Here is a 115,343-nt window from a genome sequence, read left to right on the forward strand (position 1 = left end):
TTCGGATGTGATCCGCTCCATTCGCCATTACCTGCGAAGCATTGGCATCATGGCCGCGCTCACAAGTCCGTCCGATACGCAAACGGAGGGAGCTTCATCATGAAAAAAATGTTGCCTTGGCTTGTATCCCTGCTTCTGGCGATCACGCTCATCGTGATTGCCGGGCTATATTCCTGGACCGCCTTCTTCGGCAAGAAAGACGCCGGCAACACGGAAGCGTCGGTACAGGACAGCGTGAAGCATATAGAGGCCGAAGCGCTCTCCGCGGAAGAACGGAGCAAGGTCACATCCGAGTTGAACGATATAAAAACGAATTTATCCGACACGAATTACATCGTGGTATTCGGATTCACCTTCCAGCTGGATAATGGCAAGGCCAAAGCAGAGTTCGACGAAGTGAAAGAGAGCCTCATCAAACCGATCATCAATCGCGCGCTCTGGAGCACGACGCCCGAAGAAATGCAAGGCACGAAAGGTAAAGACGAGCTTGTGTCCGAATTGCTCAACGAGATTAATCCCGTTCTGACTGAGGGTAGAGTGGTCAAAATCGGCATTACGAACTTCTTGATGCAAGAATTGTGATTCGAGCCGAATTCAGCGGAAAGGGGTGAAATCAATTGGTTGACGTTCTGTCGCAAAACGAGATCGACGCCTTGCTCGCCGCGCTGTCTTCCGGCGAGATGGACGCGGAGGAGCTTCGCAAGGAAGATACGCAGAAGAAAATCCGATCCTACGATTTTAAGCGGGCGACACGCTTCTCCAAGGACCACATCCGCAGCTTGACTAGAATCCACGAGAATTTCGCGCGGTTTTTAACGACTTATTTTTCGGCTCAGTTGCGAACGTTCGTTCAGATTAATGTCGTTCAGGTCGAGCAGCTGCCTTACGACGAATTCATCCGCTCCATTCCGAAGATGACGATTCTGAACATTTTCGAGGCCGAGCCGCTCGAGGGTCGCATGGTGCTTGAAGTGCATCCGAACGTCGCCTTCGCGATGCTCGACAGACTGCTGGGCGGCGCGGGATCGGCTCCTTCCAAAATAGGCAGCTTGACGGAGATCGAGAACATTATTATGGAGAGAATATTCAGCCGCGCGCTGGAGACGCTCCAGGAAGCCTGGAAGACCGTTATCGATATCGAGCCCCGGCTAGAAGCATTGGAGACGAACCCGCAGTTCATGCAGATCGTATCGCCTAACGAGACGATCGCGCTGATCTCGCTAAGCACCAAGATCGGAGATACGACGGGCATGATTAACCTCTGCATACCGCATGTGGTTATCGAGCCGATCATGTCCAAGCTGTCCGTACATCACTGGTTCGTGTCCCAAAAGAAGACGAGAGCTCCGGAAGAGGTCAAGCTCCTGGAGGAACGCGTGACGAAGGCCCAACTGCCGATCTCCGCGGTGCTGGGAACTTCGCGAATCTCGATTCACGAGTTCTTGAATCTCGGCGTCGGGGACGTGATTACGCTCGGCAAGAGCGTAGACAGCGGACTCGATATTCGGGTCGGAGACAAGCTGAAGTACATCGGCAGTCCGGGGACGGTCCGGGATAAGATCGCGGTCCAGATTCTGGAGGTTATCGACGAAGGGGTGGAAGAGGTTCATGACGAGTAAGGATTACTTATCCCAGGAGGAGATCGACGCCCTGCTGCGACAATCCGCCGGCGACCAGGACAGCGCGCCGGCGGCCAACGCGGAGATGCATATAGACGATTATCTCACGCCGCTGGAACAAGATGCCCTGGGAGAGATCGGCAATATTACGTTCGGCAGCGCCGCGACCGCGTTGTCGACGCTATTGAGCAGGAAAGTTGATATCACGACGCCTAAAGTATCTATGATTTCCAGAGATCGCTTCGTGAGCGAATTTCCAAGACCGCACGTCGCCGTTCACGTCGACTACGTAGACGGATTCGAGGGCATCAACTCGCTGGTCATCAAGACGCATGACGCGCAAGTCATCGCGGACCTGATGCTCGGCGGGGAAGGGGACGTACAGACTGAAGAGTTGAATGAGATCCATATCAGCGCCGTTCAGGAAGCGATGAATCAGATGATGGGTTCGTCGGCCACCTCGATGTCGACGATCTTCAACCGCTTCGTCAATATTTCGCCTCCCGCGGTCGACGTCATGGACATGCAGAAGAATACCGGCGTCGAGAAAATACCGCCGGACGCCGAATTCGTAAAAATCTCGTTCCGGTTAAAAATCGGGGATTTGATCGATTCGACCATCATGCAGTTATTGACGGTACCGTTCGCCAAAGAGTTAGTGCATTCTCTCATCGGCGGCATGGACGATACGCCGGCTCCTGCACCCCAGGCTCAGGCTGCGCCGCAGTCCAGCGCCCCGGCGCCCCAGGCGCCGCCATACGCGGCTCCGGCGCCGCAAGCGCCCGCCACGCCGCAGCCGCAAGCCCAGCCGGCTTACGACTATCCGCCGCCAGGCGCATACCCGCCGCCGGGATATCCGCCGCAGCAGCCGATGTACGCGCAACCGCCATACGAGCAGCCTCAGTACGCGATGCCGCCGCAATATGCGATGCCGCCTCAGCAGCCGCAAACGCTTGGCGGGCCGGTCGGTCGCAACGTAAACGTACAGCCGGTTCAGTTCGCCGGATTCCCCGCCGGCGGCGGCGTGCACGCGGACGAAAGCAATCTGAATCTTTTGCTTGACATACCGCTGCGAGTCACAGTAGAGTTGGGCCGGACGCATAAACAAATTAAGGATATCCTGGAGCTGTCGCAGGGCTCGATTATCGAGCTGGACAAGCTCGCCGGCGAGCCGGTGGATATCCTGGTGAACAACAAACTCATCGCCAAGGGAGAGGTCGTCGTCATCGACGAAAACTTCGGCGTCCGGGTTACCGACATCGTCAGTCAGTGGGATCGCGTTCAAAAAATCCAATAATCAGCACCCCGGGAGGAAATCGAAATGGCAAATCGCATCTTGGTCGTAGACGACGCAGCATTCATGCGCATGATGATTCGAGACATCTTGACTAAAAACGGTTATGAGGTCGTAGGCGAGGCACAGGACGGCTCGCAAGCGATCGAGAAATTCAAGGAGCTTTCCCCTGATCTGATCACGATGGACATCACGATGCCCGAGATGGACGGCATCGCCGCGCTGAAGGAAATCCGCAAGATGGATTCGAACGCCAAGGTCATCATGTGCTCCGCCATGGGCCAGCAGGCGATGGTTATCGATGCCATTCAAGCCGGCGCCAAAGACTTCATCGTCAAGCCGTTCCAGGCAGACCGCGTCATCGAAGCCATCAAAAAAACGCTGGGTTGATCGGCGACCGACAGCATGACTTCATCTTGGGATATGTTGTGGGTGCTGCTCGTGCTCCTGCTGATGATCGGCGGCATCGTGATGCTGCTCCGATTCGTCGGCAGGCGGAACCGGGGGTGGTGGGTCAACCGCTCCCTTCGGTCGCTGGGCGGACTTACGCTGGGCGCGAACAAGTCGATGCAGATCGTGGAGTGGAACAATCGCATCTACGTGCTCGGCGTCGGGGAAAACGTACAGCTGCTAGAGTCCATCACCGATCCTGAAGTCGTAGCGGCGCTTATTGCCCAATATGATCATGTCGAAGCGTCTCGTCCCGCGGTGCCCCCTTGGCTCAAGCAGTGGCTGAACAGGGGGGGCGCTAATCCCGGGGGATCGGACGCGCCCAAGGGCGGAGCGGAACCGAACAGCTTTGAGCAAACGTTGGAAAAACGCCTGCGCGAGTTATCCGAGCGCAAGCAGCAGGTTGATCGGCTGCTCTCGGACGGCAAGCCAGCGGATCGGACGGAAGAACCATGAAACGCAAAACGATTTTTAGTTTTATGTTGACGGCCGGTCTGACGTTGGCGGTTTCGGCTACCGCTTATGCCGAGCCGATCATCGACATTTCGGTCGGAGACGGCAGTCAACCCGTAGGCGCTTCGTCCTTGTCGTTGCTGCTGATGCTGACTGTACTGAGCCTGGCTCCGTCTATCTTGGTACTGATGACCAGCTTCACCCGGATCGTGATCGTACTCGGGTTCGTGCGTACTTCGCTCGGCACGCAGACGACGCCGCCTAATCAGGTATTGATCGGTCTCGCGCTGTTTTTAACCTTTTTTATCATGGCTCCGACCATCTCCCAAGTGAACGAACAAGCGGTCCAGCCCTATCTCAAGGGCGAGATCACGCAGACGGTCGCTTTGGAGAAGGCATCGGTCCCGATGAAGGCTTTTATGTATAAGCAGACCCGGGAGAAGGATTTGCTGCTTTTCTTGAATTACACCAAGACGGAGAAGCCCGCATCCTATCAAGACATCCCGATTACGGTGCTTGTCCCGGCTTATGCGATCAGCGAGCTCAAGACCGCTTTCCAGATGGGTTTTATGATCTTTATTCCCTTTCTCGTGATCGATATGGTCGTATCCAGCACGTTAATGGCCATGGGGATGATGATGCTTCCTCCCGTCATGATCTCGCTGCCGTTCAAGATTTTATTGTTCGTGCTCGTAGACGGGTGGTATTTGATCGTCAAATCGCTCCTTTCGAGTTTCCAGACTTGATGGAGGCAAGAAGGGAAGATCGCAGTTGAGCGCTGAATTCGTAATCGGCCTGGCCGGCCAAGCGCTATTTACCGTACTTAAGGTAAGCGCGCCTATGCTCGTTATCGGACTCGTGGTCGGTCTGCTCGTCAGTATCTTTCAGGCGACGACCCAGATTCAAGAGCAGACGCTAGCATTTATTCCGAAAATCGTGGCCGTATTTTTAGCGATACTTGTTTTCGGACCTTGGATATTGAATACGATGGTCGATTTTACGAGCCACCTGCTAGGCAATCTGGCCAGCTACATCGGATGACATGACGACTGAAGCCATCATGCAGGTCGTGCCTGCCTTTATGCTTGTGTTGTGTCGGATTTCGGCATTTATTGTCGTAGCGCCCGTATTTTCATCGCGCAACATTCCCGGGCCCTTCAAAGCGGGCATGAGCGTGTTTATCGCATTGCTGGTTTTTTTGACGGTCGGCTTCGACCAGCCGGTACCGTCCGATGCGACCTATATTTTCTCCGTCTTAAAGGAAATATTGGCGGGGCTTGTCATCGGCTATACGGCCTCTTTATTTTTCACTTTGATCCAAACAGCCGGCACGCTGATCGATATTCAGATGGGATTGGGAATCGCCAATATTCTGGATCCTGTATCCGGCGTATCGGCGCCGCTCTTCGGCAATCTCAAGTACATGATGATGATCCTCGTGTTTTTGTCCATAAACGGCCATCATTATTTGTTAGGCGCCATTATGAACAGCTACAAATGGCTGCCGTTGAATAATACGTTTTTCCAAGGGATAAGCGAAGGCCGATTAACGGAATTTTTGGTTCGTACGTTCGCGGACACCTTTTTGCTCGCGCTTCAGATCTCAGCCCCGATTGTCGTCGCGATGTTTATCACCGACTTCGGTCTTGGACTGCTGGCGCGCACGGCTCCGCAATACAATGTCTTTGTTATCGGGATTCCGCTCAAGATTTTGATAGGCTTAACCCTATTAATTCTGTTAATGCCGGGATTCACGACGTTGTTCCAGATCGTGTTCGATCGTATGTTCGATGCCTTGGAGAAGCTATTCGTCATCCTGAAGACGACTTAAACGGGCAACTTGTATGTGGGCCGCGAAGGAGAGAACGCGTTGACCGCCAATCGTTTGCGGATGGATCTTCAGCTGTTTGCCGGCGAAAAAACGGAGAGAGGAACGCCCAAAAAGCGTTCGGACGCCCGCGAAAAAGGCCAGGTCGCCAAAAGTCCGGAAATCGCGAGCTCCTTCATATTGGTCGCGACGATCAGCATCATGATGGCGCTTGGCCCGTTTTTCCACGACAAGATATTTTCTTTGTTCGGGGACATCTTCCGAAGACAGCTGTCGATGGAAGTGACCGACGCCAACGTCATGGGACTGTTCACCAGCTATACGCTCCAGCTGCTGTTAATTCTAGCTCCGATTCTGATTGTTACGATCCTGATCGCGCTTGCCGCGAACTACGTTCAGATCGGATGGTTGTTCACGGGGAAGACGTTGCAGCCTAAGTTCAGCAAGCTAAACCCGCTGACCGGCTTAAAAAACATTTTCGGACTCCGGTCCGTCATCGAATTTCTAAAAAGCTCTCTTAAGTTAATTACCGTCGGTTTGATCGTCTACTTGATCATATGGGGCGAGCGAGAAAAGATCATGTCGCTGGCGTACGTTCCGCTCGAGCAAACTCTTTCTTACGTGGCAGGACTCATGATTAAGTTGGGGCTGCTGGTCGGCGTCGCTTTGACGATCTTGGCATTCGGCGATTACTTCTATCAGAAATACGAATACGAGAAAAGTTTGAAAATGAGCAAGCAGGACATTAAAGACGAGCATAAAAACTCGGAAGGCGACCCTTTCATAAAAAGCAAAATCAAAGAAAAGCAGCGCCGGATGGCTATGATGCGAATGATGCAGGAAGTGCCGAAGGCCGACGTCATCATCACGAACCCGACGCACTTCGCGGTCGCGCTGCAGTACGATGCCGCTCGAATGGATGCGCCGAGAGTCATCGCCAAAGGCCAGGATTATATGGCCCTCCGGATCAAGCAGATCGCCAAGGAAAACGGCGTTATGACCATGGAAAACAAGCCACTTGCACGCGCGCTTTTTCAGCGGGCAGAGATCGGGGAGACCGTTCCCGCGGATCTGTTCCAGGCGGTAGCGGAGGTGCTGGCTTACGTATATAGACTCAAGGGACGCCGCAATGTTTAAAGAGCGACAGTCATCGTGCGGGATATTAGAAACGGGGAGGGAAGACCTTTGAAGATTCGGGACATTAGCATTTTAGTCGGCATCATCGGCATCGTCCTGATGATGGTCGTCCCGATCCCGACGCATCTGCTCGACTTGCTGTTGATCGTTAATATTTCCGTCGCGCTCATGATCCTGCTCATCGCCATGAATACGACGGATGCCTTGCACTTCTCCATTTTCCCTACGCTGCTTCTCATTACGACATTGTTCAGGCTCGCGCTGAACGTGTCGACGACGCGTCTGATTCTATCGGAGCACGACGCGGGCAAGGTCGTCGCTACGTTCGGCAGCTTCGTGGCGGGCGGCGAGCTCGCCATTGGTTTCATCGTCTTTTTAATTCTCGTCATCGTGCAATTCATCGTCATTACCAAAGGCTCGGAACGCGTGGCCGAGGTAGCGGCCCGCTTTACGCTCGACGCGATGCCCGGCAAGCAGATGAGCATCGACGCCGATCTGAACGCAGGATTGATCAACGAGACGCAAGCCAGAGAACGCCGCGAAAAGATCGAAAAGGAAGCGGACTTCTACGGCGCCATGGACGGCGCCAGCAAATTCGTAAAGGGCGACGCGATCGCCAGTATCATCATCGTGACGATTAACCTGATCGGCGGATTCATTATCGGGATGGCCGTCCATGGCATGGCGATCGGCGAAGCGCTCAGCACGTACTCGATCCTTAGCATCGGCGACGGTCTCGTCAGCCAGATCCCCGCTCTGCTCATCAGTACCGCGACGGGTATCATCGTCACCCGCGCTGCATCCGAAGGCAACATGGCAGCGGATCTGACCAAGCAGTTGTTCAGGTATCCGAAGCTCCTGTACATCGTGGCGGGCACGATCGTGCTGCTCGGTATCGCGACGCCGATCGGACCGATCGCGACCCTCCCGTACGCCCTTATCCTCGGGATCGCCGCTTATCGCATGCAATTAAATAACGCGAAAAGGCAGCAAGCCGAAGACCAGCTCGTCGAGGAAAAGGAGATCGAGGAAGTGCGCAGTCCAGAGAGCGTCATCAGCCTGCTGCAGGTCGATCCGATCGAGTTCGAATTCGGTTACGGTCTGATCCCGCTAGCGGATACGTCGCAAGGAGGCGACCTGCTCGACCGGATCATCCTGATCCGCCGCCAGTGCGCGCTCGAGCTCGGACTGATCGTGCCGGTCATCCGGATCCGGGACAATATTCAGTTGAAGCCCAACGAATACGTGATCAAGATGAAAGGCAACACGGTGGCGCGCGGCGAGCTGCTGCTCCATCATTATCTGGCCATGAGCCCGGGATTCGAAGACGATTCGATCACCGGCATCGAGACCAAGGAGCCTGCGTTCGGCCTGCCCGCGTTGTGGATCGACGAAGCGACGAAGGAAAGGGCGGAGCTGTCAGGCTATACCGTGGTCGATCCGCCTTCGGTCGTCGCCACGCATCTCACCGAGGTTATCAAGCGCTACGCGCATGAGCTGCTCGGCCGACAGGAGACCAAGTCTCTCGTCGATAGCGTGCGCGAGAGCTACGCGACGCTCGTGGACGAACTGGTGCCGAACATTCTGACGGTCGGCGACATTCAAAAGGTGCTCGCGAAGCTGCTAAAGGAAAAGATATCGATTCGCGACCTGGTCACGATCTTCGAGACGCTGGCGGATTACGGCAAGTACACGAAGGATCCGGACGTGCTGACCGAATACGTCCGGCAGGCGCTCTCAAGGCAGATCACGCAGCAGTATGCCAGTCCGAGCGAACCTTTGCGCGTCATTACGGTCAGTCCGGGCGTGGAGAAGCGAATCGCGGAATCGGTTCAGCAGTCCGAGCAGGGCAGCTACCTGGCCATGGAACCCGCCTCTACCCAAGCCATTTACAACCGCTTGAGCGAACAAATCAACAAGACGCTGCAATCCGGCCAGCAGCCGATCATCCTGACGTCTCCGAACATCCGGATGTATATGCGCCAGCTGATCGAACGCAGCCTGCAAGACATTCCCGTACTCTCGTACAGCGAGCTTGAGCCGAATATTGAAGTACAAAGCGTCGGGGTGGTGAATGCATGAAGGTTAAACGATACCTGGTGGACGACCTGCCTCAGGCGGTCCAGCAGATCAGAAGCGAGCTCGGCTCCGATGCCGTTATCCTGAACACCAAAGAAATCCGCACCGGCGGGTTTCTTGGCATGTTCCGCAAGAAACGCATCGAGGTGATCGCCGCTGTGGACGAAGCGGCCAAACCCCAAGCGCGGCCCTCGGCCAAGCCGATCCTGCGTCAGCAACCGGCACCGGCCAATAAGCCGGAGGCAGCCGCAGCGTCGGAGCCGGCAGCGGAGCTTGCGCGCATCGGAGACGACCTGGCGGCGCACCCGCTGCCCGCCAGCGCCGTACGTCAACGCTATGGCGGAGGCGGGCAAGCAAGCCATGCGTCGCCTGTACCGGCATCGAGCCCCGCGAGAGTCCCGGCCGTCGCTCAAGAGCCCGCAAAGATCGACGATCTGCAGGAACGACGGGCGGAACGACCGGACGATCGCGCGCCTTCGCAGCAAGAGAGCTTCGACGAGGCGATGATCCGCGCTTTGGCGTCCGCCCGTGCCTTAGGTGCGGCGGAACGTACCGCAATGGATACGCCGCAGTCTATAATCGTCGAATCGAAGTCTATCTCAGCTCCGTTAGCAGAACCGGCAGCGGCTCCGCCGGCGTCCGCTACCTCGCAGACGGGCGAGGCGGCAGAGCTGCTCGCCGAGCTGAGAGCCATGAAGGACCTGCTGCGGCAGCAGCAGGCCGGGCGCGAACCGTCGCCGCCGCAGCGCATGCCGGAGCCGGTGCTGCGCTTGAGCCGACTGCTTGCCCAACAAGGCGTGGAGCCGGTCTACGTCGAAGAGTTCGCGGCCGCCATGTCCGCGAAGCTCAAAGCGCGCGAGGAGACGGACGGCGCGGGAGCGCCATCGGATGCCGAGGCGCTTGAGGAGGCGCGCGGTTTGCTCGGCGAATGGCTCGCGCCCGCTCGCGACGCCGGCATCGAGCCGGGTACGCGCATCGTTCACTTTGTCGGCCCGACCGGCGTCGGCAAGACGACGACGATCGCGAAGCTGGGCGCCGATCAGGTGCTGACCCAGCGACGCTCGGTAGGCTTTATTACGGCGGACACGTACAGAATCGCGGCCGTCGATCAGCTGCGGACCTACGCGGACATCCTGAACGTACCGCTTGAGGTCGTATTTTCACCCTCCGAGCTGGCTCGCGCATATAAGAAGCTGGAGGATCGGGACCTGCTCCTGATGGATACCGCGGGCAGAAATTACCGCAACGAGCTGTATGTCTCCGAAGTCAACAGCCTGCTGGCGCCCGGGCAGGAAGCGGAGAAAATTCTCGTACTGAGCCTAACGCACAAATATCAGGACATGAGGCAAGTGTCCGCGCAGTTCGTTAAGTACGGCGTATCGCGCTTGCTTCTCACCAAGATGGACGAGACGGATTCTTACGGCGCCATTCTGAATCTCGTCCGGGAGTTCGGGTTCAGCATTCCGTACGTGACCTTCGGGCAGACCGTGCCGGACGACATTCGTCCGTTCGATCCCGAGTGGCTCGCGGACAAGCTGCTGGAAGGAGCCGCGGATCATGAGTGACCAAGCGGAAGCGCTGCGCCACATGGTGTCGTCGCGGGATCCGGATCAGGCGAAGCAGACCCGCATCTTGACGGTGACGAGCGGAAAGGGCGGCGTCGGCAAGTCCAACTTCAGCTTGAACTTCGCGCTGGCGCTTCAGCGGCGGGGCTTCAGCGTACTGCTGTTCGACGCCGACATCGGAATGGGCAACATCGACGTGCTTCTCGGCACGCCGGCGGCGTATAACCTGTTCCATCTTCTAAAACGGGACAAGTCGATCTGGGAGATCATCCAGGAAGGTCCCGGGGGTCTGCGGTTTATCGCCGGCGGCTCGGGTTTCAAAGACTTGATTCGGCTGAGCGACGAAGAACTGGAGTACTTCGCGTCCGAGATCGCCAAGCTCTACGGCGAAGTGGATTACGTGCTGTTTGATACGGGGGCCGGCCTCTCGAAGGAAACGCTTCGCTTCATCCAGGCGGCCGACGAAACGATCGTGGTGACGACGCCCGAGCCGACATCCATTACGGACGCGTACGCCCTGATGAAGATGGTCAAGACGATGGGCCAGGAAGCGGCGTTCAGGCTCGTCGTCAATCGGGTCGGCGACGACCGCGAAGGTCGGCAGACTTCGGACAATATCAGACAGGTCGCGAAGACGTACTTGTCGCTAGATATCCCGCTGCTCGGTTTCGTGCCGGACGACGCGCACGTGTCGAAAGCCGTCAAAAAACAGACGGCCTTGTCATATTTATATCCGGATTGTCCCGCATCCAGAGGGATTGACGGCATTGCCGCCGAATATTTAAACGAAAGCCGAAAATCGTCCGTTCAAACGAACATTAAAGGATTTCTCCAGCGCGTTCGCAAATTGTGGAGCTGAGGCACTAGACGACAAGGTCGAAAGGGGACGAGAAAGCATGAAAGCATTCAAGGTGCTGGTCGTTGACGATTCCCCTTTCATGCGGAAATTGGTCGGAGACCTGATCGCGGACGATCCCGCGTTCGAGGTCGTCGCCACCGCAGCGGACGGGGCCGAGGCCGTGCGTCAAGTATGCGGGCTGCATCCCGAGATCGTGGTCATGGATCTGGAAATGCCCGAGATCAACGGACTCGAGGCGCTGAAGCTCATCATGCAAGAACGACCCACGCCCGTCATCATGATGTCGGCCGTGACTGACAGAGGGACGCGGGATACGATCCGCGCGCTGCAGTTCGGCGCGTTCGACTTCGTACGCAAGCCAGACGGCGCCTTGAGACTCGACGTCTCGCAGATGAGCGAGATGCTGCTCGAGAAATTACATATCGCCAGAGAGCTGTTGGCGTCGGGAGAACTCCGGCTCAGGCGGATGACCGAGGAAGGGGCAGAGGCGCTCGTCATTCAGTCTGAGACCGCTCCCTTGCCCCATGCAGCAGAGCGCGATGCCTCTTTGCCTCCGCCGGATTCGCCGCAAGCCGATGCGCCTTCGCTTCCTGCGTTGCAAGCGGGCGAGGATGCCTTGCATTCTTCGTCTGCCGCGTCTGACGAAGCCCCCGATCCGCCGATGATATCGGACTTTCGGGCGCCCGTTAGCCGCCCAACGGAAGATGTCGCCAGCGCCAAGGGGGAGATCGCGGCTTCAGCGGACAAGCCGCCTTCGCCAGTCCGTCCCCCGGGTCTTTCCGCGTCGTCCGGCAAGCTCGCTGCGCCGAAGCCGCCGACGCGATCAGACGATCTGTCGGCGGCAAGGAATAATGGGGCTGAACCGGGATCGCGCATCACCGCGGCAGTCAATGATTCGACTAGGGAACGAGCGGTTCCTGGCGCCAAGCTTCCCAAGCCTCCAAAATCGGCGAAGCCCGATACGAAGGATATCGGGCGCCAAGCCGGCCGGACGGAGGCACCGACAGCGGCTGCGCCCCCGAAGCCTTCGTCGGCAGCGTCAAAACCAGCAGCGTCTGTAACGCCGCGCTTGCCGGAGACGTTCACGGACATCGTCGCGATCGGCACGTCCACCGGAGGACCGCGCGCCCTGCACGAGGTGCTGTCGGCGATACCGGCTTCGTTCCCGGCTCCGATTCTCATCGTGCAGCATATGCCGCCCAAGTTTACGCATTCGCTTGCCCAGCGGCTCGATTCCTGCTCGGCGATCGGCGTGCGCGAAGCGGCGGACGGCGATCCGGTGCTGCCCGGACAAGCGTACCTTGCGCCTGGAGGCAAGCATCTGAAGCTGGTCAAGGATACCGGCGGCGGCTATCGGATCTCGCTCTCCGAAGAAGACCAGGTCAGCGGACATCGCCCGTCGGTCGACGTGATGTTCGGTTCGCTGATCGGACGCGGGGAGCTAAGACGGCATATCGTTCTGATGACGGGGATGGGCAGCGACGGCGCCAAGGCGATGAAGGCGCTCCGCGAAGACGGAGCGGATACGCTGATCGCCGAAGCGGAGGAGACCTGCGTCGTATACGGGATGCCTCGCTCCGCCGTGGAGAACGGCGCCGCGCAGAAGACCGTACCGCTGCAGCGGATCGCCCCCGAACTGGTCAGATCGGTCGACAAGCAAAAAGCGAAGCAGCTTTAAAGCAGATGTGCCAATCAGGAGGTGACGCCCAGTGGAAATGAATCAGTATTTGTCCATCTTTATCGACGAAGCGAACGAGCATCTGCAGTCGCTTAACGAAAACATGCTGCGTCTCGAGCAGCAGCCCGAGGATATCAGCATCGTCCAGATCATTTTCCGTTCCGCCCATACGCTCAAGGGCATGTCGGCTTCGATGGGGTTCGAGGACCTGGCATCGCTCACGCACGAAATGGAAAACGTGCTCGACCTGGTGCGCAACGACAAGCTGAAAATGAACGGCCATATTTTCGATACGCTGTTTAAGTGCTTGGACTCGCTCGAAGGCATGGTCCAAGACGTCGTCGCGGGCGGCACCGGCAGCGGGGACGTGAAGGAGCTCGTGTCGCAGCTTAAGCAGATCGTCAAGGGAGAGCCCGCCGCACCTGCCGCTCCAGGCCAACCCGCCGCTGCGGCGGCTTCCTCTGAGCTCGCGCTCGTTGCCGCGCATATGCTCCTCGATCAATACCAGTTATCGGTGCTCAGGCAGTCGATCGAGAACGGAAGCCCCGCATTTCACATCGAAGTCACGATTCGAGAGGATTGCCTGCTTAAGGGCGTGCGCGCTTACATGGTGTTCGATGCGCTCGAACGAAACGGCGAGCTGGTCAAATCGCATCCTTCGGTCCAGGAGATCGAGCAGGAGCAATTCGGCCATCAGTTTTCCGTCTACTATATCTCGCGCATTCCGCAACAAGAGCTTCAGGATACGTTGGACAGAATTTCCGAGCTCGAGTCCGTCATGATCATCCCGCTGGACGTCGAGAGCCTGAACGAGCTGGACGCGTCGCGCAGCGCCGAGCAGCAAGTCCAGGAAGCTTCGCAGCAGGTCGCGGCGGCGACCGCGACGGCCGCGCCGCCGGCGGCGTCCGCCAAGTCCGACAAGCCGCCCGCCTCCGAAGCGCCGGCGCGTGCGCCGACCTCGGCTCCCGTGGCGAACAAGACGATCCGGGTCGATATCGAACGGCTCGACTCGCTCATGAACCTGTTCAGCGAGCTCTTGATCGACCGCGTCCGGCTCGAACAGCTGGCCAGCGAGGTCCGCCGCAACGATCTGACCGAGACGGTCGAGCATATGGCGCGCGTCAGCACCGATCTGCAAAATATCGTGCTGAAGCTGAGAATGGTACCGGTGGACAGCGTGTTCAACCGTTTCCCGCGGATGGTACGCGATCTGGCCAAGTCGCTCGGCAAGAAGCTGGACCTGGTCATCACCGGCGCGGAGACGGAGCTCGACCGGACGGTCATCGACGAGATCGGCGATCCGCTCGTGCATCTCATCCGCAACTCCGTGGATCATGGCGTCGAGACGATCGAAGGCCGCCTCGAGGCGGGCAAGCCGGAGACGGGCGTCGTGCAGTTGCGCGCGTTCCACAGCGGCAACCATGTGTTCATCGAGATCGAGGACGACGGCCGCGGCATCAACCAGCCCAAGGTACTCGATATCGCGGTCAAGAAGGGCATCGTCTCTCCGGACGAAGCGAAAAAGCTGAGCGACGACGAGATTAACATGCTGCTTTTCGCTCCGGGCTTCAGCACAGCGGACAAGATCTCGGATATATCCGGACGCGGCGTCGGCCTGGACGTGGTCAAGTCGAAGATCGAATCTCTCGGGGGCGTCGTATCGGTCACCTCCAGAGCGGGACAAGGTTCGAAATGGTCGATCCAGCTGCCGCTCACGCTGTCGATCATTACGGCCATGCTGGTCAAGCTAGGCTCGGAGAAGTTCGCCATTCCGTTGTCCTCCATCGTAGAAACGGGCATCGTCAAGCGCAGCGCGATCCGCGAACTTCACGGGTCGAAGGTCACCGAATACCGCAAGTCGATTATCCCGGTGCTGTCGCTCGCGGACGTGCTCGATTCTCCCGACTATTCGGACCGGGAAGAGACCGAGACCGAGATGCTCGTCATCCGCAAGGGCGAGAAGCTCGCGGCGGTGCTCGTGGACGAGCTGATCGGCCAGAGCGAGATCGTGCTCAAGACGCTGGGCAAGTATTTGACGAACCTGGATGTCATCTCCGGCGCTACCATTCTGGGCGACGGTCAAGTCGCGCTTATCGTCGATCCGAACGCCCTCATTAAATAATCGACCCCATCCGAGGAGGAAGCTGTCATGGCTGAGGATTTCAAGGTAATCGTATTTACGCTCGCGCACGAGGAATACGGCATCGAAGTAGATAAGGTGCGGACGATCGAACGCATGACGCCCGTCACGCGCGTACCCAAGACGCCGGCGTTCGTAAAGGGCGTCATCAACCTGCGCGGCGTCGTCGTTCCGGTCATCGATCTGCGCAGCCGCTTCGGCCTGCAGGAAGCAGAGGCCACCGAAAATTCGAGGATCATCATCGTCGCGGCCAACGAGCTGGAGGTCGGATTCATCGTCGACTCGGCGAACGACGTCATCGATCTCAATACCGACATGGTCGAGAACCCTCCCGAAGTCGTCGGCGGCATCAAGGCGAAATATCTGAGCGGCGTGGCCAAGTTCGGCGAAGACCGTCTGCTCATCCTGCTGAATCTGTCCGAAGTTCTTAACCGATCGGAGATTATCCAGCTCGAGCAATTCGGAGCCTGACGGCATGGAACTGTTCAACCACAACGCCGAGTTTAAAATGGACGTGCTGCGCGAGGTCGGGAACATCGGCGCCGGACACGCGGCTACCGCGCTCTCGCGCCTGCTCGATAAGCCGATCGACATGGCGGTGCCCAAGGTGAGCTTTATCCCCTTCGAGGATATTGCGGAGCGCGTCGGCGGCGCCGAAGAGGTCGTGGTGGCCATCTTCCTCCGCGTCGAGGGCGAGGCGCCCGGCAACATGTTTTTCTTGATGAGCGAGTATCAAGCCCGCACGCTGCTGCAAGGCCTGCTCTCCTTCGAGCTCTCGGTAGGCCCCGATTACACGGAGATGGAGATGTCCGCGCTGAGCGAGATCGGCAATATCCTCGCCGGATCTTACCTGTCGTCGCTCGCGGATCTCACGGGGTTGCCTTTGTCGCCGACCGTGCCCGCGATCGCGGTGGACATGGCCGGCGCGATTCTCAGCTACGGCCTGTTGCAATTCGGCACGATGGGCGACGAAGCGCTGCTCATCGATACGACATTTTTGGAGGACGAACGTCGGGCGGAAGGACATTTCTTTTTTATCCCCGATCCCGAGTCGTTCGAGCGGCTGTTCCGCGCGCTGGGAGTGCCTATCTAATGAAAGAAGTCATTATCGTCAAAATCGGTATGGCCGACCTGAATATCGCATCGGGAGGGGAGACGCTCAAGACGACCGGACTCGGTTCTTGCGTCGGACTAACGCTCCACGACGCGAATCTCGGTCTGGCCGGCATGGCGCACATCATGCTGCCGAGCTCCGAGATCGCGCGGGAAGGCCAGCTGAACGTCGCGAAGTACGCGGATACGGCCATTCCCGAGCTGCTTGCCAGACTCAAGGCAGGCGGCTCCAATCTGCGCCGGCTGGTCGCCAAAATGGCCGGGGGCGCACAGATGTTCGCGTTCGCGAGCGGCAGCGACAGCATGCGCATCGGGCCGCGCAACGTCGAGTCGACGAAGCTGGCGCTGGCTTCGTACGATATTCCCATCATCGCCGAGGATACCGGGGGCAACTTCGGCCGGACGATCGAATTCAGCAGCGCGAGCGGGATACTCACGATCCGCAGCGTGCAGAACGGGGTAAAGGAGATTTAACATGAGCGTTCCGTGGCGATGGAATATCGGGTTTGCGGCATTTGGAGCCGTATTGATTTTTTTGATCTCCTTGTCCAGCAATCCGCCGCTCACTTCGCTCGTGCGAAGCCTTTACGCGTTCATCGCGTTCGGCCTGCTCGGCTTGTTCGTCCGCATCGTCCTGCAGCAGCTGCTTCGTCCGGCCCGGACGCTCGGCGGCGACAAGGAGCGGGCCGAAGAGGAGAGAGGCATCGTGCTGGACATGACGACGCCGGAAGACGATGAGTCGCTGTCGCTTCTTATGAAGGAACAATGGACAGGCAAGGAAGAACCGCAGTCCGCCGGCTTTCAGCCGCTTAAGCCGCCGAAGCTCGTCTCGATCGAAGACGAACCGGATCCGGAACAAGTCGCACAGGCGATCCGGCGCCTGAACGACGATTAAGGAAGGTGATGCAGCGATGGCAGAACCCAAGAGTTCCAAGCTGTCCCATTACGACCTATGGTGTCGCTGGAAAGAGGAAGGCGACACCGAAGCCAAAAAAGGCCTGATTGAAAAGTACATTCCGCTCGTCGATTACGTATCCAGCCGCATGGCTGTCGGTTTGCCCAAAAACGTATCCAAAGACGATCTGGTCAGCAACGGCTCCATGGGCCTGATCGACGCGATCGAGAAATTCGATCATCTGCGGGGACTGCAGTTCGAAACCTACGCTTCCTGGCGTATCCGCGGATCGATCATCGACGGACTGCGCCAAGGCGACTGGGTGCCGCGGTCCGTGCGCGACAAAGCGAAAAAAATGGAGGATGCATACGCCGTTCTGGAGCAGCGCAATCTTCGCTCCGCCACCGACGAGGAGATATGCAACTATTTAAATATAACGGATAAGGAATTCCAGCAAATGCTGCAGGAAGTGGCCGTGGCGACGGTCGGTTCGCTGGAAGAGCCCATCCGCGAGGAGGATGCGGAGACTCGCATGTCCCTGCTCGTGGACGACAAGGCGCAGAGCCCCGAGTCCAAGGTTCACGAGACATACCTCAGAGATTCGCTGACCGCGGGCATCGACAAGCTTACGCCTAAGGAGCGCACCGTCGTATCGTTATTTTATTACGAGGATCTATCGCTCAGCGAGATCGCCGAGGTCATGTCGCTGTCGCCATCCCGAATCTCGCAGCTTCATTCCAAGGCGATCCTGCGGCTGCGCGGCGCCCTCGGCAAGCACAAAGACCAGCTGCTCCAAAAATAAAGAATGGAAGGGGGGGTTATAATGCCTGGAGAAGAGTCGTTCGCGATCGGACAAGTCTATCAGGTTAAATTGTCGGAAGACCGACTGGCGGCCCATTTGCATATCAAGCCGACCGAAGAAGCTGAAAACGCGACCGTCGCCCAACTGCAAGGATTGCTCTCGGCAGCCGGCATCCGCTACGGCGTACAGCATGAGCTGTTGGAGCGAATCGCGCGGAATCCGAAAGATTTTTTCTACAGCGAGAACATGGTGGCGACGGGGCTGCCGCCTACGGCTGGCGTCAACGGCTACGTAAAAGTGCTCTTCGAGGATCAGGGCCAGTCGAGAAGACCGGCCGAAAGGGAAGACGGCAGCGTCGACTACCGGGAGATGAAGCAGCTCGCGAACGTCAAGGCGGGTCAGCTGATCGCGACGCGCGTGCCGCCGCTGCCCGGTACGGCAGGCATGACGGTGACGGGCGAGACGGTCGCCCCTAAGGAAGGCAAGGAAGCGAGCTTCAAGGTGGGCAAAAACGTCGTCGTCAACGCGGACAAGACGGCCATGTACGCGGCGATGGACGGGCTGGTCACCTGGACGGACAAAGAAAAGCTGAACGTTTTTCCCGTCTTCGAAGTCAACGGGGACGTCGATTACCACACGGGAAACATCGACTTCGTCGGAACCGTCGTCATTCGCGGAAACGTGCTGACGGGATTTCGCGTGCGCGCCTCCGGGGACATCCGCGTTACTGGCGGCGTGGAGGGCGCGGAAATGGAGTCCGACGGATCGATCGAGATCAGCGGCGGGATCATCGGCTCCAACAAGGGCTTCGTCAAGGCCGGCGTCGACGTCAAATGCTCGTTCGTGCAGGAGGGCAACGTGACCGCGGGCCAGGACGTACTAGTGTCGCAGAGCATCATGCATTCGAATATCCGGGCGGGCAGGAGCATCCGTTGCGAGGGCGCCAAAGGCCTGATCGTAGGCGGGCTGCTGCAAGCCGGCGACCTGCTGGTCGCCCGCACCATCGGCAACGCCATGTCGACCGTGACTTCCATCGAGGTCGGGCTTAAGCCCGAACTGCGCCAAGAGATGGCGGATCTGCGCCAGCAAGTTCGGCAGATGTCCGAGAGCCTGGACAAGACGGAGAAGGCGCTCGTGCTGCTCGATCAGCTTGCGGCCGCGGGACAGCTGACGCCCGACAGGCTCGCCATGCGGATCAAGCTCAACTCCACGCGCAGGCAAGTGACCGAGGAGCTGAGAACCGCCAAGGAACACATACTCGAAATCGAAAAAACGCTGGAAGATACGGATCTTGCGAAGGTCAACGTGTTACATACGGTATACGGCGGAACCAAGATCGTCATCGGCCGGTATACGAGATTCGTCAAAGACAGCGCCAAACGCGTCGCCTTCCGGTACGACGAGGGCGAGATCGCGATGTCGCCGCTCATCTAAAACCGGAGGAGGCGAAGATCCGTGAGCTACAAGCCGATCGACGTGCAAACCTCGATTCCCCGCTCCATCGAGTTGACGCCGCTCCAGGCGGCCCAGCAGCTGCGTCAGTCGGCCGACCAGGCGGCGCTCGGCATGCAGGCGCAGAAGCTCGCCGACCGGGACGCGAAGCGCGGCGCCAAGTCCGAAGGGACCGGGCACAAATCGATCGCGGACGACGACGATCCGAAGGAAAGCCGCCAAAAGCGTCCCGGCGCGCGGAAAAAGCGCGAAGAAACCAAAGAGGCGCCTGATACGCATGAGGCCGAGCATCCGTATAAGGGACATCATATCGACCTGTCGTTATAGCACGGGGAAGGTGAGAGAGTATTGGACATGCACCCTTGGGTTACGTTGGTGATCGCCGGGGCTGCCATCGCGGGATACGGCTGGCTGAAGCCCGAGCCGAAGGAACAGGCCGCCGCGACCGTTAACGAGGAAGCCTACGACCGCCTGCTCGAGGACCTGGAGACGGAAAACCGGGAGCTCGTGGACGCGGTAGCCGCCTTCAAGCGGGAGCAGGACGATACGGTCAGCCGTCTCGGCCGGCGCATCCGGGAACTCGAGCGCCAGATGGAGGAGACGGTTCATCGGCAGGCCTCCTATGCCGGACGAGAGGCGGCTGCCGCCCGGGCCGAGGCGTCGGCGTCGGATTCGAGTACTGCGGCAATGTCGGACGTTACGGTCTCTCAGAAGATCGCGACCGTCTCCGAATCGGCGGGAGCCGCAGCGGGGGAGCCGCAGCGAACCGGCAGTGCCGCTCGGCCCGAAGATTCTGCTTCGCCTGAGGCAATCGACGAAGCGGGGCAGTACGACCGGCATTCCGGCCGTGTCCCGCAGACGCCGCTGATCGAACGCGCCGGCCTCCGAGGCGAAGAAAAAGACGCCGCGACCGATCGGCCGCCGGCGATCCGCGAACGGTACGCCGAGCTGCTCGCGCTGTACGAGCGCGGACGATCCGTGGAGCAGGTCGCCAAGGCGATGAACATGAACAAGGGCGAGGTGCAGCTCATTCTGCAGCTCGCCAAGCGGGAGGTGAGCCGGCCATGAACAAGCGCCGTGCGCTGCTCGTCGGCTTGGGCGTCGGCCTGATGGCCGGCGCTGCCCTGCTGCAGCTCATGACGTTCGGCGAGAGATTGAGCGAAGGGGCGGCAATGCCCGAGGCTCTGACGGTCGAGCAGCTTCAGGTGGAGGCCGAAGGCCGGGGATTCGCGATGTACAAGCTAAGCGAGCCGATGTATACGAAAGCGCAGCTCGACGAAGCCGTCGCTTCGGCGCGCGCGGAAGCGCAGGCTGCAAGCGACGCCGCAACGCCATCGCCGAGCGCCGGCGCGAAGCCGTCGCCGTCGCCCAGCGCCACAGCGAAGCCTTCGCCAAGCGCCACAGCGAAGCCATCGCCCGCATCCGAAGCGAGTGCAGGGCGGGATACAAAGCTTGGTCTTTATATCGCGGCCGGAGATTCGCTCGACAAGGTCGCGACCGGTCTGAAGGCGCTCGGCGTCATTCAGGACAAAGCAGCCTTTCTCAAGGCGGCGAAACCTTTCGGGGGCAAAATGCAGGTGGGATTAAGCGTATTCGAGGGCCAGATTACGTACGACGAGATCGTCGCGGAGCTCGTGCGCAACAAAAACTGAGCAGAATGGCGTCTCGCCGAGCTGCGGAGATGCCGAGCCCATGTCCTGCTTGTGTTGCAAGCCCGGGAACCTTATGTTATATTGTTAAACGGTGTGAAAAAACGCACGCCGTTCAATTCCGTCAGCGGTGCTTCGCCACGCGAAGTTCTGACGGGAAGCGCGAACCGGCGGAGGAGATTCACGATCCAAAACCATTACGGAGGTGCAAGTTAAAATGGCAGTAATTTCGATGAAGCAGCTTCTCGAAGCTGGCGTACACTTCGGTCACCAAACGCGTCGCTGGAACCCGAAGATGGACAAGTACATCTTTACCGAACGGAACGGCATCTACATCATCGACCTGCAAAAGACGGTCAAGAAAGTCGACGAAGCGTACAACTTCGTTCGCCAGCTCGGCGAGCAAGGCGGCACGATGCTGTTCGTCGGCACGAAGAAGCAAGCGCAGGATTCCGTGAAGGAAGAAGCGGAGCGCAGCGGCCAATTCTACATCAACCAACGTTGGCTCGGCGGCACGCTGACCAACTTCTCCACGATTCAAAAGCGTACGGATCGTCTGCACCAGCTCGACAAGTGGGAGCAGGACGGCACGTTCGAAGTGTTGCCTAAGAAGGAAGTTATCATCCTTCGCAAGGAAAAGGAACGTCTTGAGAAGTTCCTGGGCGGCATCAAGCATATGCGCAGACTGCCTGACGCGCTGTTCATCATCGACCCGCGCAAGGAGCGCATCGCCGTCGCCGAAGCCCGCAAGCTGGGTATCCCGATCGTCGGCATCGTCGATACGAACTGCGATCCGGACGAGATCGACTACGTCATTCCGGGCAACGACGACGCGATCCGCGCCGTTAAGCTGCTGACGAGCAAGATGGCAGACGCCATCGTCGAATCCCGCCAAGGCGAAGAAACGACCGCTTAATCAGCCGGTTCCTACAGCATTGCCAGGTCAAGGGTGGTCAGAAGAGAACCTTCTCACCGCCCTTTTTTTGAAAAAACATAAACCAATCGAAGCCGTCCGCGCACTGTGCGTCCGGCGGCACATAACCCAGGAGGGAATCCCATGGCAGTTAATGCAGCAGACGTAAAAGCGCTCCGCGAAAGAACGGGAGCAGGCATGTTGGATTGCAAAAAGGCGCTCGAGGAAGCCGGCGGCGACGTCTCCAAGGCATCCGACCTGCTCCGTGAAAAAGGTCTTGCGGCGGCCGCTAAGAAGGGCGACCGAATCGCAACCGAAGGCCGCGTAGAATCTTATATCCACGGCGCCGGCCGCATCGGCGTGCTGGTCGAAGTCAACTGCGAGACCGACTTCGTAGCCATGACCGATCAATTCAAGGAACTGGTACGCGACATCGCGATGCACATCGCGGCAGCTAACCCGCTGGTCGTACGCCGCGAGGAAGTTCAACAAGCCGACCTGGACAAGGAAGCCGAGATCCTGCGCAACCAGGCGCTGAACGAAGGCAAGCCGGAGAAAATCGTCGAGAAGATCGTCGAAGGCCGCCTGAACAAGTATTACGAAGAAAACGTGCTCCTCGAGCAATCGTTCGTCAAAGACCCGGACAAGACGATCCAAACGCTGCTCAACGAGAAAATCTCCACGATCGGCGAGCAAATCTCCATCCGCCGCTTCGTCCGTTTCGAGCTGGGCGAGGGTCTTGAAAAGAAGCAAGACAACTTCGTAGAAGAAGTTATGGCGCAAGTCAAAGTTTAATCGGCCTGTCTGAGGGAACACGCGGTGTTCCCTTTTTTTAAGGAGCTTGGACGCTTAAGAACGGCCGGGGAACTCTTCCCGTATAGAAATCGAACATGGTGGAGGTACTAACGTTGAATCGACCCGTCTACAAACGCGTGGTGTTGAAGGTAAGCGGAGAGTCGTTGTCCGGATCGGCCGGTTATGGGATCGACGCAACGACGATCGTCTCGATCGCCGAACAAATCAAGGAAGTCGTAGCGCTCGGCGTGGAAGTCGCCATCGTCTGCGGAGGCGGCAACATCTGGCGCGGCATTTCCGGCAGCCAGAAGGGCATCGATCGCGCGACGGCCGACTACATGGGGATGCTCGCGACCGTGATGAACTCGCTTGCCCTGCAGGACGCGCTGGAGCAGATCGACGTGCCGACTCGCGTACAATCTTCCATTGCCATGCAGCAGATCGCGGAGCCTTATATCCGCCGGCGGGCCATTCGCCATCTCGAGAAGGGCCGGGTCGTTATTTTTGCTTCGGGTACGGGCAATCCGTTCTTCTCCACCGATACGACGGCCGCGCTCAGAGCCGCCGAGATCGAAGCCGAGGTTATCCTGATGGCCAAGAACAAGGTGGACGGCGTATACAGCGCGGACCCGTTCAAGGATCCGACGGCGGAGAAGTACGAACAACTGACCTATCTCGAGGTGCTAAACAAGAATCTGGGCGTTATGGATTCGACGGCGTCCTCGCTGTGCATGGACAATAACATCCCGCTTCTCGTCTTCGCGATTACCGAGCAGGGCAACATCAAGCGCGCGGTGCTGGGCGAGAAAATCGGAACAATCGTCAAGGGGAGCGTGAATTAAGTGCCTCAAACGATCAAGAAGAACGCAGAAGAACGAATGGAAAAAGCGTTGGCCGCGCTGCGCCGCGACCTGTCGACGCTGCGTGCCGGACGCGCATCCAGCGCGATGCTCGACCGCGTGCAGGCCGAGTACTACGGCGCGCTCACGCCGGTCAACCAGCTCGGCACGATCAATACGCCGGATTCCCGCACGCTGATCATTCAGCCGTGGGACAAATCCGCGCTGGCCGCGATCGAAAAAGCGATTCTCAAGTCGGACGTGGGGCTGACGCCGGCGAACGACGGCACGATTATCCGGCTCAACATTCCGCCGCTGACCGAAGAACGCCGCGCGGACCTCGTCAAGTCGACCAAGAAGTTCGGCGAGGAAGCCAAGGTCGCGATCCGGAACATCCGCCGCGACGCCAACGACGACATCAAGAAAAAAGAAAAGGGCGAGATCTCCGAGGACGAGTCCCGGCGCCATCAGGAAGATATCCAGAAATCGACCGACCGCTTCGTCGCCGAGGTGGACAAGATTCTGGCTGCCAAAGAAAAAGAGATCATGGAAGTCTAAGCATGTCGACCGGCCCCTCCGCAAGGTGGGGTTCGTTTTAAATTTTCGGGGTCCCCGCATGGGAACAGCGTACGGCTCCGGCGCAGCCCCACCCGCGTGGGGTTATTTAATGGTCGCTAAAACCAGGGGGAACAGCCATGAGCAATCGATTTTTGGGCGGTCTGTTCGGCAAAAAGCAGGAGGACGGAAAAGAAGGTCCGGGAGCGGACCGGGCAACGACGTCCGAAGGCTTGTTGAAGGAAGGCCGAATACCCCGGCACGTGGCCATCATCATGGACGGCAACGGACGCTGGGCCAAAGCCCGCGGCCTGCCTCGGGTAGCGGGTCACCATAGCGGCATGAAAGCCGTCAAGCGCATAACGCAAGCCGCGGATCGTCTGGGCGTCGAATATCTGACGATGTACGCGTTTTCGACGGAAAATTGGAAGCGGCCGAAGGCCGAAGTGGAATTTTTGATGAAGCTCCCTCAGGAGTTTCTATCCATCGAGCTCGAGGACCTCATCCGCAACAATGTGCAGGTCAAGATGATGGGCGTGCGGGACCTGCTGCCTGACTTTACGCTCGACGCGATAGAAGAAGCCGTCCGCCGGACCGAGCACAATACGGGACTCGTCCTGAACTTTGCGCTGAACTACGGCAGCCGGATGGAGATCGTCGAGGCGGCGAGAACGATCGCGCGGCGGGCTGCTGCGGGCGAGCTGTCTCCGGAAGACATCGACGAGCAAATGCTTCAAAGCGCGCTGCTGAGCGGCGATCTTCCGGATCCTGACCTGCTCATCCGCACGAGCGGCGAGCTCCGGCTGAGCAACTTTATGCTCTGGCAGCTCGCCTACAGCGAATTCTGGTTCACGGACGTGTATTGGCCTGAATTCTCGGAGGCGCACTTCCACGAGGCGATTCGCGAATACCAGCGGCGCGCTCGCCGATACGGGGGGATCTAAGGCGATGGGTCAACGGATCGTCACCGGCGTCGTCGCAGGCGCCGCATTTCTAGTGCTGCTGTGGCTGGGCGGCTGGTATTATTCGCTTATGCTGGCGGTTCTCGCACTCATCGGTTTCCATGAATTCGTCAAACTCAACAAGCTTCCGGCATTACGCGCCGATGTGCTCTGCGGGTTCGCGGCGACGCTCTTGCTCTCGCTGCCGCGACTGCCGTTCGAATGGACGACGCCAAGCGCGGAGGCGGTCGCCTGGATCCTCATGTTCGTCCTACTCTCGGCGACCGTTTTCAGCAAAAACCGGATAACGCTCGAACATTCGGCGCTGCTTTTCATCGGCGCATTTTATATCGGACTCGGCTTTCGCTATATGGCGGCGACGCGCGATCTGCCGCACGGCATGTTCTGGCCGCTGCTCGTATTCTTCTGCATTTGGGCGTCGGACGCCGGCGCGTACTTCGTCGGCAAGGCGATCGGCAGAACCAAGCTATGGCCCGCCATCAGCCCGAATAAGACCGTCGAAGGCGCGCTCGGCGGACTCGTCATCGCGCTGGCGATCTCGCTTGTGTTCGCCATCGTATGGCCGGACTGGATCGGCTACGGCACCGCAATCGGCATCGCGCTTGCAGCCGCCATTGCCGGACAGCTCGGGGATTTGATCCAATCGGCATACAAGCGATTCCGCGGCGTCAAGGACTCCGGGAACCTGCTGCCGGGCCACGGAGGCGTGCTCGACCGCACGGACAGCTGGCTCATCGTGTTTCCGCTCGTCCATCTGCTCGGTCTGATCTAAAGGAATTGCAGGCGCGTCTCGCTCGCGCAGCGAACGCAGCCGGGCCGCAGCAGCATCCAAGGCATACATAACGGAGGGACCGGCTTGAAAAAGAAGGTGGCGGTGCTCGGAAGCACCGGCTCGATTGGAACGCAGACGCTGGACGTGATCTCGCGGGATCCGGCGTCGTACGAGGTCGTAAGCCTTGCTGCGGGCACGCAGGACGAGCTGCTGCTCGAACAGGCGCATCGGTTCAAGCCCAAGCTCGTGTCGATCGGCTCGCAGGCGTTGGCCGACAAGATCAGGGGCGATCTGCCGAGCGGCACGAAGCTCGTATGGGGCGAAGAGGGTCTCGTCGAAGCGGCGGCCGGCGCCGGCGCCGATTATGTCGTCTGCGCGCTTATGGGCAGTCTCGGCCTGAAGTCGACGCTCGCCGCGATCGACGCAGGAGCTGCGATCGGACTGGCGAACAAGGAGACGCTCGTAACCGCAGGCCATATCGTGACGAAGCGCGCCGCAGAGAAAGGCGTGCCGCTGCTGCCGATCGACAGCGAGCACTCGGCGATCTTCCAATGCTTGAACGGAGAAGATCGAGGCACGATCGGCCGGCTGATCATCACCGCGTCGGGCGGCAGCTTCCGCGACCTCGGCCGGGACGAGCTCCGCGGCGTGACGGTCGAAGACGCCCTCAAGCATCCGAACTGGTCGATGGGCGCCAAGATTACGATCGACTCGGCGACGATGGCGAACAAAGGGCTCGAAGTCATGGAAGCCCACTGGCTGTTCGGGCTGCCGTACGACCGGATCGACGTCGTGCTTCATCCGGAGAGCATCGTGCATTCGATGGTCGAATTCGTCGATACGAGCGTCATGGCGCAGCTCGGCAATCCGGATATGCGCGTGCCGATTCAATACGCGCTCACTTACCCGGAGCGCCAACCGTCGCCGGCATCCCCGCTCGACCTGCTGCGCGCCGGCACGCTGCATTTCAGGGAGATGGATTTTGCACGTTATCCATGTCTTAGAATGGCGTACGAGGCAGGTAGGGCGGGAGGGACCGCCCCGACCGTATTCAATGCGGCGAACGAAGTCGCCGTCGCCAGGTTCCTGAAGCGCGAGATTCCGTTCCTGGCGATCGAAGACATCATCGAATCCGCGCTCGCGCACCATGAGGCGACGCAAGCGCCCGACCTCGAGGCAATCGCCTTCGCAGACGGCCGGGCGCGCGAGTTTGCGGCCGCATGGCGCAAATAGCAACCTGCCTTTCGCAAGACCCGTATTCTCTTGTATCGCCTCGGCGAATAATGTTAATCTAAGGACAGCCGTTAGGGCGGACGGAGGGTTACTTGCATGGAGATGGTACAGGTTGTATTTTTAACGGTTCTGGTCTTTTTCGTGCTCGTCTCGATTCACGAGTTCGGACACTTTTATTTTGCCAAGCGAGCCGGGGTGCTCGTGCGCGAATTCGCGATCGGCTTCGGACCGAAGCTGTTCTCGATCAAACGCGGGGAGAGCCGGTTTACGCTGCGCATGCTGCCGATCGGCGGCTTCGTGCGGATGGCTGGGGAGGACCCCGAGGTCGTCGAGGTCCAGGCCGGCCATACGGTGGGCGTCCGTCTCAAGGACGACAAGGTGACCCGCATCTATCTGGACCGGCTCGACGAGCGCAGCCAGATCCTGCGCGGCGAGGTCAAGGCCGTAGATCTCGAGCGGCATCTGTATATGACGCTGGACGTGGACGGCGACGTGCAGCGCTACGACGTGCATCCGCAGGCGCTGATCGTGGCGAAGGGCAGAGATACGCAGATCGCGCCGCTCGACCGTCAATTCGGCAACGCCTCGGTAGGCAAGAAGGCGATGACGATTTTCGCGGGTCCGCTCATGAACTTTATTTTGGCGTTCGTGCTGTTCGCGGTATTTTTCCAGTCGTACGGCGTAGCCGTCGAGCCCAACACGAAGATCTTCATCAACGAAGTGACCGCGGACGGGGCAGCCAAGGCGGCAGGTCTGCAGAAGGGCGACTTGGTCGTATCCGTCAACGGCACCGCCGTCGAAGGGGACAGCCAGAAGCTGTCCCGGGCCATCACGGGCAGCGCCGGCAAGCCGATGGATTGGATCGTGAACCGCGACGGGCAAGAGGTCAAGATCAAGGTCACGCCAAGCGCGGACACCGGCAAGGTCGGCATCGTCATGGCGCCCGAGATGCGCCATCCGGGTTTCGGGGAGACGTTCTCGCTGGCGGGCAGCGCGATGGTGGACAGCACCAAGAAGATTTTCGAAGGCTTCCGGAAGATTATCTTCGGCGAGGTGAAGCTCGAAGAGCTGAACGGGCCGGTCGGCACGGCGCAAGTGACCGTGGAGATCGCCAAGCAAGGCGTGACGCAGTTGACGTGGTGGGGCGCGATCCTGAGTTTGTACCTCGGCATCTTCAACCTGCTGCCCGTCCCGGCGCTCGACGGCAGCCGCTTGCTGTTCATCGGCATCGAGGCGATCCGCGGCCGGCCGGTCGATCCGAATCGCGAGAGTCTGGTGCATTTTATCGGCTTCGCGGCACTGATGCTGCTGATGGTCGTCGTCACTTATAACGATATTCTTAGGTTGGTCAAAGGTTAAAAAACAGACGTTGTCAGGGGTAGGGGAGCTTATGTCGAAGGATAAAGGGTTCGTAACGGAGATTACGCCGCAGGCCGAGGACTTCAGCCGCTGGTATATCGACGTCATCAAGAAGGCCGAGCTCATGGATTACTCGCCGGTGCGCGGTTGTATCGTATTCCGGCCGGAGGGCTACGAGATTTGGGAGAACATTCAGCGCGATCTGGACCGACGCTTCAAGGAGACCGGCCACCGCAACGCCTATTTCCCGCTGCTGATCCCCGAGAGCTTCTTCCAGAAGGAAAAGGAGCATGTCGAGGGCTTTAATCCCGAGCTTCCCATGGTGACGGAGGCGGGCGGCGAGATTCTGGAGGAGCGGCTGGCGGTGCGTCCGACGTCGGAGACGATGTTCGGTCACATGTACGCCAAGTGGATTAATTCCTACCGCGATCTGCCGCTGCTCATCAACCAATGGGCGAACGTATTCCGCTGGGAAAAGCGCACGATGCCGTTCCTGCGGACAAGCGAGTTCCTGTGGCAGGAAGGCCATACGGCGCACGAGGACGAGACGGACGCCCGCCGCGAGACGATGCAGATGCTGGACGTCTACACGGAATTCGTGGAGAGCGTGCTGGCGATCCCGGTCATCAAAGGGCAGAAGACGCCTTCGGAACGCTTCGCAGGCGCCGTCGACACGTATTCGATCGAGGCGATGATGAAGGACGGTCGCGCCGTGCAGGCCGGTACCTCGCATTACCTCGGCACGAAGTTCGCCGTAGCGTTCGATATTAAGTATCTGAGCCGTGAAAACGCGCAAGAGTATTGCCATACGACCTCATGGGGCGTGAGTACGCGCCTGATCGGCGCGCTCATCATGGTCCATGGCGACGACCGGGGTCTCGTATTGCCGCCCAAGGTCGCGCCGACGCAGGTCATCATGATTCCGATCGGACCGCCCAAGACGCGCGAGACGGTCATCGCCAAGACGGACGAGCTGTTCGCCGAGCTGAAGAGCGCGGGCATCCGCGTGCGCGTCGACGACCGTTCCGACGTCTCGCCCGGCTGGAAGTTCAACGAATACGAGATGAGAGGCATCCCGATCCGCCTCGAGCTCGGCCCGCGCGATCTGGAGAACGGCGTCTGCGTGCTCGTGTCCCGCGTGACCGGCGAGAAAAAGCAAGTGCCGCTCGAAGGCTTGGCGCAATCCGTAGCGGAGATGCTGGACGAGGTGCATGCGCAGATGTACGCGCGCGCGCTGGAATTCCGCGAATCCCACATGTTCGACGTCGAGACGCTGGACCAGCTGAAGGCCGCGTTCGAGGAAAAGCGCGGCTTCGCGTACGCCGGCTGGTGCGGAGACGACGCCTGCGAGAGCAAGGTCAAGGAAGAGACCGGCGCGACGAGCCGCAATATCCCGTTCGAGCCGCAGACGACCAAGAGCGTATGCCTCTGCTGCGGCAAGCCCGCCGCTCACACGGTCGTGTTCGCAAGAGCGTACTGAACCATTCTTATCGAGACCCCCGGAAGCGCAGGCTTGCGGGGGTCTTTTTCGCAGGAGGAACGTATCATGCAAATCAGAATCGGTGTCGTAGGCACGGAAGCCGCAGTCGCTCAGGTGCTTAAGGTCATGCATTCGTTTCCTTCGCTCGAGCCCGTCGTGCGGATCGTGGAGCATGAGCAAGAAGCGCCGGACGCCGCGTCGGATCTCGGAGGCCAAGTCGAAGCGCTGCTGCTGTCCGGCCCCGCGCCGCAGCGCCTATTGAAGGAAAAAGGACCGGTCGCCGTGCCGGTGCACCACGTGCCGCTGACGGGAGCCGGTTTATATAAAGCGCTATTCGAAGCGCAGCGGGCAGGCCGACTCGGGCCCGACGCCGTACTGTCGGTCGATTCGCTCACCCAATCGATGGCTACGCGCGCGCTGCGGGACCTGGGGCTTGAAGGGCTGGCGACCGCCGTATACGACGGACCGCCCTACGCAGCGCCGGACAAGCTGGTCGCCTACCACCGCAGGATCGCCGCAGGCCGGAACGGCGTATTCGTCTTCACCGGGGTCGAGCGGGTAGCGGAGGAGCTCGGCAGATTGAATATTCCGAATGCCCGTCTGCAGCCGTCCGACGAAGATATCATCGTTACGCTGGAGCGCGCGCTGCTGTCGACCGAATCGCGCAAGGGCAAGGAGTCGCAGATCGTCGTCGGGATGGTCGCGGTCGACGAATTCGGCAAGCTCGTGCAACGGAGCGCGAGCGAGCACGAGATCCAGAAGCTGAAGCTGGATATTCACCGGATGGTTCTCGATTACGTCGAATCGCTCGACGGGTATTTAGCGCCGGTAGGCGGAGAGGAATATTTATTTTTTACGACGCGGGGCATATTCGAGCGGGAGACGGGCGGATACAAGACCATCCCGCTGGCGAAGGACGCGAGCTTGTCCTACGGCATCACGCTCAGCATCGGGATCGGCTTCGGCGCGACGGCGAGCGAGGCCGGATCCAACGCGCGAAGCGCGCTTCGCAAATCCGTCGAAGCCGGCGGCAACGCCTGCTTTATCGTGCGGGAGGATCGCACGCTGATCGGGCCGCTGGAGATGTCCGATCCCGTATCTTCCATTCTGGCGCCTCTCGATCCCGAGCTGCTGCGGCGCGCGGAGGAGGCGGGGATGACGGGCGCTTATCTGAGCAAGCTGCTCACTTATATGTCGCGGCACGGCAAATACGATTACCAGGTGCACGAGCTGGCTTCGATGCTGAATATCACCGTCCGCAGCGCGCATCGGCTGCTGCTTCAGTGGGCGGATGCCGGCCTAGTCGGCATCGCGGGCTTGGAGAAGATGCCGAAGGGAAGGCCGCGCCAGGTGTACCGGTTCTCCTTTTTGGCGGATCATTATTTGTAAGCGCATCACTGCAATCGAGGTCGCCGGGTCTGCCAGGCGGCCTTGATTCGTCTCTACTTTGCTTATTTAAAGACGATAAATGGACCTGTCTTTATATGAGTTTCGCACGTATGATGGAATCAGATACAAGTCGAAGGGAGACGAACTCATGAATACAGTAGAACAACTGGAAGCGAAGCTGGCGGAACCGTCCGAAGGTCTGATCCGGCAGTTGTCCTCCGTTACAGGCGATATCGTCGTGCTGGGGGTCGGCGGCAAGATGGGGCCAAGCCTGGCGCGCCTTGCGGCGAATGCCGTTCGCGAAGGGGGCTTGAACAAGCGCGTCATCGGCGTGTCGCGCTTCAGCAGCAGCGAGACGCGTCAAGAGCTGGAAGACGCAGGCGTCGAGACGATCTCTTGCGAGCTGCTCGACGACGACGCGCTGCGCGAGCTGCCGAACGTGGAGAACGTCATTTTTATGGCAGGCAACAAATTTGGCACGACGGGGCGCGAGCACTTTACGTGGGCGATGAACGCTTATCTGCCGGGCCGCGTCGCCGAGAAGTACAAGGACTCGCGGATCGTCGTGTTTTCCTCGGGCAACATTTACCCGTTCATGCCCGTCGGCGGCGGCGGCGCGGACGAATCCATCGCGCCTGAGCCCCTCGGCGAATATGCCCAGTCGACGCTCGGCAGGGAACGAATCTTCGAATACCATTCGCACAAGAACGGAACGCCGATGACGATGTTCAGGCTGAACTACGCGATCGACTTACGCTACGGGGTGCTGCTGGAGCTCGCCCGCGCCATCCGCGACGAACGCGCGATCGACCTGACGACTGGCTATGCTAACGTTATCTGGCAGGGCGACGCCAACGCGATGGCGCTGCGCAGCCTCGCGATCGCCTCTAGCCCGCCTGCGCTTCTGAACGTGACGGGGCCGGAGACGATGTCCATCCGCTGGGCTGCCGGCCAATTGGCGTCGAGGCTCGGCAAGGAAGCGATCTTCGAGGGCCGCGAATCCGAGACGGCGCTGCTTAATAACGCCTCGAAGTCGCATCAGCTGTTCGGCTACCCGAGCGTGTCCTTGCTCCAGATGGTCGATTGGACGGCGGAGTGGGTGCAGCAGGGCGGCGCCACATGGAACAAGCCGACGCACTTCCAAGAGAGAAAGGGGAAATTCTAATGGCGACCGCAAAGCTCTCGGCCATCTTGCAGGCGGCGCTGATGGACGGCCTCGTGATTCCGGCGCACCCGCTCGCCTTGGACGAGAACCGCAAGCTCGACGAACGCCGCCAGCGGGCGCTCACGCGTTACTATGTCGCGTCAGGGGCCGGAGGCATCGCTATCGGCGTCCATTCCACCCAATTCGAGATTCGGGATCCCGAGCACGATCTGTACGAGACGGTGCTGAGGATGGCGGCCGAGGAAGTCGCGAACGCTGCGCCGAACCGACCGTTCATCCAAGTAGCGGGCGTATGCGGACCGGCGGAGCAGGCGCTCAGCGAGACGCAGACGGCGCTGTCGCTCGGCTATGACGCAGTGCTGCTCAGCATGGGCGGCCTGGTCGGATTGTCCGAGGACGAGCATCTGGAGCGCGCGAGGAAGGTCGCGGCGGTCATGCCGGTCATCGGCTTCTATCTGCAGCCTTCCGTCGGCGGCCGGATCTTCAGCTACGAATTCTGGCGCGCCTTCGCCGACATTCCGAATATCGTCGCGATCAAGATGGCGCCCTTTAACCGGTACCAGACGCTGGACGTAGCGCGCGCGGTATGCGACTCGAGCCGCAGGGACGAGATCGCGCTGTATACCGGCAACGACGACAATATCGTGGCGGACCTGTTCACGACGTACCGCTTCACCGTCGACGGCCGGACGGTCGAAAAGCAGGTCGTCGGCGGTCTGCTGGGCCACTGGGCCGTATGGACGCAGAAGGCCGTCGCGCTCCTCGAAGAGATCAAGACCGCCAGGCGGGAGCCTTCGATCGCGAAGGAATGGCTCACGCGCAATGTCCAAGTGACGGATTCCAACGCGGCCTTCTTCGATCCCTCGCACCAGTTCGCCGGCTGCATTCCGGGAATTCACGAAGTGCTCCGCAGGCAGGGCTTGCTGCAGGGGACATGGTGTCTCAACCCGCACGAGGAGCTGTCTCCGGGTCAATCGGAGGAGATCGACCGCGTGTACGCGCAATATCCCGACTTGAACGACGATGCGTTCGTCGCATCGCATCTCGAAGAATGGCTGCGGGGAAAGTAAAGATATGATCCGTGCGGCGGAAGGAGGCGATCGGCCATGCGCTTTAAAGACGTGTTTTCCATCATGGGACCGAGCATGATCGGCCCTTCCAGCTCGCATACCGCAGGCGCCGCGCGGCTCGGGCTGGCGGCCCGGCAGACGCTCGGCGGCCAGCCGGACGAAGCCGACGTCATATTCTCCGGCTCGTTCGCGGAGACGTATATGGGCCACGGCACCGACCTCGCGGCTGCGGCCGGACTGCTCGGCTGCGCGCCGGACGACGTCCGGATCCGCGACGCGATCGCGCTTGCCGAGGCGGCGGGCATGGAGCTGCGGTTCGGCACCGAGCTGCGGCTTGGGGGGCATCCCAATACGGTCCGTTTTGCGCTTAGAAAGGGAGACCGGACGGCTTCCCTGATCGGCTGCTCCATCGGCGGCGGCAACGTGGAGATCGTGAACGTAGACGGCTTCGACATCAAGTTTCTGGCGGACTGTCCGACGCTGCTGATCGATCACCGCGACATGGCCGGTACGCTCGCCGCGATGACCGTGATCGTCGGCCGCGCGGGGCTCAACATTCGCGCGATGGAGGTCGACCGGCAGAGCCGGAGCGGCCGTGCCTTAACGGTGATGGAGATGGACCAGGCGGTGTCGGACGAGGTGATGCGCGAGCTCGGGGCGCTCGAACAGGTGGACCGGGTGCGGCTCGTCGATCTGAACGGAGAGGAGAGGGCATAGATGAGATTCGCGACGCTGGCGCAGTTGACCGAGCAATGCCGGGAGGCGCAGACGACGCTCGGCCGTTATATGCTGCAGGAGCAGGTGCGGGAATCGGGAAGCACCGAGGCCGAGGTATTCGGGCAGATGGAGAGCTACTACCAGGTCATGAAGGAAGCGGTGCGCAAAGGATCTACGGAGGATACGCGATCCCGGAGCGGCCTGACGGGAGGCGACGCGAAGCGGGTCATGCAGTACAGGGAGCAGAGCGTTCCTTCGCTCGGCGGCGAAGCCAGCATGGCGCTCGCCTATGCGCTGGCCGTATCGGAGGTCAATGCTTCGATGGGCAGGATCATCGCGACGCCGACCGCGGGCTCGTGCGGCATTATCCCCGGCGTGTTCGTCAGCACGCAAGAGCGCTTCGGCTGGTCCGACGCGCATATGGTGGAGGGCTTGTTCGCGGCCGGCGCGATCGGCTACGTCATCGCCAACCAATCGTTCATCTCGGGTGCCGAGGGCGGCTGCCAGGCCGAAGTCGGCTCTGCGGTGGGGATGGCGGCCGGCGCGCTGACCGAGCTGCGCGGAGGCACCCCGGAGCAGGCGGTCCACGCGGTCGGCCTCGCGCTTAAAAACTCGCTGGGCCTGATCTGCGATCCGGTCGGCGGTCTGGTCGAGATTCCGTGCATCGTCCGCAACGGCTTCGGCGCGGTGACCGCGCTCGCTGCCGCCGACATGGCGCTAGCGGGCGTGCGCAGCGTCATTCCTTCGGACGAGGTCATCGGCGTCATGAAGGATATCGGGGCGGCGATGCCCGAGGCGCACCGCGAGACGGCCAAGGGCGGTCTCGCCCAGACGCCTACGGGCAAAGCCATTTTAGGCGAGCTGCGGAAAAAGGGGGGGCGGCCGTGAGCGAGACTTGGCTGACCCGCGCGAATGCGTTGACGGCGTCGCTCGTCGAGACCCGCAGGAGGCTGCACCGCTATCCGGAGCTGAGCTTCCAGGAGCGGGAGACGGCGGCGCTGGTCGCGCGGGAGCTGTCGCGGATGGGACTGACCTGCCGGACGGAGGTGGGCGGCCACGGCGTCGTCGCCGACATCGTCGGCGATCCGTCCGGTCCGATCGTCGCGCTTCGCGCGGACATGGACGCGCTGCCTATCGAGGAAGCGTCCGGATTGCCTTTCTCCTCCGAGCGGCCGGGCGTTATGCACGCGTGCGGGCACGATGCCCACACCGCCATGCTTCTCGGCGCGGCGCGGCTTCTATCGGAGGAGCGCGAGCGCTTGAAGGGCACGGTGCGGCTCCTGTTCCAATCCGCCGAAGAGATCAACGAGGGCGCCAAGGCGATGATCGGCGAAGGCGTCCTGGAAGGCGTCCGGGAGATTTACGGCCTTCATAATCTGCCGACGCTGCCGGCGGGCAAGACGGCGGTGCGTCCGGGGCCGCTTATGGGCTCGGTCGACCGCATCGAGATCGGCATCGAGGGCAGGGGGGCGCATGGCGCCATTCCCGACCAGGGCGTGGATCCGATCGTATGCGCGTCGGCGATCGTGATGTCGCTGCAGAGCCTTGTCTCCCGGGAGACATCGCCGTTCGACCCGGTGGTCGTAACCGTCGGCAGCATCCGCTCGGGAGACGCGAACAACGTGATTCCTTCGTCGTGCGCGATGACCGGCACCGTGCGGGCTTTCGATCCGGAGGTCCGGCGGGAGCTGCCGGCGCGCATCGAGCGGATCGTCACGCGGATCGCGGAGGGCCACCGCTGCCGCGCGAGCGTCAAGTATATCGCGCAGACCGCGGTGCTGGTCAACCATCCGGGCGCCACTGAAAAGGCGAGCGGGGCGATCGACGCCATCGCGGGACCGGACTGCAGGCAGGTTGCCGCGCCTACGCTGGCCGGCGAAGATTTTTCCGAGTACCTGAAGCGCGTCCCCGGCTGTTTCTTCTGGCTCGGATCCGGACCCGAGCGAGATGCCGAGCTGGCATACGGGCTCCATCATCCGCGCTTCGAGCTGAACGAGGCTTGCCTGCCGCTCGGCGCCGCGCTGCTCGCGGGCATCGCCGCGGACCGGCTGGGATATGGACCGTTGTCCGACGGCTCCGGGGACGCTGCGGGAGACGGTAGATCCGCTTGAACGCGCGCACCGTCGGCTTGATCGGCACCTACTCGCGGATTGTCGTTCTTTGACTATTGATGCCGCCTACGCTATCGAGTAGAATAATAGAACAAGTACGAGAACAGAAAGCTTCCCGACTTTTCGCTGCCGCAGGCGCTTGCCTTGCGGAAGGGCGGTCGGGGGCTTTTGTTGTTGAAAGGGATGAAGTCTCCACTTATGTTGCCGAAGCCCGATCAGAGAAAAAGGTTCGAACTGCTGCTGGCGCAAGCGGAGATTCCGGGCGATTGGATCGACGCCCACTTCCGCGACGGTTACATAGAGAGAGTCGAAGTGAGCAAGACGAAGCGCAGCTGGCGGTTCCACTTCGCGAAGGAATCGCTGCTGCCGCCGCCCGTGTACGCCGGATTTCACAGCCGGGTGCGGGATAAGCTCGGGCATCTCGCCCAGATCGAGATGTGTATCCGTCACGCCGATGCCGTAGCTACGGGCGAGCTGCTGCTGCATTATTGGCCGCTGTTCGTGGAGTGGATGCAGAGCGAGTTCGCATCGGTCAACGGCTGGCTGGGCAAGGCGAGGCCAGAGGCCGAGGGCGACCTGCTGACGCTGTTTATGCTCAACGAGGCCAGTCTGGAGATGGCGCGCAAGAAGACGGTCGACGCCTATGCCTCCCGGTTTTTCGAGGAACGGTTCGGCCGCGCCTGCCGGATCAAGCTGGCGGTGGGCGAAAAGCAGCAAGAGGCCGTCGATGCGTTCATGCAGCGGCAGCTAGAGGAGGAACGGATGCACGTCCGCAAGCTCATGGAGAGCATGCCGGAGGACGCGCCGCCGGAGGACTCGGGCGGCGAAGCGCCGCAGTCGCTCCAGTACGGCTACGAGATCAAGGACGATGCGGTGCCGATTCAGAACATTCAAGAGGAAGAAAAGAAGGCGACGGTGCAAGGCACGGTATTCGGCCTCGAGGTCAAGGAGCTGCGCAACGGCAATACGCTCTATCAGTTCCACGTGACCGATTACACCGATTCGCTCACCGTCAAGATGTTCGGCAAAAACAAAGAAGACGTCAAGATGCTGAACCTGCTGTCCAACGGCAAATGGGTGAAGCTGCGCGGCCGCGTCGAATACGACCGTTTCCTGAATCCGCCGGAGCTCGTCATGATGCCGAGCGACCTCAAGGAGATCAACGGGCCGAAGCCGCGCAAGGACGAAGCGAGCGAGAAGCGCGTCGAGTTCCATCTGCATACGGCGATGAGCACGATGGACGCCATCTCGCCTGTCGACGCATACATCAAGACGGCGGCCAAGTGGGGCCACAAGGCGATCGCCGTCACCGATCACGCGAACGTGCAGTGCTTTCCCGAAGCCGCGAAGGCGGCCAAGAAAAACGGCATTAAGATGATGTACGGCGTCGAAGCGAACGTCGTGAACGACGCGGTCGACATCGTGCTGAACCCCCGCGACAGCGCGCTCGCAGACGAGACCTATGTCGTGTTCGACATCGAGACGACAGGCCTGTCCGTTACGGCGAACAAGATCATCGAGCTTGCGGGCGTCAAGATCAAGGAGGGGCGGGAGATCGACCGTTTCTCCACGTTTATCGATCCGCACGAGCCGATCCCGTACAACATTCAACAGCTCACGAGCATTACGGACGAGATGGTGGCCGGCGCGCCGGAACTCGAGCCCAAGCTGACCGAATTCCTTGCCTTCGTCGGCGACGCCGTACTCGTGGCGCACAACGCCAGATTCGATATCGGCTTCATCCAGCACAACTGCAAGCAGCTCGGCCTGCCGCAGCCGGCCAATCCGGTGCTCGATACGCTCGAGCTGGCGCGCTACCTGCATCCGACGATGAAAAACCACCGGCTGAACACGCTGGCGAACCTGTATAAGGTCAGTCTCGAGAACCATCACCGCGCCATCGACGACACGATCGCCCTGGCGGGCGTGCTGGAGGGGCTGCTGAAGGACGCGCAGACGCGCGGCATCACGCAGATGAAGCGGCTCAACGAGGTGAACGAGAACAGCTGGAAGACGACGCGTCCGTTCCACTGCTGCATATACATGCTGAACGCGGTCGGCAAGAAAAATTTGTACAAGCTCATCTCGCTGTCGCACACCGACTACTTTCACCGCGTCGCCTGCATTCCGCGAAGCAAGCTCATAGAACTGCGCGAGGGCCTGCTCATCATTTCCGGCTGCGAGAAAGGCGAGTTTTTCGAAGCGGTCCTGAACAAGTCGGAGGAGGAAGCGGCCGAGATCGCGGCCTTCTACGACGTGCTCGAGATTCAGCCGATCGACTTCTACATGCACCTGCTGGACAAGGGGCTCGTCGGCAGCAGGGCGGAGCTGGAGCAGTCGCTGCGCAAGGTCGTGGCGATCGGCGAGCGGCTCGGCAAGCCGGTCATCGCGACGGGCAACGTCCATTACTTGGAGCCGAGGGACAAACTCTACCGCGACATTACGATTCACGGCATCACGGGCTTCAGCCCGCTGAAGGACCAGCGCAAGCCGGACGCTCACTTCCGGACGACGCCCGAGATGCTCGACGCCTTCGCGTTTCTGGGCAAGGAAAAGGCAACCGAGGTCGTCGTGACCAACACGAACGCCCTGGTCGAGCGGTTCGAGGACATTAAGCTGTTCCCCGACGAGCTGTTCACGCCGAACATCGAAGGGGCCGACGAGGAGATTCGCAATACCTGCTACGCGACCGCGCGCAGTCTGTACGGCGAGGAGCTCCCGCAGGTGGTCATCGACCGGTTGGAGAAGGAGCTCGTGCCGATCATCAAGTACGGCTTCTCGGCGAACTATCTGATCTCGGAGCGTCTCGTCAAAAAGTCCAACCGCGACGGCTATCTCGTCGGTTCGCGGGGATCGGTCGGCTCGAGCGTCGTCGCGACGTTCCTTGGCATCTCCGAGGTCAACCCGCTGCCCGCTCACTACCTGTGCCGCAATGCGGCATGCAAGCACCAGGAATGGTTCCTCGACGGCAGCGTGCCGAGCGGCTTCGATCTGCCGGACAAGGCCTGCCCCGACTGCGGCACGATGATGCGCGGGGAGGGCCAGGACATTCCGTTCGAGACGTTCCTCGGCTTCAAGGGAGACAAGGTGCCCGATATCGACTTGAACTTCTCCGGGGAATACCAGCCGCACGCGCATAACTTCACCAAGGAGATGTTCGGCGAGAAGGGCGTGTTCCGGGCCGGTACGATCGGCACGGTCGCGGAGAAGACGGGCTTCGGCTTCGCCAGGAAGTACCAGGAAGAGCACGGCAAAAACTGGCGCGGCGCGGAGCTCAACCGTCTCGCGCAGGGCGTCACCGGAGTCAAGCGCAGCACCGGCCAGCATCCGGGCGGTATCGTCGTCGTGCCGGATTACATGGAGGTCGAGGACATCACGCCGGTCCAGTATCCGGCCGACGACACGAGCGCGGAGTGGAAGACGACGCATTTCGACTACCATGCCTTCGACGCGAACCTGCTGAAGCTCGATATTCTCGGACACGACGATCCGACGATGATGCGGATGCTCCAGGATCTGACCGGCGTCGATCCGACGACGATCCCGATGAACGATCCGAAGGTGATGAGCCTGTTCAACTCGGTCGAGGCGCTCGGCATCCAGCCCCATCAGATCAAGTCCCAGGTCGCCACGTTCGGCGTGCCGGAGATGGGCACCCGTTTCGTCCGCCAGATGCTCGAGGAGACCAAGCCGACGTCCTTCGCCGACCTTCTGCAGATCTCGGGCTTGTCGCACGGCACGGGCGTCTGGCTCGGCAACGCGCAGGAGCTCATCAAGAACGGCACATGCACGATCAAGACCGTAATCGGCTGCCGCGACGACATCATGCTGTTCCTTATTTACAAGGCGGGCATGGACGCCTCGCTTGCCTTCAAGATCACGGAGAGCGTGCGTAAGGGCAAGGGTCTCACTCCCGAGTGGATCGACGAGATGAAGCGCTGCGGCGTGCCGCAGTGGTATATCGACTCTTGCCTTCGGATCGAGTACATGTTCCCGAAGGCGCATGCCGCGGCCTACGTCATCTCGGCCGTTCGCACCGCCTACTTCAAGCTCTATTATCCGATACATTACTATGCGACTTACTTCTCGGTTCGGGCGGCCGACTTCGACGTGGAACTGTTCTGCCAGGGGTACGACGCGATCCTGAAGGCGATGACCGAGATCGAGGCCAAGGGCTTCCAGGCGCTGCCGAAGGAAAAGAACATGATTCCGATCCTCGAGATGGGGCTGGAAATGACGGCGAGAGGCTTCAAGGTCAAGCCGCTCGATCTCTACCGTTCGGACGCGACCCGCTTCATCGTGGACGGGGACGCGCTCATCCCGCCGTTCTCGGCGGTCGCGGGCATAGGCGAGAACGCGGCGAGAAATATCGCGGCTTCGCGCACGGACGGCGACTTCCTTTCCGTGGAGGATTTCCAGCAGCGCTCCAAGGCCACGAAGACGATCATCGAGCTGCTGACGACGATGGGCTGTTTCCGCGGACTGCCCGAATCCAACCAGCTGGCGCTGTTCTGAACGATAGTGTGGAATGATTTGCCGGTTCTGAACGGGCTTGCCCCGATCGGTCGGAGCTGGAATAATACATTGCATGGGTACTGGCGGTTATGGTATATTATTTCTGGTAATCATGTGGATATCACTGTCTGCAGAAGAGTGGGGAAACCCACTCTTTACGTTTTGCATAGGCACTTTTGCATGTGCGAATCTGCAGATATCCATTTGAAGCAATCGGGAGGTCTGGTCATTTGAGCGTTTCAAAGATCAAATCCACGGTCGAGCAGCTCGTCGCCCCCTTCATGGAGGAGAACGGCTTCGAACTGGTGGATGTAGAATACGTCAAGGAAGGAAGCAATTACTTCCTGCGCGTATTCGTGGACAAGGCGGGCGGCGTCGACATCGACGATTGCGGCCGGGTGTCCGAATATCTGAGCGGGAAGCTTGACGAAGCCGACCCGATCCCCGAAGCTTACTTCCTCGAGGTGAGCTCGCCGGGCGCCGAACGTCCCCTGAAGAAAGCGGAGGACGTCGCTTCTGCTGTCGGCAAACATGTATTCGTGACGACCTATGAGCCGGTGGACGGCGCCAAGGAATTCGAAGGCAGCCTGGACGGATTCGACGGCAGCGTGCTGACCGTGACCGTCGGGCGCAAGCGCCATGACATTCCTTACGATAAAGTGGCTTCCGCGAGGCTGGCCATTGTCTTCTAATATGCGAAAGGAGGAGAGCAGAAGCTATGAGCATGGAGTTTATTGAGGCCTTGGGCGAGATCGAGCGCGACAAAGGCATCGCGAAGGATGTCCTCATCGAGGCCATCGAAGCGGCACTTATCTCCAGCTATAAACGCAATTTTAATACGGCGCAGAACGTTCGCGTCGATATCAACCGCAATACCGGCCTGATCAAGGTTTACGCCCGCAAGACAGTCGTCGACGAGGTGCTGGATCCGCGGCTCGAGATCGCGGTCGACGCGGCGCGCTCCATTAATCCTCATTATCAGATCGAGGATATCGCGGAGATCGAGGTGACGCCGCGGGACTTCGGACGGATCGCGGCGCAGACGGCCAAACAGGTCGTGACCCAGCGCATCCGCGAAGCGGAGCGCGGACTGATCTACCACGCGTACGTGGACAAAGAGCAGGATATCGTGACCGGCATCATCCAGCGGATCGACATGCGGAACCTGTACGTAGACCTGGGCAAGGTCGAAGCGGCGCTGCCGCTCACCGAGCTCATGCCGACCGACAAGTTCAAGCAGGGCGAACGGGTGAAGTCCTATATCACGAAGGTCGAGAATACGAGCAAGGGCCCGCAGATTATCCTCTCGCGGACGCATCCCGGATTGCTCAAGCGCCTGTTCGAGCTCGAGGTGCCCGAGATTTTCGACGGCACGGTCGAGATCCGTTCGGTCGCGCGCGAAGCGGGCTTCCGATCCAAGATCGCGGTCTACTCGCGCGCGGAGGAAGTCGATCCGATCGGCTCCTGCGTCGGCCAGAAGGGCGTGCGGGTACAAACGATTGTGAACGAACTGAAGGGCGAGAAGATCGACATCGTCCGCTGGTCCGACGCGGTCGAGGAATACGTGGCCAACGCGCTGAGCCCCTCCAAGGTGCTCGAGGTCATCGTGTTCGAGGCCGAGAAGATGGCGCGCGTCATCGTGCCCGACTATCAATTGTCGCTCGCGATCGGCATCAAGGGCCAGAATGCGCGGCTCGCCGCGAAGCTGACCGGCTGGAAGATCGACATCAAGAGCGAGACGCAGGCGGAGCAAGAATACGGCCGGCCGCGCACCGAAGGCGACGCGATGCACCAGGACAGCGTGACGATCGACTGATCTCAAGCTGACAATCATACGGACGGTCCGCATGGGAGGCGATAAACCTGAGACCGAGGAAGATACCGCAGCGCAAGTGCATCGCCAGCCAGGAAATGATGCCGAAGAAGGAACTCATCCGCATCGTCCGGTCGCCGTCGGGGGAGATTTCCCTCGATCTGACGGGCAAGAAGCCCGGCAGGGGCGCCTATCTGTGCGGCAAGCTGTCCTACTTCAAGCTGGCGAAAAAAACGAAGGCGCTGGAGCGGGCGCTGAAGGCTCCCGTCCCGCCCGAGGTCTACGATCGGCTGGAGCAGGAATTCCTGAAGCTGGAAGGCGAATTCATCGCCGCGAAGGAGCTGGATGACGGCGATGACGACGAACGATAAAACTTTGTCGCGACTGGGGCTCGCCATGCGGGCAGGCAAGCTCGTCTCGGGGGATGAGACGGTGCTGAAAAGCATTCGCGGAGGCGAAGCGAAGCTGGTTGTAATCGCCCGGGACGCTTCTGACAATACACGCAAGAAAGTGGCGGACAAATGCGCAAGCTACGGAGTGGAGCTGTTGACCGGCTACTCCCGGTACGATCTGGGGAGCGCCGTGGGCAAACCTGAGCGCGTGCTGTTCGCCGTCACGGACCAAGGCTTCGCGAATCTCGTTCGCGAGGGCTTCGTTCAACATTCGGAGGTGGAGAATATTGAGTAATAATCAAGAGACGAACGACAACAAAGATAAGCTGCGGGTGTATGAATACGCCAAGCAGCTGAATATGAGCAGCAAAGAAGTCATCACGATCCTGAAGCGCGTGAACATGCCGGTCAACAACCATATGAGCGTGATGGAGAACGGCATGGTCGGCGCGGTTGAGAAGTTTTTCCGCGACGTGAAGGCGAACGCGGCGGCCAAAATGGCGCAAAATAAGCCGGCCGGCAATCGCCCGGCTGGCGAGCAGGGCGGCCAAAACCGCCAAAGCGGCGGACAGCAGCAGAGCCGCAGGTCGGAGGAGACGGCATCGGTCGCTTCGCGTCCGGCACAGCCGCCTCAGACGGCACCGTCCCCGGCTCCGGCTCCTGCTCCGGCAGCGCCTCAAGCGTCCGCGCCGGCCGCACCAGCTTCGGCGCCAGCGCAACCTAGCGCGCAAGGCAGCGGCTCGTCCGCGGCTGCTTCCGACCGTCCGCAAGGCAGCAGCCAAGGCGGCGGCTATCAAGGCAACCGTCCATCGGGCGGCCAGGGCGGCGGCTACCAAGGCAACCGTCCATCGGGCGGCCAAGGCGGCGGTTATCAAGGCAACCGTCCATCGGGCGGCCAAGGCGGCGGCGGCTATCAAGGCAACCGTCCGGCAGGCGGCCAAGGCGGCGGCGGCTATCAAGGCAACCGTCCGGCAGGCAGCCAAGGCGGCGGCGGCTATCAAGGCAACCGTCCGGCAGGCAGCCAAGGCGGCGGCGGTTATCAAGGCAACCGTCCGGCAGGCGGCCAGGGCGGCGGCGGCTATCAAGGCAACCGTCCGGCAGGCGGCCAAGGCGGCGGCGGTTATCAAGGCAACCGTCCGGCAGGCGGCCAGGGCGGCGGCTATCAAGGCAACCGTCCGGCAGGCGGCGGCGGATTCGGCGGCGGTGCCAGCAGAGGTCCGGCACCGGCACCGGCTGCGGCGGCAGGACGGGGCGGCCAAGGCGGCGGCTTCGGCAGCCGTCCGGGCGGTCAGCGCAGCGACAACCGCGGCGGCGATAACCGCGGCGGAGATTTCAACCGGGGCGGCGCCGGCGGCGCCAAGCGCAAGGAAAACGACTTCGGCCGGCGGTTCGAGGAATCCGGACGCGGCGGCCCTCGTAAGGGCAAGGGCGGCAAAAACGCCAGAGGCCGCAGCAACATGCCGCCACGCGAGAAGATCGACAACACGCCTAAGAAAATTATTATCCGCGGCGAGATGACGGTCGGCGACATGGCGAAGCTGCTCCACAAGGACGCTTCCGAGGTCATCAAGAAGCTGTTTATGATGGGCGTCATGGCCACGATCAATCAAGATCTCGACATGGATACGATCCTGCTCATCGCCGGCGAATTCGGCGTTGAGACCGAGGTCAAGATCGCGGTCGAAGACACCAATTTCGAGACGATCGAAGAGAACGACGAAGAAGCGGATCTGATCAGCCGTCCGGCAGTCGTTACGATCATGGGTCACGTCGACCACGGCAAGACGACCCTGCTCGATGCGATCCGGGAGACCCAGGTCGCCAGCGGGGAAGCAGGCGGCATCACGCAGCACATCGGCGCTTATCAGGTCGAAGTGCACGGTAAAAAAATCACGTTCCTGGATACTCCGGGCCACGAAGCGTTTACGACGATGCGTGCGCGCGGCGCCCAGGTTACCGATATTACGATTCTGGTCGTGGCCGCCGACGACGGCGTCATGCCGCAGACGGTCGAAGCGATCAACCACGCCAAGGCGGCGAACGTGCCGATCATCGTCGCGGTCAACAAGATCGACAAGCCGGGCGCGAATCCCGAGAAGGTGAAGCAAGAGCTCACCGAGTACGGTCTCGTACAGGAATCATGGGGCGGCGATACGATCTTCGTCGAGCTGTCCGCCAAGCAGCGCTTGAACCTCGAAGGCTTGCTCGAGATGATCCTGCTCGTATCGGAAGTCAACGACTACAAGGCTAATCCGGATAAGCGGGCTCGCGGTACGGTCATCGAAGCCGAGCTCGACAAGGGCAAGGGGCCGATCGCCCGGATCCTCGTCCAGAACGGTACGCTCAAGGTCGGCGACGCCTTCGTAGCGGGCGACTGCTTCGGCCGGATCCGCGCGATGACCAACGACCGCGGACGCCGCGTCAAGGAAGCGGGCCCGTCCACGCCGGTCGAGATCACCGGTCTGACCGAGGTGCCGCAAGCAGGGGATCCGTTCATGGTGTTCGAGGACGAGCGCAAGGCGCGCGAGATCGCCGACAAGCGTTCGATCAAGACGCGTCAGGAATCGATGCGTTCCAACCAGAAGGTCACGCTCGAGGATCTGTTCAGCAAGATCAAGGAAGGCGAGATCAAGGATCTGAACGTCATCCTCAAGGCGGACGTACAAGGCTCGCTCGAAGCGCTCAAGGGCTCGCTCGAGAAGATCGAGGTCGAAGGCGTGCGCGTTAAGACGATTCACAGCGGCGTCGGCGCGATTACCGAGTCCGACGTGTCCCTGGCGCTCGCATCTGCGGCTATCGTCATCGGCTTCAACGTCCGTCCTGAGCCGCGCGCGGCGCAGACTGCCGATCAGGAAAAGGTCGACCTTCGCCTCCACCGCATCATCTACAAGGTGATCGAGGAGATCGAACAGGCGATGAAGGGTATGCTCGATCCGGTCTTCAAGGAAAAGGTCATCGGCCACGCCGAAGTCCGCGAGACGTTCAAGGTCAGCAAGGTCGGCACGATCGCGGGCTGCATGATCACGGACGGCAAGGTCGCCCGCAACGCCGAAGTCCGCCTCGTACGCGCAGGCGTCGTCGTCTTCGAGGGGAAGATCGATTCCCTCAAGCGGTTTAAGGATGACGCCAAGGAAGTTTCGGAAGGCTATGAGTGCGGCATCACGCTCGACAAGTTCAACGACCTTCAGAACGGCGACGTTCTCGAAGCGTTCATCATGGAGTCCGTCGAGCGCTAATCCGCGCATGAAGCAGGGAAGAGGGGATGGACAGTGGCTAAATTCCGCGTCGGCCGTGTCGGCGAACAGATCAAAAAGGAGATCAGCTCGCTGATCCAGACCGAATTAAAGGACCCGCGCATCGGCTTCATCACGGTGACCGGCGTCGACGTGACGGGGGATCTGTCGCAGGCTCGCGTTTACCTCAGCATTCTCGGCAGCGACGAGCAGAAGGAAGCGACGCTGCACGCGCTTGCCAGGGCGAAGGGCTTTCTTCGCTCGGAGCTAGGCAACCGGATGCGACTTCGCCATACGCCGGAGATTGAATTCCGGTTCGACAGCTCGATCGAGTACGGCAGCCACATCGAAGCGCTGCTGGCGGACATCAACAAAGGGACGCAGCCCTCATGACCGGCTGGGAGACGCAGCTTGATGCCGCGGTCGCTTTTATCAAGGAGCGGGACGACTTTCTGGTCGTCTCGCACGTTCAGCCGGACGGCGACGCCATCAGCTCTACGGTGGCGGTCGCCTGGCTGCTGGGCAAGCTGGGCAAGAGCTACGCGCTCTACAATGAGGGGCCGATCCCCGAACGTCTCTTTTATCTAAAAAACGCAGACAGCATCACGACGAACGCGTCCGGCATCGCCGGACGCGCCTATCGTCATGTCATCGCGGTCGATTGCGCGGATTTCAGCCGCGTCGGCAACGCGCAGGAACGGTTCGAAGACGGCTACGAGCTGCTGAATATCGATCATCATCCGACCAACAACGGATTCGGCCTCGTTAATCTGCTTCGGTCCGATGCAGCCGCGACGGCCGAGATTTTATACGAACTCATCGAACGCGCGGGCGTGCCGCTCGACATAGACGCCGCGACGGCCATCTATACGGGCATGCTGACCGATACCGGAGGCTTCCGATATAGCAATACGAGTCCCAAGGTGCTAGCCATCGCGTCGAGACTGATCGACCTGGGCGTGGACGGTCCAATGTTGGCCGAGCATTTGCTGGAGCGGATGACGCTGCAGCAGATGCTCGTCCTACAGCGGGCGCTGTCCCGGCTGACGTTCAGCGAGGACAAGCGGGTCGCTTGGCTCTGGGTTACGCCGGAGGACATGACGGAGACCGGCGCCAGAAACGAGGACCTCGAAGGCATCGTGAATTTCCCTCGCAACGTGGAAGGCGTGGAAGTCGGTATTTTGTTCAAGCAAAACGGAGAAGCATCGGTCAAAGTCAGCTTGCGATCGGCCGGCAAGGTCGACGTCGCGGCGGTCTCCCAGCATTTCGGCGGCGGCGGTCACACCCGCGCGGCCGGCTGCCGGGTACTCGCGACACTGGGCGAGACGATCGCGCAAGTGACCGATGCCGTCGGAAAGGCGCTCTCAGAACATGACGCAAGCCAAAACGCATAATTACGAAGGCGTGCTCGCGGTCTGGAAGCCGGCGGGATGGACATCGCACGACGTGGTGGCGAAGGCCCGGCGCATCCTCGGGGTGAAGCGAATCGGCCATACGGGCACGCTGGATCCGGCGGTGACAGGCGTGCTGCCGATCTGCGTGGGCAGGGCGACGCGGCTGGTAGAGTATCTGCAGGAACTGCCCAAGACATACGAGGCGACGATCCGGCTCGGCATCGCGACCGATACCGAGGATCTCACCGGCGAGGTCGTCGAGAGCCGCGATGCCAGCCATCTCGACGAGGCCGCGATACGCGAAGCGATCCTTTCGTTCGAGGGAGACATCATGCAAGTGCCGCCTATGGTTTCAGCCGTAAAAATCGACGGCAAGCGGCTCTATGAGCTTGCCAGAGAAGGCGTGACCGTCGAACGGCCGGCCCGACCGGTGACGATACACGAGATTCGGGTCGCCGAGATCAAATCGGGCATCCCGCAGCCCGAGGCTTCTTTTTCCGTCCGTTGTTCCAAGGGCACCTATATCCGCACGCTGTGCGTGGACATCGGCCGCAAGCTGGGCGTGCCGGCAGCGATGGCCGTCCTGCAGCGGACGGAGAGCGCGGGGCTCGTGCCGGACGACAGCCTGACGCTGGACGAGATCGCCCGGCTGCGCGAGAGTGGTGAGCTCGGAGACCGATTCATTCAGGCGGACGGCCTCGTGCCGTTCCCGCGCACGACGGGAGGCCCGGCCGCCGCAGCCAACGCGCGGCAGGGGAAGGCAATTCCCTTCGACGAGGTCGATCCGGCGCCGGACGGAGACGGGTTGTGGCGGCTTTATCGCGAAGACGGCGTTTTTCTCGGATTGTTCGAAGCGGACATGCCGGGGCGACGCCTCAGGGCTGTCAAAGTATTTCATCCGGAGGAGTAGCCGCGTGCCGGCTCTGCGCCGGCACGGCGCCATTCCCAAGATGCAGGAGGACAGCAGGTGGAACGTTACGATTTGACACATTCGATGTTGCAGCAGGACGGCGAGCTCCCGACCGGCGCTTGCCGGGACCGCGTCGCCATGGCGATCGGCTTTTTCGACGGCGTCCATCGCGGACATGCCGAGGTCATCAGGCAGGCGGTGGCGGCGGCGCGAGAGCTTGGATACGCGCCGGCCGTACTGACCTTCAGTCCCCATCCGCGCAGCGTACTGGGGAAGGACGGTTTTCACACCGTCCTGACGCCGCTCGAGGACAAGCTGACGCTGTTCGCCGAGCTTGGCGTCGAACTGGCCTACGTCGTGGCGTTCGATTCGGGTTTTGCGGAGGTTACGGCGGATCGCTTCGTCCGGCGCCTGCTGCTGCCGCTCGGCGTCCGAACCGCGGTCGTCGGCTTCGACTTCCGGTTCGGCCATCGCGGGCAGGGGGACGCGGACGCGCTGCGCAGCTTAAGCGAGGACGCGATCTCGGTCCGCGTCGTAGAGCCGGTCTTCGAGGGCGACGTCAAGATCAGCAGCACCCGGATACGCGAGCGTCTCGCCGAGGGCGACACCGAGGCGGCCGCTATGCTGCTCGGACGGCCCTATGCCATATCGGGCGAGATCGTCCATGGGGACGCGCGGGGCCGGCAGCTCGGTTTTCCTACGGCGAACATGATGCCGTCGGTGCCGTACGTCATTCCCCGTCACGGCGTATATGCCGTGACCGTGACCGGCGCGGCGGGACAGTCCTGTCCGCTCGGGGGCGTCATCAACGTCGGCGTCCGTCCGACGTTCGACGCGCCGGGCGGCGCATCCAGGCTAGAGACGAACTTGTTTGACTTCGAGGGAGATCTCTACGGACAAACGCTGACCGTGCGGTTCCACCGCTTTTTGCGTCCCGAGACGAAGTTCGATTCCTTCGACGCGCTTAAGTCTCAGATCGCCAAGGATGCGGACCAAGCCCGTTCGGAGCTGTCCGCGCTCGGTTTGTTCTAACGGCCGGGCTGCACTCGTTAGTTGCTATGATCATAGGCACTGTGCTATACTATTGAACGTTGTCGGTCATGCCGACAACACAAGAACCTTGGCTTGGCCGGACGCACTCACCGGCGACAGCTCGGCCACAGGCGATTAGACAAATCGAATTTGGAGGTGATTGGGATGGCATTGACGCAAGAGCGCAAGCAGGAATTGATCGAGCTGCACAAGACGCATGCTTCGGACACCGGCTCCCCGGAGGTCCAGATCGCGATCCTGACGGAGAACATCAACAATCTGACGACGCACTTCAGGTCCCACAAGAAAGACCACCACTCGCGCCGCGGCCTGCTCAAGATGGTCGGCCAACGTCGCAAGCTGCTGGCATACCTGAAGAACAAGGACGTCAAGCGTTACAGCTCGCTGATCGAGAAGCTCGGTCTGCGCCGTTAATTCGCACGCGACTCAAGCAACCTGCTTAGCCAATCGGGTTTCCCCGGGGCGGCGGGTTGCTTTTTTCAAGCTTACGACCTGCTTGACATGCCTAAGGATGCGTCCGGCAGGAAATAATAGAGAGTATGTCGAATTTACATATGTCTAATTTAGAGGAGGGATTGCACTGGTACACCAAGTAGAGATGTCGCTCGGCGGGCGCCCGTTCTCCCTGGAGACGGGACGGCTGGCCAAGCAGGCGAACGGCGCCGTTGTCGTCCGCTACGGAGATACGGTCGTTCTGTCTACGGTCACGGCGTCGTCCGGACCCAAGGATCTGGATTTTTTCCCGCTTACCGTTAATTATGAAGAAAAATTGTACGCCGTCGGCAAAATTCCCGGAGGCTTCATCAAGCGCGAGGGCCGTCCCAGCGAGAAAGCCATCCTGGCTTCGCGACTGACCGACCGGCCGATCCGCCCGCTGTTCCCCGAAGGCTTCCGCAACGACATTCAGATCGTCAGCCTCGTCATGAGCGTCGACCAGGATTGCCCGCCCGAGATCGCGGCGATGATCGGTACGTCCGCCGCGCTCGCCATCTCGAACGTGCCGTTCGACGGCCCGATCGGCGGCGTCATCGTCGGCCGCGTCGACGGCAAGTTTATCATTAACCCGACCGTCGCCGAGGAAGAGAAGAGCGACATGCACGTCGTCGTAGCAGGCACGCGCGACGCGATCATGATGGTCGAAGCCGAAGCCGACGAAGTGCCGGAAGCGGACGTGCTCGAAGCGATCATGTTCGGACACGACGAGATCAAGAAAATCGTGGACACCATCGATCAGCTCGTAGCCGCAGCAGGCCAGCCGAAGATGGAAGTCAAGCTGCATGCCGTCGACGCTTCCGTAGAGAGCGACGTCAACGCCTATGCCCAAGCGAGACTCGTCGAGGCCGTTCGTATCGAGGAGAAGCATGCCCGCCAGGAAGCGATCGACGCGGTCAATGCCGAGACGGTCGAGCATTTCTCTGCGGTCTATGCGGACGAGCCGGGCAAGCTCGGCGACGTCAAAGAAGTGCTGTACGATATCGTCAAAAACGAAGTGCGTCGCCTGATCACGCACGACAAGATCCGTCCAGACGGCCGCAAGCCTGAAGAGATCCGTCCGATCTCCGGCGACGTATCGCTGCTGCCGCGCACGCACGGATCCGGCCTGTTCACCCGTGGTCAGACCCAAGCGCTCAGCATCTGTACGCTCGGTCCGCTCGGCGAAGTCCAGATTCTCGACGGCATCGGCCTCGAAGAATCCAAGCGCTTCATGCATCACTACAACTTTCCGCCGTTTTCCGTCGGCGAAGCCCGTCCGCTCCGCGCGCCAGGCCGCCGGGAGATCGGTCACGGCGCCCTCGGCGAGCGCGCGCTGCTTAAGGTGATCCCGTCCGAAGCCGAGTTCCCGTACACGATTCGTCTCGTATCCGAGGTGCTCGAGTCCAACGGCTCGACATCCCAGGCGAGCATCTGCGCCAGCACGCTGGCGATGATGGATGCGGGCGTGCCGATCAAGGCGCCTGTCGCAGGCGTGGCGATGGGCCTCATCAAGGACGGGGACCAATTCACGATTCTGACGGACATCCAAGGGATGGAAGACCATCTCGGCGATATGGACTTCAAGGTGGCGGGGACGGCCAAGGGCGTCACGGCGATCCAGATGGACATCAAGATCGACGGCATCGACCGTTCGATCCTGACCCAGTCGCTCGAGCAAGCCAAGGAAGGCCGCATGCACATCCTCGGCAAGATGATGGAAGTCATGGCCGAGCCGCGCAAGGAACTGAGCAGATACGCGCCGAAGATCATCACGATGCACATCAATCCGGACAAGATCCGCGACGTCATCGGCTCCGGCGGCAAGATCATCAACAAGATTATCGAAGAGACGGGCGTCAAGATCGACATCGAGCAGGACGGTACCGTATATATCGCGTCTTCGGATGCCGCAGCCAACGACAAGGCGCGTGGCATTATCGAAGGCATCGTACGGGAAGTCCTCGTCGGCGAGACCTACCTTGGGACGGTCAAGCGCATCGAGAAGTTCGGCGCGTTCGTCGAGATTCTCCCGGGCAAGGACGGCTTGGTGCACATTTCCCAGCTGTCGACCGAGCGCGTAGCCAAGGTCGAGGACGCCGTCGCGATCGGCGACAAGATCATGGTCAAGGTCACCGAGATCGACAATATGGGTCGCGTTAATCTGTCCCGCAAGGTGCTGCTTACCACCGAGCAGGTACAGAGCGGCCAATAACCTCTTGGACGTTCAACCTCATATTACAAGCAAAAGAGACCGGTTTTCCCAGTCTCTTTTTTTATTTGACCGGATTTTAATCGATGGCCCGTCCGATTCTTTGCCGGCGTTCATATAAATCGACGTCTTGGCATACGATGAAGACAAGCACTTTTGGCGCTTGGGCGCCCGGACGGGAGCTGGGATTCAGCATGATCAAATCGCGTTGGCCGCCTGCGGCCATGCTGGCCGTACTCGCACTGCTGCTTGCGGCGGGCAGATACGGACCGCTGCACGCCTATGTAGAGACTGCCAAGACCATACATTCAGGCGCTGCGGCATATGCGGATTCAGGCTACGCGGACGATCAGAATGGGAGCGCTGGCGGCGCCGATAACGCCGATAAGGAAGATGAACTGAGGTCATGGCTCGCGGCAGAGGCGATAAAACGCGCGCAACCGCCGATCGACGCGGTAGTCGATCGCGTATGGAAGGCGATTCCCGGCTACAACGGCCGATCCGTAGATGTAAATGCAACTTATGAGCTGGCCCGGAAGGCCGGAATTTCCGCCGAGTCCGCTGCGGCAGCGCCAGCTGCGGTTCCCTGGGTATACCGCGAGGTGGCGCCCAAGATCGGGCTTCGCGACCTGCCGCCATCCCCGGTCTATCGAGGCAATCCGAACAAACCGGCCGTAGGGCTGATGATTAACGTGGCGTGGGGCAACGAGTACCTGGCTTCTATTTTAAATACGCTTGATGCGCAGAAGGTCAAGGCAACGTTTTTCCTCGACGGCAGCTGGCTTAGCAAAAACAAGGACGCTGCGCTCGAGATCAAGAGGCGCGGCCATGAACTGTCCAATCACGCCTATTCTCACAAAAATATGAGCACGATCAGCGACGCCAAGCAGCTTGAAGAGATATCCAAGACGGAGGCATTGCTGAAGGACGTTCTCGGCGCGGATAACCGGCTGTTCGCCCCGCCATCGGGCGACTACGACGCGAGGACCGTCCGCATCGCGGCGGGGCTCGGCCTGAGGACGGTCATGTGGACGCTGGACACGGTCGACTGGCAGCGACCGCCTGCTTCATCGGTCGTAAAAAAAATCTCCGCCCATGTCGGTCCGGGCACGCTGATCCTGATGCATCCGACGTCGACGACCGAGCAGGCGCTGGCCGGCATCGTACGGGCGGCAAGAGCCAAGGGGCTCGTGCCGGGCACCGTGTCCGAGGTTCTCTCGGAGCGAAGATTGGAGCAGCCCCGCGAGGGTAAATAAAACCGCGGGCGCCCATAAGCCGGGATCGCCTGCGTCTCGGTTGTGAGGTATGTCGATTTTTGATATCATGTTATCATTCATGGCAAGGGGGAGAACGGTTGAATAAGTACACGCTGAAGAACGGCCTGCGCGTGATGATCGAGAATATTCCGACCAGCCGGTCGGTAGCGTTCGGCATTTGGGTGAAGACGGGTTCGCGCTACGAGACGCCCGCGGACAACGGAATTTCGCATTTTATCGAGCATATGCTGTTCAAGGGTACCCGGCGCCATTCGGCGAAGGATATCGCCGACCGCTTCGACGGGATCGGCGGCAATGTCAATGCCTTCACCGCCAAGGAGTATACCTGTTACTACGCCAAGGTGCTCGACCAGCATTTGCCGATTGCCGTGGATATATTATCGGATATGTTTTTCGAGTCCCAGATGGCCGAGGAAGAGCTGGTCAAGGAAAAAAACGTCATTCTCGAAGAGATCGCCATGTACGACGATACGCCGGACGACACGGTCCACGACCTGGCCTCGACGGCGGCATTCGGCGACCACCCGCTCGCTTACTCGATTCTGGGCACCGCCGAACGCCTGCATGCGATGGGGCCAGACGATTTGCGCGAGTACATGTCCCGCCGGTACACGATCGAGAATACGGTCGTCAGTCTCGCGGGCAACGTGGACGAGAGCGTGCTTGAGTTGCTTGAACGGCACTTCGGCGGCTTTGCGGCGCATTCCGAAGCGCCTACGCTCGCCGCGCCCGCCTTTCGTCCGGGTACGCTGTTCCACGGCAAGAAGACCGAACAGAATCATCTCTGCCTGACCTTCCCGGGCTGCCCGATCAACGATCCCAAGATGTACGCGATGACGCTGCTGAACAACGCGATCGGCGGCGGGATGAGCTCGCGCCTGTTCCAGGAGATCCGGGAGAAGCGGGGGCTAGCATACTCCGTATACTCGTATCATACGAGCTATGCGGACAGCGGACTTTTCACCGTATACGCAGGTACGGCGCCCAAGCAGACGCGCGACGTCTACGACCTGACGATGGAGATGCTCGGCGAAGTTCACGCGAACGGACTGAGCGAGGCCGAGGTGAACCGGGGCAAGGAACAGCTCAAGGGCAATCTCATCTTGAGCCTCGAGAGCACGAGCAGCCGGATGAACCGTCTAGGCAAGAACGAACTGATGCTGGGCCGCCATCTGTCGCTCGACGAGATGATCGAGCGGATCGACGCGGTCACGATGGCGGACGTCGAACAGATGATGAACCGCATCATGAGTCAGCCGGCGGCGATCGCGCTCGTCGGATCGCAGGAGGCGGCGTTGTCCGGAATAGGGAGGGAATTCGTTGTATCCAATCCAGTTGAAGCGGCTGCCGGGGAATGAAGACGTCCCCCTGCCGCGCCGCATGTCCGAGTGGGCGGCGGGCTTCGATATTCACGCGGCGGTGGCCGAGCCGGTCGTGCTCGCGCCGGGAGAGCGCGCGCTGATTCCTGCGGGATTCGCGATGGCGATGCCTGCCGAGCTCGAGGCGCAGATCAGGCCGCGCAGCGGCCTGGCGTTCAAGCACGGCATTACATGCCTGAATTCGCCGGGTACGATCGACGCCGATTACCGTGGCGAGGTCAAGGTATTGCTTGTGAACCTGGGGCAGCAGCCGTTCGCGATCGAACGGGGCGAGCGCATCGCGCAGATGGTGTTCCAGCGCGTGCCTCAGGTGACCATCGAGGAGACCGGCGAACTGCCGGATACGGTGCGGGGCGCTGGCGGCTTCGGCCATACGGGTGTATGAAAAGGAACGTCTTGCCGGGCATTTGCTGCCGGCAGGGCGTTTTTTTGCAGCGAAGAAGTCGAACTCGCCGAACGTATCAGACCGTCAGGGAAGATTTCCCGGACGGTTTTTCGTTATTAGGCGAAGGTCCCGGCATGCTCCGCACCCGCCGGGAGGCGACTGCATACGATGTGCTATGCAAGTCGCGATGCGTGCCGGCCCAGCCGCGATGCCATCGCCCGGGAGGCGTAGCCCTCGGCCGCCCGCGCTGAGGAAGCCGCCAGGCGCAAGGTCAAAGGAGGGAAAAGCCATGCTTACGGGCGTGCAGATTATCGTTGCCGGAGGGGACGCGCGGCAGCTCGAGGTCATCAGACGCCTTACCGAAATGGATGCGACGGTAACGCTGATGGGTTTCGAGCGGCTCGATACGCCTTTTTCCGGCGTCACCAAGGCGGAATGGACGCCGGACGCGCTGCGCGGCGCGGACGCGCTGCTGCTGCCGGTGGCCGGAACGGAAGAGGACGGCGCGATCACGGCGATTTTTACGGATCAGGTACTTAAATTAACGGACGATCACGCCGCGGCGCTGCCGAAAACCTGCAAAATTTATACCGGGCTCGCGCGGCCGTATTTGCGCAAGCTCGGAGAGAAGCACCGGCTTACGGTCGTGGAGCTGTTCGAGCGGGACGACGTGGCCATTTACAACTCGATACCGACGGCGGAAGGCGCCTTGATGATGGCGATTCAGCATACGGACATTACGATTCACGGGTCGAGATGCATCGTGCTCGGACTCGGCCGGACGGGGATGACGATGGCGCGCGTGCTGCAGGGAATGGGGGCTAGCGTGCTTGTCGGCGTGCGTCGGGAGGACGCGTTCGCAAGGGCTTACGAGATGGGCTTCGAGCCTTTCTACATGGCCGATTTGGCGCGCCAGGCGGGGAATATTGACTTGATTTTTAATACGATACCGAATATGATAGTCACAGCACAAGTGATCTCCAAACTCCCCCTTCGCGCGGTCATTATCGACCTTGCATCCAAGCCCGGCGGCACGGACTTCCGCTTCGCGGAGAAGCGCGGCATCAAGGCGCTGCTCGCGCCCGGATTGCCCGGCATCGTCGCCCCCAAGACGGCAGGACGCATCATCGCGAACAGTCTGTGCCAGAGCATTCTGGACGACCACAAACAGGGGGAAACGCCATGAATTGGCAAGGGATCACTGTCGGGTACGCGTTATCCGGCTCGCACTGCACGCTGCCGGAGATTATGCCTCAGATCCAGCGCTTCGTGGATGCCGGAGCGAACGTCGTGCCGGTCGTCAGCCAGACCGTGATGACGACGGACACCCGCTTCGGGGCATCGGCGCATTGGAGATCCGAGTTGGCTCGGATGACGGGCAACGAGATCATCAGCACGATCGTGGACGCGGAGCCGCTCGGACCTTCCAAGCGCTTCGACGTGATGATCATCGCGCCCTGTACGGGCAACACGACGAGCAAGCTCGCCAACGCCTTGACCGACGGACCCGTGCTGATGGCCGCCAAGGCCCAGATGCGCAACGGCAGGCCGCTCGTGCTGGCGATCTCCACGAACGACGGCCTCGGCCTTAACGCCGCGAACATCGCCAAGCTGCTCGTCGCGAAGAACATCTACTTCGTGCCCTTCGGCCAGGATAATCCGGACCAGAAGCCCAACTCGCTCGTCGCCAGGATGGATCTGGCGATCGACACATGCGAGGCTGCGCTCCAGGGCAAGCAGCTTCAGCCGATGCTTATCGAACGTTTTTTATATGCTTGATTCTATTAAATAGAGATTGTGGTTAGATTAGAGGGGAGAGTCGTCATTATGTCTACGCCTACGTTATTTAACGTCGCCGTCGTGGGAGCCACGGGCGCCGTTGGAGAACAGATCCTGAAGCAGCTCGCAGCGCGCAACTTCCCGATCAAGGAACTGAAGCTTCTGTCGTCGGCGCGCTCCGCCGGGACGAAGATCGAATTCAAAGGCCAAACGTATACGGTGGAAGAAGCGACGCCCGAGAGCTTCAAGGGCGTCGAGATCGCGCTGTTCAGCGCCGGCGGGGACGTCTCCAAGGCATTGATCCCGCATGCGGTCGAGCACGGCGCCGTGTGCATCGACAATACGAACGCCTATCGCATGGACCCCGAGACGCCGCTCGTCGTGCCGGAAGTCAACATCGACAAGGTCGCGGAGCACAAGGGCATCATCGCCAACCCGAACTGCTCGACGATCCAGATGGTGGCCGCACTCAAGCCGCTGTACGACCGTTACGGCATTTCCCGCATCATCGTCTCGACCTACCAGGCCGTATCGGGCGCAGGCGCGCGCGCGATCGACGAGATGCTCCGCCAGTCCAAGGAAGTGCTGGCCGGAGGCGACGTCCAACCGGACATTTTGCCTGTCGGTTCGCTGCCCGTGAAGCATCAGATCGCGTTCAACGCGATCCCGCAGATCGACAAGTTCCAGGACAACGGCTTCACGCTCGAAGAAATGAAGATGATCCGCGAAACGAAGAAGATCATGGACGACGAGGCGCTTGAAGTGACCGCGACCTGCGTGCGCATCCCGGTCGTATACGGACACTCCGAATCGGTATACGTCGAGCTCAAGCAGGACTTCGACGTCGCCGAGATCAAGACGCTGCTGTCGGATGCGCCGGGCATCGTCCTGCAGGACGATCCGGACAGCCAGCTTTATCCGCTCGCGACCGAAGCGGCGGGCCGCAACGAAGTGTTCGTCGGACGCGTCCGCCGCGATCTGTCCAACCCGCGCGCGCTTAATCTGTGGATCGTATCCGATAATCTGCTGAAGGGCGCCGCCTGGAACGCGGTTCAGATCGCCGAGCACATCGCGGCTTCCCGCTCCTGACGCATTCAGCGCCAGCCCTTCCCGGCAATCGGGGAGGGCTGGTCTGACGGTAGCGGTCCTAACCCCCTCCCGGCGGCGCCATGACATCGAGGTTCCGACATTACCAGGCGAGGAAGGATGCATGGATGGTTACTGTTCAAAAGTTCGGTGGGACGTCGCTGTCCGACGCTAGCGGTCGGGAGCACGTCCTCCGTCATATTAGGCGTGAATACGAGGCCGGCGCCGCGCTGGTCGTCGTCGTGTCGGCGATGGGACGCAGAGGCGAGCCGTACGCGACCGATACGCTGCTCGACTGGATCGGCTCGAACGGCGGCGGATTGGCGGAACGGGAGAAGGATCTGCTTCTTAGCTGCGGGGAGTTAATATCCGCGGCTACTTTATGCAGTCTCCTGAACAGTCGCGGATTGCCGAGCGTCGCTCTTACGGGCGGTCAAGCCGGTATCGTCACCGACGACAAATTCGGCGCCGCCAGGATCGTCGAGGTCCGGACGGAACGCATCGAAGCCTACCTGAAGCAAGGCAAGATCGTCGTCGTGACCGGGTTTCAGGGCGCTACCGCGGACGGAGAGATCACGACGCTCGGACGCGGCGGCAGCGATACCTCGGCGACGGCGCTCGGCGCCGCGCTGCAGGCGAGCGTGGTCGATATCTATACCGACGTCGACGGCATCCTCACTGCGGATCCGCGCATCGTATCCGAAGCCCGCCAGCTGGCGGTCGTCAGCTACGACGAGATCTGCAATATGGCGCACAACGGGGCGAAGGTGATACACCCGAGAGCCGTCGAGATCGCCATGAAGGCAGGCATACCGGTACGCGTCCGCTCTACCTTCTCGGACGGCGAGGGGACGCTCGTCACACACGCCAACGCGGCAGAGGGACATATCGGCTGGAGCGACCGCACGGTGACCGGATTGGCGCACGTCAAGGGCGTCACGCAGATTTCCATCTCGGCCGAAGGCACGGCGCTGAACCCGCAGCTGCAGGTATTCCGGGCGATGGCGACCAACGGCATCAGCGTCGACTTCATTAACGTCATGCCGGCCGGCGTGCTCTACACGGTGACCGACGACGACGCGCCGCAGGCGCTGCGGCTGCTCACGGAGATGGGCTTCGAGCCGCGATACCGCAGCGGCTGCGCCAAGGTGTCCGTCATCGGAGGCGGCATGAACGGGGAGCCGGGCGTCATGGCCAAGATCGTGGAGGCGCTTGCCTCGCGTCAGATCCCGATCCTGCAGTCCGCGGATTCGAATACGACGATCTGGGTGCTTGTGTCCGAGGCGGACATGGCCGCCTCGCTGTCGGCGCTGCATTCCGCGTTCGCCCTGCACGCGGTATCGTGAGATAATGATGGTATAGAACGGATCAAGACCGGTATATAGACGGAGGAGGAAACGGGTATGGATTTCGGCCGCCTGATTACAGCGATGGTGACCCCATTTAACGAGCAACTGCAGATCGACTGGGAAGCGACCGGACGGCTCATCGATGAGCTCATCGAGGTACAGAAGTCCGACAGTCTGGTCGTGAACGGCACGACGGGCGAGTCGCCGACGCTGACCGAGGAGGAGAAGCTGGAGCTGTTCCGCTACGCCGTGCGCCGGGCGGCCGGACGCGCCAAGATCATCGCCGGCACCGGCAGCAACGACACGGCGCACTCCATTCATCTCAGTAAGCTCGCGGAGGAAGCGGGCGTCGACGGACTGCTGCTCGTCGCTCCTTATTACAATAAGCCTAACCAAGAGGGCCTTTATTTACACTTCCGGGCCATTGCCGAATCCACGAAGCTGCCGGTCATCCTTTATAATGTCCCGGGCCGCACCGTCGTTAGTCTGTCCTCGGCTACGACGCTGAGACTTGCGGAGCTGCCTAACGTGGTCGCGACCAAGGAATGCGCGTCCGTCGAGCAGATAACGGATATCGTCGCCGGCGCGCCGGACGGCTTCCTTGTGTACAGCGGCGACGACGCCATCACCCTTCCGACGCTTGCCGTCGGCGGTCACGGCATTATCAGCGTAGCGAGCCATGTCGTCGGAGCGGAGATGAAGGCGCTGATCGACGCGTATCTGGAAGGGCGCACGGCGGAAGCGGCGAAGCTGAACGCCAAGCTGTATCCGGTTTTCAAGGGCCTGTTCAATTGTCCGCATCCCGTGCCGAATCCCGTCGCGGTCAAGCATGCGCTCACAATCCGGGGCGTAGCGGTGGGCGGCGTGAGACTGCCGCTAGCGCCTGCAACCGAAGAGGAGCAGGCATTCATCGCAGGGCTTTTCGACTAACCGACTAGGCAAGCAGGACCCACTCCATAGCCCGAATGAAGCGAACCGATGCCATTGGCATCGGTTTTGCGTTAAATGGAGAAATTAATCGTATTCGGCCGTATTCATTAGCCTGACTTGTACGAGTGGATTGGCATCATGTATAATGGGGTGGAGTGAATGGGTGCGGCCAAAATTTGCAACTTGACAATTCCATAGATCGGGATCGTCGAATTATCGTAGGAGGTACTAGACTTGTCCAAGAAAAACAGCACAGACAAATTATTGATTTACGCCCTGGGCGGCGTCGGCGAGATCGGGAAAAATATGTACGTCGTTCAATACGGAAACGACATCGTCGTCGTCGACGCAGGCCTTAAGTTCCCTGAAGAAGAGATGCTCGGCATCGACGTCGTCATTCCGGACATCACGCACCTGCTCGAGAACCGCGAGAAGGTCCGCGGCATTCTCGTCACGCACGGTCACGAGGACCATATCGGCGGCCTGCCGTACGTGCTCAAGCAGTTGAACGTGCCGCTCTACGCGACGCGGCTCACGACCGGCTTGATCGAGAACAAGCTGAAGGAAGCGGGATTGCTGGGCGATACGAAGCGGATCCTGATCACCGCGGATTCGGAAGTGCAGATGGGCGCGATCAAGGCGACCTTCTTCCGCACGAATCACAGCATTCCGGACTCGGTCGGCGTATGCCTCGAGACGCCGGAAGGCATCGTCGTTCATACGGGCGACTTCAAGTTTGACCACACGCCCGTGAATGACCAATACGCGGATCTGCAACGGATGGCGGAGATCGGCAAGCGCGGCGTGCTCGCGCTGCTGTCCGACAGCACCAATGCGGAGCGCCCCGGATTCACGCCGTCGGAGAGCAATATCGGCAAGGAATTCGAGGAGATCTTCCGCCGCGCCAAGCAACGCGTCGTCGTCGCGACCTTCGCATCCAACGTTCACCGGATCCAGCAGGTGATCAACGCCGCTGCCGAGACGCGCCGCAAGATGGCGGTCGTCGGCCGGAGCATGGTCAACGTCGTGACGATCGCGTCGGAGATGGGCTATCTTGAAGTGCCGGAGGGCATGTTCATCGAGCCTGAAGAAGTGAACAAGCTGCCGGCGGACCGCGTCGTCATCCTGTCCACGGGCAGCCAAGGCGAGCCGATGTCCGCGCTGTCGCGGATGGCGCGTTCGACTCACCGCAAGGTGGACATCCTGTCCGGCGATACGGTCATCATCTCGGCGACGCCGATCCCAGGCAACGAGAAGTACGTGGGTCGTACGGTTGACGAGCTCATGCGCCTCGGCGCGCACGTCATCTACGGGCCTGGTTCCGTATCCGGCGTACACGTATCCGGTCACGGCAGCCAGGAAGAGCTGAAGCTGATGCTCAACCTGATCCGTCCGCAGTACTTTATCCCGATTCACGGCGAATACCGGATGCTTCGCCACCATGCGCTTCTCGGCGAATCCGTCGGCATCGAGAAGGAAAATATTTTCCTGTGCGATATCGGCGACGTCGTGGAGTTCCAGAACGGTACCGCGCGCAAAGCGGGCAAGATTCCGTCCGGCAACGTCCTGATCGACGGATTGGGCGTCGGCGACGTTGGCAACATCGTGCTGCGCGATCGCAAGCTGTTATCCCAGGACGGCATTCTGGTCGTCGTCGTCACGCTGTCCAAGCAGGACGGCACCATTCTGTCCGGCCCGGATATCATCTCGCGCGGCTTCGTATACGTGCGCGAGTCCGAGGGCTTGCTCGAGGAAGCCAACCGGATCGTGACCGGCACGCTGCACAAGCTGATGAGCGACAACGTCAACGAATGGGCTTCGCTGAAGACCAACGTAAAGGACGCGCTCGGCCGGTTCCTGTACGAGCAAACGAGAAGAAGACCGATGATCCTGCCGATCATCATGGAAGTATAACAGGCGAGAACACCCCCACACTCCACTCAACGACCGCCAATTTCGGATGTTTTCCGAGATTGGCGGTTTTTGGCTTTCCTCTCTTGGCATGCATCCGCAGAACTTCCCGCAATCGCATAATGTAAGCTCCCGCGCTCATACTATGTCGAGCCGTTGCGGCGCGGCGAATGCGCGCGCAGCGAAGCAGGGACAGGGAGGAAGTGGCCAGATGACGAACAAACAAGCGCCGGTCGACACGGAGCAGCCCGCGACGCCCGACGAAGCGCGCAAAGGGTCGGTCGCTGCGGATACGATCGTTCAGCTGGGTACGCCGAGCGTGCCGGCCGCGGAATCGAACGTGTTTTGCCTCACGATCATCGGACAGGTCGAAGGCCATATGATGCTGCCGCCTCAGAATAAGACGACCAAATACGAACACGTGATCCCGCAGCTGGTCGCCGCAGAACAGAGTCCCAAGGTCGAGGGCCTCCTCATCGTGCTGAACACGGTCGGGGGCGACGTGGAAGCGGGACTCGCGATCGCGGAGATGATCTCGTCGCTGTCGAAGCCGAAGGTAGCGGTCGTGCTCGGCGGCGGTCATTCCATCGGCGTTCCGATCGCGGTGGCGGCGGACCACACGTTTATCGCGGAGAGCGCCACGATGACGATCCATCCGATCCGGATGAACGGTCTCGTGATCGGCGTGCCGCAGACGTTCGAATATTTGGATAAAATGCAGGAACGGGTCGTGCGCTTCGTCATCAGGCACAGCAAGGTCGGAGAGGCGAAGTTTAAAGAGCTGATGTTCAAGACCGGCGAGCTGGCGCGCGACATCGGCACGACCGTCGTCGGTCCGGATGCGGTGTCGATCGGTCTGATCGACGCCATCGGCGGCATCGGCGAGGCGCTGCGCGAGCTCAACCGCCGTATCGCGGAGCGCAAACTGGCCTTTGCCGCACCGCAAGGAGGCGAAGTGCAATGACGATCTACACGACGGTCCCGCTGGAGCTCGTGCTCGAGGGCTGGAGCGCGGGCCAGGAACCGATGATCGAGATCGCGCACGGTCCGCTTCGCATGCTGCTCGCGCCCGTCGCTCCCGGCGTCGGCAAGCTCGTGCGGCTCGTATCGGCCCCGCTGGACGCGTATCTCCTTCCGGAATTCGAGCCCGGCAGGCTGATCTACTTCGGGACGGCGGAGCAGCAGGAAGTTGTCGGCGCGGCGTCGATTCAAGGCGGCGAATGAGGACTTTAGACCGCCGCCTCGCCTAGCGCCGGCTCATGCCGCGCTCCGGTAAACTATGGTATAATGGGTGACCGGAGGTGACGGAGTTGGCTAAGCGCAAAAGAAAAAAGGCTACGCTGGGCGCAAGCCTCAAATACGAAATTTACGGCATCCTGCTGATTACGATATCCGTCATCGCGATGTACGGCGAGGCCGCGGGCGGACGTTCGCTGTCCAAGCTGTTCGGATATTTGCTGGGCAAATTTTATTTTCTGCTGCCGATCGCGGGCATCTGGCTCGGGCTGCACGTCATGATCCGCAGAACGTGGCCGCGCGGCTGGACGATCCGCAGGAGCGGCTTCGTCATGGTATGCTGCGGATTGACGCTGCTAAGCTCCATGAGCTTCATCGATTCCCGGCTCGGACCGCTCGGCGCGATCCGGCCCTCCGAGATCTTCAGCCAGACGACGCATCAGCTGTACGAGGAGCTATGGCGTGCGCCGATCGAGAACGAAGCGCGGATCACCGGCAAGGATATCGGCGGCGGCCTGCTCGGCGCGATGCAATATTCGATCTTTTATTGGCTGTTCGGTTATTACGGCGCCAAGTTCGTCCTGATCGTCGAATTCGTCATCGCATTCATGCTGCTGACGAACCGGTCGTACGTGGATATGATGAAGGGCGTCCGTACCTTCGCGAAGCGCCTGCTGCCGCTGCTCGCGCAGCGGCTGTCCGGCGGACGCAAGCTGGTCCAGGCGAAGGCGGTGCCGGTACGCAGCCGGGCCAAAAAGGGCAGCGTCGCGGCGGCAATGGCGGGTATCGGCGACGACGATCTGCAGGAAGAGCCGACCGGCGTCCGCGCGGACGCCAAGAAGCCGTATTTCTTCCAACTGTTCCACGGCAAACCCGGCGGATCTGAGTCGTCGGAGCCCGACGATCTGGACAGCGAGCCGTTGTTATATCCTGCTGAGCTCGCCGTTCATATCGCGGCGCGCCCGGAGGGGCGCGGCAGGGGCGGGAAGAAGGATGCGCAGGCGCCGCTCGCCATGGCCGAGGCGCCCGTCGTTCAGCCGCCGTACATAGAGCCCGAGGACGCATGGGAGCCGGCGGACGCGCCGCAGGATGAAGGTCCGCGGTTCCACGATTTCGCAGATCAAGTCCCGCTGCTCGACGACGCGGACGAAGCGTCCTGGACGCAATCCGAACTGGAGCTTGACGACCCGGACGGCGCAGTAGCCGGCTTGCGGCCCGCGATGCCGGACGTCGAACCGGCACTCGAGCAGGATATGGCTGCGAGTATGCCGGCTGCCGATGCGGATGCGGACGCCGCGGCTGCGGCACCAGTGCCCGTCAAGCCTAAGCGCGTGTACCGGATGCCGCCGATCCATCTGCTCGGCAAGCCTCAGAACGGGGCCAAGGGCGGAGCCGGCGACGGCGGCCGGGAGGTCGCGCGCAAGCTGGAGGCGACGCTCGAGAGCTTCGGCGTGCGCGCCAAGGTGCTCGACGTCGCCAGAGGACCCGCGGTCACGCGATACGAGCTGCAGCCGGACGTAGGCGTCAAGGTAAGCCGGATCGTCAGCCTCACGGACGACATCGCGCTGGCGCTCGCGGCCAAGGACATTCGCATGGAAGCGCCGATCCCGGGCAAGTCGGCGATCGGCATCGAGGTGCCGAACAACGAGGTGAGCGTCGTCACGCTGCGCGAGGTGCTCGAGACGCCGACGTTCCAGGAGGCGCCGAGCAAGCTGACGATCGCCTTCGGCAGAGACATCTCGGGCCAGCCGATCGTCGGCAACCTGGCGAGGATGCCCCATATGCTCGTCGCCGGCGCGACGGGATCGGGCAAGTCCGTGTGCATCAACGGCATCATCACGAGCTTGCTGTACAAGGCCAAGCCGGACGAAGTGAAGTTCCTGATGATCGACCCCAAGATGGTCGAGCTGAATGTATACAACGGCATTCCGCACCTGCTCGCGCCTGTCGTGACCGATCCCCGCAGGGCTTCGCTCGCGCTCAAGAAGATCGTCGTCGAGATGGAAAAGCGCTACGAGAAATTTTCTAAGTCCGGCACGCGCAACATCGAAGGCTATAACAATCTGATGCTGAGCGGAGACAATCCGGACGGCGTGCTGCCTTATATCGTCGTCATCGTGGACGAGCTCGCAGACTTAATGATGGTCGCTGCCGGCGACGTCGAGGACGCGATCTGCCGTCTGGCGCAGATGGCCCGCGCGGCTGGCATCCACCTGATCATCGCGACGCAGCGGCCTTCGGTTGACGTCATCACGGGCGTCATTAAGGCGAACATTCCGAGCCGGATCGCGTTCGGGGTATCCTCGCAGGTCGACTCGCGCACCATTCTCGACATGGTCGGGGCCGAGAAGCTGCTCGGACGGGGGGACATGCTGTTCCTGCCGATGGGCGCCTCCAAGCCGATCCGCGTACAGGGTGCGTTCCTGTCGGACAACGAGGTCGAGTCCGTCGTCGCCTATGCCCGCGGGCAGGCCGAAGCCGAGTACAACGAGGAGCTCGTGCCGGAGATCGAGGAGTCGGACGACAGCGCGAACAACGAGCAGCTCGACGAGCTGTTCGACCAGGCGGTAGGCATCATACTCGAAGCCAAGCAGGCCTCGGTATCCCTTCTGCAGCGCCGCATGCGGATCGGATATACCCGCGCAGCGCGCTTGATCGACTCGATGGAAGCCCGAGGCGTCGTCGGTCCTTACGAAGGCAGCAAGCCCCGCGAGGTGCTCGTCACGCTCGAACAATATCAGCAGCGCTCCTCCTGACGCGTCGGGAGCGGGCGTTTTTTTTGTCCATGAATAGCCATCCATGACCTTCCTCATACTAACTTCACGCATGCCCGCCGCCTGTTCCAGGCCGCGCGCACGAATAACGTTAGGAAGGCGTGAATCGAAGATGCGCTATCGTTTAGTCATCTTGACCGTGTGTCTCGTCTGCTGTCTCTTCGGCCTCTATACGCTCGACCGGCTCGACAAGCCGGAAGCGGCACGCGAAGCGTTCAGCAGCGCCGTCATCAGGAGCGGGGCATCGGGCAAGGACGTATATGAGCTGCAGGGCAGGCTTAAGCACCTCGGCTACTTCAACGGCAAAGTGGACGGGAACTTCGGGCCGGCCACGCTGAATGCCGTGAAGTGGTTCCAATGGAAGTTCGGCATGAAAGCCGACGGCGTCGTCGGCGGCAAGACGAAGCTCAAGCTCTGGGAAGCGACGAAGGAATGGAAGCCGACTGCGGCCGACCTCGGCAAGGATACGGGGACAGGTACGGGGCAAGGCAGAGGCGGCGGAGCGGGAGAGGCTGCGAAAAAGAACGACGTCGACCTGCCCGCGTCGAACAATATGGGCATGACCGCCAACGATCTCAAGCTGATGGCGAACGCCGTATACGGCGAGTCGCGCGGGGAGCCGTACGAGGGCCAGGTGGCGGTCGCCGCCGTCATTTTGAACCGCGTTCGTTCGGCTGAATTCCCGAACACGGTATCGGGCGTGATCTTCCAGCCCGGCGCGTTCACCGCGGTCGCCGACGGACAGATCTATCTGACCCCCAACGAGACAGCGGCCAAGGCCGTTAAGGACGCGATGTCTGGCTGGGATCCGACGGACGGATGCCTGTATTACTTTAATCCGAAAACCGCGACCTCTAAATGGATCTGGTCGAGGCCGCAGTACAAGACGATCGGCCAGCATATATTCTGCAATTGACCCCGAAATCGCGTCCGACCTTATTTGCTTCGGGCTTGGCCATGCGCTAGAATGGGCTTGAATCCAGAATCAGGGAAGGGATCTGAGGCCTTGCAGACTGAAGTGTTCCAGCGCGGCGCCGTCGGCCGCATGCGCATTCACGTGTTGCCGACCACCCGGTTCAAAACGTTTTCTTTGTCGCTGTTCGCGGGCGTACCGCTCGACGAATCCCGGGTTACGCAGGTCGCGCTCGCTCCTTTCGTGCTCCGCCGGGGCACCCGTACCTATCCCGAGACGATTCAGTTCAGGGAGCGTCTCGACGAGCTGTACGGCGCCGGTTTCGGCTTCGATATTTACAAACGCGGAGATTATCAGATCGTTCAATTCCGCCTCGATATCATTAACGACGCCTTCGTTTCTTCGCGGCAGTCGCTTCTTGAGGAGGCGCTGCGCTTCATGGGAGAGACGGTGACGAATCCGGCGCTGGAGGACGGCGCGTTCAGGATCAAGTATACGGAGTCCGAAAAGACGACCGTGGAAAAGCGCATCGAATCCATCATCAACGACAAGATCCGCTATGCGGCCGAGCGCTGCCTCGAGGAGATGTGCCGCAACGAATCTTACAGGCTTCTCGCGATTGGGAGAAAGGAAGAGCTGCCCGCGGTCACGCCCGCTTCGCTTTACGAGAGCTACCGCAAGTGGCTGGACGAGGCCGTTTTCGATCTGTACGTCTCCGGCGACACGTCGCTCGAGCAGGTGTCCGCCTGGGCGGGTCAATACTTCCGTCTGCCGGACGGACAGCCGGGAACCTACCGCGCGGCAGAGATCAGGCCAGCGGCGGAAGCGCCTCGAACCGTGGTCGAGCGGCTCGACGTCGGCCAGGGCAAGCTCAACCTCGGCCTGCGGACCGGTATCGCCTATTCCGACGCCCGTTATCCCGACCTGTTGGTCTACAACGGCGTGCTCGGCGCGTTTCCGCATTCCAAGCTGTTCGTCCACGTAAGGGAAAAGGCGAGTCTCGCCTACTATGCTTCGTCCCGTCTCGACGGTCACAAGGGATTGCTCACGATTCAGTCGGGCATCGAGATCGCCAACTACGAGCGCGCGCTCGCGATCATTCTCGAGCAGCTTGAAGAGATGCGCGCCGGCCGCATCGACGAGCAGGAGCTGTCCAAGACCAAGGCGATGCTCGTCAATCAACTTCGCGAGATTCAGGATTCCGCTTTCGAACGGATCACCTTCGACTACAACGGCGTCGTGTCCGGCAAGCTGCGCAGCGCGGAGGATTTGATCAATGCCATCGAATCCGTGACGGCGGAGCGGGCGGCGGACGTCGCGCAGGGCGTCGGACTGGATACGATCTACTTCCTGCGGGATCTGAAGGAGGAGGCGGCCCATGTCCAAGCTTGATTATCCGAAGCTTCAGGAGACGCTCTACCGCGAGGTGCTGGACAACGGGCTCGAGGTGTTCGTGCTGCCGAAGCCCGGTTTTACGAAAACCTATGCGACTTTTACGACCCGATATGGGTCGGTGGACAATCACTTTCGTCCGGAAGGGCAAGAGGCGCGCGCCGTGCCGGACGGCATTGCCCATTTTTTAGAGCACAAGATGTTCGAGGAGCCCGAAGGCGACGTGTTTTCGCGTTTTGCCGAGCAGGGGGCGTCAGCCAACGCATTTACGAGCTTCGACCGTACTTCCTACCTGTTTTCATCCGCGGGCGACCCTCTTGCGAGCCTCGACACGCTGCTCGACTTCGTGCAGAATCCGTATTTTACGGATGAGAACGTCGAGAAGGAAAAAGGGATTATCGTCCAGGAAATCAACATGTACAAGGACAATGCGGACTGGCGCGTATACTTCGGCCTGATCGAATCGCTCTACGCCAAGCATCCCGTGCATATCGACATCGCGGGCACGGAGGCGTCCGTGCTCTCGATTACCAAGGAACAGCTATACGATTGCTACCATACGTTCTACCATCCGTCGAATATGACCTTGTTCGTGGTCGGAGGCGTGGACCCCGAGGAGACGCTCGATCGGGTACGGCGCAATCAGGCGCGCAAGACGTTTCCGCCCGGCGGCTCGATCGAGCGCCTATTCGAAGCCGAACCGACGGGCGTCCGGGAGAGCAGGCGCGTCGTGAAGCTGCCGGTATCTCTGCCCAAGTGCATGATCGGCTTCAAGGAGTCGGGTCCCTTTCCCGCAGGCGAAGCCGGTATTCGCAGAGAGCTCGCGGCCAAGCTGATGCTGGACGTACTCGTCGGCTCCAGTTCGCCTTTTTACCAGCAGCTGTACGACGACAACCTAATCTCGGACAGCTTCGGCCACGAGTACAACACCGGACCCGGTTATGCCTTCGCCGTTATCGGCGGGGATACGCGCGATCCGGATGAGCTCCAGCAGCGCGTCGTGGACGCGATCGAGGCGGCGATCCGCGACGGCTTGCCCGAGGCGTCGTTCGAGCGCACCCGGGCCAAGAAGATCGGCGCCTACCTTCGGATGCTGAACAGTCCCGAGGCGATCGCGGGCGAATTCACGCGGTACCGCTTCAGGGGCGGCGATCTGTTCGACGTCGTCCGTCTGTACGAGAGCATCACGCTGGCCGACGTGCACGAGCGGCTCCGCGAGCTCGCGGACGCCGGCCGGCGCTCGGTCTGCATCGTCAGGTCGGATACCGAGTGACGGCGACGCCTGCGGACCGCACGGCTCAGACGCCGGTCTGCGCGCTCGTCACCGGCGCGTCCCGCGGGATCGGCGCCGCGGTCGCGCGCAGGCTGTCCCGGGACGGCGCGGGCGTCATCGTTCACTATTACCGTTCGCGCGAGCAGGCCGAGGCGGTGGCAGCGGATTGCCTGGCGCTCGGGGCCGCTTTCGCGGAGCCCGCGGCGGCCGACGTCCGTTCGGCCGCCCAGATCGCCGCGCTTAAGGCGCGTCTCGAGCTATCGGGCAGAATGCCTGACATCCTGGTACACGCGGCGGGCACCGCCCATTATGGCTTGTTGGAGGATCTCGGGGAGTCGGAGTGGGACGACATCCAGCATGTGCACCTGAAGGCCGCGTACGGGCTTGCCAAAAGCTTCGGTCCGTCGATGTCATGGCGCCGCGGCGGTCGGATCGTGCACATCAGCAGCGTGTGGGGCGTGGTCGGGGCGGCCGGCGAGGTCGCCTATTCGGCCGCGAAGGGCGGAGTTAACGGTCTGACCAAAGCGCTGGCCAGAGAGCTGGCCACGGCCGGCGTGACGGTGAACGCCGTCGCGCCGGGGATGGTCGAGACGGACATGCTGGCGGAATTGGACGAGGCCGAGCGAGCGGCGCTCCGCGAGGAGGTGCCGATGCGGCGTTTCGCTACGCCGGAGGAGGTGGCCGAGCTCGTACGCTTCCTGACGCTTGGCGCTTCCGATTATATTACGGGTCAGATCATCGGCCTGACCGGCGGCTGGCGCATGTAGGCGCACGCGCTTCGTCCGCATAAAGCGATGCGGCCGGGGACATCTTATAGGAGCATTGATCCCAACCATCAAGGAGGATGCCCGATGTCTACCGTGCTCAGCAACTTTGAATCCTGGAAAAACTTTCTGGGCGACCGGATCGAGGCCGCGAAGAATATGGGTATCGGCGAAGACTCGATCGCCAAGCTCGCGTACGAGATCGGCGAATTTCTCGACAACAGGGTGGATCCGAAAAACGAAGAGCAGCGCGTCCTGAAGGAACTGTGGGACGTAGGCGACGAAACCGAACGCAAGACGATGGCCGCGCTCATGGTCAAGCTCGCTAAACATAGCTGAGCTTGAAGTCCGGCAATGAAGGAGGTTCCGCCGTTCAAGGCGGAGCCTTCTTTTTCGGTTGCCGGTCTCGTCGCAGGCGGCTATCCGACGAATGGGCATTTATAATCGAATAGGTCTTAAGTAGGAATCTGTTGTTGACTTTTGCAGGAGCGAGTCCTGCGATGTAGAATGAAGTTTGAAGGAATCCGCATAGAGGTGTCTAATGAATACAAAACAGTGGTATATGGAATATAAGATACATAAAAACCGTCCGGGCCTGCTCGGAGACATCGCGTCTCTGCTCGGCATGCTCGAAGTGAATATCCTGACGATCAACGGCGTGGAAGACCGCACCCGCGGCATGCTGCTGCAGACCGACGACGACGAGAAGATCGAGCTGCTCGGCAAAATGCTGGCCAAGGTGGAGAACATCTCGATCGTGACCCTGCGTCCGCCCCGCCTGACGGATATTCTGGCCGTCCGGCACGGAAGATATATCGAGAGGGATTCGGACGACCGCAAGACGTTCCGCTTCACGCGGGACGAGCTTGGACTGCTCGTCGACTTCCTGGGCGAGCTCTTCAAGCAGGAGGGCAACCAGACGATCGGCCTTCGCGGCATGCCGCGCGTCGGGAAGACCGAGTCCATCATCGCCGGCAGCGTGTGCGCCAACAAGCGGTGGGCGTTCGTCTCTTCGACGCTGCTCCGTCAGACCGTACGCAGCCAGCTATCCGAGGAAGAGCTGAACCCGCACAATGTGTTCATCATCGACGGCATCGTGAGCACGATCCGCTCCAACGACAAGCATTACAGTCTGCTGCAGGACATTATGGCGATGCCGTCCACCAAGGTGATCGAGCATCCCGACATCTTCGTCCGCGAGTCGAGCTTCGACTACGACGTGTTCGACTGCATCGTCGAGCTGCGCAATACGCCCGACGAAGAGATTACGTACGAGAACTTCACGACCGCCGGCCTCGACGGCGGCTTCTGAATTAAAGCGATTACCGATTATAAAGGAAACGGCCGGAGGTGAAGTTTGTGTCCGATCTGGGATTGCTGCTTCGCAAAGCGAGGGAGCAGCGGGGGTACAGCCTCGACGACATCCAGGAAATCACGAAGATCCGCAAACGCTACCTGGAAGCGATCGAATCCGGCGATTACAAGGTACTGCCCGGTTCGTTCTACGTCCGCGCCTTCGTCAAGACGTACGCCGAGACGGTAGGACTCGACGCCGAGGAGGTGCTGCGGCTCTATCACAAGGAATTGCCCAAGGCGCAGACGACGGAAGCCGCCTCGCCTGAGCCTTATATCCAACCCAAGAGCAGAAGGGTCCAGCACAACGATCGGGCGGGCAAGGTCGCGGTTACCTCGCTCATGTGGCTTTTCCCCGTACTGATCGCCGTCGTGCTTTACGTATATTACGTGAACAACAAGGAAACCGCCGATACGCCCGGGGGAGCGACCGCGCCTCCCATCTCGACGGAGACCGGTTCGCCCGCCGCGTCAGCCACGCCGACGGCCACGCCTACGCCTACGCCGACCCCGACGCCTACGCCGCCGCAGACGACCGTTACGTTCCGCGAGAAAAAGAACAGCCGGTATTACTTCGACGTATCGCCGGCAGGGACGCACGAGATAAAGATTACCTTTCCCGGGGGCAAGAGCTGGGTCGGCGTGAACTATAACAATTCCTCGGGCAAGTCGATCTACGGCAAGACACCGGAGCAGGACGAGGTTCTAAAGTTCGAGCTCGGCGAGACGCCGCTGTACGTGAATCTGGGCTTCGCCAAAGGCGCGCAGATCGAGATCGACGGCATCGCCGTCGACGACGAAGACGTTTCCGGCCGCAGAAGATTCATCTTTACGGTCGTAGACAACGCCGTTCAATCGGCTACGCCCACGCCTTGACGAGAGGCCTACGCATATTCGATAACCTCTGGAGACAGGCTAGGGTAGGCAAGGGATACTCTCGCATGGAGGTTATTGCGCATGGCCGTCAGTTGGATCGTGACCGCGATCGGCGTCGTCGTCAGCTTGCTGGGCTGGCTAATGACGCCGAGCGCCTGGGGCTACGGCATTCTAGGCTTCGGGCTTGCCTGGATCGTGCTCGGCGTGCTGGATTTGTTCCGCGAGCCTGCCCGCGGCAGGTGATCTTAACGCACCAAGGGGAGAATGAGCGCGCACTCATTCTCTTTTTTTTTGCGGGCCGGCGGGTTTCCGATGCGCGCGCATCTTGGAAACCTGGCGCATGATCGTGTTATAATGGACACAATCGATAATCAGGAAAGGAAGACTACATATGGCATCCGAATACTCATTCGACATCGTTTCCAAGGTAGAACTGCAGGAAGTGAGCAACGCCGTCCAGCAGGCGGTGAAGGAGATCGAGACCCGGTTCGACTTCAAGGGCAGCAAGAGCAGCATCTCCCTCGAGGGCGAATCGCTTACCGTGGCTTCGGACGACGAATACCGTCTGAAGAGCGTGATCGATATTTTGCAGAGCAAGCTGATCAAGCGGGGCGTGCCGATTCGCAATCTCGACTACGGCAAGATCGAGCCCGCATCGGGGAGTACGGTCCGGCAGAATATCAAGCTCAAGCAGGGCGTCGATCAGGATAACGCGAGGAAAATCAACATTTTGATTCGAGACTCGAAGTTGAAGGTAAAGAGCCAGATCCAGGGAGATCAGCTGCGCGTGACGGGCAAGAGCAAGGACGACTTGCAGGCGATCATGTCCCTGCTCAAGGGCGCCGAGCTGCCGCTCGAGCTTCAATTTACGAATTACCGCTAAACGGGGCGCGCCTTTCGGCAATTTTTGACACTTTGGCGCGGCTTCATTTATACTGACTTGAACATTCAATTTGGCGAAAAAGCCTGGGGGAAGTCATTCATGGTAGAGACAGTCCGCGGACAACGGCTCCGCAGCCCGCAGCAGCCCGCATACGACGGCGGCCGGCATGAAAATGGGGAGGTGTCTTCATGAATTTGGCGAATCGAATAACGCTCGCACGTATCTTCCTGGTGCCGATCATGACCTTTTTCCTGCTGGTCAAGCTCGACGTGTCGCCGCTCACCATCGGCACGTACTCGATTTCCTACAATCAGGTCTTCGCCCTGATTCTGTTCATCATCGCGGCCAGCACCGACGGTCTGGACGGCTACATCGCCCGCAAGCATAAGATCGTGACGAATCTCGGCAAGCTGCTCGATCCGCTCGCGGACAAGCTGCTGGTCGCGGCCGTCTTGATCTCGCTGGTCGAGATGGGCAAGCTCGACGCATGGGTCGCCATCGTCATCATCAGCCGCGAATGGGCGGTCACGGGGCTTCGCCAGGTCGCCTTGCTCGAAGGGTCCGTCATGGCCGCCAGCAAGTGGGGCAAATGGAAGACGGCCATTCAGATCGCGATGATCATCGTGCTGCTGCTGAACAACTTCCCGTTCTTTTACGTGCACATCCCGCTCGATACGATCGCCATTTGGGCGGCGGCCGTCATTACGGTGTACTCGGGTGTCGATTACTTCGTGAAAAACAAAAACGTGATTCCGTTGTCCGATCCGCCCGTCGACGACGGCAAGGAGGCGCGCCGGAACGCATGAGAGCAGAGATCATCGCGGTCGGTACCGAGCTGCTGCTCGGCCAGATCGTCAACACCAACGCGCAGTTTCTATCGCAGCGTCTCGCCGATCTCGGCGTCGACGTGTATTTTCAGACCGTCGTCGGGGATAACGAGGCGCGCCTGAAGGAAGCGATCGCGATCGCCGAGTCCAGAGCCGACCTCGTTCTGTTCACCGGCGGCTTGGGGCCAACGATGGACGATCTCACGAGGGACGTGCTGGCGGCCCACCTCGGCGTCGGCATCACGATGCACGAGCCTACGCTCGCCAAGATCGAAGCCCTGTTCGCGGGCCGCCCTGCATCGCTGATCGAGATCAACCGCCGGCAGGCCATGCTGGTCGAGGGGGCTTCGCCGCTGCGCAACGACGCCGGGCTTGCCGTCGGCAGCGCGCTCACGGCGGGCGGCACGCACTATATGCTGCTGCCCGGCCCGCCGCGGGAGATGAAGCCGATGTTCCTGAACGACGGCAGCGCGTGGCTGACCGAGCGGCTGGGCGGCGCAGAAGCGCTTCATTCGGCGATGCTGCGCTTCTGCGGCATCGGCGAGTCCGCGCTTGAGGAGCTGTACAAGGATCTGATCGAGGCGCAGCGCGACCCGACGCTGGCCACGTACGCCAAGGAAGGCGAGGTGGCGCTCCGGGTGTCCACCAAGGCCGCTACGGCCCAGGAGGCGGAGCGCCGGCTGGCTCCGACGCTGGACGAGATCCGCAGGCGCGGCGAGCGTTATCTGTACGCGGAGAGCGACGTGCCGCTGGAGGCGGAGGTCATTCGTCTGCTCGCGGCGCAGCGGCGCACGATCTCCTGCGCGGAGAGCTGTACGGGCGGCCTCATCGCGACGCTGCTGACGACGGTTCCGGGCAGCGCGGACGCGTTCCTGGGCGGCGTCGTGAGCTACAGCAATTCCGTGAAGCGGGATCTGCTTGGCGTCGACCCCGCGCTGCTCGAGGTCGAGAACGCCCCGGGAGCGGTCAGCGAGGAGACCGCCCTCGCGATGGCGGAGGGAATGCGCCGGTCGGCCGACACGGATCTGGCATTGTCCGTTACCGGGGTGGCGGGACCGGCTTCCTCCGAAGGCAAGCCCGTCGGGCTGGTCTTCATCGCGATCGCCGAGCGGGGCAAGCCCGCCCGGGCGGAGCGGCTGCAGCTGCAGGGCGACCGCGAAGGCATCCGGATCCGCGCCGCGAAGCGGGCGCTGTACATGGCCTGGCTGCGGCTCACCGGCAAGGACTGACGCAGGCGCGGCGGTTGACTGGACCTTGCGATTGCATTCGTTTCGGCAGCGTCCGCATTGCGCATTCATCTTCCGTCTGATAAAATGCATCTATCGAATCGATCGGCCGCAAAGCATGCGCCGCGCGTTCTCCTGACGGAGGACGGCGGCGCTTTTTGTTTTGCGGACGATGGCGAAGGGGGTGGCGGGACGATTGCGGCAGGGGACGAGCTTGCGCCGGTTGTCGAATTATGATAGATTGATTAGGAAAGTTGCGGAAGAACCGTAGCGAAGAATACTTTGCTGCGGTTCTTTTTTGGAAGTAATTCGAACAAATGTTCGCAAAAAGCTTGGCAAACGGTTAAAAAAAAGTTATAATATAACTATTAAATGATAAGGATGTGGGTGTGTTGTCCGATCGTCGCGCCGCATTAGAGATGGCATTGCGCCAGATTGAAAAGCAATTCGGCAAGGGCTCGATCATGAAGCTGGGAGAGCAAGCCAACCTGCAAGTCGAGACGTATTCCAGCGGAGCGCTGGCTTTGGATATCGCCCTCGGGATCGGCGGATTCCCGCGGGGCCGGATTATTGAAGTGTACGGCCCGGAATCTTCGGGCAAGACGACCGTCGCCCTGCATGCGATCGCCGAGGTACAACGGGCCGGCGGACAAGCCGCCTTTATCGACGCCGAGCATGCGCTCGATCCGCTGTACGCCCGCAACCTGGGCGTCAATATCGACGAACTGCTGCTGAGCCAGCCGGATACCGGCGAGCAGGCGCTGGAGATCGCCGAAGCGCTCGTCCGCAGCGGCGCGGTCGACATCGTGGTCGTCGACTCGGTCGCTGCGCTCGTGCCGAAGGCCGAGATCGAGGGCGACATGGGCGATTCGTTCGTGGGCCTGCAGGCGCGACTGATGTCGCAAGCGATGCGCAAGCTGTCCGGCGCCATCAGCAAGTCCAAGTCCATCGCGGTGTTCATCAACCAGCTTCGCGAGAAGGTCGGCGTTATGTTTGGCAATCCCGAGACGACGCCGGGCGGCCGCGCGCTCAAGTTCTACGCCAGCGTGCGTCTTGACGTGCGCCGGATTGAGTCCATCAAGCAAGGCAATGACGTCGTGGGCAACCGGACGCGCATCAAGGTCGTGAAGAACAAGGTGGCTCCGCCGTTCAGGCAGGCGGAGGTCGACATTATGTACGGCGAAGGCATCTCTCGCGAAGGCAGCATCATCGATATCGGCGTAGAGCTGGATATCGTGCAGAAGAGCGGCGCTTGGTTCTCTTACAACGGCGAGCGTCTCGGACAGGGGCGTGAGAATTCGAAGCAGTTCCTGAAGGATCACGCTGACCTTACCGGGCAGATCGAAAGGCAAATTCGCGAGGCTACGTTAAACGAGGTGGCTGTGGCTGCCCGCACCAGCGAGGCGCAGCCGGACGACGAGGAAGAGCCGGACTTCGAGAACGAATAATAGGCATCAGCTTAGGGCGTCCGCAGCCGCGGATGCCCTTTTAGGTGTATGGGTTTATAATTAAAGCAGCTAAAAGCGAGGAGGTTGACCGGCAATGGTTGAAAAGAAATCGGAGCCGAACCCGGCTGACCGGATCGTAGACATATCGGAAGAGCAGGATTGGGATCGGTCGCGCACGCTCAGCGCTTCGCCGCGGGGATCCGCGGAATCGGACGAGGAGAACTCAGGGCGTTCAGGCGGTAAGTCCGCGGCAGCAAAGAAGTCGCGATCAAGCGGGAAATCGTCGTGGACCAGGTCGGGAATGGGAGCGAATGTTCGCCAGGGCGGGAATGCGAGATCCGGATACGCCAGGCGGCAAGCCGAGGACGCGGATGATGAGGCGGACGAGCGGCGCAAGGCGCCGGCTTCGGCGGTCATCGCGGCCGTCGAAGCGGACCCCAAGCGGCCGGCGATGTACAAGCTGGCGGTCGCGGTTGACGGCGAGTCGGAGCAGACGCTGATCAGCGTTCATGAGGATACGCTGGTCGAGTGGCGGCTGCTTAAGGACCGGAGGTTGTCCCCCGAGGAGTGGGAGATGCTCCGCAAGGAGCAGGAGAAGGAAGAGGCCTATCGCTCCGCGCTGTATATGCTGGACTTCAAGGCCCGTACGCAGGCCGAGCTCAGGCGGGGGCTTGCGCGCAAAGGGTATGCGCCCGAAGCGATCAGCGGCTGCCTGGAGCGGCTCGTGAAGCAAGGCTACGTGAACGACGCCGTCTTCGCGCAGCGCTTTACGGAACAGCGCGTGACCGGGCAAAAGAAGGGCAGCCGACTGGTTCGCCAGGAGCTGATGCAGCGCGGGATCGACAAACAGGAGATCGAGGAAGCGATCCGCGGGATCGACGACGAGGCGGAGAAAGCGTCCGCGCTGGCGCTCGCCGTCAAGCGGTGGCCTTCCATTAAGGGGAAGAGCGAGCGGGAAAAGCAAATGAAGCTCATGAACGTGCTGCTGCGGAGGGGGTTCCCGAACGCGGCCGCGCGCGAAGCGGTACGCAGGGCTACGGCTTCCGCCGCCGAAGCGGAGGAATGGGAGCAGCAGGACGAGCCGTACGAAGAAGACGACTTTCAGTGAGCGTCCTAGACATGCCGGTCCGGGCAAGCTTTAGCGCCGTCCGTTACGACGGCGGGATGCGTTGGAACGTCCTCCCGGCATTGCTTGACAATCCATTTTCACAAAAGATACAATGAGTGAGTATTCCATCATCGCGCTTCCGATCCTTTTTCCTTCCAAAAAACGATTCGGAATGTGATTATTCGACGATTTACGCGAGACTACGGAACGGTTCTGAAACCGGAGCACAATTAAATAGGTGTCCCAAGATTTGCCTTGGTGATGCAACGAGGAGGTGAAGACCATGGACACATGGATCTGGGTCTTGATCGTCATCGTTGTTGGCGTGCTTTTCTTTGGGATCGGTTATGTTGTACGCAAGTCCATTGCGGAAGCTAAAATATCCAGTGCCGAAGAAGCGGCGAAGCAGATCGTAGAGAATGCTAAAAAAGAAGCCGACGCTCTCCGCAAGGAGACGGTACTGGAAGCCAAAGACGAGGTGCACAAGCTCCGGAACGAAGCGGAACGCGATATTCGAGAGCGCCGCAACGAGATTCAGCGGCAGGAACGCCGGCTGGTTCAGAAGGAAGAATCGCTGGACCGCAAGCTGGAGCAGCTGGAACGCAAGGAGGAGCAAGTCGCCAACAAAGAGAAACGGATCGAAGAGACCCAAGAACAGATCGAGACGCTTCATAAGCAGCAAATTACGGAGCTCGAGCGCATCTCGAACCTCACGATGGATGACGCCAAGCAGCTGATTCTATCGACGGTCGAGCAGGAAGTGCGCCACGAGACCGCTCAACTCATTAAAGACATTGAGCAGCAGGCGAAGGAAGAAGGCGACAAGCGCGCCCGCGACATTATCTCGCTCGCGATTCAGCGTTGCGCCGCGGATCACGTCGCGGAGACGACGGTATCCGTCGTAACGCTGCCGAACGAAGAGATGAAGGGCCGGATCATCGGCCGCGAAGGCCGGAACATCCGCGCGCTGGAGACCCTCACGGGCATCGATCTTATCATCGACGATACGCCGGAGGCCGTCATCCTGTCGGGCTTCGACCCGATCCGCCGCGAGATCGCCCGTACCGCGCTCGAGAAGCTCGTCGCCGACGGACGCATCCACCCTGCCCGCATCGAGGAGATGGTGGAGAAGTCCCGCCGCGAAGTGGACGAGCGGATCCGCGAGTACGGAGAGCAAGCTACGTTCGAGGTAGGCGTTCACGGTCTCCATCCGGACCTCATCAAGATTCTCGGTCGCCTGAAGTTCCGTACGAGCTACGGCCAGAATGTGCTTAAGCATTCGATGGAGGTCGCATATCTGACCGGACTGATGGCAGCCGAGCTGGGAGAGGACATTTCTCTCGCCAAGCGCGCCGGCTTGCTGCATGATATCGGCAAGGCGCTCGACCACGAAGTGGAAGGTTCGCATGTCGAGATTGGCGTTGAATTGGCGAAGAAATACAAGGAGCACCCGGTCGTCATCAACAGTATCGCGTCCCACCACGGCGACGTGGAGGCGACTTCGGTCATCGCGATGCTCGTCGGTGCCGCCGACGCGCTCAGCGCAGCCCGCCCGGGCGCGCGCCGCGAGACGCTCGAGACGTACATTCGCCGGCTGGAGAAGCTGGAGGCGATCTCGGAGTCGTTCGACGGCGTCGAGAAGTCTTACGCCATCCAGGCCGGACGCGAAGTTCGCGTCATGGTACAGCCGGAGAAGGTCGACGACGGCGAGGCGTTCCGCCTGGCACGCGACATTACCAAAAAGATCGAAAGCGAACTCGATTATCCGGGGCATATTAAGGTCACGGTCATACGCGAGACGCGAGCGGTCGAATACGCAAAATAAGATAACGAGGGAGTGGCCGTCAACCGTGGCGGCCACTTCTCCTATGTCAGGCGTATAAAAGAATAGACTGGTTTTGCAGAAGAAAGGTGGATTTCATGAAAGTCGTCTTTATCGGAGATATCGTCGGCCAGGTCGGCCGGGATACGGTCAAGCGGCTGCTGCCGTGGCTCAAGGACCGGTATCAGCCGCATATCGTCATCGCAAACGGCGAAAATGCGGCAGGCGGCCGCGGGATTAACGCCGCCATCACCCGCGAGCTGTTCGCTGCGGGCGTGCAGGGCATCACGATGGGCAACCATACGTGGGATAACCGGGAGATCTTCGATTTTATCGACGACGAAGCCCGCATGATCCGGCCCGCCAATCTTCCGCCGGGCACGCCGGGCCGCGGATACACGATCATCAAGAGCGGCAGCCGGGAGCTCGGCATCGTGAACCTGATCGGCCGGACCTTCCTCCCGCCGTCCGATTGTCCGTTCCGGAAGGCCGACGAGATCATCGACGAACTGCGCCGCAAGACGAAGTGCATTTTGGTCGACTTCCATGCCGAAGCGACGAGCGAGAAAATCGCCATGGGATGGCATCTGGACGGACGCGCGTCGGTCGTACTCGGCACCCACACCCACGTTCAGACCAACGACGATCGTATCCTCCCCGAAGGTACCGCTTACGTGACGGACGCGGGCATGACCGGACCGCGCGACGGCGTGCTCGGCATGGAGCGGGAGAGCGTGATTCGCAAGTTTATCACCGGCATGCCGGCCAGGTTCCAGGTGGCCGAGACGAAGTGGCATCTCAACGGGCTGTTCGTCGACATCGACGAAGCGACCGGCAAGGCCGTGAGCGTCCGCACGATTCGCGTGGACGAAGACAGCTGGATACCGGCCTGATCTTCCGTCGATAAGCCGCTGCAGCCGTTCATGACAGCCGAATAAACGACGGAAGCGAGCCGCACCGGTGGGTGCGGTTTTTTTCGTTTTTGCCGCCTATTCGCAGTCGTCAATAAATTCAGAATAATTCGAATATATACAGCCCCGCGATGCGAGACGGGCAGGAATTAATCGCCGCCATCCCGAATATGATCGGTTAGTGAGCCCAGCCTTAACCCCAAGGAGGAACTGGTCATGGATGTATTAAAGGTATCGGCAAAATCGAACCCAAACTCCGTCGCAGGCGCATTGGCAGGGGTGCTACGTGAGCGAGGAGGGGCTGAGCTGCAGGCAATCGGCGCAGGCGCGCTTAACCAGGCGGTCAAGGCGGTCGCGATCGCGCGGGGATTCGTCGCGCCGAGCGGCGTGGATCTGATCTGCATACCGGCCTTCACGGATATCGTCATCGACGGAGAAGACCGCACGGCCATCAAGCTGATCGTCGAGCCGAGATAATCCGGACGAGGCTGTCCTGCAAATGTAGGATTGGACCTGCCATCGCATGGGCGCGGATGCCGCGGAGGTTGCCGCGCCGTTTGCCTTCACATGTGCCGCAGGTTTTTTGTTGTGTCCGAAAATAGAAAAGGAGGCCGCCGCATGCGAATCGCGGATCTTCACTGCGACGCGCTCTATAAGCTGGATCGCGATCCGAGCCTCGGGCTGGGCGCGCCGGCAGGCGCAGGACTGGACGTGACCGCCGAGGGTCTGGCGCGGGGCAACGTTGGATTGCAGGTATTCGCCATCTGGGTGCCGCCCGCCACGCCGAGAACGCCCGAGAGCGCGCTACGCCAGGCGGAGCTGTTCCACGGCCGCGTATTGACGGCACCGGGGATGCGGCACGTACGGAGCGGCGCGGACGTGGAGGCGGTGCTGGGACCGGCTGCAAGGGGGACGGGGGCGCTGCTGTCGCTCGAAGGCGCGGACGCGCTGCGCGGCGAGTGGTGGGCGCTGCGCATGCTTCACCGTCTGGGGCTCCGGATGCTGGGACTCACCTGGAACGAGGCAAACTGGGCGGGCGACGGCATCATGGAGCCGAGAGGCGCCGGACTGACGAAGGAAGGCCGCAAGCTGATCTTGGAATGCGAATCGCTCGGCATACTGATCGACGTGTCCCATTTGTCGGAGCGCGGGTTCTGGGAGACGGCGGAACTGGCGAGAAAGCCGTTATTGGCTACCCATTCCAACGCACGGTCGCAATGCGCCCATCCCCGCAATTTAACGGACGATCAGATCCGCGCGCTCGTCGCGGCGAACGGCCTGATCGGATTGACGTTCGTTCCTTTTTTCCTGCGTACCGCCGGGACGGCGGGCATCGGGGACCTGCTGCGGCACGTGGAGCATGTATGCGCGCTCGGCGGCGCGTCCCATATCGCCTTCGGATCCGACTTCGACGGGATCGAGACGTATACGCAGGGACTGGCCGGACCCGCCGACTATGCGGCGCTGACCGAAGCGCTGCTCGCGCGGTACCCGGAGCCGCTCGTTCGCGGCTGGACGTCCGGACACGCGCAGCGTTTTTTTACGGACCATCTCGGTACATGACGGGCGAAGCGGGCTTCCTATATACGACTTCTATAACGGCATGCAAAAAGTATTATCATGCCAAATCTCCTGAAGCTATTGCAATTTAACATCGCGAATCATAAAATTTACTAGTCATGCCTGTCGGATTTTTCGGCTTTTTTATAAGCGCGTACCGCGCATTCGGCACAGCAGCCGTCATATACGCCAAGCACCATACGCATGAGGAGATGGAAGCATTGATCGATCAACTTTCTTGGAAAATCGGCGGCCAGCAGGGGGAGGGCGTCGAGAGCACGGACCGCATCTTTTCGACTGCGCTCAACCGGCTCGGCTACTATTTATACGGCTATCGTCACTTCTCCTCGCGGATCAAGGGCGGCCACACGAACAACAAGATTCGCATCAGCACGCATCCGATCCGGGCGATCTCGGACGATCTCGACATCCTCGTCGCGTTCGACCAAGAGACCATCGACCTGAACGCGAAGGAGCTGCACGCGGGCGGCGTCATCGTCGCGGACGCGAAGTTCGCGCCGGTCGTGCCGGAGGGCGTAGACGCCCAGCTGTTCGCGGTGCCGATCACGGCGATTGCGGAGGAGCTCGGCACGTCGCTGATGAAGAACATGGTCGCCTCGGGCGCGTCCTGGGCGCTGCTCGGTCTGCCGATCGAGGTATTCAACCGGGCGGTCGAAGAGGAGTTCGGTCGCAAGGGCGCGGCCGTCGTGGAGAAAAACGTGGAGGCCGTGCGCCGCGGCGCCGAGTTCGTGCTCGCGCAAGCCGGCGGTCCGATCGAAGCGTTCAAGCTCGCTGAGGCCGACGGCAAGCAGAAGCTGTTCATGATCGGCAACGAAGCGATGGGACTCGGATCCGTCGCCGCCGGCTGCCGTCTGATGTCCGCTTACCCGATCACGCCGGCTTCGGAGGTTATGGAGTATCTCATCAAGAAGCTTCCGAAGTTCGGCGGCACTGTCGTGCAGACGGAGGACGAGATCGCCGCGGTCACGATGGCCATCGGCGCCAACTACGGCGGCGTACGGACGATGACCGCCTCCGCGGGACCCGGCCTGTCGCTGATGATGGAAGCGATCGGTCTGTCGGGCATGACGGAGACGCCGCTCGTCATCATCGACACGCAGCGCGGGGGTCCGTCGACGGGCCTGCCGACGAAGCAGGAGCAATCCGACATCAACGCGCTCATCTACGGCACGCACGGCGAGATCCCCAAGGTCGTCATCGCGCCGAGCACGATCGAGGAATGCTTCTACGATATGATCGAAGCCTTCAATATCGCGGAGGAATATCAGGTGCCGGTCATCGTGGCGACCGACCTGCAGCTGTCGCTCGGCAAGCAGTCCTGCGAGCCGCTCGATTACGGACGTATTCAGATCAAGCGCGGCAAGCTGATTCCGCTCGAGCAGGAGCTGGAGCCGACGGAGCCTAACAAACTGTTTAAGCGCTATGAATTTACGGAAGACGGCGTATCGCCGCGCGTGCTGCCCGGCGCGAAGCACGGCATCCACCATGTCACGGGCGTCGAGCATGACGAGGAAGGCCGTCCGTCGGAGAGCGCGGTCAACCGCCGTCGCATGATGGACAAGAGACTGAACAAGCTGAACGCGCTGCGCGTCACCGATGCCGTCAAGGCGGACGGGCCGAGCGAGCCCGCCGATCTGCTCATCGTGTCGATGGGCTCTACGGGCGGCACGATCAATGAAGCGCAGAGCCGCCTGTCTCTAGAGGGCATCGCCACGAATCACGTGACGGTGCGTCAGATGCATCCGTTCCCGAGCGACCAGCTCGCGCCATACCTGGAGCGGGCACGCAAGGTCGTCGTACTCGAGAACAACGCGACGGGCCAGCTGGCCAATCTGATCAAGCAAAACGTCGGATATCACGACAAGATCGTGAATCTGCTCAAATACGACGGCACGCCGTTCCTGCCATCCGAAGTTTATCAAGCATGCAAGGAGCTGAAGCTGTAGTGGCTACATTCAAGGAATTCCGCAACAACGTCAAGCCGAACTGGTGCCCCGGCTGCGGAGACTTCACGGTGCAGGCTTCGATCCAGCGCGCGGCTGCCAACGTGGGTCTCGAGCCCGAACAGCTCGCGGTGATCTCGGGCATCGGGTGCTCGGGCCGGATCTCCGGCTACATCAACGCGTACGGGCTGCACGGCATTCACGGCCGCGCGCTGCCGATCGCCCAGGGCGTCAAACTCGCGAACCGCGAGCTGACCGTCATCGCCTCCGGCGGCGACGGCGATGGCTTCGCGATCGGCATGGGCCATACGGTGCACGCCATCCGCCGCAATCTCGACATCACCTATATCGTCATGGACAATCAGATCTACGGGCTGACCAAGGGCCAGACATCGCCGCGCAGCGCGGAAGGCTTCAAGACGAAGTCGACGCCGGAAGGCTCGATCGAGACGACGCTGTCTCCGCTCGAGATCGCGCTGTCCGCAGGCGCTACGTTCGTCGCCCAATCTTTTTCCAGCGACCTGAAGCAGTTGACCTCGCTCATCGAGCAGGCGATCCGGCACAAGGGCTTTTCGCTGATCAACGTATTTTCGCCCTGCGTCACCTTCAACAAGGTGAACACCTATGATTGGTTCAAGGAAAATATCGTCAATCTCGAGCAATTCCCCGAGTACGATCCGTCGAACCGCATCGCGGCGATGACGAAGATCATGGAGACGCGGGGCATGCTGACGGGCCTCATCTACCAGGATACGACGCGCAAATCGTACGAGGACCTGGCGGTCGGCTTCGGCGCCGAGGCGCTTGCGAAGCAGGATCTCGCGCTTCCTGAAGCGGAGTTCGACAAGCTGCTGGCGGAATTCAGATAAAGCAAAATGCAAAGGCTATCCTTATCAGCATAGCGGCGGGTCGGGACTTGGAACAGGGTCCCGGCCGCCGCTATTTTTGCTTTTCGGCGCGTACACACGAAGGACACAAGGGTACGATAAAGTTATAGACGGGCCAAGAAGAGGCGCGGAGACGGAGGCGAGGCGATGAAGCGGACGATCCTGCTGGCGGAGGACGATGACCTGATGCGGGAGTTTATCACCGACTATTTTGCCAAAGAACGATGGGACGTGCTCGAAGCGGAGAACGGGCGCGAAGCCATGGACCTGTTTGAACAAAATGCCGTCGATCTGGTCGTCCTCGATCTCATGATGCCGGAGATGGACGGCTGGACGGTATGCAGGCGAATCCGGGAAAAGTCGGCCGTACCCGTCATCATCATCACGGCGCGGGCGGAGGACGACGATCAGATCCTGGGGTACGAGCTCGGCGCGGACGAATACGTGACGAAGCCCTTGAGCCCTCGGGTGCTGGTCGCGCGCGCCGCTGCGTTGATGCGCCGGACCGAAGGAACGGTCGGACGCGAAGGAGAGCTGCTCGTCTACGGCGAGCTGACGATCGATCGGCAAGCGCATGCCGCGGCCGTGGCCGGCCAGACGCTCCAACTCTCGCCGAAGGAGTTCGAGCTCCTCGCATTTCTCGCGAAGCACGAAGGCAAGGTGCTTGCCCGAGACTATATTCTGGATGCGGTATGGGGATACGAATATGACGGAGACCCTCGCACGGTGGACACCCATATCAAAAAGCTGCGAGCGAAGCTCGGTTCCGAAGGAAAGCTCATCGCGACCGTCATCCGTTCGGGATATAAATTCGAGAGGGTCACATGAAGAGGCGCAGCGTCGTGTTGAAGTTGTTCGCGGTAACCGCCGCTATGATCCTCGTCGTATTCGGATTGCTGCTGCTCGCAGAAGGGTTATTTTTCGAACGTTTCTACCGTGCGTCCAAGAGCGATGCGATCGAGCGCAGCATGAAGGCGTTCGCCGGTGCGTATCGCGAGGCGGAGCAACGCCAATCGGGCGGCGGTTCCCGCCTGCTCGGCGAATATATGAACAGGAACGATGCCAGCCTCGCCGTGCTGAACGACCAGTTCGAGATCATACCCGTCCAACCTTACTTCTTGAAGCTGCAGTCCGAAGGCAGGACGGTCACCATACCGCTGGCAAGCGAAGGCATGACGGCGGATGCGCTGCCGCTGGGACTCGCTGTCGGCGATCCGCTCACGGTTGACGGCATCTTCATGGACGAGGAAGATACGATCATGCAGCCGGTCGCCATCGGGCAGCGGGGACGCGCGCTGCAGGACGGCCTCGTGCGCGTGAACGGAACGATCGCGGACCTCCTGGTGCCCGTGAACCGGTCGTACAACCCATTCTTCCAGGATTCGCAGATGAACCAGGCGCTCTCGACGTGGTTGACCGACGCGCAGCGGCTGGCGGTTCAATCGATGGCCGAGGGGACTGCGAGGACGGAATGGACGGATCCGTGGAGCGGCGTGCGCTATGCGGCGCTGATGACGCCGTTCGAGGACGAGAGCGGGGATGCCCGTTACCTGTTCGCCATGACGTCTCTTCAGCCCGTGGGCGAGGCCGTCGACATGCTGAAGCAGTACATGGCTTTCCTGGCGCCGGTCATAGTGGCGCTGGGGCTCGTCTTATCGTGGATATACTCGAGAATGGTGGCGCGTCCGCTCGTCAGGTTGACCCGCTCCGCAGCGCGTCTTTCCGAGCTTGACTTTGCCGGACATGAGGAGATTCGGTCGACGGATGAATTCGGCGAGCTGTCGCGCCGGATGACCGCGATGTCGCGCAATCTGGAGGCGGCGCTGGGAGAACTCAGGCAGGCCAACGTGCAGCTGCAGGAGGACGTCGAGGAAAAGGAACGGTCCGAACGGCTTCGCAAGGAGCTGATCGCGAACATCTCCCATGAACTCAAGACGCCGCTCGGCATCGTGAAGGGCTTCGCGGAGGGGCTGCAGGACGGCGTCGCGGACGACAAACGCGAGCGGTATCTCTCGCTGATCGTGACGGAGACCGACCGAATGAACGCGCTAATCATGGATATGCTCGAGCTGTCCCGCTTCGAGGTGAAGGCCGTGCAGCTGCAACCGGAGCGGATATCCCTGACGACGTTGATTCGCAAGGCGCTTCGGGCGTTCTCCGGACAGATCGAGGAAAAGGACTTGCGGCTCGCCGGCGAACCGGACGCGGAATGGCGGGTCGAGGCGGATCCGAAGCGAATCGAGCAGGTGCTCATGAACTTGCTCAGCAACGCGATCCGGCACGCCGCCGCCGGCGGCACGCTGGCGATCGATGTCAGACGGTCGGCGCCGGGCATGATCTTGACGACGGTCGAAAACGAAGGACCGCCCATTGCCGAAGCGGACTTGGACCGCATCTGGTATCAATTCTACCGCGCCGAGCGGTCGAGAGACCGCAAGTCTGGGGGGACTGGGTTGGGGCTGGCGATCGTTAAGCATATTTTGACGCTCCACGGGAGCGAATTCGGCGTCCGCAATACGGCGCGAGGCGTCGCGTTTTACTTTACGTTAAAAGAAAGCGGAGGAGATACGAAATGATGAACAAGAAATGGATGTACACCGCGGCGATGGCCGCGCTGCTGATGACGAGCGCATGCGGCGAAAAAACGAATACCGGCGCGCCGGCTTCTGACGGCAATTCCTCTACAGCAGTCGCAACGAGTCCGTCGGCTTCCGCGCCTGCGTCGGCGCCCGCGAGCGCGACGGCGGATGCTCCGGCTTCCTCAGCGACCCCGTCCTCTTCAGGATCGGGAGCCGCTGCGTCCGAGGAGCCGGCGGATCAAAAAATTCTCATCGTCATCGACCAGACTGAAAAGCCGATCGAGGGCAACAGCTTCGACTTCGTCGTCAAACAGCTCCCATCCGGATACGCGCTGGCCGAGATGAGTTGGATATCCGGCGACACCAAGATCATCAATACGCTGCAGGACGCGATCGCGCATGGCGGCAACGGCGAGAACGGGTTCTATATCAGCGGCGACGGTCAGTTCATGGGCTTCTTCTACCCCGACGAGTTGAAGGGGCAGGAGGGCGAGGTCAGCTTTTTGTTCAAAGACGACAACGGGAAAGAAAAGCGCTGGACGAAAAAAATCACGTTGAAGTAAAGTTGGAACTAAGGAAAATCATCTTAACGCCGGAGAGAGGGGACATCCTCTCTCTTTGTTATTTCATTGCGCGTTCGTGGACGCCCTGCGCTTCACGATTCGTTTAATAAGACTCGCTAGAAGGGAGATTATGGCAGATGTATGACAGCCGCGTGGACGGTTCGTGAACTTGTTCTCTCGCCATGCGTAACGGGCTGCCGATTGCGTTATAATGACATCGTGTACATGTTCAATAAACGCAGCGCTCGCGAAAGGCAGGTCTTGACGATGAACGAAGACAGAAAAATACCGGTCGGCGTGTCAGCCAGACACATTCATCTCACGCAGGAGCATGTCCGGATCCTGTTCGGCGACGGCGCCGAGCTCACGGAGATGAAGCCGCTGTCCCAGCCGGGGCAGTTCGCCGCGAACGAGACGGTCGCTGTTCACGGACCCAAGGGCTCCTTTCCCAAAGTACGCATCCTGGGGCCGGTCCGCAAGGCGACGCAGCTTGAAGTGTCCCGCACGGACGCCTTCTCGCTCGGACTGAAGCCGCCGGTGCGCGAGTCCGGTCTTATCGACGGTACGCCCGGCATCCGGATCGTCGGCCCGGCCGGCGAAGTCACGGTAGAGGAAGGCGTGATCGTCGCCGCGCGCCACATTCACTTCCATACGTCGGACGCCGAGCGATTCGGCATCGCGGACAAGCAGCTGCTGAAGGTGAGGGTCGGCGGGGAACGCGGGCTCGTATTCGAGAACGTCATAGCGCGCGTCTCCCCATCGTTTGCGCTCGATATGCACATCGACACCGACGAGGGCAACGCTTCCGGCGCTTCCACCGGCGACTTTGCAGAGTTGATCGAATAGCTGATCGATTATGGCGCGCGTGCCGTCCTCCGGGGCGTCCGCGCGCGATTTGCGTTCAAGAGGTTTCTCTATCATTCATAGACATGGTACGATATAGCATATTCCATTCCATGATCGACGAGGGGTGACGCGCATGTCCGATCAAGACGAGCTCGCCGCGCAGCGGCGCAAGAACATGAAGCTTATTCAGTTCAGCAAGGACGACCAGACGCTCGTCGAATCCGACAAGCCGAAGGAGACGTTCGCGGACGTCGCCGGCCTGGAGGAAGTCAAAAAGAAGATTCGCATGAATTTTATTCTACCGCTTCAAAATCCCCAGCTTTTCGCCGCCTACGGCAAGGAAGCGGGCGGCAGCCTGCTCCTGTTCGGGCCGCCCGGCTGCGGCAAGACATTCCTTGCCCGGGCCGTCGCAGGCGAGATCGAGGCCAACTTCCTGCATATCGAGCTTCAGGCGATTCTCTCCATGTACGCGGGACAGAGCGAGCACAACTTGCACGACATTTTCCAAAAGGCCCGCGAGAGCAAGCCTTGCGTCATCTTTATCGACGAGCTCGACGCGATGGGCGGCAGCCGCCATCAGATGCGTCAGCACCACGACCGGATGCTCGTCAACCAGCTGCTGCTTGAGCTGGACGGGCTGCAGGCGGAGAACGAAAACGTGTTCGTTATCGGGGCGACGAATACGCCTTGGTATCTGGATTCCGCGCTGCGCCGACCGGGGCGGTTCAACCATCTCGTGTTCGTGCCGCCGCCGGAAGAGACCGAGCGCGAACGCATTCTCGAGCTGAAGCTTGCAGGCAAGCCGGCGGACGGACTGAACCTGGCCAAGATCGCATCGGAGACGCGTCTGTTCTCGGGCGCGGATCTGGAGCAGGTGGTCAAGGATGCGGTGGAGTCGGCCATGGAGCGCATGCTCGCTTCGGGGCAGCTGGAGCCGATCACGAACGACGATCTGAGAAACTCGGCCAAATCCCGGAAGGCGACGACGCTCGAGTGGTTTGCCACCGCGAAGAACTACGCGACGTTCAGCGATGTCAACCGGGATTATCAGATCGTGCTCGATTACGCCAAGATGCACGGCGTCAAGTAAAGGCGGGCTGCAGGGAGGCGTCGCGGATGGAAGATCAGGCGAGAGAGTCGACCTATCGGGCGGCGGTCCAGCTGGTCGAATGGAAAAGATACAAGGAAGCGCTGACGGAAGCGGGGCGGCTGCTGTCCCAGGATCCGGAGGACGCGGACGCGATGGCGCTGATCGCGAAGATACACTTGCACCTGGAGCAGTACGAGGAAGCGATCCGCTGGACGGAGGAGGCGCTCGCTCGCGTGCCCGAGCACGAGCAGGCCTGGTACGTTCGCGTCTGCGCTTTCTATGAAAAAGAAGATATGGCGGCCTTCGAAAAATCGCTTGCCGAAGCGATGCGGATCGATCCTTACGAGTCCTTCTACTATTATCTGCAAGCCGCCTCGCTCACGAAAAAAGGGAAGTTCAAAGAAGCGAAGGAATCGCTGCTCGCCGCCCTAGAGATTCAGCCGGAGACGCCGCTCTATCTGGCCGTGCTCAGCTATCTCGAAGCGCTGCTGGGCGACAAGGAGGAATCCGCGCGCCTGGACCGGCAGGCGATCCGGTATGACGCGGAGATGCCCTACGGCCTTATGTATCTGGCTTGGGCGGCCCGAGCGCGCGGCGATCACAAGCTGGACGAGACGTACATGCGGAGCGCCGTCAGGCTGGAGCCGGACAACAGACAGATCCAGGACGAATATCTGGAATCGCTCCAGCACCGGTATTGGCTGTTCAGGATGCTGTCCGGACCGGGCAAGCTGCTGCGCAGGCTCAAGCCCTGGCAGATTCTCCTGTCGTGGTTCGTCGCTTGGCTGCTCTTTAAGCCGCTCGTCGTCGTATTTATCCTGCTCTACGTGATCACGAACTGGGGCACCAAGGCGCTCGTCCATCTGCGCGTATTCGGCTGGCGGCGCAGATAGCTGCGCGAACCGGGACCCTGCCATCCGTCGGATTTGCTTGAGATATCGCTTCCAAGGGTAAGGATAGGCGAGTCCTTATTCAACCCGGAGGTGAATTCGCATGACGAACAACGGAAGGTTGGACAGGCAGGGCGTCGACGTGCAGGAGGAAGGCAAGCAGTGGAAGGACCACGCGGAACGGGCGAAGACAAACTTCGAGGCGGTCAAGCAGCAGCGGCCGACCGGCGACAACAGCCATCCCGACAGGCAGAATCGGATGATCGACACGCATAACTTACGCAGATAATAACGGGCAGATCATAACAGCAGGAAGAGACCGGCAGCGAGAGCGCTGCCGGTTTTTTCGCGCGGAGCGTCATACGGACGGCTGAGACTGGCCGATTATGCTTGGGCGCTATACGACGCTATGATATAATGGAGAATCGAATGAGTCCCATCGCATTCAAGGGCGGACGACAGGAGGAATCGCTTCGCATGACGAAGGAAGGCCAAGGACGGCAGGCCGCCGGTCCGGCTAAAGACTATGCCAAATACTTCGACTTCTCCGGCGCGAAGGTGATTGCCGAGGAAGACGGCAAGACGACATATCGCATCAACGGCCGCAATGTCCAGATCTCCTCGCCACCCGACCTGCGCGAGGGCAAGAAGCGGGGCAAGGAAGAGATCCGAGTCCACTACGACGCGGGGATCCCCGCCGAGATGAAGACGTTCGGCGCCGGAAGATTCTACTGTATCTACACTTACGGCTGCCAGATGAACGAGCACGATACCGAGATTATGCGCGGGCTGTTCGAGGAGATGGGATACACCGCCACCGAGGATAGGGAGCAGGCAGACGTCATCCTGATCAATACATGCGCCGTACGGGAAAACGCGGAGGACAAGGTCTTCGGCGAGCTCGGACATCTGAAGCGGCTGAAGCTCCAGAAGCCGGACCTAGTGCTTGGCGTATGCGGCTGCATGTCCCAGGAAGTGTCCGTCGTGAACCGCATTCTCTCGAAGCACCCGCACGTGGATCTCATTTTCGGCACGCACAACATACACAGGCTGCCGGAGCTGCTGAAGGAAGCGCTGCTCGGCAAGGAGATGGTCGTCGAGGTCTGGTCCAAGGAAGGCGACATCATCGAGAATCTGCCCAAGAAGCGGGAAGGCCTGCGGGCCTGGGTGAACATCATGTACGGCTGCGACAAGTTCTGCACGTACTGCATCGTGCCCTATACGCGGGGCAAGGAGCGCAGCCGGGTGCCGGAGGACGTCATCGCCGAGGTGAGAGAGCTGGCGCGCCAGGGCTTCAAGGAGATCACGCTGCTCGGCCAGAACGTCAACGCCTACGGCAAAGACTTCGCGGACCGGAATTACCGGTTCGGCGATCTGATGGACGACATCCGCAAGATCGACATTCCGCGCGTCCGGTTCACGACGAGCCATCCGCGGGACTTCGACGACCATCTGATCGAGGTGCTGGCCAAGGGCGGCAATCTGGTGGAGCACATCCATCTGCCCTTCCAGTCCGGCTGCACCGAGGTGCTCAAGCGGATGAGCCGCAAGTATACGCGCGAGCAGTTCCTGGCGCTGGTCGGCCGCATCCGGGCTGCCATGCCGAACGTCGTGCTGACGAGCGACATCATCGTCGGATTCCCCGGAGAGACCGAGGAGCAGTTCGAGGAGACACTCGAAGTGGTGCGCGAGGCAGGCATCTCGATGGCATATACGTTTATCTACTCGCCGCGAGCGGGCACGCCTGCCGCCGATATGGAGGATAACGTGCCTTACGAAGCCAAGCAGCTCAGGCTGAAGCGGCTGAACGACCTGATCGGCGAGATGAGCCTCGAGAGCAACCTGGCGCTTGCCGGACAGGTCGTCGAGGTGCTCGTCGAGGGAGAGAGCAAGACCAACGCGAACGTGCTGTCCGGCCGCACGCGCAGCAACAAGCTGATCCATTTCGAGGCGCCTAAGTCCTGGATCGGGCAGTTCGCCTACGTGCGCGTCACGCAGCCGCAGACCTGGTTCGTCCGGGCGGAAGCGATCGGCCTCGTCGAGGAAGGCATGGATTTGCCGAAAACGGCCGGCGGCGTTTAAACTGTAACAGAGGAAGTTCACATTCGGGAGGAACCCATACATGTCTCAGCATTCGCACGATCATCATCACGGCCACGATGGCTGCAGCCACGGCGTGCCGGATCTCGGCCAGCCCGAGGATTACGTTATTCCCGAGTTCGACAATCGCGAGCTCATCCTGCGCGACGACATCCTCGCCCGCGCCAGGGAGCTGGCCCAACTGATCACGACCGCCGACGAAGTGCAGACGTACCAGAACGCGGAGCGTCTCATTCAGCGGCATGACCGCGTGCAGGGGCTGATCGCGCAGATCAAGAAAAAGCAAAAGGAACTCGTCGCCTTCCAGACGACGTTCAAAAACGCGCAGATGGTCGAGAAAATCGAACGCGAGATCGGCGAGCTGCAGGACGAGCTCGACGGCATGCCGGTCGTGCAGCAGTTCCAGCAGAGCCAGACCGACGTCAACTACATGCTCCAATCGATCGTCAGCATCATTCGCGATACGGTCGCCGAGAAGCTCGACGTCGAGGCGGCGACGCCGCAGGCCGAAGAGCCGGAGACTTGCATCGACTGAATGCTCGGCTGCCGGGTAACATGGATATCTACGTAGCGCGCGGACCTGCACACGCAGGTAATTCCTCGGCTCACGGCAAGAAGGGCCGCGGCGATTATGCGCGGCCCTTCGGCATATACGGCTTGGGCGGCGGGACGCGGCCTTCGGTCCCGCGTCTGCCGGCAGCGCCCTGCTTCGCGGCGCGGAAGACCGGCGGCGCCGGCTTGGCGGGAATGGAGGCCGCCGGCTTCGCGTCGCTTGCGACCGGCTTCCGGTTCTTGCCATGCGGGACGGCCGTCGAAGGCTTGCGCGTATGATCGCGCGAACGCGGCGGGCCGGCGGGCTGCTTGCCTGCCGCGCCCGGTGCCTTCTCCCTCGCGGCGGCGGGCGCGGCAGGGGCGCCAGCTGCGCCCCTCGAACGGTTGACGCCGGGGGAGCGATTTGCGCCGCCAGAGCGATTCGTTCCGGCTGAACGGTTGGCTTCGGTTATACCTTGCCCTGCGTCCCCGGATCTCCCGCCCGCCGGCGAGAGCACGAGCTCCTTGGCCCGCTGATCGTAACGAAGCCTGTACGCCGCGCCTGGCCGCAGCTTCAGCGCGCGGGCGGCCGAAGGATGCAAGCGCAAGCCGTTCTCGAACAGATTGGCGGGCGAACGGACGGCGAGGCGCTGAGCGTGTCCGCCATGGCGGACCGTGAGCGTATGGTCGCGTCCGTCGTCCGGCAGGCCGAGCCGGCTGAGCAGGACGTACCCGACCGACAGCCGCCGGGCGGCAAGCTTGGCATCGCTGCCGACCGCCGAGGAGGCCGAGGAGACGGGCGATGGGCCGATTTTGACCGTCTTCTGATCTGAATCGTACACGAGTCTGTACCGCCGGTCGCCCGACAGCCGCAATTGTCTGGCGAGCGGAGCGCCGAGCTCGAAGCTGTCGTAGAAGCATTCGCCGCCGCTGCGAAAGCGAACGACGGCTTTGGCCGAATAACGTCCGTATACGAGCGTGACCTCCGTACCGTCCCCGATCTCCGTCAAGGCGTTCGCTTCGCCGTACGGGCAGCCGGACGTCATATGGACCGTTCGTTCCGGCAGATCGCTGACGATGAGGTCGAGTATGCTGCTGATCATCGCACTTTTTCACGCTCCCGATTGCAGGACTTTGCTGCCGAGCGGCAGCCGCATGAGTTCATCATATGCCGATCGGCCGGCCGCTGCCTGTACCTTTGTCTAGCCGTCCCCAGCGCCTCTTCGGGGCAGGCGGACGGCCTTCATTATCAGGGAAGAGGGTGAGTCCCATCTCGGATTTTCTGCAAGTTAAAGGCTTGACGGGAGAGCTCAAGGTATCCCATAAAAAAGGCCCGTTCGGCTTAACCTTGTCGACGCGCGAACTGGTCGTGCAGAAGCCGCATATGAACTACTACATCTTATTCGAGCATATCGTGAGCGTCGTCCCCTGCGAGAGCGTCCGTCTTGACCGAAGGGCTCTAAGAGCGGCTAGGACGGCCAAGGCCGAGATCGCCTACGGTTCGATCGCGGCGGGCAGCGCCTACTACGCGGTATACGCGAAGGAAGTGGTCGTGCATCACCGCGGCGGCATACACCGCACGGGACCGATGGAATTCAGGCTGCCGGTCTACAAGCGCCTCATCGAGGAACTGGCCAGATACGGAGGAATGACGGTCATCTAACCGACTTCGGACTCTTTCCGTTGTTTGGAAACGCCTTGTCCGGGTAAGTACTCTTTGGCTGAACAGCCGAAGATCCGACTAACCGATAGAGGAGGAGTAAGATGTTCCGTCACCAGAAGGAGTTGCAATTCGAAGTTAAAGTCGAACGTCCGGATCCCCAGCTCGCACGCCAAGTGCAGGAGGTTCTGGGCGGACAATTCGGCGAGATGACCGTCATGATGCAATATTTATTCCAGGGATTCAACTGTCGCGGCGACGCCAAATATAAGGATATGCTCATGGACATCGGCACCGAGGAGATCGGCCATGTCGAGATGTTGTGCTCGCTTATCAGCCAATTGCTCGACGGCGCGTCTCCCGATGCCCAGGCCGAGGCTGCGAAGGACCCGGTTACCGCAGCCATTATGGGCGGCATCAATCCGCAGCACCTGCTGGTAAGCGGTCTCGGCGCTATGCCGACGAATTCGACCGGCGTGCCTTGGAACGGCGCCTATATCGTCGCGAGCGGCAATCTGCTCGCCGACATGCGCTCCAATCTGCACGCCGAGAGCCAGGGCCGCTTGCAGGTCGCCCGGCTGTACCAAATGACGACGGACGAAGCCGTGCGCGCCACGTTCCGCAAGATGCTGGCCCGCGACCGTTATCACCAATATCAGTGGATGGCGGCGATCGCCGAGCTCGAGGGAAAGAACGGCGTCATCGTACCGGCATCCTTCACGCCGGAAGACGAGGCCGAAGCGCAGCCGCAGGCTTACGAGTTCTGGAATCTGTCCGAGGGCGAAGAGTCAGCGGCGGGTTTGTGGGCGACGGGGCAGGCGCCGGACGGCAGCGGCGACTTCGTCTACCTGGCCGATCCGGTCCCGCAAGGCCAGATCCCGGTCGCGACCACGCCTTCGCCGACGCTGCATCACGATCTGGCAGGCAGCGCAAAAAGCAAATAGGAAACGCTATAAATGAAAAGATCGCCAGCTCCGGGCGCTGCATGGCCCGGGAGCGGCGATCTTTTTTGGCGTTCTATGAGGATTGCGTATGGCTGGACTCTACCAGGCTTACCCCTTAGCGTCCGGACAATCGCCGCAGCGTACCCGACAGCGTCGGACGCAATGCGGCGATGACGATGGTGGCGGCGACGCCCTTTAAGAGATCGCCCGCGATAAACGGGTAACAGCCGCCGATCAGCGCTCCGTGCAGCGTGAGATGCGCCTTGTAGGCGAGCCACGGCACGCCGCCGACGTATGCGAGCAAGATGCCGAACACGACGATCGCGGCGAACAGAAGGGCATATGTACGCGCAGTCGGCTTGGCTCCGCTCCGCAGAAGCCGGTCGGCCGCCATGCCCACGAACAGCGCCTCGAAGGGGAACATCCAGATGAAGCCGCCGGTAGGACCGAATACGGTGGCGAGTCCGCCCTGTCCGTGCAGCAGGGGCAGCCCCGCGGCGGCCAGAACGACGACGAGCGCGATGCTGGAGAAGCCGAGCCGCGCGCCGAGCAGCCCGCCCGCGAGCATCACGGCAAGCGTCTGAAGCGTAATCGGGACGGCCGTGAAGCCGAGCGGAACCGAAACGTAACTAAACGCGATAAAAAGCGCCGCGAAGAGTGCCGTAAATACGGTTTTGCCGATCCAGGCTGAGGAGGTCTGCTGGCGTACGATTTGAACGCTGTTAGGTGTCTCCGTTGCGAGCGGCGAATGTTTTGCGGTCTCTGATTCTCTCATTGTCAAAACTCCTCTCGAATGTTAACCTTGTTTCAGTGGTTTGGTTAACAATTGGAATTCTAGCATGGGACCATCGGTTTGGGAAGAAGGAATTTGAAATGATGGACAGACAAGCGGACTTCACGGATAAAAAGCTGCGCGGCAGGCCGATGCTGCTGCGGCAGGTGTCGGCGCGCAGAGAGAGCGCGATCGCGGGAGCGCCGCCGCTGCTGGATCAGGTCGATCTGACGCTGAATCGGGGAGAATGGATGTACGTCGCCGGCACGAACGGCAGCGGCAAATCGACGTTGGGCCGATTATTGGCCGGCCTCGGCTTCCCCGGCGAGCTACGGGCGGAGACTTGGGACCGGGGCTTCGCGGGGGAGGCGCCCGCGCCGTATGCGATGCAGCAGCCTGACGCTCAGTTGTTCGGCACGACGCCGAGAGAGGAGATCGTGTTCGCGCGGGAATGGCTTGGTGCCGATGGTTCGGCCATTGCGGGGCTCGCGTACGACGCGCTGGACGAAGTCGGCCTGCGCGACGCGGCCGATCTTCCCTGGCGGGCGCTGTCGGGCGGCGAGCGTCAGCTCGCAGCGGTGGCCGCCGCCGCCGCGGGCCATGCGCCGCTGCTCGTCCTGGACGAGGCGACCTCGATGCTGGATGCCGAATCCCAGGCGCTGGTATTGCGTCTGGCGCGCCGCAGACACCGAGAAGGCGCGGCGGTCGTCTGGATCACGCAGCGCATCGAGGAACTGGAGTCCGGGCGGCGCGTCGTCGCGTTGTCCGAAGGCCGTATCGTTTACGATGGGAGCGTCGACGTATTTTTAGCCGGGGAGAAGCTTGATGACGGCACGCATGAAGAACCGCCCTGCCTACGCTGCGGCCTGCGTCTGCCGTATGAAGCGGCGCTGAAGCGGGAGCTAGCGCGAAGGAAAGGGCCATCGTCCGCCGTACGGGCGTCGCGCGACGCCCGGCCATCGACGCCGGAGCGGGTCAGCCTCGCGGATTCGCAGCCGGCTCCATCGCCTGCCTCTTCTGTCGCGTTGCGATTCCAAGGATTGCCGTTGAGGGATGCAGCGGACGGCGCCGCTGCGGCGACTCGGCCGCTGGAGCTGCAGCCTGGTCGGATCGTCGTGCTGCTCGGGCAGAACGGCGCCGGCAAGACCCGGCTGCTCGAGATCGCAGCCGGGCTGCGGGTGGCGGCGAAGACACGGGCGAGCTATGTAGACGGCTCCGTTGAAGAGGCGAGGCGCGAGTTGGCGCGAAAGGCGGGCTTGCTGGCTTATAGCTATGCCTGCCAGTCGCCGGAGGATCAGCTGTTCGCGGCATCGGTCGAAGCCGAGCTGGCGTACGTGCTTCGGCCATACGGATTAACGGACGCGGAGCGAAGCCTGCGCATCCGCGCTGCGCTGCGGTCCGTAGGCTGGGACGAGTCATGGCTCGCCCGCGATCCGTACGCGATGAGCGGCGGGGAGCGTAGGCGGACCGCCCTGGCCTGCGCGCTGGCGCCGCCGGCGCCTTGGCTGCTGCTGGACGAGCCGACCGCTGGGCTGGACGCGATCGGCTGCGAGCGCTTGGCCGCGAGCCTCGTCGAGGAGCGGTCTCGGGGGCGAGGCATCCTGTTGGTCGCCCACGATCTCGACTGGGCGCTGCCGCTCGCGGACGAGCTGCTGCTGCTCGGTCCGGACGGGGCGATCCGCCGCTGCGAACGTTCGGCGCTGCTCGCGCATCCGTCCTGGTGGGAGGAGGCGGGGCTGCGGGAGCCCGCCAGCTACGCGGCGGCCCTGGAGGCTTGGAAAAACGGGCTGGATGAAGCGCGCGCCTGGGATACGGCTGAGATCGCGGCGGCATTAAGCGAGGAAGGGGGGCAGCGTCGCGAGGCGGATGCACGGCATGCGGGCTCGCCTGCCGGGGAGCGCATCAGTCGACCGGCAGCGAGGCGCCGGCAGTCTGTCCCGGCAGCGGAAAGGCTCTCCGCCTTCGACCCGCGGGCGGTCTGGCTCGGCTATGTGTCGGTGTCATTGGCGATGTTCGCGGCTTCGGGCTGGTCTGGCCTCGCCGCATCGGCCGCGCTGACTGCGGCGATCGTCCTTGCGGCCCGGCTGCCGCTGCGCGAATACAAAGGTCCGCTCGTCGCGTTCGCGCTATTCACGGCGGCGTCGACCGCTTTATCCGGCCTGACGGGCGACAGCGGGGAAGCCGGCGCCTGGTGGCATGGCGCGGACAGCCTGGTCACGTTTCGCTCGTTCGCGAAAACATGGTGCGTGCTGGCCGTCGGAATCGCCCTGCCGGCCGCCATTCCGCCGCTGCGGCTGCGCCGCGCGCTCACGCAGATCCTGCCTCGCCGGGGCGGGGCGGGCAGGCGCTCGCAGCGTCTCGTGCTGACGGTGACGCTGCTGCTGCGCTTCGTGCCCCAGCTCATGGCGGAGTGGGACCGCTTCGCCCGCATCGCCGTCGCCCGGGGCAAAGATACCGGCCGATCGCCCGCAGCGACGCTGCGCAAGCTTCGAAGCACGGCCGTGCCGTTTATGCTCTCCCTGTTCAGGATGGGAGAGACGGTGACGCTGGCGCTCGAGAGCCGCGGCATCGGCCGCAGGGAAACGCCGATCGATACCGAGCGGCTGCGCTGGCGCACTCGAGACAATCTGCTGCTGCTTGCGGTCGCGTTCGCATGCGCCGCGCTGGCGCTGCTGGACCGCTTCAATTAAAATCGCATGCGGCTCTCACGCGCTTCTTCAGCTTATCGTCCGCCGAGGTCTCGTGCCGAGCAGCGCGATGACGGCCGCGGCGACGGCGATCGCCGCGCCGAGCCCGAAGCCCGCCTTCAGCCCGCCGCCGTCCGCATTCAGCCAACCCGCGAGATAAGGTCCGGCGAACATGCCGACGGCGTACACGGATTGATAGAAACCCATGGCCGTGGCGCGCTCTGCAGGGCGGATGTCACGGATCGCCAGGCCTAGCAGCAGCGGCAGGTACAGTCCCTGCGCGATGCCGTTCGCGGCCTGCGTCACGAGGAGGCCGACGTAGCCGCCGCTGAACGGGATGAGCGCCGTGCAGACCGCGGCCATCAAGAAGCCGCAGACGAGAACGGGGCGGGTACCGAAGCGCGGGGCGATATAGCGGCCGGTCCAGAGAGAGACGAGCGCGTGCGGCACCATAAAGGAGACGACGAGCCCCGTCAGCCCGTTTTTGCCGGCGCCGTATTCGACTGCCTGCAGCGGCGTGAAGCCGAACATCGTAATAAAAAGCACGCAGTGCGCAAGCAGGGACAAAAGAGAGACGATCCACAGCTGCGGCGAATTGCGGAGCAGCGCGAGCGGCCTGCGCCTTGCGCTTGCGGCTTCCTCCGTGGACGCACCGAGCTTCGGTTGCGCGGCGGGGCTGGCCGGAACGGCCGGAAGAGGCTCGCGAACGAAGGCTACGAGCAATCCGCCGGCCGCGGCGATGAAGATGCCGGCGCCGAATGCCGCGTTCCAGCCGCCCGAGCCCGCCAGGTAACCGCTCGCCGTCATGCCGCCGAGCTGGCCGACGACGGTCAGGAAGCTGAGCGTGCTCATCGCCTTGCCGGACTGCTCCGGCGGATAATACGAGGCATACAGCACGGTGAACGGCACCCAGGTCGATGCGCAGATGCCGGCGACCAGCCTGCCGGCGAGCGGTCCCGCCCAACCCCCGACGTAGAGGAACAAGGCGCAGCTGACCAGGCCGGCGGCCATGCCGGCGAACAGGAACGGCTTGCGCCGGCTCAAGCGATCCGAATACAAGCCAAGCGGGAAGCGGATGAGGACCTGCGTCAGGCCGTAGCTGCCGACGATCAGTCCGATCGTGCCGAGCGGCAGTCCGCGATCTTCTAGAAAAGGCGTCAGAATCGGTACATAAATATACATGGTCGCCCAGTAGAGCAGCGTCGCCGCCGCGAACACCGCATGGTCTCTGGTTGTGATCGATTGCGGATTGGGGACGGCGTTGCGTTCGAGGGATAACGACGATTTCAATGTAAAGCCTCCATTCCATACACGTCAAATACGAAGAACCGGTTCTTCTACTGTAACCGAGCGGCACGGTCAGGGGAAGACCGGAAATGCGACGCGAGGACGCTAAAGGCCTTCTAACCCATGACGAATTCGATGACCGGCGTAACTGTCGCCATGACTGCGGCCCGCGCTACAATAGTCGCGTCAAGCTGCAGAAGGAGGGATCGGATGAACGCAACGTATGACGTTATCGTCGTGGGGGCCAGGATCGCGGGAGCTACGCTCGCCTGGGAGCTGTCCCGGATCGGGCTGCGGACGCTGCTGCTCGACCGGGCGGACTTCCCTAGCGATACGCTGTCCACGCACAATGTGTATGCGAACACGCTGTCGAAATTCAGGGAGATGGGCGTGCTGGACGAACTGCTGGCGACGGGGACGCCGCTCTACAACAGGGCGCACGTCAACTTCGAAGGCGCCGTGATCGACGGACGCTTTCCCCCGGTCGACGGCATCGACGGCTGTCTGTGCGTGAAGCGCAAATACATCGACGATATTCTCTTCCGTCATGCGCGGAGCCAGCCGGATGTGACGGCGATCACCGGATTCAGGGCGACCGGACTACTCCGCGACGCGGACGGTACGGTGACGGGGGTGACCGGCGTCTCCCGCGAAGGGCAGGTTCAGTCGTTTTCAGCCGGGCTCGTCGTAGGCGCGGACGGCCGCCGGTCCTCCGTCCGGGAATGGGCCGGGGCCGAGCGGCGACTCTCGGTTCCGACCGACTACGCTTCTTATGTCGCATACGTGGACGGATACGACCAGGGCGGGGAGCGTTTCGTGGAGTTCTACAAGCAGGGCGACAAGCTCGCCATTGCTTTTCCGACGAGCGATTCGCAATATGTCATCGGCTTCATGTTCCCGCTCACGGACGCCGCGCGGATCGCGCGGCTGCGCGACGAGCCCGAATCCGGGCTGCGGGCGCTGGCCGAGGAAGGACTGTCCGCCACGGCCCTGCCGGCGCGGCTGCGAAGCGCGTCGTTCGCTGGACGGGTGCGCGCGTTGCTCGGTTACGACAACGACTGGCACCAAGGCATGGGGCGAGGCTGGGCGCTTATCGGGGACGCCTTTTCCTTTAAGGATCCGGCGGTCGGCCAAGGCATGCACGATGCGGTGTTCGGCGCAGGGCTGCTCGCCAAGACTTTGTCCGGGTATCGACCTGAAGATTGGCGCCGCGCCTGGGAGGAGATGTCCGCCCGTTACGAGGAGGGCATGCGCGACAAGCTGATGAGCCGATTCGAGATCGGCTGCCAGATGACCCGCAATGCGCCGATGCCTCAGGAGCTGCTGGCCGCGTACCGTCTGATCGGCAAGGACGAACAAGCGACGCGCGTTTTTCTGGGCATGTACAATTATGCGAGCGAACCCGGCGATATCGATCGCGAAGTAGGAAGGCTGCTCGCGGGAATTCAGGCACCGGGCGCATAGACGGAATAACCAAAATACCCGCCGATTAAAAGACAGCCCCGCGGCTGTCTTTTTGTTTCGTTTGGGCGAGGGGAGTAGGGATTAAGACGCATGCGACGAATGTATATTCATGAACGAAATGCCTGACATCGAAGGAAGTGCGCAGATGAGCTGCCGGCAGTGCATGGCGGGGGAACCCGTTTACGAAGTGAAGTTCGACGATGACGCAGACGGAACGGTAGCAAACGATATCGCGCGTTTTCTCGAAAAAACGGGCGCGCTGGCAAAAATGACTTCGGACGCGATTCTGATCCGCGAGTCCGCGGTGCCCGACTTCTACGATTTTTGCCTCGATCATATGAGCCCGGATCGCATGACGTACCGGATGGACGAGGGCGCATGGAAACCGATGAAGGAGATGCCGCAAGACCTGCGGGAGCGATGGGTCGAGGGCGTCATTGCCGAGGAGCGCGTGGTTCCTTACGCACAGCCGATCATGACCGCGGAGGGCGATGTTTTCGGCTACGAGGTGCTGGCGCGTTTTCTGGCTCAAGACGGCCGGCTTGTGTCGCCTGCCGAAGTATTCGCCGCGGCCAAGCGGCGCAACCGGCTCTATGCGCTCGATCGCGTGTGCCGTCTGGCCGCCGTGAGGAGTTCCGTTCATTTACGGGGCCGCGTATTCATTAATTTCATACCGACTTCGATCTACTCGCCCCAGCATTGCCTCCGGTCGACGACCGCCCTGACGCGCGAGTTGGGCCTTGATGCATCCAGATTCGTATTTGAAGTCGTGGAGAGCGAACACGTCGATGACGTGGAGCACTTGAAGTCGATTCTGGCTTATTATACCGAACAGGGCTTCAGCTACGCGCTCGACGACGTGGGCGAGGGATTCAGCACGCCGGAGCTGCTCCGGGAGATTAAACCTCACTATATGAAGCTGGACCGGAGCGCGGCGGACGGCGTGAGCAGCGACCCGGAGAAGCAAAAGACGGCGGGTGAACTGCTCCGTACGGCCCTGCAGATCGGCGCCGTGCCGCTTGCGGAGGGCATCGAGCGAGAAGATGACTATCTCTGGCTGAGGGCGACCGGATACCGCCTCTTCCAGGGTTATCTATGGGGCAGGCCGGAGCCGGTTCGCAAGATCGGTGTTTAGTCTCAAAGGCCCAAAAAAAAGACTCCCGCGCGGGAGTCTTTTTTTTGGGCCGGAGGCCTATTCGGCCAAGGTCAGCAGCGCAGCCGGTTGGTCGAGCTTGCCGGCGCCGACGATGCGCTCCTTCATGTCCTTGATGCGGTCGAACGCAGGCGCCATGTATACGTTCGCCTTGACGCGCTCGCCCGGCGCGATGACGACGATGTCCGATCCGTCGCCGCCGACCACGGCATAATCCTCGATAATCGCGCCTTCGCCGATGATCGCGCGATGAATCTTCGCGTGCTTGCCGATCTTCGCATGGGGCATGACGACGCTGTCCCGGATCTGGCTATGCGCGCCGATCTGGCTGCCGATGGATACGACGGAGCGTTCGATCTCGCCTCTGGCGGCGACGCCTTGGTGGATCAGCGAGCCGCGAATTTGCGCGTAAGCGCCGGAAGAGTAATGAACGACCGAGGAAAGAGCCGATGCGTTCATGGGCCATTCAGGCGTGCCGATATGGACGGCGCCGTCGAGCAGGTCCATGTTGGCTTCCCACAGGCTGTCGATCGTGCCTACGTCGCGCCAGTACCCGCCGAATTTATACGCGTGGAACGCTTCGCCGTCCGCGAGCGCGCGCGGGATCAGGTCTTTGCCGAAATCGCGGGAGGAAGCGGGATTCGCCGCATCCTGCAGCAGGTAACGGCGCAGCTCGCTCCAGCGGAACACGTAAACGCCCATGGAGGCCAGGTTGCTCTTCGGCGCGGCCGGCTTCTCGGCGAAGTCCACGATGCGGCCACGTTCGTCCGTGCTCATGATGCCGAAGCGGCTGGCTTCTTCCCAGGATACGTTTTTCACGACGATCGTCGCGCTGGCGCCGCTCTCGCGGTGAGCGGCGAGTAGGGGGGCGTAGTCCATCTGGTAAATATGGTCGCCGGAAAGGATCAGGATGTCTTCGGGGTCGTGACTGTCGATATAATCTATATTCTGAAAGATAGCGTCCGCTGTGCCTAAGTAGCCGCTGCCGCCGAGTCGGTCGGCCGGGAGGAGGGTCTGACCGCGTTGGGCTTGCGAGCCGGGGGTCCAAGGTTCAGCTTCGCCTAAGTATTGATGAATGGATTCGGCTCGGTATTGGGTGACGATGCCGATGTCGCCGATGCCGGAGTTCAAGCAGTTGCTGATCGGAAAATCGATGATGCGCTGTTTTCCTCCGAAGGGTACCGCCGGTTTCGCCCACTGCTGCGTCAGCGGGGCGAGCCGCTTGCCTTCCCCTCCGGCTAAAAGCATGGCCAGAACATTACGCTTGCTCATCCTTTGCTCTTCCTCCTTGACATGGTTGCCAGATCAATCATAGATAGTTCTTAACCCGTGCATATATGTCTTGAAACCCAGAACTTTTTTTCAAATGTGAACAATGTGTGTCCGTAAAAAAGACGCCTGCAAAAACTCATCCAGGCGTCCTATGCTTGATTTCTTAAATCGTTCGGCTGAGTATCCGGTAACCGAGAGGTTCCAGCCGGATGCGCATCACGCCGTCCTCGGGGCGGACCGGCTCCCCGCTTAGCGCGTCGATCCAGTCCTCGGCGATCATCGGATGGGCAAGAACGGCCTCGTTTTCCGAATTGTTCATCCAGATCGTAAAGTGCTCGCGCTCGTCGATCCGTTCGTATACGACGGCGTTGTCCCCGGCCTCGGCCTTCAGGAAGCGGAAGCGTCCGGACCGAAGCACCTGATGCGACTTGCGCAGGTCGATCAGCAGCCGGTAAAAGTCGAACAGCTCCCGGTCCTGTCGATCTGGGTCCCATTCCATGCATTTGCGGCAATCCGGATCGCCTTCTCCGACGAGACCGACCTCGTCGCCGTAGAAGATGCAGGGCGTCCCGATGTAGGTGAGCAGAAAGACGATCGCCAGCTTGAGCCGCCGCTTGTCCCCGCCCATCATCGTGAGGATGCGGGGCGTATCGTGGCTGCTCAGCATGTTGAACACGACCTCGTTGGTCTGCTGCGGATATCGCATCAGCACGCTGTTGATCTTGTCGGCGAAGTCGCCCGCGTCCGGCTCGCCCGGGCTGAAAAATCCGTTGACGCGGTCGGCGAACGGATAATTCATGACCGAGTCGAACTGGTCGCCGAGCAGCCAGCGCAGGGAGTCGGACCACACCTCGCCGATGATGTAGGCTTCCGGATTGACGTTTTTGACGGTTCTGCGGAAGTCCCGCCAGAAGGCGTGGTCGATCTCGTTGGCTACGTCCAGGCGCCAGCCGTCGATGCCGACTTCCTTAAGCCAGTATTCGGCAACGCCGAACAGGTAGTTTTTGACCTCCGGGTTGGCCGTGTTCAGCTTGGGCATCTGGGCGAAAAAGCCGAATGTATCGTAGTTCGGGTTGCCCTCCTCGATACGCACCGGGAAGTCGTAAATATGGTACCATTTTGCGAATTTGGATTTTTCCCCTTTTAGGACGACGTCCTTGAAGGGCGGGAAGTCCACGCTCGTATGGTTGAAAACCGCGTCCAGCACGATGCGCAAGCCTTTGGCATGCGCTGCGTCCACCAGCCGTTTGAGCGTGGCCGTATCCCCGAAGTGCGGGTCGACTTTGCGATAATCGACCGTGTCGTATTTATGATTGCTAGGCGCCTCGAAGACCGGAGTCAAATAGACGGCCGTTACGCCGAGCTCGGTCAAGTAGTCCAAGCGATCGATGATGCCCTGCAGATCGCCGCCGAAGTGGCTCTCCCGCGTCGGGGTCTCGCCCCAGGGCAGGACGCCCGGCGGGTCGTTGGAAGGATCGCCGTTCATGAACCGGTCGGGCATAATCTGATAGAATACGGCGGATTTGGTCCATTCGGGCGGCCTGAAGATGTCGATCTCATGGATAAACGGCATCTCGTAATAGCCGCCGGGCGGGCAAGGCTCCTCCGTGAAGAAGCCGGACTCGATCATCCACACCCGGTCGTCGCCGGACGCCATTCGGAAGCCGTAAGAGAATCGTTTTCGCTCCGGTTTCACTTCGCATTCCCAATAATCGAACAGCTTGTCGCTGGCGATCTTCTCCATCGGGCAATCGCGGTGAAGGCGTTCCCAATCGTACTTGTCGCCCGTGACGGCGACGACCTGGTCGACGTCGTTTTTTTTGGTTCTCACTCGCAGGTGGAAGGTGTCCCTGTCATAGGAATAAGCCCAGTTGCTGCGCGGGGAGTGGTAGAAGCATTCGAGCTGCATATCGCGCACCTTCTTCGTCTATGAGATTTGCGGCTGGATGAACGGGCCGGACAGGGTTCGATGATGCTGCGGCGGATCAGCCGTGAATCAGGGACTCTGCTCCGTCGATATAGATCGGCGTCCCGGTAATGTGCGAAGATTCGTCGGAAGCAAGGAACTTGACGAGGCTCGCGACCTGCTTGGCGCTGCCCGGCTTGTGCCGAAGCGGCTGGTCGCCCTCGGGAAATTCGACCGGAATCGCGATTTCGTCGACCTCGGGACGGCGGTCCGTATTTTCGTCGATGTTCGTTTCGATCGCGCCAGGACAGATCGCGTTGACCCGGATTCGGAATTTGGCGAGCTCGAGCGCGGCCATCTGCATGAACGCAACTTGGCCGGCCTTCGACGTGCTGTAGGCGCTGAAGCCAAAGTTGGAGAATACGCGATTCCCGTTGATAGAGCTCGTAATAATAATGCTTCCTCCCTGTTTTTTAAGCGCAGGGACCGCGTATTTGACCGTCAGGAAGGTGCCCGTAAGATTAATTCCGATCGTCGTGTTCCAATCGTCCAGGCCCATGTCTTCGATCGGCAGAAGCACGCCGTTGATGCCCGCGTTGGCGACGACGATATCGAGCCGTCCCCATGCATCCAGAACCTTCTGCACGGCGGCTTGCATGTCCGTCTCGACGGAGATATCGGCTTCGACCGCGATCGCTTCGCCGCCGGCGTCGGCGATCTTATGTACCGCCTTCTCCAGCTCGTCGTCGCCGCCTCGTCCCAGGAGCGCCACCTTCGCGCCGTCGCGGGCCAGCCTTACGGCTGACGCGAGCCCGATGCCCGATGCTGCGCCCGTGACGAGGGCCACCTTTCCTGTCAGATCGCCGGTGCCGGCTTGCGCAGAGTTCGCCATGTTCGATCGCTCCTTTGTTTGGTAGGATGGTTAACAACAAACGTATACCCGTCGACCGGAAAGCTGCAACAACTCGCTGCTCCCCGGCTCGGAATTGATGCTATAATGATGGATACGATTGCGAAGAGGAGGCATGCGCATGCGAAGCAAATGGGCGATTCCCTTCGCCGCGGCTCTGCTCGCCGTCGCTTCGTCCTCCGCATCCGCTGCCGAACCGTATGACGGCGCGACTGCGGCCGAGGCTGCCGTCGTATCGGCCCGGCTTGGCGCGGGAGCGGCCGGCACGGGAAACTTCGCTGCGGTTGCCCTGCGGGCGTCAGAGCCCGTAGAGCGCATCCCGGACAAGAAGCGCAAGCTGCCTAAAGGATTTGTCTATCTCGACGAAGTTATCCCTTCGGCTGTCTATGACATTCGTTACTATGGGGATTACAACTTCGTAGGCGCGCGAGTGGAGGGATACAAGGGACCTTATGCGGTCATGACGCAGCAGGCGGCTGCTGCGCTGAAGTCGGTCGCCGCGGATCTGGCAGTTAAGGGTTACAAGCTCGTTATTTATGACGCATACCGGCCGCAAAAGGCGGTGGATCATTTCATCCGCTGGTCGAAGGATCCGGAGGATCAGAAGACAAAAGATGTTTTTTACCCGGATACGGAAAAGAGCAAGCTGTTCAAGCTGGGCTATCTCGCCGGCAAGTCGGGCCATTCCAGGGGCAGCACGGTCGATCTGTCGATCGCAATCGCGAATACGGGCAAGCTTGTGGACATGGGCGGGAGCTACGACTTCCTCGGCGGCATATCGGCCCACGGCGCCAAGCTGGCGAACGCGTCACAGACGTCGAACCGGAATCTCCTGAAGAAGGCGATGGAGAAGCGGGGGTTCAAGGCTTACAGCAAGGAATGGTGGCATTACACGCTCGCCAAGGAGCCTTATCCGAAAACGTATTTTAACTTCGACGTAGAGTAGGAGTGGATGCGATGCTCTTCACCTTACTGATCGCGGTAATGCTGCTGTTGTCGGCGATTGCCGCATTTTCGGACAGAGAAGGAAACGTAGTCGGAAGTTTGGCGCAGACGGCGGCGGTGTTTTGCCTCATTTATGCCGCTTTGTTTTCCCGTGGGACGGCCATATTGTGTTTGCTCGCCTCGCTGGCCTGGGTCGTCAATCAATTGTCCAGGTCGGACGCCAGATGGAGATAGTACATAAGTATTTAATAGCATGAATTAATGGGATTAATTAAAGGAAAGGATGTTCGTTATGTTGATTGACGTCAGAAACCGACTGGATGAGCGTCAGATATACGAGCTGCTCGAGATGTCCGTTTTTCCGGACCCGGACCGTCTGTTGAGCGTAATCGCCGAGTACAAGGACAATTCCGGGCTGCAGATTAGAGGATACGAGGATCATGGAGAAACGATCGGCATCATCGGCTTTGAAGCGGTCGATGCCGGCACGATCGTCATCCGGCATATCGCCGTGCATCCCGACGAGCGGGGCAAAGGCTATGGCCGTGGCATGGTACTGCATCTGCTGACCGAGGCCGATCCCGACCGCATCGAGGCGGAGACGGACGAGGACGGGGTGAATTTCTACCGCAGCATCGGGTTCACGGTGCACAGCCTGGGCGAGAAATATCCGGGCGTCGAGCGTTACCTGTGCGTATACGTAGTGGATCCTGACGAGGAGGATGAAGACTAACGCCGGGAAGGGGAGGGCTTATGCGAACGCTGCTCGAGATGTTCGGATTCGTGATCATGGTGGGAGGCACGGTCGTGGGCGTGATGAGCGGCTCCTTTTCGTTGATCGTCTTCAGCCTCGTCGGCGGGCTCGTCCTGCTGGCGCTGTCGCATCTGATCGGCATCGCGGAGAGCGTGCAGGCGCGGGTGCTGGATCTGCCGCCTACGCTGGATACGGTGCGAAACCGGATCCGTCATGCGTCCGATTACGCCGTGACCGCCGCGGATATCGAGATCTATCCGGCACAGGGAGCCATGCATTCGCTAGTCGAACTGGACGAAAACCTTTATATGAGAACCTTTGCGTTCATGAAGCATTTGTCCGTCCTCGATCGGCGTTATTCGTTTTCGCTGCCGGGACGCGAACCCGTCGAGCTGCACGGCGCAGATCGTTATTTCCAAGGGGCGGATCTATTCTCCGTGGACGGATATGCATACGTCAAGCTAAGCGCGATCGGCCTCGCAGCCGACCGCGAGGGCGACCGCATCCTGCTCCGGTCCAGACAGGACGCACGAGCGGACGACCAGTAGTCTAAATTTAGGGATGCAGGATGGGGAGGTCTGATCGTTTGTCCGTACTCATGATCACGCAGGCGACCATACACGATTTGGATGCGCTGGCGCCGTTATTCGACGATTACCGCATGTTTTACGGGCAACCATCCGATTTGACGGGCGCCAGACATTTCTCGCCGAACGTCTCGGACAGCTGGAGTCCGTCGTACTGCTCGCCCGCTTTGCCGGAGACGCGCGCGCTGCGGGCTTCGCGCAGCTGTACCCCGCTTTTTCGTCCGTCTCGATGAAGCACCTATGGATATTGAACGACCTGTTCGTACATAACCTATATCGCAGGGGCGGCGTGGCGGGCGAACTGCTCGAGGAAGCCAGGAGGTATGCGGAAGCGACGGGAGCCAAGGGACTTACGCTATCCACGGCGGCGGACAATGCCGCGGCGCAGCGGCTCTATGAGAGGGCCGGTTACGAGAAGGACGAAGTTTACTTTCATTACGAACTGACGCTGTAACGCCGACGCGACGAATCGACCGGAGGTGCACAGATGATCCTGCAATCGTCCATGCTGAGCGTCAAGCCGGAATCGGCGAGCGAATTCGAGAGCCGATTCCGCAAGGCGCAGGCGCTCCTCGCAGACAAGCGGGGTTATATTTCGCACGAGCTGCACAAATGCGTGGAACAGGAAGGCCAATACATGCTGCTGGTGAAGTGGCAGTCGCTCAGCGATCACGCCGTCGGCTTCATGCAATCGCCGGACCGCGCGGCGTTTCAGGCGCTTCTTCAGGATTACTACGCGTCGGAGCCGGAGAGCGCGCACTATATTCAGATCCGGCTGGCATAGACGGTTCATCGATTGAAAAGAGGGAACGAGTTGACGCAGAACGAAGAGCTACGTATTGAAATCGCCCGGATCGAGGATCTGCCGGACATCGTCTCGATCTACAACTCCACCATTGCCGGCAGGCAGGTGACCGCGGATCTGGAACCGATCCCGGTCGAGAGCCGGATCGGCTGGTTCGATGCGCATCAGCCGGACCGGCATCCGCTCTGGGTGCTGCGGACGGAAGGAAGAATCGCGGGCTGGCTCAGCTTCTCGGCTTATCATAGCAGGGCGGCCTACGATGCGACGGCCGAGCTGAGCATCTACTTGGCGGAGTCGGATAGAGGACGGGGATTCGGCAGCTTGTTAGTCCGTCACGCGATCGCTGCGGCCCCGCAGCTCGGCATCAAGACGCTCGTCGGCCTCGTATTCGGCCACAACGAGCCGAGCCTGCGCCTCCTCGGCAAGCATGGCTTCGCCTGCTGGGGCAGGCTGCCCCGCGTCGCCGAGCTCGACGGCATCGAGCGGGATCTGGTGATCGTCGGCTTGCGGGTCGGCGAATAAAGAGAAATACCTTACGGTCTTTCCGTCTCCTTCTCGGAGGCGTTTTTTGTTTTTGTCCGAAAATCCGTATTCAAAAACAAACAAAGGTGATATAGTGAAAACAAAAGAAAACAAAAACACTTATTCGGAGGTCTCATCTCATGGTTCAAAGCTTGTGGAATCCATCTGAAGCATCCCAACAAGAACACGCGCTCGATCAGCTCGTCTACCGCTCCAACATCATCGGCGCCGATCGCCGCGTCTGCAACTGGGGCGGCGGCAATACGTCGGCCAAGACGGTCGTGAAGGATTTCCGCGGCCGCGACGTCGAAGTGATGTACGTCAAGGGCAGCGGCTCCGACCTGGCCTCGATGAAGGCCAGCAACTTCACGGGCCTCCGCATGGAAGACATCCGCCCGCTGTTCGAGAGAGACGAGATGCCGGACGAAGAGATGGTCGCTTACCTCGTCAACTGCATGATCGACGTGAAGCACCCGCGCGCCTCGATCGAGACGCTGCTCCATGCGTTCCTGCCGTTCAAGCACGTCGACCATACGCACCCGGACGCGATCATCAGTCTCTGCTGCGCGGACAATGGCCGAGAGCTCGCCAAGGAGATTTTCGGCGACCGCTTCGTATGGGTGCCCTACATCCGCCCGGGCTTCAAGCTGTCCAAGATGATCGCGGAGGGCGTGCTGGCCAACCCGAACGCCGAGCTCGTCCTGATGGAGAAGCACGGACTTGTCACCTGGGGCGAGACGAGCGAAGAAGCCTACGCGCAGACGATCAAGATCATCAGCGAAGCCGAAGCGTTCATCGAAGCGCGCGTGAACGCGGCCACGCTGTTCGGCGGCGTCAAGCATGCGCCCCTAGAGGCCGACGTCCGCCGCAGCATCGCGGCGCAGGTCATGCCGACGATCCGCGGCGCGGTCAGCGACGCCAAGAAGATGATCCTGTCGTTCGACGACGCAGAAGACGTACTGGCGTTCGTGGGCGGCGAGAGCTCGCCGAAGCTGTCCCAGGTCGGCGCGGCATGCCCCGATCACCTCGTGCACACGAAGGTCGTGCCGCTGTTCATCGATTGGACGCCGGACGCGGACGACGTCGAAGGCCTCAAGACGATTCTCAAGGATAGCGTCGCGACCTACAAGGAGCAGTACAAAGCGTACTTCGAGCGCAATAAGAACGAAGGCGACGTCATGTTCGAACCGGCGCCGCGCGTCATCCTGATCCCGGGAGTAGGCATGATCAACACGGGCAAGAGCTGGGCGATGTCCCAGGTCAGCGGCGCGCTGTATCACCGCGCGATCGCGGTCATGCGCGGCGCGACGGCGCTCGGCGAGTTCGTCTCGCTCAGCGAGAACGAATCGTACAACGTCGAGTACTGGCCGCTCGAGCTGTATAAGCTGACGCTGGCCCCAGCCGAGGCCGAGTTCTCCCGCAAGGTGGCGTTCATCACCGGCGGCGCCGGCGGCATCGGCAGCGAGACGGCGCGCCGTCTCGTATCCGAAGGCGCGCATGTGGTGCTGGCGGATCTCAATCTCGAGGGCGCCGAGAAGATCGCGGCCGAGATCAACGCCCGCTACGGCGACAACCGCGCGATCGCGGTGAAGATGGACGTGACGAGCGAAGAGGCCGTCCAATCCGCCTATGCTGCTACCGCGCTGGCCTACGGCGGCGTCGATATTATCGTGAACAACGCGGGCCTCGCGACCTCCAGTCCATTCGAGGAGACTTCGCTCAAGGAGTGGAATCTCAACATGAACGTGCTCGGCACCGGCTACTTCCTGGTGGCGCGCGAGGCGTTCAAGCTCATGAAGGCGCAGGCGGTCGGCGGCAGCATGGTGTTCATCGGCTCCAAGAACTCGGTCTACGCGGGCAAAAACGCGACGGCCTACAGCGCGGCGAAGGCGCTTGAAGCGCATCTGGCCCGCTGCATCGCGGCCGAAGGCGGCGAGCACGGCATCCGCGTCAACACGATTCTGCCCGACGCAATCCTGCAGGGCTCCGCGATCTGGAACGGCAGCTGGCGCAACGAGCGCGCCGCAGCCTACGGCATCGAGCCGGACCAGCTCGAAGAATACTACCGCAAGCGTACGACGCTGCTCGTGAACATCTATCCGCGCGACATCGCCGAGGGCGTAGCGTTCTTCGCTTCCTCCAAGGCCGAAAAGACGACGGGCTGCATGCTCACGATCGACGGCGGCGTACCGGCCGCGTTCACGCGTTAATACACCGCTGCCGCCGGCGACGTCCGGAGAAGCGAAGGAGGAGGCCACATGCCCCAAGCGACAGGCGAGAAGCGTTGGTTCATCCCCGATGCCTACATTCCGGAGCATAGCGCAGGCCAACTGACGAGCCACGAATCGGTATGCGTGCTGAACACCGCTTCCGACGACGCGCTGCTCCAGTTCACCATCTATTTCGAAGACCGCGACCCGCTCGAGGATATTCTGGTCGTCGTGCCCGCGCGGCGCACCCGGCATATCCGGACTTCGTCGCTGGTCAAGGACGGCCAGGGCATCCCGCCCGGCGTCCCGTACGCGATCGAGGTGCGCAGCGACATCAAGGTCATCGTCCAATACAGCAGGCTGGACGCGACGCAGGCGGAGAACGCGCTCATGTCGGTCATGGCCTTTCCGATTCATTAAATAACGATATTAGCCCGAGCGGCGCGGCGCCACCTACCGCGTCGCTCGCCGGCTTAACCAAGGAGGAGACCCGCTATGCCATCCAACGATACGGTCAAGCAATACGAAGCTGCCAAAGCGCAGTATGCGTCGCTCGGCGTCGACGTAGACGCCGCGCTCGCGAAGCTCGCGGATATCAAGATTTCGATGCACTGCTGGCAGGGCGACGACGTGCGCGGCTTCCTGAACCGCGACCAGGATCTGACGGGCGGCATCGCCGTCACGGGCAATTACCCGGGAGCGGCCCGGACCCCGGACGAGCTGCGCGCCGATCTGGAGAAAGCATTCTCGCTGATTCCCGGCAAACATAAGGTGAATCTGCACGCCATCTACGCGGATACCGAGGAAAAGGTGGATCTGGACGCGATCGAGCCTCGTCACTACGAGCGCTGGGTCGAGTGGGCGAAGGCGCAGGGCCTCGGACTCGACTTCAACCCGACCTGCTTTTCTCACGAAAATTCCAAGGACGGCTTCACGCTGAGCCACCCCGATCCGAAGATCCGCGACTTCTGGATCGAGCATTGCAAGCGCTCCCGCCGCGTGGGCGCCTACTTCGGCAAACAGCTCGGTCAAACCTGCGTCACCAATGTCTGGGTGCCGGACGGCTTCAAGGACAACCCGGTCGACCGGCTCGCACCGCGCCAGCGGCTGAAGGACGCGCTCGACGAAGTGTTCGCGGAGGAAATTAACCCTGCGCACAACCTCGACGCCGTCGAGAGCAAGGTATT

General features: G+C 61.0%; 110 protein-coding genes and 1 pseudogene (2 of these 111 only partly in view). 105 read left to right on the plus strand and 6 right to left on the minus strand.

The window, feature by feature from the left end:
- The 91 genes from PQG80_RS02735 to PQG80_RS03185 all read left to right on the plus strand — a co-directional run.
- Positions 1 to 103, plus strand: partial view of a flagellar FlbD family protein gene (locus PQG80_RS02735; RefSeq protein WP_271749590.1) — the final stretch only. The gene continues 131 nt to the left of window position 1, outside the view; the window shows 103 of its 234 coding nt (coding positions 132-234); its start codon lies off the left edge, out of view; the stop codon is at positions 101 to 103.
- Complete coding sequence (locus PQG80_RS02740) at positions 100 to 582, plus strand: flagellar basal body-associated FliL family protein (RefSeq protein WP_271749591.1); 483 nt, start codon at positions 100 to 102, stop codon at positions 580 to 582. The genes PQG80_RS02735 and PQG80_RS02740 overlap by 4 nt, the downstream gene beginning before the upstream one ends.
- A gap of 35 nt (positions 583 to 617) precedes the next feature.
- The gene (fliM, locus tag PQG80_RS02745; protein ID WP_271749592.1) at positions 618 to 1,619 is read left to right on the plus strand and encodes a flagellar motor switch protein FliM; all 1,002 of its coding nucleotides are present in this window, start codon (positions 618 to 620) and stop codon (positions 1,617 to 1,619) included.
- Positions 1,609 to 2,916: a flagellar motor switch phosphatase FliY gene (gene fliY / locus PQG80_RS02750; protein ID WP_271749593.1), complete on the plus strand. Its 1,308-nt coding sequence runs from the start codon at positions 1,609 to 1,611 to the stop codon at positions 2,914 to 2,916. The genes fliM and fliY overlap by 11 nt, the downstream gene beginning before the upstream one ends.
- A gap of 24 nt (positions 2,917 to 2,940) precedes the next feature.
- Entirely contained in the window at positions 2,941 to 3,303 is a 363-nt protein-coding gene (locus tag PQG80_RS02755) for a response regulator (RefSeq protein WP_090117377.1), read from the plus strand.
- 15 nt (positions 3,304 to 3,318) lie between these two features.
- A complete protein-coding gene (locus PQG80_RS02760; RefSeq protein WP_271749596.1) occupies positions 3,319 to 3,819 on the plus strand; it encodes a flagellar biosynthetic protein FliO in 501 nt (166 codons plus the stop codon).
- A gap of 23 nt (positions 3,820 to 3,842) precedes the next feature.
- On the plus strand, positions 3,843 to 4,562 hold the full coding sequence (gene fliP / locus PQG80_RS02765) for a flagellar type III secretion system pore protein FliP (RefSeq protein ID WP_432432716.1): 720 nt from the start codon (positions 3,843 to 3,845) through the stop codon (positions 4,560 to 4,562).
- A 25-nt stretch (positions 4,563 to 4,587) separates the two neighbouring features.
- Entirely contained in the window at positions 4,588 to 4,857 is a 270-nt protein-coding gene (gene fliQ / locus PQG80_RS02770) for a flagellar biosynthesis protein FliQ (protein ID WP_271749598.1), read from the plus strand.
- Position 4,858: 1 nt separating this feature from the next.
- On the plus strand, positions 4,859 to 5,647 hold the full coding sequence (fliR, locus tag PQG80_RS02775; protein ID WP_271749600.1) for a flagellar biosynthetic protein FliR: 789 nt from the start codon (positions 4,859 to 4,861) through the stop codon (positions 5,645 to 5,647).
- Positions 5,648 to 5,707: 60 nt separating this feature from the next.
- Positions 5,708 to 6,781 (plus strand): flagellar biosynthesis protein FlhB, encoded by a 1,074-nt coding sequence (gene flhB / locus PQG80_RS02780; protein ID WP_271749924.1) that lies wholly within the window; start codon positions 5,708 to 5,710, stop codon positions 6,779 to 6,781.
- 48 nt (positions 6,782 to 6,829) lie between these two features.
- Positions 6,830 to 8,863, plus strand: coding sequence for a flagellar biosynthesis protein FlhA (gene flhA / locus PQG80_RS02785; protein WP_271749601.1), 2,034 nt, complete (start codon positions 6,830 to 6,832; stop codon positions 8,861 to 8,863).
- The gene (gene flhF / locus PQG80_RS02790) at positions 8,860 to 10,425 is read left to right on the plus strand and encodes a flagellar biosynthesis GTPase FlhF (RefSeq protein ID WP_271749602.1); all 1,566 of its coding nucleotides are present in this window, start codon (positions 8,860 to 8,862) and stop codon (positions 10,423 to 10,425) included. The genes flhA and flhF overlap by 4 nt, the downstream gene beginning before the upstream one ends.
- Positions 10,418 to 11,284, plus strand: a complete 867-nt coding sequence (locus PQG80_RS02795; RefSeq protein WP_271749603.1) for a MinD/ParA family protein — start codon at positions 10,418 to 10,420, stop codon at positions 11,282 to 11,284. The genes flhF and PQG80_RS02795 overlap by 8 nt, the downstream gene beginning before the upstream one ends.
- A 37-nt stretch (positions 11,285 to 11,321) precedes the next feature.
- On the plus strand, positions 11,322 to 12,962 hold the full coding sequence (locus PQG80_RS02800; RefSeq protein WP_271749604.1) for a chemotaxis protein CheB: 1,641 nt from the start codon (positions 11,322 to 11,324) through the stop codon (positions 12,960 to 12,962).
- A 31-nt stretch (positions 12,963 to 12,993) separates the two neighbouring features.
- Positions 12,994 to 15,084: a chemotaxis protein CheA gene (locus tag PQG80_RS02805; RefSeq protein WP_271749605.1), complete on the plus strand. Its 2,091-nt coding sequence runs from the start codon at positions 12,994 to 12,996 to the stop codon at positions 15,082 to 15,084.
- Positions 15,085 to 15,111: 27 nt separating this feature from the next.
- The gene (locus PQG80_RS02810; RefSeq protein ID WP_271749606.1) at positions 15,112 to 15,573 is read left to right on the plus strand and encodes a chemotaxis protein CheW; all 462 of its coding nucleotides are present in this window, start codon (positions 15,112 to 15,114) and stop codon (positions 15,571 to 15,573) included.
- A 4-nt stretch (positions 15,574 to 15,577) separates the two neighbouring features.
- Positions 15,578 to 16,195, plus strand: coding sequence for a chemotaxis protein CheC (locus PQG80_RS02815; RefSeq protein WP_271749607.1), 618 nt, complete (start codon positions 15,578 to 15,580; stop codon positions 16,193 to 16,195).
- Positions 16,195 to 16,689 (plus strand): chemotaxis protein CheD, encoded by a 495-nt coding sequence (locus PQG80_RS02820; protein WP_271749608.1) that lies wholly within the window; start codon positions 16,195 to 16,197, stop codon positions 16,687 to 16,689. Before PQG80_RS02815 ends, PQG80_RS02820 begins: the two co-directional genes overlap by 1 nt.
- Position 16,690: 1 nt before the next feature.
- On the plus strand, positions 16,691 to 17,110 hold the full coding sequence (locus tag PQG80_RS02825; RefSeq protein WP_271749609.1) for a hypothetical protein: 420 nt from the start codon (positions 16,691 to 16,693) through the stop codon (positions 17,108 to 17,110).
- Between the two features lie 16 nt (positions 17,111 to 17,126).
- Positions 17,127 to 17,912 (plus strand): FliA/WhiG family RNA polymerase sigma factor, encoded by a 786-nt coding sequence (locus PQG80_RS02830; RefSeq protein ID WP_271749610.1) that lies wholly within the window; start codon positions 17,127 to 17,129, stop codon positions 17,910 to 17,912.
- A 21-nt stretch (positions 17,913 to 17,933) separates the two neighbouring features.
- Positions 17,934 to 19,346, plus strand: coding sequence for a flagellar assembly protein A (locus PQG80_RS02835; protein ID WP_271749611.1), 1,413 nt, complete (start codon positions 17,934 to 17,936; stop codon positions 19,344 to 19,346).
- A 21-nt stretch (positions 19,347 to 19,367) separates the two neighbouring features.
- A complete protein-coding gene (locus PQG80_RS02840) occupies positions 19,368 to 19,691 on the plus strand; it encodes a hypothetical protein (protein WP_271749612.1) in 324 nt (107 codons plus the stop codon).
- A gap of 27 nt (positions 19,692 to 19,718) precedes the next feature.
- Positions 19,719 to 20,432: a hypothetical protein gene (locus PQG80_RS02845; RefSeq protein WP_271749613.1), complete on the plus strand. Its 714-nt coding sequence runs from the start codon at positions 19,719 to 19,721 to the stop codon at positions 20,430 to 20,432.
- On the plus strand, positions 20,429 to 21,016 hold the full coding sequence (locus PQG80_RS02850) for a hypothetical protein (RefSeq protein ID WP_271749614.1): 588 nt from the start codon (positions 20,429 to 20,431) through the stop codon (positions 21,014 to 21,016). The genes PQG80_RS02845 and PQG80_RS02850 overlap by 4 nt, the downstream gene beginning before the upstream one ends.
- A 214-nt stretch (positions 21,017 to 21,230) precedes the next feature.
- Entirely contained in the window at positions 21,231 to 21,929 is a 699-nt protein-coding gene (gene rpsB / locus PQG80_RS02855; protein WP_090117358.1) for a 30S ribosomal protein S2, read from the plus strand.
- A 141-nt stretch (positions 21,930 to 22,070) separates the two neighbouring features.
- Complete coding sequence (tsf, locus tag PQG80_RS02860; RefSeq protein ID WP_271749615.1) at positions 22,071 to 22,721, plus strand: translation elongation factor Ts; 651 nt, start codon at positions 22,071 to 22,073, stop codon at positions 22,719 to 22,721.
- 113 nt (positions 22,722 to 22,834) lie between these two features.
- A complete protein-coding gene (gene pyrH, locus PQG80_RS02865; RefSeq protein WP_271749617.1) occupies positions 22,835 to 23,563 on the plus strand; it encodes a UMP kinase in 729 nt (242 codons plus the stop codon).
- Positions 23,564 to 24,118, plus strand: a complete 555-nt coding sequence (gene frr / locus PQG80_RS02870) for a ribosome recycling factor (protein WP_271749618.1) — start codon at positions 23,564 to 23,566, stop codon at positions 24,116 to 24,118. It begins immediately after the preceding gene.
- A 137-nt stretch (positions 24,119 to 24,255) separates the two neighbouring features.
- Positions 24,256 to 25,059 carry an undecaprenyl pyrophosphate synthase gene (uppS, locus tag PQG80_RS02875; RefSeq protein WP_271749619.1) on the plus strand — a complete coding sequence of 268 codons (804 nt, stop codon included), beginning with the start codon at positions 24,256 to 24,258 and terminating at the stop codon, positions 25,057 to 25,059.
- Between the two features lie 4 nt (positions 25,060 to 25,063).
- Positions 25,064 to 25,849, plus strand: a complete 786-nt coding sequence (locus PQG80_RS02880; protein ID WP_271749620.1) for a phosphatidate cytidylyltransferase — start codon at positions 25,064 to 25,066, stop codon at positions 25,847 to 25,849.
- Between the two features lie 84 nt (positions 25,850 to 25,933).
- The gene (locus PQG80_RS02885; protein WP_271749621.1) at positions 25,934 to 27,082 is read left to right on the plus strand and encodes a 1-deoxy-D-xylulose-5-phosphate reductoisomerase; all 1,149 of its coding nucleotides are present in this window, start codon (positions 25,934 to 25,936) and stop codon (positions 27,080 to 27,082) included.
- A gap of 96 nt (positions 27,083 to 27,178) precedes the next feature.
- Positions 27,179 to 28,441, plus strand: a complete 1,263-nt coding sequence (gene rseP / locus PQG80_RS02890; protein WP_271749622.1) for an RIP metalloprotease RseP — start codon at positions 27,179 to 27,181, stop codon at positions 28,439 to 28,441.
- A gap of 31 nt (positions 28,442 to 28,472) precedes the next feature.
- Complete coding sequence (gene proS / locus PQG80_RS02895) at positions 28,473 to 29,921, plus strand: proline--tRNA ligase (protein ID WP_271749623.1); 1,449 nt, start codon at positions 28,473 to 28,475, stop codon at positions 29,919 to 29,921.
- 66 nt (positions 29,922 to 29,987) lie between these two features.
- A complete protein-coding gene (locus PQG80_RS02900) occupies positions 29,988 to 31,310 on the plus strand; it encodes a hypothetical protein (protein WP_271749624.1) in 1,323 nt (440 codons plus the stop codon).
- A 148-nt stretch (positions 31,311 to 31,458) separates the two neighbouring features.
- A complete protein-coding gene (locus PQG80_RS02905) occupies positions 31,459 to 32,475 on the plus strand; it encodes an NAD-dependent epimerase/dehydratase family protein (RefSeq protein ID WP_271749625.1) in 1,017 nt (338 codons plus the stop codon).
- On the plus strand, positions 32,475 to 33,545 hold the full coding sequence (locus tag PQG80_RS02910; RefSeq protein ID WP_271749626.1) for a dihydrodipicolinate synthase family protein: 1,071 nt from the start codon (positions 32,475 to 32,477) through the stop codon (positions 33,543 to 33,545). The genes PQG80_RS02905 and PQG80_RS02910 overlap by 1 nt, the downstream gene beginning before the upstream one ends.
- A gap of 36 nt (positions 33,546 to 33,581) precedes the next feature.
- Positions 33,582 to 34,262 carry an L-serine ammonia-lyase, iron-sulfur-dependent subunit beta gene (gene sdaAB, locus PQG80_RS02915; RefSeq protein WP_271749627.1) on the plus strand — a complete coding sequence of 227 codons (681 nt, stop codon included), beginning with the start codon at positions 33,582 to 33,584 and terminating at the stop codon, positions 34,260 to 34,262.
- The gene (sdaAA, locus tag PQG80_RS02920) at positions 34,263 to 35,150 is read left to right on the plus strand and encodes an L-serine ammonia-lyase, iron-sulfur-dependent, subunit alpha (RefSeq protein ID WP_271749628.1); all 888 of its coding nucleotides are present in this window, start codon (positions 34,263 to 34,265) and stop codon (positions 35,148 to 35,150) included. It abuts the gene before it with no gap.
- Positions 35,147 to 36,373, plus strand: a complete 1,227-nt coding sequence (locus PQG80_RS02925; protein ID WP_271749629.1) for a M20 metallopeptidase family protein — start codon at positions 35,147 to 35,149, stop codon at positions 36,371 to 36,373. Before sdaAA ends, PQG80_RS02925 begins: the two co-directional genes overlap by 4 nt.
- 198 nt (positions 36,374 to 36,571) lie before the next feature.
- Positions 36,572 to 40,888: a PolC-type DNA polymerase III gene (locus tag PQG80_RS02930; RefSeq protein WP_271749630.1), complete on the plus strand. Its 4,317-nt coding sequence runs from the start codon at positions 36,572 to 36,574 to the stop codon at positions 40,886 to 40,888.
- A gap of 230 nt (positions 40,889 to 41,118) precedes the next feature.
- Complete coding sequence (gene rimP / locus PQG80_RS02935; protein ID WP_271749631.1) at positions 41,119 to 41,580, plus strand: ribosome maturation factor RimP; 462 nt, start codon at positions 41,119 to 41,121, stop codon at positions 41,578 to 41,580.
- Between the two features lie 26 nt (positions 41,581 to 41,606).
- Positions 41,607 to 42,704, plus strand: coding sequence for a transcription termination factor NusA (gene nusA, locus PQG80_RS02940; protein ID WP_271749632.1), 1,098 nt, complete (start codon positions 41,607 to 41,609; stop codon positions 42,702 to 42,704).
- Between the two features lie 47 nt (positions 42,705 to 42,751).
- On the plus strand, positions 42,752 to 43,072 hold the full coding sequence (gene rnpM, locus PQG80_RS02945) for an RNase P modulator RnpM (protein WP_271749925.1): 321 nt from the start codon (positions 42,752 to 42,754) through the stop codon (positions 43,070 to 43,072).
- Positions 43,056 to 43,388, plus strand: coding sequence for a L7Ae/L30e/S12e/Gadd45 family ribosomal protein (locus tag PQG80_RS02950; protein WP_271749633.1), 333 nt, complete (start codon positions 43,056 to 43,058; stop codon positions 43,386 to 43,388). Before rnpM ends, PQG80_RS02950 begins: the two co-directional genes overlap by 17 nt.
- Positions 43,381 to 46,329 (plus strand): translation initiation factor IF-2, encoded by a 2,949-nt coding sequence (gene infB / locus PQG80_RS02955; RefSeq protein ID WP_271749634.1) that lies wholly within the window; start codon positions 43,381 to 43,383, stop codon positions 46,327 to 46,329. The genes PQG80_RS02950 and infB overlap by 8 nt, the downstream gene beginning before the upstream one ends.
- A gap of 33 nt (positions 46,330 to 46,362) precedes the next feature.
- Positions 46,363 to 46,719: a 30S ribosome-binding factor RbfA gene (gene rbfA, locus PQG80_RS02960; RefSeq protein ID WP_271749635.1), complete on the plus strand. Its 357-nt coding sequence runs from the start codon at positions 46,363 to 46,365 to the stop codon at positions 46,717 to 46,719.
- Positions 46,716 to 47,720 carry a DHH family phosphoesterase gene (locus tag PQG80_RS02965; protein ID WP_271749636.1) on the plus strand — a complete coding sequence of 335 codons (1,005 nt, stop codon included), beginning with the start codon at positions 46,716 to 46,718 and terminating at the stop codon, positions 47,718 to 47,720. Before rbfA ends, PQG80_RS02965 begins: the two co-directional genes overlap by 4 nt.
- Complete coding sequence (gene truB, locus PQG80_RS02970; RefSeq protein ID WP_271749637.1) at positions 47,698 to 48,630, plus strand: tRNA pseudouridine(55) synthase TruB; 933 nt, start codon at positions 47,698 to 47,700, stop codon at positions 48,628 to 48,630. The genes PQG80_RS02965 and truB overlap by 23 nt, the downstream gene beginning before the upstream one ends.
- 57 nt (positions 48,631 to 48,687) lie before the next feature.
- Positions 48,688 to 49,662 carry a bifunctional riboflavin kinase/FAD synthetase gene (locus tag PQG80_RS02975; RefSeq protein WP_271749638.1) on the plus strand — a complete coding sequence of 325 codons (975 nt, stop codon included), beginning with the start codon at positions 48,688 to 48,690 and terminating at the stop codon, positions 49,660 to 49,662.
- 165 nt (positions 49,663 to 49,827) lie between these two features.
- Positions 49,828 to 50,097 carry a 30S ribosomal protein S15 gene (rpsO, locus tag PQG80_RS02980; protein ID WP_271749639.1) on the plus strand — a complete coding sequence of 90 codons (270 nt, stop codon included), beginning with the start codon at positions 49,828 to 49,830 and terminating at the stop codon, positions 50,095 to 50,097.
- 184 nt (positions 50,098 to 50,281) lie between these two features.
- The gene (pnp, locus tag PQG80_RS02985; RefSeq protein ID WP_432432708.1) at positions 50,282 to 52,369 is read left to right on the plus strand and encodes a polyribonucleotide nucleotidyltransferase; all 2,088 of its coding nucleotides are present in this window, start codon (positions 50,282 to 50,284) and stop codon (positions 52,367 to 52,369) included.
- Positions 52,370 to 52,560: 191 nt separating this feature from the next.
- Positions 52,561 to 53,622, plus strand: a complete 1,062-nt coding sequence (locus PQG80_RS02990) for a polysaccharide deacetylase family protein (protein WP_271749640.1) — start codon at positions 52,561 to 52,563, stop codon at positions 53,620 to 53,622.
- A gap of 98 nt (positions 53,623 to 53,720) precedes the next feature.
- A complete protein-coding gene (locus PQG80_RS02995; protein WP_271749641.1) occupies positions 53,721 to 55,001 on the plus strand; it encodes a M16 family metallopeptidase in 1,281 nt (426 codons plus the stop codon).
- On the plus strand, positions 54,964 to 55,407 hold the full coding sequence (gene dut, locus PQG80_RS03000) for a dUTP diphosphatase (protein ID WP_271749642.1): 444 nt from the start codon (positions 54,964 to 54,966) through the stop codon (positions 55,405 to 55,407). The genes PQG80_RS02995 and dut overlap by 38 nt, the downstream gene beginning before the upstream one ends.
- 289 nt (positions 55,408 to 55,696) lie before the next feature.
- Positions 55,697 to 56,593: a dipicolinate synthase subunit DpsA gene (dpsA, locus tag PQG80_RS03005; RefSeq protein WP_271749643.1), complete on the plus strand. Its 897-nt coding sequence runs from the start codon at positions 55,697 to 55,699 to the stop codon at positions 56,591 to 56,593.
- Positions 56,590 to 57,186 (plus strand): dipicolinate synthase subunit B, encoded by a 597-nt coding sequence (locus PQG80_RS03010; RefSeq protein ID WP_271749644.1) that lies wholly within the window; start codon positions 56,590 to 56,592, stop codon positions 57,184 to 57,186. Before dpsA ends, PQG80_RS03010 begins: the two co-directional genes overlap by 4 nt.
- A 48-nt stretch (positions 57,187 to 57,234) precedes the next feature.
- On the plus strand, positions 57,235 to 58,275 hold the full coding sequence (locus PQG80_RS03015) for an aspartate-semialdehyde dehydrogenase (protein WP_271749645.1): 1,041 nt from the start codon (positions 57,235 to 57,237) through the stop codon (positions 58,273 to 58,275).
- 125 nt (positions 58,276 to 58,400) lie between these two features.
- Positions 58,401 to 59,618 (plus strand): aspartate kinase, encoded by a 1,218-nt coding sequence (gene dapG, locus PQG80_RS03020; protein WP_271749646.1) that lies wholly within the window; start codon positions 58,401 to 58,403, stop codon positions 59,616 to 59,618.
- Positions 59,619 to 59,675: 57 nt separating this feature from the next.
- Positions 59,676 to 60,551: a 4-hydroxy-tetrahydrodipicolinate synthase gene (dapA, locus tag PQG80_RS03025; protein WP_271749647.1), complete on the plus strand. Its 876-nt coding sequence runs from the start codon at positions 59,676 to 59,678 to the stop codon at positions 60,549 to 60,551.
- A 234-nt stretch (positions 60,552 to 60,785) separates the two neighbouring features.
- A complete protein-coding gene (locus PQG80_RS03030; RefSeq protein WP_271749648.1) occupies positions 60,786 to 62,465 on the plus strand; it encodes a ribonuclease J in 1,680 nt (559 codons plus the stop codon).
- A gap of 208 nt (positions 62,466 to 62,673) precedes the next feature.
- Positions 62,674 to 63,426, plus strand: a complete 753-nt coding sequence (locus tag PQG80_RS03035; protein WP_271749649.1) for a ClpP family protease — start codon at positions 62,674 to 62,676, stop codon at positions 63,424 to 63,426.
- Positions 63,423 to 63,686: a YlzJ-like family protein gene (locus PQG80_RS03040; protein WP_271749650.1), complete on the plus strand. Its 264-nt coding sequence runs from the start codon at positions 63,423 to 63,425 to the stop codon at positions 63,684 to 63,686. The genes PQG80_RS03035 and PQG80_RS03040 overlap by 4 nt, the downstream gene beginning before the upstream one ends.
- A gap of 86 nt (positions 63,687 to 63,772) precedes the next feature.
- Positions 63,773 to 66,454, plus strand: a complete 2,682-nt coding sequence (locus PQG80_RS03045; RefSeq protein WP_271749651.1) for an FtsK/SpoIIIE family DNA translocase — start codon at positions 63,773 to 63,775, stop codon at positions 66,452 to 66,454.
- Positions 66,455 to 66,584: 130 nt separating this feature from the next.
- Positions 66,585 to 67,388, plus strand: a complete 804-nt coding sequence (gene sleB, locus PQG80_RS03050) for a spore cortex-lytic enzyme (RefSeq protein ID WP_271749652.1) — start codon at positions 66,585 to 66,587, stop codon at positions 67,386 to 67,388.
- A gap of 90 nt (positions 67,389 to 67,478) precedes the next feature.
- Positions 67,479 to 68,777 (plus strand): EF-P 5-aminopentanol modification-associated protein YfmF, encoded by a 1,299-nt coding sequence (gene yfmF / locus PQG80_RS03055; protein WP_271749653.1) that lies wholly within the window; start codon positions 67,479 to 67,481, stop codon positions 68,775 to 68,777.
- Positions 68,764 to 70,050, plus strand: a complete 1,287-nt coding sequence (gene yfmH, locus PQG80_RS03060) for an EF-P 5-aminopentanol modification-associated protein YfmH (RefSeq protein ID WP_271749654.1) — start codon at positions 68,764 to 68,766, stop codon at positions 70,048 to 70,050. Before yfmF ends, yfmH begins: the two co-directional genes overlap by 14 nt.
- Positions 70,047 to 70,817, plus strand: coding sequence for an elongation factor P 5-aminopentanone reductase (ymfI, locus tag PQG80_RS03065; RefSeq protein WP_271749655.1), 771 nt, complete (start codon positions 70,047 to 70,049; stop codon positions 70,815 to 70,817). Before yfmH ends, ymfI begins: the two co-directional genes overlap by 4 nt.
- 84 nt (positions 70,818 to 70,901) lie before the next feature.
- The gene (locus tag PQG80_RS03070; protein ID WP_271749656.1) at positions 70,902 to 71,153 is read left to right on the plus strand and encodes a DUF3243 domain-containing protein; all 252 of its coding nucleotides are present in this window, start codon (positions 70,902 to 70,904) and stop codon (positions 71,151 to 71,153) included.
- 202 nt (positions 71,154 to 71,355) lie between these two features.
- Complete coding sequence (locus PQG80_RS03075; RefSeq protein WP_271749657.1) at positions 71,356 to 72,126, plus strand: DUF3388 domain-containing protein; 771 nt, start codon at positions 71,356 to 71,358, stop codon at positions 72,124 to 72,126.
- A gap of 47 nt (positions 72,127 to 72,173) precedes the next feature.
- Positions 72,174 to 73,043, plus strand: coding sequence for a helix-turn-helix domain-containing protein (locus tag PQG80_RS03080; RefSeq protein ID WP_271749658.1), 870 nt, complete (start codon positions 72,174 to 72,176; stop codon positions 73,041 to 73,043).
- Between the two features lie 81 nt (positions 73,044 to 73,124).
- Positions 73,125 to 73,286: a hypothetical protein gene (locus PQG80_RS03085; protein WP_271749659.1), complete on the plus strand. Its 162-nt coding sequence runs from the start codon at positions 73,125 to 73,127 to the stop codon at positions 73,284 to 73,286.
- Between the two features lie 148 nt (positions 73,287 to 73,434).
- Positions 73,435 to 73,926: a YajQ family cyclic di-GMP-binding protein gene (locus PQG80_RS03090; protein WP_271749660.1), complete on the plus strand. Its 492-nt coding sequence runs from the start codon at positions 73,435 to 73,437 to the stop codon at positions 73,924 to 73,926.
- A 188-nt stretch (positions 73,927 to 74,114) separates the two neighbouring features.
- Positions 74,115 to 74,732 carry a CDP-diacylglycerol--glycerol-3-phosphate 3-phosphatidyltransferase gene (pgsA, locus tag PQG80_RS03095; RefSeq protein ID WP_271749661.1) on the plus strand — a complete coding sequence of 206 codons (618 nt, stop codon included), beginning with the start codon at positions 74,115 to 74,117 and terminating at the stop codon, positions 74,730 to 74,732.
- On the plus strand, positions 74,729 to 75,982 hold the full coding sequence (locus PQG80_RS03100; RefSeq protein ID WP_271749662.1) for a competence/damage-inducible protein A: 1,254 nt from the start codon (positions 74,729 to 74,731) through the stop codon (positions 75,980 to 75,982). The genes pgsA and PQG80_RS03100 overlap by 4 nt, the downstream gene beginning before the upstream one ends.
- A 389-nt stretch (positions 75,983 to 76,371) precedes the next feature.
- On the plus strand, positions 76,372 to 77,427 hold the full coding sequence (recA, locus tag PQG80_RS03105; protein ID WP_271749663.1) for a recombinase RecA: 1,056 nt from the start codon (positions 76,372 to 76,374) through the stop codon (positions 77,425 to 77,427).
- A gap of 94 nt (positions 77,428 to 77,521) precedes the next feature.
- Entirely contained in the window at positions 77,522 to 78,535 is a 1,014-nt protein-coding gene (locus tag PQG80_RS03110; protein ID WP_271749664.1) for a regulatory protein RecX, read from the plus strand.
- Between the two features lie 283 nt (positions 78,536 to 78,818).
- Positions 78,819 to 80,360 (plus strand): ribonuclease Y, encoded by a 1,542-nt coding sequence (rny, locus tag PQG80_RS03115; protein ID WP_271749665.1) that lies wholly within the window; start codon positions 78,819 to 78,821, stop codon positions 80,358 to 80,360.
- Positions 80,361 to 80,455: 95 nt separating this feature from the next.
- Entirely contained in the window at positions 80,456 to 81,250 is a 795-nt protein-coding gene (locus PQG80_RS03120; RefSeq protein WP_271749666.1) for a TIGR00282 family metallophosphoesterase, read from the plus strand.
- A gap of 234 nt (positions 81,251 to 81,484) precedes the next feature.
- Complete coding sequence (locus PQG80_RS03125; RefSeq protein ID WP_044877525.1) at positions 81,485 to 81,745, plus strand: stage V sporulation protein S; 261 nt, start codon at positions 81,485 to 81,487, stop codon at positions 81,743 to 81,745.
- Positions 81,746 to 81,886: 141 nt separating this feature from the next.
- The gene (locus PQG80_RS03130) at positions 81,887 to 82,831 is read left to right on the plus strand and encodes a dipeptidase (RefSeq protein ID WP_271749667.1); all 945 of its coding nucleotides are present in this window, start codon (positions 81,887 to 81,889) and stop codon (positions 82,829 to 82,831) included.
- Between the two features lie 218 nt (positions 82,832 to 83,049).
- Positions 83,050 to 84,795, plus strand: a complete 1,746-nt coding sequence (locus PQG80_RS03135) for a 2-oxoacid:acceptor oxidoreductase subunit alpha (protein WP_271749668.1) — start codon at positions 83,050 to 83,052, stop codon at positions 84,793 to 84,795.
- Positions 84,795 to 85,661, plus strand: coding sequence for a 2-oxoacid:ferredoxin oxidoreductase subunit beta (locus tag PQG80_RS03140; RefSeq protein ID WP_271749669.1), 867 nt, complete (start codon positions 84,795 to 84,797; stop codon positions 85,659 to 85,661). Before PQG80_RS03135 ends, PQG80_RS03140 begins: the two co-directional genes overlap by 1 nt.
- Before the next feature lie 165 nt (positions 85,662 to 85,826).
- Positions 85,827 to 86,507, plus strand: coding sequence for a response regulator transcription factor (locus tag PQG80_RS03145; RefSeq protein WP_271749670.1), 681 nt, complete (start codon positions 85,827 to 85,829; stop codon positions 86,505 to 86,507).
- Positions 86,508 to 86,521: 14 nt separating this feature from the next.
- Positions 86,522 to 88,255, plus strand: a complete 1,734-nt coding sequence (locus PQG80_RS03150) for a sensor histidine kinase (RefSeq protein WP_271749671.1) — start codon at positions 86,522 to 86,524, stop codon at positions 88,253 to 88,255.
- Positions 88,255 to 88,821: a hypothetical protein gene (locus tag PQG80_RS03155; protein ID WP_271749672.1), complete on the plus strand. Its 567-nt coding sequence runs from the start codon at positions 88,255 to 88,257 to the stop codon at positions 88,819 to 88,821. The genes PQG80_RS03150 and PQG80_RS03155 overlap by 1 nt, the downstream gene beginning before the upstream one ends.
- 267 nt (positions 88,822 to 89,088) lie before the next feature.
- On the plus strand, positions 89,089 to 89,667 hold the full coding sequence (gene pduL / locus PQG80_RS03160) for a phosphate propanoyltransferase (RefSeq protein ID WP_271749673.1): 579 nt from the start codon (positions 89,089 to 89,091) through the stop codon (positions 89,665 to 89,667).
- Between the two features lie 133 nt (positions 89,668 to 89,800).
- Positions 89,801 to 90,757 carry an ATP-binding protein gene (locus PQG80_RS03165; protein ID WP_271749674.1) on the plus strand — a complete coding sequence of 319 codons (957 nt, stop codon included), beginning with the start codon at positions 89,801 to 89,803 and terminating at the stop codon, positions 90,755 to 90,757.
- Between the two features lie 26 nt (positions 90,758 to 90,783).
- Positions 90,784 to 91,650 carry a tetratricopeptide repeat protein gene (locus PQG80_RS03170; protein WP_271749675.1) on the plus strand — a complete coding sequence of 289 codons (867 nt, stop codon included), beginning with the start codon at positions 90,784 to 90,786 and terminating at the stop codon, positions 91,648 to 91,650.
- A 100-nt stretch (positions 91,651 to 91,750) separates the two neighbouring features.
- Complete coding sequence (locus PQG80_RS03175; RefSeq protein ID WP_271749676.1) at positions 91,751 to 91,936, plus strand: hypothetical protein; 186 nt, start codon at positions 91,751 to 91,753, stop codon at positions 91,934 to 91,936.
- A 188-nt stretch (positions 91,937 to 92,124) separates the two neighbouring features.
- On the plus strand, positions 92,125 to 93,729 hold the full coding sequence (gene miaB, locus PQG80_RS03180) for a tRNA (N6-isopentenyl adenosine(37)-C2)-methylthiotransferase MiaB (protein WP_271749927.1): 1,605 nt from the start codon (positions 92,125 to 92,127) through the stop codon (positions 93,727 to 93,729).
- A gap of 40 nt (positions 93,730 to 93,769) precedes the next feature.
- Positions 93,770 to 94,282: a YlbF/YmcA family competence regulator gene (locus PQG80_RS03185; RefSeq protein ID WP_271749677.1), complete on the plus strand. Its 513-nt coding sequence runs from the start codon at positions 93,770 to 93,772 to the stop codon at positions 94,280 to 94,282.
- 94 nt (positions 94,283 to 94,376) lie between these two features.
- Here PQG80_RS03185 and PQG80_RS03190 read toward each other — a convergent pair whose 3' ends face one another.
- Positions 94,377 to 95,381 carry a hypothetical protein gene (locus tag PQG80_RS03190; protein ID WP_271749678.1) on the minus strand — a complete coding sequence of 335 codons (1,005 nt, stop codon included), beginning with the start codon at positions 95,379 to 95,381 and terminating at the stop codon, positions 94,377 to 94,379.
- Between the two features lie 158 nt (positions 95,382 to 95,539).
- Here PQG80_RS03190 and PQG80_RS03195 point away from each other — a divergent pair, with 158 nt between their 5' ends.
- Positions 95,540 to 95,941 (plus strand): hypothetical protein, encoded by a 402-nt coding sequence (locus tag PQG80_RS03195; RefSeq protein WP_271749679.1) that lies wholly within the window; start codon positions 95,540 to 95,542, stop codon positions 95,939 to 95,941.
- A 101-nt stretch (positions 95,942 to 96,042) separates the two neighbouring features.
- A complete protein-coding gene (locus PQG80_RS03200) occupies positions 96,043 to 96,882 on the plus strand; it encodes a manganese catalase (protein WP_271749680.1) in 840 nt (279 codons plus the stop codon).
- A gap of 115 nt (positions 96,883 to 96,997) precedes the next feature.
- Here PQG80_RS03200 and PQG80_RS03205 read toward each other — a convergent pair whose 3' ends face one another.
- On the minus strand, positions 96,998 to 97,657 hold the full coding sequence (locus PQG80_RS03205; RefSeq protein ID WP_271749681.1) for a biotin transporter BioY: 660 nt from the start codon (positions 97,655 to 97,657) through the stop codon (positions 96,998 to 97,000).
- Positions 97,658 to 97,755: 98 nt separating this feature from the next.
- Here PQG80_RS03205 and PQG80_RS03210 point away from each other — a divergent pair, with 98 nt between their 5' ends.
- Positions 97,756 to 100,344: an ATP-binding cassette domain-containing protein gene (locus tag PQG80_RS03210; RefSeq protein ID WP_271749682.1), complete on the plus strand. Its 2,589-nt coding sequence runs from the start codon at positions 97,756 to 97,758 to the stop codon at positions 100,342 to 100,344.
- Positions 100,345 to 100,371: 27 nt separating this feature from the next.
- Here PQG80_RS03210 and PQG80_RS03215 read toward each other — a convergent pair whose 3' ends face one another.
- The gene (locus PQG80_RS03215; RefSeq protein WP_271749683.1) at positions 100,372 to 101,631 is read right to left on the minus strand and encodes an MFS transporter; all 1,260 of its coding nucleotides are present in this window, start codon (positions 101,629 to 101,631) and stop codon (positions 100,372 to 100,374) included.
- A gap of 207 nt (positions 101,632 to 101,838) precedes the next feature.
- Here PQG80_RS03215 and PQG80_RS03220 point away from each other — a divergent pair, with 207 nt between their 5' ends.
- Together PQG80_RS03220 and PQG80_RS03225 are read left to right on the plus strand one after the other, a co-directional pair.
- Positions 101,839 to 103,092, plus strand: a complete 1,254-nt coding sequence (locus tag PQG80_RS03220) for an FAD-dependent oxidoreductase (protein WP_271749684.1) — start codon at positions 101,839 to 101,841, stop codon at positions 103,090 to 103,092.
- A 109-nt stretch (positions 103,093 to 103,201) separates the two neighbouring features.
- Positions 103,202 to 104,227, plus strand: coding sequence for an EAL domain-containing protein (locus PQG80_RS03225; protein WP_271749685.1), 1,026 nt, complete (start codon positions 103,202 to 103,204; stop codon positions 104,225 to 104,227).
- Between the two features lie 57 nt (positions 104,228 to 104,284).
- Here the strand turns inward: PQG80_RS03225 and PQG80_RS03230 are convergent, their stop codons facing one another.
- The 3 genes from PQG80_RS03230 to PQG80_RS03240 all read right to left on the minus strand — a co-directional run bounded on the left by PQG80_RS03230 (position 104,285) and on the right by PQG80_RS03240 (position 108,315).
- Positions 104,285 to 105,517 (minus strand): sugar phosphate nucleotidyltransferase, encoded by a 1,233-nt coding sequence (locus PQG80_RS03230; protein WP_271749686.1) that lies wholly within the window; start codon positions 105,515 to 105,517, stop codon positions 104,285 to 104,287.
- Between the two features lie 163 nt (positions 105,518 to 105,680).
- Positions 105,681 to 107,426: an alpha-glycosidase gene (locus tag PQG80_RS03235; protein WP_271749687.1), complete on the minus strand. Its 1,746-nt coding sequence runs from the start codon at positions 107,424 to 107,426 to the stop codon at positions 105,681 to 105,683.
- A gap of 76 nt (positions 107,427 to 107,502) precedes the next feature.
- Positions 107,503 to 108,315, minus strand: coding sequence for an SDR family oxidoreductase (locus tag PQG80_RS03240; protein ID WP_271749688.1), 813 nt, complete (start codon positions 108,313 to 108,315; stop codon positions 107,503 to 107,505).
- A 139-nt stretch (positions 108,316 to 108,454) separates the two neighbouring features.
- Here PQG80_RS03240 and PQG80_RS03245 point away from each other — a divergent pair, with 139 nt between their 5' ends.
- The 9 genes and pseudogenes from PQG80_RS03245 to rhaA all read left to right on the plus strand — a co-directional run.
- A complete protein-coding gene (locus PQG80_RS03245) occupies positions 108,455 to 109,279 on the plus strand; it encodes a M15 family metallopeptidase (RefSeq protein WP_271749689.1) in 825 nt (274 codons plus the stop codon).
- A gap of 291 nt (positions 109,280 to 109,570) precedes the next feature.
- Entirely contained in the window at positions 109,571 to 110,011 is a 441-nt protein-coding gene (locus PQG80_RS03250; protein WP_271749690.1) for a GNAT family N-acetyltransferase, read from the plus strand.
- Between the two features lie 20 nt (positions 110,012 to 110,031).
- Complete coding sequence (locus PQG80_RS03255) at positions 110,032 to 110,580, plus strand: hypothetical protein (RefSeq protein WP_271749691.1); 549 nt, start codon at positions 110,032 to 110,034, stop codon at positions 110,578 to 110,580.
- Positions 110,581 to 110,600: 20 nt separating this feature from the next.
- A pseudogene (locus PQG80_RS03260) lies at positions 110,601 to 111,073 on the plus strand (GNAT family N-acetyltransferase).
- 33 nt (positions 111,074 to 111,106) lie between these two features.
- Entirely contained in the window at positions 111,107 to 111,403 is a 297-nt protein-coding gene (locus PQG80_RS03265; RefSeq protein ID WP_271749692.1) for an antibiotic biosynthesis monooxygenase family protein, read from the plus strand.
- A gap of 30 nt (positions 111,404 to 111,433) precedes the next feature.
- On the plus strand, positions 111,434 to 111,946 hold the full coding sequence (locus PQG80_RS03270) for a GNAT family N-acetyltransferase (RefSeq protein WP_271749693.1): 513 nt from the start codon (positions 111,434 to 111,436) through the stop codon (positions 111,944 to 111,946).
- 140 nt (positions 111,947 to 112,086) lie between these two features.
- Positions 112,087 to 114,156: a bifunctional aldolase/short-chain dehydrogenase gene (locus PQG80_RS03275; protein ID WP_271749694.1), complete on the plus strand. Its 2,070-nt coding sequence runs from the start codon at positions 112,087 to 112,089 to the stop codon at positions 114,154 to 114,156.
- A 48-nt stretch (positions 114,157 to 114,204) separates the two neighbouring features.
- On the plus strand, positions 114,205 to 114,576 hold the full coding sequence (locus PQG80_RS03280; protein WP_271749695.1) for a sensory rhodopsin transducer: 372 nt from the start codon (positions 114,205 to 114,207) through the stop codon (positions 114,574 to 114,576).
- Positions 114,577 to 114,651: 75 nt separating this feature from the next.
- Positions 114,652 to 115,343 carry the 5' portion of an L-rhamnose isomerase gene (gene rhaA / locus PQG80_RS03285; RefSeq protein ID WP_271749696.1) on the plus strand. The gene runs 571 nt beyond the window's last position, so the window shows 692 of its 1,263 coding nt (coding positions 1-692); the start codon lies at positions 114,652 to 114,654; its stop codon lies beyond the right edge, outside the window.

This window comes from Cohnella rhizoplanae, assembly GCF_948329515.1.
In the GTDB taxonomy this organism is placed as follows: Bacteria; Bacillota; Bacilli; order Paenibacillales; family Paenibacillaceae; genus Cohnella; species Cohnella rhizoplanae.

Excerpts from the sequence above, each read along its gene's own strand:
- PQG80_RS03035 (WP_271749649.1), top strand. The coding sequence starts at position 62,674 with ATGACGAACAAACAAGCGCCGGTCGACACGGAGCAGCCCGCGACGCCC.
- PQG80_RS03250 (WP_271749690.1), top strand. The coding sequence starts at position 109,571 with ATGTTGATTGACGTCAGAAACCGACTGGATGAGCGTCAGATATACGAG.
- PQG80_RS03190 (WP_271749678.1), bottom strand. The coding sequence starts at position 95,381 with ATGATCAGCAGCATACTCGACCTCATCGTCAGCGATCTGCCGGAACGA.
- sdaAA (WP_271749628.1), top strand. The coding sequence starts at position 34,263 with ATGAGATTCGCGACGCTGGCGCAGTTGACCGAGCAATGCCGGGAGGCG.
- yfmH (WP_271749654.1), top strand. The coding sequence starts at position 68,764 with ATGTCCAAGCTTGATTATCCGAAGCTTCAGGAGACGCTCTACCGCGAG.
- PQG80_RS02845 (WP_271749613.1), top strand. The coding sequence starts at position 19,719 with ATGCACCCTTGGGTTACGTTGGTGATCGCCGGGGCTGCCATCGCGGGA.
- PQG80_RS03010 (WP_271749644.1), top strand. The coding sequence starts at position 56,590 with ATGAATTGGCAAGGGATCACTGTCGGGTACGCGTTATCCGGCTCGCAC.
- PQG80_RS03100 (WP_271749662.1), top strand. The coding sequence starts at position 74,729 with ATGAGAGCAGAGATCATCGCGGTCGGTACCGAGCTGCTGCTCGGCCAG.
- PQG80_RS03170 (WP_271749675.1), top strand. The coding sequence starts at position 90,784 with ATGGAAGATCAGGCGAGAGAGTCGACCTATCGGGCGGCGGTCCAGCTG.
- fliY (WP_271749593.1), top strand. The coding sequence starts at position 1,609 with ATGACGAGTAAGGATTACTTATCCCAGGAGGAGATCGACGCCCTGCTG.
- PQG80_RS02850 (WP_271749614.1), top strand. The coding sequence starts at position 20,429 with ATGAACAAGCGCCGTGCGCTGCTCGTCGGCTTGGGCGTCGGCCTGATG.
- PQG80_RS03185 (WP_271749677.1), top strand. The coding sequence starts at position 93,770 with ATGTCTCAGCATTCGCACGATCATCATCACGGCCACGATGGCTGCAGC.
- PQG80_RS02965 (WP_271749636.1), top strand. The coding sequence starts at position 46,716 with ATGACCGGCTGGGAGACGCAGCTTGATGCCGCGGTCGCTTTTATCAAG.
- flhF (WP_271749602.1), top strand. The coding sequence starts at position 8,860 with ATGAAGGTTAAACGATACCTGGTGGACGACCTGCCTCAGGCGGTCCAG.
- proS (WP_271749623.1), top strand. The coding sequence starts at position 28,473 with ATGTCGAAGGATAAAGGGTTCGTAACGGAGATTACGCCGCAGGCCGAG.
- PQG80_RS03125 (WP_044877525.1), top strand. The coding sequence starts at position 81,485 with ATGGATGTATTAAAGGTATCGGCAAAATCGAACCCAAACTCCGTCGCA.
- sleB (WP_271749652.1), top strand. The coding sequence starts at position 66,585 with ATGCGCTATCGTTTAGTCATCTTGACCGTGTGTCTCGTCTGCTGTCTC.
- sdaAB (WP_271749627.1), top strand. The coding sequence starts at position 33,582 with ATGCGCTTTAAAGACGTGTTTTCCATCATGGGACCGAGCATGATCGGC.
- PQG80_RS03200 (WP_271749680.1), top strand. The coding sequence starts at position 96,043 with ATGTTCCGTCACCAGAAGGAGTTGCAATTCGAAGTTAAAGTCGAACGT.
- PQG80_RS02900 (WP_271749624.1), top strand. The coding sequence starts at position 29,988 with ATGCAAATCAGAATCGGTGTCGTAGGCACGGAAGCCGCAGTCGCTCAG.
- dapA (WP_271749647.1), top strand. The coding sequence starts at position 59,676 with ATGGATTTCGGCCGCCTGATTACAGCGATGGTGACCCCATTTAACGAG.
- PQG80_RS03075 (WP_271749657.1), top strand. The coding sequence starts at position 71,356 with ATGAATACAAAACAGTGGTATATGGAATATAAGATACATAAAAACCGT.
- PQG80_RS03040 (WP_271749650.1), top strand. The coding sequence starts at position 63,423 with ATGACGATCTACACGACGGTCCCGCTGGAGCTCGTGCTCGAGGGCTGG.
- PQG80_RS02800 (WP_271749604.1), top strand. The coding sequence starts at position 11,322 with ATGAAAGCATTCAAGGTGCTGGTCGTTGACGATTCCCCTTTCATGCGG.
- pduL (WP_271749673.1), top strand. The coding sequence starts at position 89,089 with ATGAACGAAGACAGAAAAATACCGGTCGGCGTGTCAGCCAGACACATT.
- PQG80_RS02905 (WP_271749625.1), top strand. The coding sequence starts at position 31,459 with ATGAATACAGTAGAACAACTGGAAGCGAAGCTGGCGGAACCGTCCGAA.
- nusA (WP_271749632.1), top strand. The coding sequence starts at position 41,607 with ATGAGCATGGAGTTTATTGAGGCCTTGGGCGAGATCGAGCGCGACAAA.
- PQG80_RS03145 (WP_271749670.1), top strand. The coding sequence starts at position 85,827 with ATGAAGCGGACGATCCTGCTGGCGGAGGACGATGACCTGATGCGGGAG.
- PQG80_RS03245 (WP_271749689.1), top strand. The coding sequence starts at position 108,455 with ATGCGAAGCAAATGGGCGATTCCCTTCGCCGCGGCTCTGCTCGCCGTC.
- PQG80_RS03155 (WP_271749672.1), top strand. The coding sequence starts at position 88,255 with ATGAACAAGAAATGGATGTACACCGCGGCGATGGCCGCGCTGCTGATG.
- PQG80_RS02910 (WP_271749626.1), top strand. The coding sequence starts at position 32,475 with ATGGCGACCGCAAAGCTCTCGGCCATCTTGCAGGCGGCGCTGATGGAC.
- PQG80_RS03280 (WP_271749695.1), top strand. The coding sequence starts at position 114,205 with ATGCCCCAAGCGACAGGCGAGAAGCGTTGGTTCATCCCCGATGCCTAC.
- PQG80_RS03275 (WP_271749694.1), top strand. The coding sequence starts at position 112,087 with ATGGTTCAAAGCTTGTGGAATCCATCTGAAGCATCCCAACAAGAACAC.
- rpsO (WP_271749639.1), top strand. The coding sequence starts at position 49,828 with ATGGCATTGACGCAAGAGCGCAAGCAGGAATTGATCGAGCTGCACAAG.
- fliR (WP_271749600.1), top strand. The coding sequence starts at position 4,859 with ATGACGACTGAAGCCATCATGCAGGTCGTGCCTGCCTTTATGCTTGTG.
- dapG (WP_271749646.1), top strand. The coding sequence starts at position 58,401 with ATGGTTACTGTTCAAAAGTTCGGTGGGACGTCGCTGTCCGACGCTAGC.
- pgsA (WP_271749661.1), top strand. The coding sequence starts at position 74,115 with ATGAATTTGGCGAATCGAATAACGCTCGCACGTATCTTCCTGGTGCCG.
- PQG80_RS03165 (WP_271749674.1), top strand. The coding sequence starts at position 89,801 with ATGTCCGATCAAGACGAGCTCGCCGCGCAGCGGCGCAAGAACATGAAG.
- PQG80_RS03015 (WP_271749645.1), top strand. The coding sequence starts at position 57,235 with ATGTCTACGCCTACGTTATTTAACGTCGCCGTCGTGGGAGCCACGGGC.
- PQG80_RS03070 (WP_271749656.1), top strand. The coding sequence starts at position 70,902 with ATGTCTACCGTGCTCAGCAACTTTGAATCCTGGAAAAACTTTCTGGGC.
- PQG80_RS03120 (WP_271749666.1), top strand. The coding sequence starts at position 80,456 with ATGAAAGTCGTCTTTATCGGAGATATCGTCGGCCAGGTCGGCCGGGAT.
- PQG80_RS03235 (WP_271749687.1), bottom strand. The coding sequence starts at position 107,426 with ATGCAGCTCGAATGCTTCTACCACTCCCCGCGCAGCAACTGGGCTTAT.
- rpsB (WP_090117358.1), top strand. The coding sequence starts at position 21,231 with ATGGCAGTAATTTCGATGAAGCAGCTTCTCGAAGCTGGCGTACACTTC.
- PQG80_RS02835 (WP_271749611.1), top strand. The coding sequence starts at position 17,934 with ATGCCTGGAGAAGAGTCGTTCGCGATCGGACAAGTCTATCAGGTTAAA.
- PQG80_RS03220 (WP_271749684.1), top strand. The coding sequence starts at position 101,839 with ATGAACGCAACGTATGACGTTATCGTCGTGGGGGCCAGGATCGCGGGA.
- PQG80_RS03225 (WP_271749685.1), top strand. The coding sequence starts at position 103,202 with ATGAACGAAATGCCTGACATCGAAGGAAGTGCGCAGATGAGCTGCCGG.
- tsf (WP_271749615.1), top strand. The coding sequence starts at position 22,071 with ATGGCAGTTAATGCAGCAGACGTAAAAGCGCTCCGCGAAAGAACGGGA.
- PQG80_RS02740 (WP_271749591.1), top strand. The coding sequence starts at position 100 with ATGAAAAAAATGTTGCCTTGGCTTGTATCCCTGCTTCTGGCGATCACG.
- PQG80_RS03240 (WP_271749688.1), bottom strand. The coding sequence starts at position 108,315 with ATGGCGAACTCTGCGCAAGCCGGCACCGGCGATCTGACAGGAAAGGTG.
- PQG80_RS03230 (WP_271749686.1), bottom strand. The coding sequence starts at position 105,517 with ATGAGCAAGCGTAATGTTCTGGCCATGCTTTTAGCCGGAGGGGAAGGC.
- PQG80_RS02830 (WP_271749610.1), top strand. The coding sequence starts at position 17,127 with ATGGCAGAACCCAAGAGTTCCAAGCTGTCCCATTACGACCTATGGTGT.
- PQG80_RS02760 (WP_271749596.1), top strand. The coding sequence starts at position 3,319 with ATGACTTCATCTTGGGATATGTTGTGGGTGCTGCTCGTGCTCCTGCTG.
- miaB (WP_271749927.1), top strand. The coding sequence starts at position 92,125 with ATGACGAAGGAAGGCCAAGGACGGCAGGCCGCCGGTCCGGCTAAAGAC.
- PQG80_RS02880 (WP_271749620.1), top strand. The coding sequence starts at position 25,064 with ATGGGTCAACGGATCGTCACCGGCGTCGTCGCAGGCGCCGCATTTCTA.
- PQG80_RS02795 (WP_271749603.1), top strand. The coding sequence starts at position 10,418 with ATGAGTGACCAAGCGGAAGCGCTGCGCCACATGGTGTCGTCGCGGGAT.
- PQG80_RS03205 (WP_271749681.1), bottom strand. The coding sequence starts at position 97,657 with ATGAGAGAATCAGAGACCGCAAAACATTCGCCGCTCGCAACGGAGACA.
- truB (WP_271749637.1), top strand. The coding sequence starts at position 47,698 with ATGACGCAAGCCAAAACGCATAATTACGAAGGCGTGCTCGCGGTCTGG.
- PQG80_RS03255 (WP_271749691.1), top strand. The coding sequence starts at position 110,032 with ATGCGAACGCTGCTCGAGATGTTCGGATTCGTGATCATGGTGGGAGGC.
- fliP (WP_432432716.1), top strand. The coding sequence starts at position 3,843 with ATGTTGACGGCCGGTCTGACGTTGGCGGTTTCGGCTACCGCTTATGCC.
- PQG80_RS02990 (WP_271749640.1), top strand. The coding sequence starts at position 52,561 with ATGATCAAATCGCGTTGGCCGCCTGCGGCCATGCTGGCCGTACTCGCA.
- PQG80_RS03110 (WP_271749664.1), top strand. The coding sequence starts at position 77,522 with ATGGTTGAAAAGAAATCGGAGCCGAACCCGGCTGACCGGATCGTAGAC.
- rny (WP_271749665.1), top strand. The coding sequence starts at position 78,819 with ATGGACACATGGATCTGGGTCTTGATCGTCATCGTTGTTGGCGTGCTT.
- PQG80_RS02930 (WP_271749630.1), top strand. The coding sequence starts at position 36,572 with ATGTTGCCGAAGCCCGATCAGAGAAAAAGGTTCGAACTGCTGCTGGCG.
- PQG80_RS03130 (WP_271749667.1), top strand. The coding sequence starts at position 81,887 with ATGCGAATCGCGGATCTTCACTGCGACGCGCTCTATAAGCTGGATCGC.
- PQG80_RS03090 (WP_271749660.1), top strand. The coding sequence starts at position 73,435 with ATGGCATCCGAATACTCATTCGACATCGTTTCCAAGGTAGAACTGCAG.
- PQG80_RS02815 (WP_271749607.1), top strand. The coding sequence starts at position 15,578 with ATGGAACTGTTCAACCACAACGCCGAGTTTAAAATGGACGTGCTGCGC.
- pnp (WP_432432708.1), top strand. The coding sequence starts at position 50,282 with ATGTCGCTCGGCGGGCGCCCGTTCTCCCTGGAGACGGGACGGCTGGCC.
- dpsA (WP_271749643.1), top strand. The coding sequence starts at position 55,697 with ATGCTTACGGGCGTGCAGATTATCGTTGCCGGAGGGGACGCGCGGCAG.
- PQG80_RS03085 (WP_271749659.1), top strand. The coding sequence starts at position 73,125 with ATGGCCGTCAGTTGGATCGTGACCGCGATCGGCGTCGTCGTCAGCTTG.
- flhB (WP_271749924.1), top strand. The coding sequence starts at position 5,708 with ATGGATCTTCAGCTGTTTGCCGGCGAAAAAACGGAGAGAGGAACGCCC.
- PQG80_RS03175 (WP_271749676.1), top strand. The coding sequence starts at position 91,751 with ATGACGAACAACGGAAGGTTGGACAGGCAGGGCGTCGACGTGCAGGAG.
- PQG80_RS03265 (WP_271749692.1), top strand. The coding sequence starts at position 111,107 with ATGATCCTGCAATCGTCCATGCTGAGCGTCAAGCCGGAATCGGCGAGC.
- rseP (WP_271749622.1), top strand. The coding sequence starts at position 27,179 with ATGGAGATGGTACAGGTTGTATTTTTAACGGTTCTGGTCTTTTTCGTG.
- PQG80_RS02950 (WP_271749633.1), top strand. The coding sequence starts at position 43,056 with ATGACGACGAACGATAAAACTTTGTCGCGACTGGGGCTCGCCATGCGG.
- PQG80_RS02755 (WP_090117377.1), top strand. The coding sequence starts at position 2,941 with ATGGCAAATCGCATCTTGGTCGTAGACGACGCAGCATTCATGCGCATG.
- PQG80_RS02825 (WP_271749609.1), top strand. The coding sequence starts at position 16,691 with ATGAGCGTTCCGTGGCGATGGAATATCGGGTTTGCGGCATTTGGAGCC.
- PQG80_RS02810 (WP_271749606.1), top strand. The coding sequence starts at position 15,112 with ATGGCTGAGGATTTCAAGGTAATCGTATTTACGCTCGCGCACGAGGAA.
- PQG80_RS03210 (WP_271749682.1), top strand. The coding sequence starts at position 97,756 with ATGATGGACAGACAAGCGGACTTCACGGATAAAAAGCTGCGCGGCAGG.
- uppS (WP_271749619.1), top strand. The coding sequence starts at position 24,256 with ATGAGCAATCGATTTTTGGGCGGTCTGTTCGGCAAAAAGCAGGAGGAC.
- PQG80_RS02820 (WP_271749608.1), top strand. The coding sequence starts at position 16,195 with ATGAAAGAAGTCATTATCGTCAAAATCGGTATGGCCGACCTGAATATC.